Annotated in this window: 97 protein-coding genes and 8 pseudogenes (2 of these 105 only partly in view); 52 read left to right on the top strand and 53 right to left on the bottom strand. The window is 72.4% G+C overall.

From position 1 onward, the window contains the following. The 8 genes from ABTX81_RS06585 to ABTX81_RS06550 form a co-directional block, all read right to left on the bottom strand. Positions 1-1,594 carry the 5' portion of a hypothetical protein gene (locus tag ABTX81_RS06585; protein WP_350542003.1) on the bottom strand. It extends 641 nt beyond the left edge of the window, so 1,594 of the gene's 2,235 nt are visible here — the first part of the coding sequence; its start codon is at positions 1,592-1,594; its stop codon lies beyond the left edge, outside the window. A gap of 44 nt (positions 1,595-1,638) precedes the next feature. Then, entirely contained in the window at positions 1,639-2,469 is an 831-nt protein-coding gene (locus ABTX81_RS06580) for a hypothetical protein (RefSeq protein ID WP_350542001.1), read from the bottom strand. A gap of 106 nt (positions 2,470-2,575) precedes the next feature. Next, entirely contained in the window at positions 2,576-3,229 is a 654-nt protein-coding gene (locus ABTX81_RS06575; RefSeq protein ID WP_350541999.1) for a Crp/Fnr family transcriptional regulator, read from the bottom strand. Positions 3,230-3,271: 42 nt separating this feature from the next. Then, the gene (locus tag ABTX81_RS06570) at positions 3,272-3,787 is read right to left on the bottom strand and encodes a Pycsar system effector family protein (RefSeq protein WP_350541997.1); all 516 of its coding nucleotides are present in this window, start codon (positions 3,785-3,787) and stop codon (positions 3,272-3,274) included. A 171-nt stretch (positions 3,788-3,958) separates the two neighbouring features. Next, the gene (locus ABTX81_RS06565) at positions 3,959-4,783 is read right to left on the bottom strand and encodes a GntR family transcriptional regulator (protein ID WP_350541995.1); all 825 of its coding nucleotides are present in this window, start codon (positions 4,781-4,783) and stop codon (positions 3,959-3,961) included. Positions 4,784-4,887: 104 nt separating this feature from the next. After that, complete coding sequence (locus ABTX81_RS06560) at positions 4,888-5,676, bottom strand: sulfite exporter TauE/SafE family protein (RefSeq protein WP_350541993.1); 789 nt, start codon at positions 5,674-5,676, stop codon at positions 4,888-4,890. Then, a complete protein-coding gene (locus tag ABTX81_RS06555; protein WP_350541991.1) occupies positions 5,673-7,133 on the bottom strand; it encodes an MBL fold metallo-hydrolase in 1,461 nt (486 codons plus the stop codon). The genes ABTX81_RS06560 and ABTX81_RS06555 overlap by 4 nt, the downstream gene beginning before the upstream one ends. Positions 7,134-7,247: 114 nt before the next feature. Next, on the bottom strand, positions 7,248-8,447 hold the full coding sequence (locus ABTX81_RS06550) for an NAD(P)/FAD-dependent oxidoreductase (RefSeq protein ID WP_350541989.1): 1,200 nt from the start codon (positions 8,445-8,447) through the stop codon (positions 7,248-7,250). 374 nt (positions 8,448-8,821) lie between these two features. Here ABTX81_RS06550 and ABTX81_RS06545 point away from each other — a divergent pair, with 374 nt between their 5' ends. Continuing rightward, the gene (locus ABTX81_RS06545; protein WP_350541987.1) at positions 8,822-14,446 is read left to right on the top strand and encodes a DUF7617 domain-containing protein; all 5,625 of its coding nucleotides are present in this window, start codon (positions 8,822-8,824) and stop codon (positions 14,444-14,446) included. A gap of 340 nt (positions 14,447-14,786) precedes the next feature. On the opposite strand, the gene ABTX81_RS06540 is transcribed toward ABTX81_RS06545, so the two are convergent. From ABTX81_RS06540 to ABTX81_RS06525, 4 genes are all read right to left on the bottom strand, one after another. Continuing rightward, on the bottom strand, positions 14,787-15,605 hold the full coding sequence (locus ABTX81_RS06540) for an SDR family NAD(P)-dependent oxidoreductase (RefSeq protein WP_350541985.1): 819 nt from the start codon (positions 15,603-15,605) through the stop codon (positions 14,787-14,789). 71 nt (positions 15,606-15,676) lie between these two features. Then, positions 15,677-15,979 (bottom strand): Rossmann-fold NAD(P)-binding domain-containing protein, encoded by a 303-nt coding sequence (locus tag ABTX81_RS06535; RefSeq protein WP_350541983.1) that lies wholly within the window; start codon positions 15,977-15,979, stop codon positions 15,677-15,679. 34 nt (positions 15,980-16,013) lie between these two features. Further along, positions 16,014-16,541, bottom strand: a complete 528-nt coding sequence (locus tag ABTX81_RS06530) for a MarR family winged helix-turn-helix transcriptional regulator (protein ID WP_350541981.1) — start codon at positions 16,539-16,541, stop codon at positions 16,014-16,016. Positions 16,542-16,805: 264 nt separating this feature from the next. Beyond that, positions 16,806-17,816: a hypothetical protein gene (locus ABTX81_RS06525; RefSeq protein ID WP_350541980.1), complete on the bottom strand. Its 1,011-nt coding sequence runs from the start codon at positions 17,814-17,816 to the stop codon at positions 16,806-16,808. Positions 17,817-18,301: 485 nt separating this feature from the next. Here ABTX81_RS06525 and ABTX81_RS06520 point away from each other — a divergent pair, with 485 nt between their 5' ends. After that, a complete protein-coding gene (locus ABTX81_RS06520) occupies positions 18,302-18,835 on the top strand; it encodes an alpha/beta fold hydrolase (protein ID WP_350541978.1) in 534 nt (177 codons plus the stop codon). 64 nt (positions 18,836-18,899) lie between these two features. Here the strand turns inward: ABTX81_RS06520 and ABTX81_RS06515 are convergent, their stop codons facing one another. The 4 genes from ABTX81_RS06515 to ABTX81_RS06500 all read right to left on the bottom strand — a co-directional run bounded on the left by ABTX81_RS06515 (position 18,900) and on the right by ABTX81_RS06500 (position 22,958). Next, positions 18,900-19,130 carry a DUF6480 family protein gene (locus tag ABTX81_RS06515; RefSeq protein WP_350541976.1) on the bottom strand — a complete coding sequence of 77 codons (231 nt, stop codon included), beginning with the start codon at positions 19,128-19,130 and terminating at the stop codon, positions 18,900-18,902. Between the two features lie 80 nt (positions 19,131-19,210). Further along, the gene (locus ABTX81_RS06510) at positions 19,211-20,869 is read right to left on the bottom strand and encodes a phytoene desaturase family protein (protein WP_350541974.1); all 1,659 of its coding nucleotides are present in this window, start codon (positions 20,867-20,869) and stop codon (positions 19,211-19,213) included. Continuing rightward, positions 20,866-21,330 (bottom strand): SRPBCC family protein, encoded by a 465-nt coding sequence (locus ABTX81_RS06505; protein WP_350541972.1) that lies wholly within the window; start codon positions 21,328-21,330, stop codon positions 20,866-20,868. The genes ABTX81_RS06510 and ABTX81_RS06505 overlap by 4 nt, the downstream gene beginning before the upstream one ends. Positions 21,331-21,491: 161 nt before the next feature. After that, on the bottom strand, positions 21,492-22,958 hold the full coding sequence (locus ABTX81_RS06500) for an aminotransferase class I/II-fold pyridoxal phosphate-dependent enzyme (RefSeq protein ID WP_350541971.1): 1,467 nt from the start codon (positions 22,956-22,958) through the stop codon (positions 21,492-21,494). A gap of 256 nt (positions 22,959-23,214) precedes the next feature. Here ABTX81_RS06500 and ABTX81_RS06495 point away from each other — a divergent pair, with 256 nt between their 5' ends. The 5 genes from ABTX81_RS06495 to ABTX81_RS06475 all read left to right on the top strand — a co-directional run bounded on the left by ABTX81_RS06495 (position 23,215) and on the right by ABTX81_RS06475 (position 29,582). Next, entirely contained in the window at positions 23,215-25,692 is a 2,478-nt protein-coding gene (locus tag ABTX81_RS06495; protein WP_350541970.1) for a molybdopterin oxidoreductase family protein, read from the top strand. Further along, a complete protein-coding gene (locus ABTX81_RS06490; protein WP_350541968.1) occupies positions 25,689-26,180 on the top strand; it encodes a hypothetical protein in 492 nt (163 codons plus the stop codon). The genes ABTX81_RS06495 and ABTX81_RS06490 overlap by 4 nt, the downstream gene beginning before the upstream one ends. Before the next feature lie 149 nt (positions 26,181-26,329). After that, positions 26,330-27,121: a 3-hydroxybutyrate dehydrogenase gene (locus ABTX81_RS06485; protein WP_350541966.1), complete on the top strand. Its 792-nt coding sequence runs from the start codon at positions 26,330-26,332 to the stop codon at positions 27,119-27,121. 188 nt (positions 27,122-27,309) lie between these two features. Next, positions 27,310-28,542: an esterase/lipase family protein gene (locus ABTX81_RS06480; RefSeq protein ID WP_350541964.1), complete on the top strand. Its 1,233-nt coding sequence runs from the start codon at positions 27,310-27,312 to the stop codon at positions 28,540-28,542. 11 nt (positions 28,543-28,553) lie between these two features. Further along, positions 28,554-29,582, top strand: a complete 1,029-nt coding sequence (locus ABTX81_RS06475; protein WP_350541962.1) for an alpha/beta fold hydrolase — start codon at positions 28,554-28,556, stop codon at positions 29,580-29,582. Positions 29,583-29,648: 66 nt separating this feature from the next. On the opposite strand, the gene ABTX81_RS06470 is transcribed toward ABTX81_RS06475, so the two are convergent. Beyond that, on the bottom strand, positions 29,649-30,290 hold the full coding sequence (locus tag ABTX81_RS06470) for a TolB family protein (RefSeq protein WP_350541960.1): 642 nt from the start codon (positions 30,288-30,290) through the stop codon (positions 29,649-29,651). A gap of 280 nt (positions 30,291-30,570) precedes the next feature. On the opposite strand from ABTX81_RS06470, the gene ABTX81_RS06465 reads away from it, so the two are divergent. Next, positions 30,571-31,551 (top strand): LLM class flavin-dependent oxidoreductase, encoded by a 981-nt coding sequence (locus ABTX81_RS06465; RefSeq protein ID WP_350541958.1) that lies wholly within the window; start codon positions 30,571-30,573, stop codon positions 31,549-31,551. Here the strand turns inward: ABTX81_RS06465 and ABTX81_RS06460 are convergent. From ABTX81_RS06460 to ABTX81_RS06440, 5 genes are all read right to left on the bottom strand, one after another. Further along, entirely contained in the window at positions 31,481-31,828 is a 348-nt protein-coding gene (locus tag ABTX81_RS06460; RefSeq protein ID WP_502892714.1) for a M23 family metallopeptidase, read from the bottom strand. The two genes, ABTX81_RS06465 and ABTX81_RS06460, sit on opposite strands and share 71 nt — an antisense overlap. Before the next feature lie 93 nt (positions 31,829-31,921). Beyond that, entirely contained in the window at positions 31,922-32,632 is a 711-nt protein-coding gene (locus ABTX81_RS06455) for a response regulator (RefSeq protein ID WP_350541956.1), read from the bottom strand. Between the two features lie 123 nt (positions 32,633-32,755). Beyond that, the gene (locus ABTX81_RS06450) at positions 32,756-33,508 is read right to left on the bottom strand and encodes an ABC transporter permease (protein ID WP_350541954.1); all 753 of its coding nucleotides are present in this window, start codon (positions 33,506-33,508) and stop codon (positions 32,756-32,758) included. Further along, on the bottom strand, positions 33,501-34,406 hold the full coding sequence (locus ABTX81_RS06445) for an ABC transporter ATP-binding protein (protein WP_350541952.1): 906 nt from the start codon (positions 34,404-34,406) through the stop codon (positions 33,501-33,503). Before ABTX81_RS06445 ends, ABTX81_RS06450 begins: the two co-directional genes overlap by 8 nt. A gap of 117 nt (positions 34,407-34,523) precedes the next feature. Then, positions 34,524-35,657, bottom strand: a complete 1,134-nt coding sequence (locus ABTX81_RS06440; protein ID WP_350541950.1) for a sensor histidine kinase — start codon at positions 35,655-35,657, stop codon at positions 34,524-34,526. A gap of 114 nt (positions 35,658-35,771) precedes the next feature. Here ABTX81_RS06440 and lanL point away from each other — a divergent pair, with 114 nt between their 5' ends. From lanL to ABTX81_RS06425, 3 genes are all read left to right on the top strand, one after another. Next, positions 35,772-38,510, top strand: coding sequence for a class IV lanthionine synthetase LanL (lanL, locus tag ABTX81_RS06435; protein ID WP_350541948.1), 2,739 nt, complete (start codon positions 35,772-35,774; stop codon positions 38,508-38,510). 319 nt (positions 38,511-38,829) lie between these two features. Further along, complete coding sequence (locus ABTX81_RS06430; protein ID WP_350541946.1) at positions 38,830-39,009, top strand: hypothetical protein; 180 nt, start codon at positions 38,830-38,832, stop codon at positions 39,007-39,009. 55 nt (positions 39,010-39,064) lie between these two features. After that, positions 39,065-39,922, top strand: a complete 858-nt coding sequence (locus ABTX81_RS06425; RefSeq protein ID WP_350541944.1) for a thermonuclease family protein — start codon at positions 39,065-39,067, stop codon at positions 39,920-39,922. A 52-nt stretch (positions 39,923-39,974) separates the two neighbouring features. Here the strand turns inward: ABTX81_RS06425 and ABTX81_RS06420 are convergent, their stop codons facing one another. The 6 genes from ABTX81_RS06420 to ABTX81_RS06395 form a co-directional block, all read right to left on the bottom strand. Then, positions 39,975-45,551 (bottom strand): non-ribosomal peptide synthetase/MFS transporter, encoded by a 5,577-nt coding sequence (locus ABTX81_RS06420; protein ID WP_350541942.1) that lies wholly within the window; start codon positions 45,549-45,551, stop codon positions 39,975-39,977. After that, on the bottom strand, positions 45,548-50,728 hold the full coding sequence (locus tag ABTX81_RS06415; protein ID WP_350541940.1) for a non-ribosomal peptide synthetase: 5,181 nt from the start codon (positions 50,726-50,728) through the stop codon (positions 45,548-45,550). Before ABTX81_RS06415 ends, ABTX81_RS06420 begins: the two co-directional genes overlap by 4 nt. A 331-nt stretch (positions 50,729-51,059) precedes the next feature. Beyond that, positions 51,060-53,261 (bottom strand): M4 family metallopeptidase, encoded by a 2,202-nt coding sequence (locus ABTX81_RS06410; protein WP_350542248.1) that lies wholly within the window; start codon positions 53,259-53,261, stop codon positions 51,060-51,062. 453 nt (positions 53,262-53,714) lie between these two features. Continuing rightward, on the bottom strand, positions 53,715-54,170 hold the full coding sequence (locus ABTX81_RS06405; protein ID WP_350541938.1) for a carboxylesterase family protein: 456 nt from the start codon (positions 54,168-54,170) through the stop codon (positions 53,715-53,717). Further along, a complete protein-coding gene (locus ABTX81_RS06400) occupies positions 54,101-54,313 on the bottom strand; it encodes a carboxylesterase family protein (protein ID WP_350542247.1) in 213 nt (70 codons plus the stop codon). Before ABTX81_RS06400 ends, ABTX81_RS06405 begins: the two co-directional genes overlap by 70 nt. Before the next feature lie 158 nt (positions 54,314-54,471). Next, positions 54,472-56,043, bottom strand: coding sequence for an MFS transporter (locus ABTX81_RS06395; RefSeq protein ID WP_350541936.1), 1,572 nt, complete (start codon positions 56,041-56,043; stop codon positions 54,472-54,474). Between the two features lie 223 nt (positions 56,044-56,266). Between ABTX81_RS06395 and ABTX81_RS06390 the strand changes: the two genes are divergently transcribed. Continuing rightward, positions 56,267-57,100 carry a TetR/AcrR family transcriptional regulator gene (locus ABTX81_RS06390; RefSeq protein WP_350541934.1) on the top strand — a complete coding sequence of 278 codons (834 nt, stop codon included), beginning with the start codon at positions 56,267-56,269 and terminating at the stop codon, positions 57,098-57,100. Between the two features lie 68 nt (positions 57,101-57,168). Here the strand turns inward: ABTX81_RS06390 and ABTX81_RS06385 are convergent. Then, positions 57,169-57,360, bottom strand: a pseudogene (locus ABTX81_RS06385) (ABC transporter permease); the annotation flags it as partial. A gap of 274 nt (positions 57,361-57,634) precedes the next feature. Here ABTX81_RS06385 and dnaE point away from each other — a divergent pair. After that, on the top strand, positions 57,635-61,201 hold the full coding sequence (gene dnaE / locus ABTX81_RS06380) for a DNA polymerase III subunit alpha (protein ID WP_350541932.1): 3,567 nt from the start codon (positions 57,635-57,637) through the stop codon (positions 61,199-61,201). Positions 61,202-61,271: 70 nt separating this feature from the next. On the opposite strand, the gene ABTX81_RS06375 is transcribed toward dnaE, so the two are convergent. Further along, positions 61,272-61,565 carry a helix-turn-helix transcriptional regulator gene (locus ABTX81_RS06375; RefSeq protein ID WP_350541930.1) on the bottom strand — a complete coding sequence of 98 codons (294 nt, stop codon included), beginning with the start codon at positions 61,563-61,565 and terminating at the stop codon, positions 61,272-61,274. A gap of 161 nt (positions 61,566-61,726) precedes the next feature. Between ABTX81_RS06375 and ABTX81_RS06370 the strand changes: the two genes are divergently transcribed. Continuing rightward, a complete protein-coding gene (locus ABTX81_RS06370) occupies positions 61,727-62,044 on the top strand; it encodes a hypothetical protein (protein ID WP_350541928.1) in 318 nt (105 codons plus the stop codon). A gap of 19 nt (positions 62,045-62,063) precedes the next feature. Here ABTX81_RS06370 and ABTX81_RS06365 read toward each other — a convergent pair whose 3' ends face one another. Further along, on the bottom strand, positions 62,064-63,152 hold the full coding sequence (locus ABTX81_RS06365) for a cytochrome P450 (protein WP_350541926.1): 1,089 nt from the start codon (positions 63,150-63,152) through the stop codon (positions 62,064-62,066). Positions 63,153-63,208: 56 nt separating this feature from the next. Here ABTX81_RS06365 and ABTX81_RS06360 point away from each other — a divergent pair, with 56 nt between their 5' ends. The 4 genes from ABTX81_RS06360 (at position 63,209) to ABTX81_RS06345 (ending at position 68,132) form a co-directional block, all read left to right on the top strand. Then, the gene (locus ABTX81_RS06360; protein ID WP_350541924.1) at positions 63,209-64,174 is read left to right on the top strand and encodes an ABC transporter permease; all 966 of its coding nucleotides are present in this window, start codon (positions 63,209-63,211) and stop codon (positions 64,172-64,174) included. Beyond that, positions 64,171-65,160, top strand: a complete 990-nt coding sequence (locus ABTX81_RS06355; RefSeq protein WP_350541922.1) for an ABC transporter permease — start codon at positions 64,171-64,173, stop codon at positions 65,158-65,160. The genes ABTX81_RS06360 and ABTX81_RS06355 overlap by 4 nt, the downstream gene beginning before the upstream one ends. Further along, on the top strand, positions 65,157-66,854 hold the full coding sequence (locus ABTX81_RS06350) for an ABC transporter ATP-binding protein (RefSeq protein ID WP_350541920.1): 1,698 nt from the start codon (positions 65,157-65,159) through the stop codon (positions 66,852-66,854). Before ABTX81_RS06355 ends, ABTX81_RS06350 begins: the two co-directional genes overlap by 4 nt. A 162-nt stretch (positions 66,855-67,016) precedes the next feature. After that, a complete protein-coding gene (locus ABTX81_RS06345; protein WP_350541919.1) occupies positions 67,017-68,132 on the top strand; it encodes a helix-turn-helix transcriptional regulator in 1,116 nt (371 codons plus the stop codon). A gap of 347 nt (positions 68,133-68,479) precedes the next feature. Here ABTX81_RS06345 and ABTX81_RS06340 read toward each other — a convergent pair whose 3' ends face one another. Further along, positions 68,480-69,019, bottom strand: coding sequence for a hypothetical protein (locus tag ABTX81_RS06340; RefSeq protein ID WP_350541917.1), 540 nt, complete (start codon positions 69,017-69,019; stop codon positions 68,480-68,482). Between the two features lie 159 nt (positions 69,020-69,178). Between ABTX81_RS06340 and ABTX81_RS06335 the strand changes: the two genes are divergently transcribed. Together ABTX81_RS06335 and ABTX81_RS06330 are read left to right on the top strand one after the other, a co-directional pair. After that, on the top strand, positions 69,179-71,293 hold the full coding sequence (locus ABTX81_RS06335) for an AfsR/SARP family transcriptional regulator (protein ID WP_350541915.1): 2,115 nt from the start codon (positions 69,179-69,181) through the stop codon (positions 71,291-71,293). Between the two features lie 307 nt (positions 71,294-71,600). Further along, entirely contained in the window at positions 71,601-72,275 is a 675-nt protein-coding gene (locus ABTX81_RS06330; protein WP_350541913.1) for a hypothetical protein, read from the top strand. Positions 72,276-72,339: 64 nt separating this feature from the next. On the opposite strand, the gene ABTX81_RS06325 is transcribed toward ABTX81_RS06330, so the two are convergent. Then, on the bottom strand, positions 72,340-73,155 hold the full coding sequence (locus ABTX81_RS06325) for an LURP-one-related/scramblase family protein (RefSeq protein WP_350541911.1): 816 nt from the start codon (positions 73,153-73,155) through the stop codon (positions 72,340-72,342). A gap of 184 nt (positions 73,156-73,339) precedes the next feature. On the opposite strand from ABTX81_RS06325, the gene ABTX81_RS06320 reads away from it, so the two are divergent. The 6 genes from ABTX81_RS06320 to ABTX81_RS06295 all read left to right on the top strand — a co-directional run bounded on the left by ABTX81_RS06320 (position 73,340) and on the right by ABTX81_RS06295 (position 77,995). Then, the gene (locus ABTX81_RS06320; protein ID WP_350541909.1) at positions 73,340-73,921 is read left to right on the top strand and encodes a snapalysin family zinc-dependent metalloprotease; all 582 of its coding nucleotides are present in this window, start codon (positions 73,340-73,342) and stop codon (positions 73,919-73,921) included. Positions 73,922-74,418: 497 nt separating this feature from the next. Beyond that, positions 74,419-75,597, top strand: coding sequence for an inorganic phosphate transporter (locus tag ABTX81_RS06315; RefSeq protein ID WP_350541907.1), 1,179 nt, complete (start codon positions 74,419-74,421; stop codon positions 75,595-75,597). Beyond that, positions 75,594-75,836: a hypothetical protein gene (locus ABTX81_RS06310; RefSeq protein WP_350541905.1), complete on the top strand. Its 243-nt coding sequence runs from the start codon at positions 75,594-75,596 to the stop codon at positions 75,834-75,836. The genes ABTX81_RS06315 and ABTX81_RS06310 overlap by 4 nt, the downstream gene beginning before the upstream one ends. Positions 75,837-75,885: 49 nt before the next feature. Further along, positions 75,886-76,101 carry a hypothetical protein gene (locus tag ABTX81_RS06305; RefSeq protein ID WP_350541903.1) on the top strand — a complete coding sequence of 72 codons (216 nt, stop codon included), beginning with the start codon at positions 75,886-75,888 and terminating at the stop codon, positions 76,099-76,101. Between the two features lie 378 nt (positions 76,102-76,479). Further along, positions 76,480-76,698, top strand: a complete 219-nt coding sequence (locus ABTX81_RS06300) for a ferredoxin (RefSeq protein WP_350541901.1) — start codon at positions 76,480-76,482, stop codon at positions 76,696-76,698. 91 nt (positions 76,699-76,789) lie between these two features. Continuing rightward, positions 76,790-77,995 (top strand): cytochrome P450, encoded by a 1,206-nt coding sequence (locus tag ABTX81_RS06295; RefSeq protein WP_350541899.1) that lies wholly within the window; start codon positions 76,790-76,792, stop codon positions 77,993-77,995. Positions 77,996-78,409: 414 nt separating this feature from the next. Here the strand turns inward: ABTX81_RS06295 and ABTX81_RS06290 are convergent, their stop codons facing one another. Further along, positions 78,410-78,613 (bottom strand): cold-shock protein, encoded by a 204-nt coding sequence (locus ABTX81_RS06290; protein WP_045694210.1) that lies wholly within the window; start codon positions 78,611-78,613, stop codon positions 78,410-78,412. Between the two features lie 506 nt (positions 78,614-79,119). Between ABTX81_RS06290 and ABTX81_RS06285 the strand changes: the two genes are divergently transcribed. Both ABTX81_RS06285 and ABTX81_RS06280 read left to right on the top strand, forming a co-directional pair. Next, positions 79,120-79,353: a hypothetical protein gene (locus ABTX81_RS06285; RefSeq protein WP_350541897.1), complete on the top strand. Its 234-nt coding sequence runs from the start codon at positions 79,120-79,122 to the stop codon at positions 79,351-79,353. A 209-nt stretch (positions 79,354-79,562) separates the two neighbouring features. After that, positions 79,563-79,958 carry a GvpU-like protein gene (locus ABTX81_RS06280; protein WP_350541895.1) on the top strand — a complete coding sequence of 132 codons (396 nt, stop codon included), beginning with the start codon at positions 79,563-79,565 and terminating at the stop codon, positions 79,956-79,958. Positions 79,959-80,195: 237 nt separating this feature from the next. Here ABTX81_RS06280 and ABTX81_RS06275 read toward each other — a convergent pair whose 3' ends face one another. The 3 genes from ABTX81_RS06275 to ABTX81_RS06265 all read right to left on the bottom strand — a co-directional run bounded on the left by ABTX81_RS06275 (position 80,196) and on the right by ABTX81_RS06265 (position 81,389). Then, complete coding sequence (locus ABTX81_RS06275; protein ID WP_350541893.1) at positions 80,196-80,600, bottom strand: DUF2267 domain-containing protein; 405 nt, start codon at positions 80,598-80,600, stop codon at positions 80,196-80,198. Further along, entirely contained in the window at positions 80,597-80,845 is a 249-nt protein-coding gene (locus ABTX81_RS06270; RefSeq protein ID WP_350541891.1) for an STAS domain-containing protein, read from the bottom strand. Before ABTX81_RS06270 ends, ABTX81_RS06275 begins: the two co-directional genes overlap by 4 nt. A gap of 109 nt (positions 80,846-80,954) precedes the next feature. After that, positions 80,955-81,389 (bottom strand): Hsp20/alpha crystallin family protein, encoded by a 435-nt coding sequence (locus tag ABTX81_RS06265; RefSeq protein WP_350542246.1) that lies wholly within the window; start codon positions 81,387-81,389, stop codon positions 80,955-80,957. Positions 81,390-81,497: 108 nt separating this feature from the next. On the opposite strand from ABTX81_RS06265, the gene ABTX81_RS06260 reads away from it, so the two are divergent. Continuing rightward, complete coding sequence (locus tag ABTX81_RS06260) at positions 81,498-82,172, top strand: type III effector protein (RefSeq protein ID WP_350541889.1); 675 nt, start codon at positions 81,498-81,500, stop codon at positions 82,170-82,172. 236 nt (positions 82,173-82,408) lie between these two features. On the opposite strand, the gene ABTX81_RS06255 is transcribed toward ABTX81_RS06260, so the two are convergent. Then, positions 82,409-83,710: an MFS transporter gene (locus ABTX81_RS06255; RefSeq protein WP_350541887.1), complete on the bottom strand. Its 1,302-nt coding sequence runs from the start codon at positions 83,708-83,710 to the stop codon at positions 82,409-82,411. A 273-nt stretch (positions 83,711-83,983) separates the two neighbouring features. On the opposite strand from ABTX81_RS06255, the gene ABTX81_RS06250 reads away from it, so the two are divergent. Then, the gene (locus tag ABTX81_RS06250; RefSeq protein WP_350541885.1) at positions 83,984-84,691 is read left to right on the top strand and encodes a GntR family transcriptional regulator; all 708 of its coding nucleotides are present in this window, start codon (positions 83,984-83,986) and stop codon (positions 84,689-84,691) included. 66 nt (positions 84,692-84,757) lie between these two features. Here the strand turns inward: ABTX81_RS06250 and ABTX81_RS06245 are convergent, their stop codons facing one another. Both ABTX81_RS06245 and ABTX81_RS06240 read right to left on the bottom strand, forming a co-directional pair. Then, positions 84,758-85,606, bottom strand: a complete 849-nt coding sequence (locus tag ABTX81_RS06245) for a metallophosphoesterase (RefSeq protein ID WP_350541883.1) — start codon at positions 85,604-85,606, stop codon at positions 84,758-84,760. Positions 85,607-85,897: 291 nt separating this feature from the next. Further along, entirely contained in the window at positions 85,898-86,512 is a 615-nt protein-coding gene (locus ABTX81_RS06240; protein ID WP_350541881.1) for a helix-turn-helix domain-containing protein, read from the bottom strand. A gap of 145 nt (positions 86,513-86,657) precedes the next feature. Here ABTX81_RS06240 and ABTX81_RS06235 point away from each other — a divergent pair, with 145 nt between their 5' ends. Then, entirely contained in the window at positions 86,658-87,650 is a 993-nt protein-coding gene (locus tag ABTX81_RS06235; protein ID WP_350541879.1) for an alpha/beta fold hydrolase, read from the top strand. A gap of 32 nt (positions 87,651-87,682) precedes the next feature. Here the strand turns inward: ABTX81_RS06235 and ABTX81_RS06230 are convergent. Then, positions 87,683-88,024 (bottom strand): annotated as a pseudogene (locus ABTX81_RS06230) (hypothetical protein); the annotation flags it as partial. A gap of 390 nt (positions 88,025-88,414) precedes the next feature. Here ABTX81_RS06230 and ABTX81_RS06225 point away from each other — a divergent pair. Then, complete coding sequence (locus ABTX81_RS06225) at positions 88,415-88,756, top strand: hypothetical protein (protein ID WP_350541877.1); 342 nt, start codon at positions 88,415-88,417, stop codon at positions 88,754-88,756. Positions 88,757-88,765: 9 nt separating this feature from the next. Here the strand turns inward: ABTX81_RS06225 and ABTX81_RS06220 are convergent, their stop codons facing one another. Next, positions 88,766-89,710, bottom strand: a complete 945-nt coding sequence (locus tag ABTX81_RS06220) for an alpha/beta fold hydrolase (protein ID WP_350541875.1) — start codon at positions 89,708-89,710, stop codon at positions 88,766-88,768. A gap of 117 nt (positions 89,711-89,827) precedes the next feature. On the opposite strand from ABTX81_RS06220, the gene ABTX81_RS06215 reads away from it, so the two are divergent. Then, positions 89,828-90,775, top strand: a complete 948-nt coding sequence (locus tag ABTX81_RS06215; RefSeq protein WP_350542245.1) for a helix-turn-helix transcriptional regulator — start codon at positions 89,828-89,830, stop codon at positions 90,773-90,775. A 210-nt stretch (positions 90,776-90,985) separates the two neighbouring features. Here the strand turns inward: ABTX81_RS06215 and ABTX81_RS06210 are convergent, their stop codons facing one another. Beyond that, entirely contained in the window at positions 90,986-91,165 is a 180-nt protein-coding gene (locus tag ABTX81_RS06210) for a YdeI/OmpD-associated family protein (protein ID WP_502892713.1), read from the bottom strand. Positions 91,166-91,256: 91 nt separating this feature from the next. Then, positions 91,257-92,621 (bottom strand): erythromycin esterase family protein, encoded by a 1,365-nt coding sequence (locus tag ABTX81_RS06200; protein WP_350541873.1) that lies wholly within the window; start codon positions 92,619-92,621, stop codon positions 91,257-91,259. A 275-nt stretch (positions 92,622-92,896) separates the two neighbouring features. On the opposite strand from ABTX81_RS06200, the gene ABTX81_RS06195 reads away from it, so the two are divergent. The 8 genes and pseudogenes from ABTX81_RS06195 to ABTX81_RS06165 all read left to right on the top strand — a co-directional run bounded on the left by ABTX81_RS06195 (position 92,897) and on the right by ABTX81_RS06165 (position 100,781). Continuing rightward, positions 92,897-93,190 (top strand): hypothetical protein, encoded by a 294-nt coding sequence (locus ABTX81_RS06195; RefSeq protein ID WP_350541871.1) that lies wholly within the window; start codon positions 92,897-92,899, stop codon positions 93,188-93,190. 206 nt (positions 93,191-93,396) lie between these two features. Further along, on the top strand, positions 93,397-93,711 hold the full coding sequence (locus ABTX81_RS06190) for a helix-turn-helix domain-containing protein (RefSeq protein WP_350542243.1): 315 nt from the start codon (positions 93,397-93,399) through the stop codon (positions 93,709-93,711). Between the two features lie 416 nt (positions 93,712-94,127). Further along, positions 94,128-95,489 carry a radical SAM/SPASM domain-containing protein gene (locus tag ABTX81_RS06185; RefSeq protein ID WP_350541869.1) on the top strand — a complete coding sequence of 454 codons (1,362 nt, stop codon included), beginning with the start codon at positions 94,128-94,130 and terminating at the stop codon, positions 95,487-95,489. Continuing rightward, positions 95,477-97,711, top strand: coding sequence for an asparagine synthase (glutamine-hydrolyzing) (gene asnB / locus ABTX81_RS06180; protein WP_350541867.1), 2,235 nt, complete (start codon positions 95,477-95,479; stop codon positions 97,709-97,711). Before ABTX81_RS06185 ends, asnB begins: the two co-directional genes overlap by 13 nt. Continuing rightward, entirely contained in the window at positions 97,708-98,973 is a 1,266-nt protein-coding gene (locus tag ABTX81_RS06175; RefSeq protein WP_350541865.1) for an MFS transporter, read from the top strand. Before asnB ends, ABTX81_RS06175 begins: the two co-directional genes overlap by 4 nt. A 152-nt stretch (positions 98,974-99,125) precedes the next feature. Further along, a pseudogene (locus tag ABTX81_RS39610) lies at positions 99,126-99,455 on the top strand (NsdA family TPR-like regulatory protein); the annotation flags it as partial. A 38-nt stretch (positions 99,456-99,493) separates the two neighbouring features. After that, positions 99,494-99,736, top strand: a pseudogene (locus ABTX81_RS06170) (IS256 family transposase); the annotation flags it as partial. Positions 99,737-99,797: 61 nt separating this feature from the next. Further along, positions 99,798-100,781, top strand: coding sequence for a GNAT family N-acetyltransferase (locus ABTX81_RS06165; protein ID WP_350541863.1), 984 nt, complete (start codon positions 99,798-99,800; stop codon positions 100,779-100,781). Between the two features lie 218 nt (positions 100,782-100,999). Here the strand turns inward: ABTX81_RS06165 and ABTX81_RS06160 are convergent, their stop codons facing one another. Then, positions 101,000-101,542: a TetR/AcrR family transcriptional regulator gene (locus ABTX81_RS06160; RefSeq protein ID WP_350541861.1), complete on the bottom strand. Its 543-nt coding sequence runs from the start codon at positions 101,540-101,542 to the stop codon at positions 101,000-101,002. Positions 101,543-101,913: 371 nt separating this feature from the next. Here ABTX81_RS06160 and ABTX81_RS06155 point away from each other — a divergent pair, with 371 nt between their 5' ends. From ABTX81_RS06155 to ABTX81_RS39605, 4 genes and pseudogenes are all read left to right on the top strand, one after another. After that, positions 101,914-102,267 (top strand): cupin domain-containing protein, encoded by a 354-nt coding sequence (locus ABTX81_RS06155; RefSeq protein WP_350541859.1) that lies wholly within the window; start codon positions 101,914-101,916, stop codon positions 102,265-102,267. Positions 102,268-102,840: 573 nt separating this feature from the next. Further along, positions 102,841-103,680 (top strand): hypothetical protein, encoded by an 840-nt coding sequence (locus tag ABTX81_RS06150; protein WP_350541857.1) that lies wholly within the window; start codon positions 102,841-102,843, stop codon positions 103,678-103,680. 94 nt (positions 103,681-103,774) lie between these two features. Beyond that, positions 103,775-103,981 (top strand): annotated as a pseudogene (locus ABTX81_RS06145) (helix-turn-helix domain-containing protein); the annotation flags it as partial. A gap of 154 nt (positions 103,982-104,135) precedes the next feature. After that, positions 104,136-104,393, top strand: a pseudogene (locus ABTX81_RS39605) (helix-turn-helix domain-containing protein); the annotation flags it as partial. Between the two features lie 328 nt (positions 104,394-104,721). On the opposite strand, the pseudogene ABTX81_RS06135 reads toward ABTX81_RS39605, so the two are convergent. Beyond that, positions 104,722-104,886 (bottom strand): annotated as a pseudogene (locus ABTX81_RS06135) (pirin family protein); the annotation flags it as partial. 91 nt (positions 104,887-104,977) lie between these two features. Between ABTX81_RS06135 and ABTX81_RS06130 the strand changes: the two are divergent. Continuing rightward, a complete protein-coding gene (locus ABTX81_RS06130; protein ID WP_350541851.1) occupies positions 104,978-106,132 on the top strand; it encodes a tyrosine-type recombinase/integrase in 1,155 nt (384 codons plus the stop codon). 58 nt (positions 106,133-106,190) lie between these two features. Here the strand turns inward: ABTX81_RS06130 and ABTX81_RS06125 are convergent, their stop codons facing one another. Then, a complete protein-coding gene (locus ABTX81_RS06125; protein WP_350541849.1) occupies positions 106,191-106,382 on the bottom strand; it encodes a helix-turn-helix domain-containing protein in 192 nt (63 codons plus the stop codon). Between the two features lie 248 nt (positions 106,383-106,630). Between ABTX81_RS06125 and ABTX81_RS06120 the strand changes: the two genes are divergently transcribed. From ABTX81_RS06120 to ABTX81_RS39600, 4 genes and pseudogenes are all read left to right on the top strand, one after another. After that, on the top strand, positions 106,631-107,359 hold the full coding sequence (locus ABTX81_RS06120) for a hypothetical protein (RefSeq protein WP_350541847.1): 729 nt from the start codon (positions 106,631-106,633) through the stop codon (positions 107,357-107,359). After that, entirely contained in the window at positions 107,356-107,733 is a 378-nt protein-coding gene (locus tag ABTX81_RS06115) for a hypothetical protein (protein ID WP_350541845.1), read from the top strand. The genes ABTX81_RS06120 and ABTX81_RS06115 overlap by 4 nt, the downstream gene beginning before the upstream one ends. Before the next feature lie 360 nt (positions 107,734-108,093). Beyond that, a complete protein-coding gene (locus tag ABTX81_RS06110; RefSeq protein ID WP_350541844.1) occupies positions 108,094-109,044 on the top strand; it encodes an LLM class flavin-dependent oxidoreductase in 951 nt (316 codons plus the stop codon). A 96-nt stretch (positions 109,045-109,140) separates the two neighbouring features. Then, positions 109,141-109,302, top strand: a pseudogene (locus tag ABTX81_RS39600) (winged helix-turn-helix domain-containing protein); the annotation flags it as partial. Here the strand turns inward: ABTX81_RS39600 and ABTX81_RS06100 are convergent. Further along, on the bottom strand, positions 109,300-109,842 hold the full coding sequence (locus tag ABTX81_RS06100; protein ID WP_502892717.1) for a TetR/AcrR family transcriptional regulator: 543 nt from the start codon (positions 109,840-109,842) through the stop codon (positions 109,300-109,302). The pseudogene ABTX81_RS39600 and the gene ABTX81_RS06100 overlap by 3 nt on opposite strands. A 216-nt stretch (positions 109,843-110,058) precedes the next feature. Between ABTX81_RS06100 and ABTX81_RS06095 the strand changes: the two genes are divergently transcribed. Continuing rightward, entirely contained in the window at positions 110,059-110,577 is a 519-nt protein-coding gene (locus tag ABTX81_RS06095; RefSeq protein ID WP_350541842.1) for a cupin domain-containing protein, read from the top strand. Between the two features lie 312 nt (positions 110,578-110,889). Further along, positions 110,890-111,720 (top strand): SDR family NAD(P)-dependent oxidoreductase, encoded by an 831-nt coding sequence (locus ABTX81_RS06090; RefSeq protein WP_350541840.1) that lies wholly within the window; start codon positions 110,890-110,892, stop codon positions 111,718-111,720. A 6-nt stretch (positions 111,721-111,726) separates the two neighbouring features. Here the strand turns inward: ABTX81_RS06090 and ABTX81_RS06085 are convergent, their stop codons facing one another. The 5 genes in view from ABTX81_RS06085 to ABTX81_RS06065 are tightly spaced (at most 40 nt apart) and all read right to left on the bottom strand, a layout consistent with a single transcriptional unit that may run on beyond the window. Next, the gene (locus ABTX81_RS06085; RefSeq protein WP_350541838.1) at positions 111,727-112,254 is read right to left on the bottom strand and encodes a cupin domain-containing protein; all 528 of its coding nucleotides are present in this window, start codon (positions 112,252-112,254) and stop codon (positions 111,727-111,729) included. Positions 112,255-112,294: 40 nt separating this feature from the next. After that, positions 112,295-112,642, bottom strand: a complete 348-nt coding sequence (locus tag ABTX81_RS06080; protein WP_350541836.1) for a DoxX family protein — start codon at positions 112,640-112,642, stop codon at positions 112,295-112,297. A 12-nt stretch (positions 112,643-112,654) separates the two neighbouring features. After that, positions 112,655-113,173, bottom strand: a complete 519-nt coding sequence (locus tag ABTX81_RS06075; RefSeq protein ID WP_350541834.1) for a cupin domain-containing protein — start codon at positions 113,171-113,173, stop codon at positions 112,655-112,657. Positions 113,174-113,190: 17 nt separating this feature from the next. Then, the gene (locus tag ABTX81_RS06070; RefSeq protein ID WP_350541832.1) at positions 113,191-114,495 is read right to left on the bottom strand and encodes an FAD-binding oxidoreductase; all 1,305 of its coding nucleotides are present in this window, start codon (positions 114,493-114,495) and stop codon (positions 113,191-113,193) included. Beyond that, a protein-coding gene (locus ABTX81_RS06065; RefSeq protein ID WP_350541830.1) for an LLM class flavin-dependent oxidoreductase crosses the window boundary here: on the bottom strand, positions 114,492-114,549 show its 3' end. Its footprint extends 851 nt past the window's final position; the window shows 58 of its 909 coding nt (coding positions 852-909); its start codon lies beyond the right edge, outside the window; it ends in the stop codon at positions 114,492-114,494. Before ABTX81_RS06065 ends, ABTX81_RS06070 begins: the two co-directional genes overlap by 4 nt.

The following is a 114,549-nucleotide window of genomic DNA, read 5'->3' as shown; positions in this document are numbered from 1 at the left end:
ACTGGTAGAGCGTGGCCCAGACAAGGCTGCCGACATGCTCGTCGTGTACCGCGGCCCGGAGAACGGCACCCAACAGGTCCGGCTCGGTCACTTCCGCCAGCTTGTTGAGGTGCTCCCTCGTGCCGTGGCGCAGGGCCAGCGACGCGAGCGTCCGGACCACAGGGTCCTGCGGATCGGGCCGGCCGGCGATCTTCGCCAGCCAGCCGAGCAGTGGCGTGCGCATGGCCTCGTAGTTGTCCCAGACGTACTCGAGCACCGCCCGTCCGTACGCCGGCCGGTCGAAGAGCACCACGTCACGCCCGTCGACCGTGGCACCGACGTCCTGGATCCGACGACGCATTCCGCGGCCTGCGAAGGCCGTCTGAGCGACCGTTCCCACCGCCGGTTGCGCGTTCGCGGACTCCACCGCCGTCTGCAACTGCCGCGCACTGGCTGACACCAGCGACACCGGCGCGGATTGCCGTACCGCCAGGGCCAGCAGCAGGTAGCGGTCCTCCAGAGCCAACGACCGCTCGGTCCGGCCACGACCGACGGCGCGGTCGCCGAAGAGCTCGTCCAACTCCCCGCGCCAGTCCGACAGCGCGTCGAACACGCGGTCCGCGAACGCCTTCGCCGCGTCGTGGTCCCTTCCGCTCCGAAGCAGCGTCGGGGCCTGCTGGTAGAGGCAGTGCTCTTCCCAGACCTCGACGATCCGACGGACCGCCCGGACCGCCGCCACGGCGTTCAGACCTTGCAGTTGGGCCATGGCCGGCTCGGAAGCCCTGATCTCTGCGGCCGGCTCGTGATGGCCGCCGGCCTCGAGGTGAGCGTCCACCAGCGCGCCGGCGGCGGGAGGCTCCGTCAGACGGAGCACCTGCACACCGGGGCGGGTGACCGGACCGGTGGCATCCCAAAGCTCCTGCGCCACCGTCAGCACCAGCTGCGACCTGCAGCCCGCGAGGTTCTCGGCATGCTTCCCGAGCGACGTGAGGAAGTCCGCCGAGACCCGGTCGGTGTCAGGATCCTTGAGGTCGAGCTGGTAGGCGTACCCCCGCTCCAGGGGGAGCCGGGTCCAGTTGGGCGACTTCCAGTCCGCCTGCAGCTTGACCAGCCTCGTACTCGACACGGTGTGTTCGGCCAGCAGGCGCAACGCGAACGTGGTGGCGCCGATCGAGCGGGGGGCGACAACGACCAGGACGGGTGCGCGCAACTGGCCGGTTCCCGGGTCCAGCGCCTCCTGCCACGTCTCCGCCCACGCGTCACGGACGAACGGCTGTCCCCGGAGCGCCAAGCGGTCCAGTTCCTCGCCCTCGAGGACATCGCGCTTACGGGTTTCGATGATCAGCTGGTCGAGGACGCCGATGGCGACATCGACCTGACCGTGAAAGTTCGCCACCGGACCGGTAGCCGCGTGCACACCCGGAGCCACCTCCTGGGCGAGGGGTTGCTCCGGGGCCTCCTCAACCGGGACCGCCCGGGCATCGGGTTGCTCCGGCTGACTGTCGTTCCGGGCCCCCGGCAGCCAACGCGGCAGCCAGGAGCCGGGGTCGCTGGTCCTGCCCCCTTCGTCATTCGACTCGTCGGAGGAATCGGGCGGGTACGCGCCATCGGACACAGGTTTCTCCCTTGTTCGGATGAGATGGATACGGTGATGTCGGCTCAGCGGATGCGACGGTCGATCCGGAGTTGCTCGACGTGCCCGTTGATCACGGGGTCGATGAGCGATCCGGAGAAGTTGAGGACGGCCGATGCCCTGGCGGGCCGCTCCGGCGCCGGGTGCGTCGAGGGCCCTGAAGCTGGGCCAGGAACCGTGCTCTGAGGAGCGGACAAGTACCTACGGAGGGAGTCGGCAGGCAAGCCAGGGACGAGCAGTCGGCACGGCTCCTCGAACCCGGGCTTGTCGGCCACCCGAGCAGTGGCCGGGTGGATCTGCCGATCCGCCATCTCCGGCCGGGTGCGCCCGGCCTGGACGGAGCGCCGGTACACGGGCTCGGAGAGGACGGCCGCCAGGAACAGCCCGTTGCCGGTCGCGGCGGCGATGGCCTGATAGGCCGCGTCGCTGTTGACCAGACGGCAGGCATCGTTGATCGCGGCGCCGCGGCCGTCGGGGACACTCAGCGGGCCGACATGAACGGCGGCGCGGAGACGGATGGTCGGAGCGCTGTCCTTCCGGAGGCCCTCATGGCGCTGGAGGGAAGCGCTCAGGTTCCCCAAGAACGGATCGACCAACCGCGCGACATGCCTCGGCTCGAGCAACAGGATGACACCGTCGCCCGTGTCCCTGTAACCGGCGCCCAAGCTGGAGGGCTCGGGCAGCCCGCTCTGGGCGAAGGTGGTCTCCAGGATGCTGTCCAGGTCGGACCGGCCCGGCGCCATCTGCACTTCGGGAAGCCGACTGTAGCCCTTCATGTCGAGGACCAGGATGGCCTGTTCGGGCGGGACGTCGTGGCCTGGGACGTCGTGGTCCGGTACGGAGGCGGAGGGGGTCATTGGTATGGCCTTTCAACAGCCGGGGTGGCGGACGAGGCCCCATGCTGCTCGGCCGGACGAACCGGCGGTGCCCAGTACTGGGCACCGCCGCGGTGGTCTGCGTCACTCAGGCCAGCACATCGGCCTGGATGGCCGACATGTTCCGGATGACCAGTCCGCCGCCCGCCTCGGTCCCGACCCAGCCCCGTTCCCGCCACGGCCTGATCGCACTGCCCACACTGTTCCGGGAGGCGCCGATCAGCTGCGACAGTTCGGTCTGCGTCAACCGCACGACGGTCTCGGAGTCATTCCGGGAAGCGGCGTTGACCAATCGCCCCAGAGCCGCGGCGAGACGCGCGGGCACCGGCGCGGTTGCCATTTCCAGCCGAGCGGCCTCCGCCTCCCGGACGCGCGCAATCGCGTGACGCAGTAAGGGCACTGCCAGATTCTCATCGTTGACGAAGGAGAGGAAGTCAGGAGCGGGGATGATGTGGACGCGGCACGGCTCGGCGGCGATCACCGAGGCAGAACGCGGCTGGGCATCCAGGACCGCGAGTTCGCCGAACAGACCGCCGGCGCCGCGGACGGCAAGGAGCGTCTGCTCCCCGTTTGAGCCGGTCAGGGTGACCAGGGTGGACCCGGAACTGAGCAGGATCACCTGGGTGGCGGGGTCGCCCTGGCGAAGCAGTACGGATCTGGCGGGACGGCTACGTTCCGGTGCGAGATTGCGCAGTTTCGACCAGAGACGATCACCGATGATAGATTCATGGCAAAGGTACATACGCCCCCCGCATTCCTCTCGAATAACAGCGGCACGATGGTCTCAATTCATACAGGAAATCAACAGCCCAATTCCGGTCACCGTGCCCGCCGCCACGATCATGTCCACCGAAGCCCTGACCGCCCGGAATTTCCGTTCCGCGAGTCCGGCCAGCCGCCACAGGCGTTGCGCCTCGAACTCGACCAGGGTCGCCCGGTCGAAACGTGTCAGGTCGACAAGGGCGCTCGTCGTCACCGAGCCGGACGGGAAGGGCTCGAGTTCGGCCAATGACCGGCCCCGCGGCAGCACGGGCCGGATGGCGAAAAGCGCGGCCACCGTAGCGGCGAGCAGGAACCCGCAGCCGCACATCACCGCCCCGGCCAGCAGCACCGGTCCGGTGGACCAGGCCCGGACGGCCGCCACGGCCGCGGTCAACGTGCCGACGGCCAAGGCGCAGAGCGCGGCAGCCTTCCCATCGGCACGCTGGAGTTCCACGAGCACCGCTGCCGACCTCGCCCCGAGCACCACTTCCACCGGAACGGGCGAGGGATCAGCAGTCCCGCAGTTCGTCTCCGGCATCGAAACCTCCTGAGCTGATGCGACGATCCGGCCATGACCACTCTCCGGGAGATGGATGCCGGCGGAGGCCCAGTACCGGGCAACGTTGCTGTTCGCCGCGTCACAGCCCGACACGGGAGGCCACCGACGCCGCTGACGTCAAAGAGCATGTGAGAGCCGGGTGGGGCGCGGTCAGGGGGTCTGGACCGGGGCGCCCAGGCGGTAGTCGTGGGGGGAGAAGGCGGCGGCGACGGCGAAGCGGTCCGCGCGGACGAGGGTCTGGCGCCACTCGACGGGGCGGTCGGTGGTGTCGCGGCCGAGGCGGTCGACGGCGAGCAGTGCGGTGGTCGGGGGGCAGTCGAGCAGGATACGTTCGCCCCGGCCGGGGACGACGGCGCGGATGCGTTCCCAGCCGCCGACGATACGGGTGCCGCAGTGGCGTTCGAGTTCGCCGTAGAGCGAGGTGCGGGTGAAGTCGACGTCCAGCAGCGGGTCGGCGATGTCCGCGGGGAGCCAGACCCGGTCGACGGCGAGGGGTTCCTCGTCGGCCAGGCGGACGCGTTCGAGGTAGACGAGCGGGGTGGACTCCTCGAGTCCCAGGCGGGCGGCGATGACGCCGTCGGCGCGCCGGTCGAGCGCGCGCACGATGCTGCGCTGGACGGCGCCGACCTCCTCGACGGCGCGGAACAGGCTGTACGCCCGGCCGACGTCCTGCTCCAGGGGGCGGCTCGCGGTGAACCGGGAGGCCTTGCCGCGCTGGGCGGTGACGACGCCCTCCTCGCGGAGCTTGCGCAGGGCCTCGCGGACCGTGTGCCGGCTGACCCCGTATTCGGCGACGAGGTCGTGCTCGCCGGGGAAGACGTCGCGGAAGCCGCCCTCGTCGAGCCGGCGCAGCAGGTCGGCCCGTAGCTGCGCCCAGAGCGGACTGCCCGCGGATCGGGCGAGGGGCCTGGGGCCGGGCTCGGTGGTCACGGCGCCGTCCTGGGGGTCAGGGGTCGGATGGGTGGTGCGGGACACGCCATGCATGTTCGTACCTTTGCGGGGGGAGCACAAAATCGGCGCCCGCCGGGAGCGGCGGGCGCCGAGGGGATGGGCGCCGAGGGTGATGGTAGCCGCGGCCGTCAGACCAGGACGCCGAGCAGCATGCAGGCGGCCACCGCGAGCAGGACGACCGCGAAGGCCCGCTGCAGGGCGGCGCCGGAGAGCTTGGCCGCCAGGCGCTTGCCGTCCCAGGCGCCGAGGACGGCGGCGCCCACGAACGGTCCGAAGACCGCCGGGTCGAGGGACATGCCCGTGACCGTCAGCCGGGTGGCGAGGGAGGCGAGCGAGTTGACGAGGACGACCACCAGGCTGGTGGCGACGGCCTTGCGCATCGGCAGCCGGAGCACGGACACCAGCGCGGGCACCGCGAGGAAGCCGCCGCCGACGCCCAGCAGCCCAGTGACCGCCCCGAGGCCGGCGCCGGCCGCGATGGTGCGCGGGTACCCGCCGGCCGGGCGTCCGGCCTCGGTCGGCGGGGCCTGTCGCTCGGGGTCGGGCCGGCTGCCGGAGCGGGTGCCGCGCAGCATCGCCGTGGCGGCCAGGGCCGCGAGGACGGCGAACGCGGCGGTCAGCACCGGCTGCGGGACGCGGTGGGCGAGCCCGGCCGCCCCGACGGCGGGGAGCACCCCGGCCGCCGCGAACAGCGCGCCGGTGCGCCAGCTGATGGTGCCGGTGCCGCTGTGGCGGGCGAGCGCGGTGACCGAGGTGGCGGTGACGATGACCAGGCTGGTGGTCCCGGCCTCGGCGGGCGAGACGCCCAGGAGGTACACCAGGGCCGGGACCGCGAGCACTCCCCCGCCGCCGCCGAGCGCGCCGAGGGCCACGCCGACCACGGCTCCGCAGAGCAGAGCGGTGATCAGAACGCTCACGCCGTGACGCCGTCCGGGGTCCGGTCCGCGGGGTCGACGACCGGATCGACGACCGGATCGACGACCGGGTGGACGACCTCGCCCTGCCAGGCGGCGAAGCCGCCGCGCAGGTCGACGGCCTCGAAGCCGCGTGCCCGCAGCACGGACGCGGCCACCGAGGAGCGGTTGCCGCCCGCGCAGATCACGGTCAGCGGCTGCTCGGTCGGCAGTTCCGCCAGGCGCGCGAGCAGTTCGGGCAGCGGTATGAGCCGGGCGCCGGGGAGGGTGCCCTGCTCCCCCACCTCGCCCGGGCCGCGCACATCCAGCAGCTCGAACTCCCCGACCCCCTCGGCCAGTTGCCCGGCGAGCGCGTCGGCGTCCACCCGCCCGGCGGCGGTCAGCTGCGCGGCGCCCACGGCGTCCACCGGGGCGTCCAGGGCGCCGAGGACGCGGTCGAAGCCGATCCGGGCCAGCCTGGTCCGGGCTTCGGTCACGGCGTCCGGATCGCCGCACAGGACGACGGCGTCCTGGGCGTCGAGCACCTGGCCGGCGAGTTCGGCGAACCGGCCGCCGAGCGGGATGTTGACCGCGCCGTACAGATGGGCGGCGGCGAACTCCTCCGGATCCCGGGTGTCCAGCACGGTGGCGCCGGCGGCCCGGGCCGCGAGGAACGCCTCCGGGGTGAGCGGGGCGACCGGGGCGTCCTCGTCCAGGACCGGACGGGCCTGGCGGTTGCGGACCGAGGTGAACGCGAAGTAGGCGGGCGCCGCGGGCTGGCCGGCGGTCACCACGGCGACGAACTCGTCCTCGGTCATGTCGGCCAGGGCGTAGTTGCCGCGACGCTGGTTGCCGATCGTGCAACTCAGTTCGGTGGAGAGGTTCTTGCCGCAGGCGGAGCCGGCTCCGTGCGCCGGGTAGACCCGGGTGTCGTCCGGGAGGGCGAGCAGGGCGCGGGTGGAGTGATACAGGTGGCGGGCCATCTCCTCGGCGGAGCGGCCGCGCGAGCTGAGCAGATCGGGACGGCCGACGTCGCCGATGAACAGGGTGTCACCGGTGAGCACGCCGAACGGCACATCGTCGGCGGCGTGTTCGCGCACGACGACGCAGATCGACTCCGGGGTGTGGCCCGGGGTGTGCAGGATCTCCAGGTCGACCTCGCCGAGGCCGAGGCGCTCGCCGTCGCCCAGCGGGTCGGTGTCGAAGTCGAGCTCGGCGGCGGAGCCGTAGGAGATCCGGGCGCCGGTGCGCTCGGCCAGCTCCAGGTGGCCGGAGAGGAAGTCCGCGTGGATGTGGGTCTCGATGACCCGCTCGATGGTCAGACCGTGCTGGTCGGCGGTGGCGAGGTACTCGTGGACGTCGCGCTGGGGGTCGACCACGACGGCCCGGCCGGTGGTGCGGTCACCGACGAGGTACGAGGCGTGGGAGAGGCAGTCGAGGTAGAACTGCACGAAGACCAGCGGTCCGGCGGGCTGCGTCATCACAGGCTCCTGAGAGTGGACGGTGGATATGGCGGGGTGACCCCGTGGCCTCGCGAACGCCGCATGGGCGGCAGGCGGCACGGGCGGAAGGTCGCGCGGGCGGGCGCCGTGGGGTCAGGCGAGGCCGCGGAGCATCAGGTTCCAGTAGAGGAACGGCAGTCCGCGCCGCTTGAGGTACCACATGTCGGTGCGCTCGCGGATGGTGTCGATCAGCGGGATCGACGGCGTGGGCCGCCCGCTGTAGTCGAACTCGGCGAGCAGCATCTTGTTGCGGGCCGTGGTCAGCGGGCAGGAGGCGTAGCCGCCGTAGGACGCCCGCGGCTCCCGGCCGTCGAGGACGGCGAGCAGGTTCTCGACGAGCACCGGCGCCTGCTTGCGCACCGCGGCGCCGGTCTTGGAGTTCGGCGACGAGCCGGCGTCACCGAGCGCCCATACGTTCGGGTAGCGGACGTGCCGCATGGTGTGCTTGTCGATCTCGACGTAGCCGGCCGGGTCACCGGCGCCGGCGAGCGGGCCGCCCTTGATCCAGTCCGGGGCGCTCTGCGGCGGCACCAGGTGGGCGACGTCGTACGGCAGGGTCGTGGTGCCCCCGGTCCCCAGATCGGTGACGACCACCTCGCGGGCCTGCGGCCGCACCTCGGTGACCTCGCTCCCGTAGTGCACCTTGATGCCGTACCGGCGCACCACGTCGTCGAGCACCCGGGCGAACTCGGGGACGCCGAAGATGGAGGCGCCGGGGATCACCAGGTGGACGTCGATCCTGCCGAGCACCCCCTCCCTGCGCCAGTGGTCGGCGGCCAGGTAGGCGATCTTCTGCGGGGCGCCGCCGCACTTGATCGCCCCCGTGGGCATGCTGAACACCGCGCTGCCGGACCGCGTTTCGCGGATGAAGCGCCAGGTCGCGGGGGCGTACTGCGGCAGGTAGTTGCTGGACAGCCCGTCCTTGCCGAGCCCGGCCTCCAGGCCCGGCACCCGGTCCCAGTCCAGCTGGATGCCGGGGCAGACGACGAGGTGCTCGTAGGAGACCGTGCCGCCGTCGTCCAGCGCCACCTCCCGGGCCTCGGGATCGACGGCGACCGCGGCCCGGCGGATCCACGCCACGCCCTCCGGCATGACGGACGCCTGCGACCGGATGCTCTCCGCCAGCGGCGCCCGACCGCCGCCGACCAGCGTCCACAACGGCTGGTAGTAGTGGCGCTCGCTCGGATCGAGCACCGCGACGTCCCGCTCGCCGGCCCGTCGGAGCCGGGCCGCGACCGAGATCCCGGCGGTACCGCCGCCGATGATCACGATCCGGTGATGCTTGGTTATCAAGAGGCCTCCCTCGTGAATGTACGGACATTAAGCTAGGCCCGTCCGGCATCAGCCACAAGAATTGTCCGTACATTTTGCCTCCGAGGCATGGACCTCCCCCGGCCGACCCGCCTACGGCCCTGACGGCCGGCCTCCGACTCGCCGCCGGCCATCGAGCCGGGCGGAGCGCCCGCGACCTCCACAGCAGAACTCCTGCGGGTCCGTCAAGCGTCCGCGCCCGGAAGAGTGCTCCCGGAAGGCCGGGGAGTGAACCTGCCTCAGGTCGGGCACATCGGACAGTTCGCCAGAACATCATCAAATCGCACTGCGCTCGCTCCGCTCGTCCCCTCTTCCGCCATCCCCGGCCCGTGGGCGCAGGACCGAAAGGACTTCCGATGACGCGCTGCCCGCCCACGCCCCCGTACCGGGGACCAAGTCCTGACGGATGGTTCGCCCGGCGACCACCGGGGCGGGCAGTCGGCCTGCTGGCCGCCTTCGCCGCGGCCGTCGCCTCGCTCACCGTCCCCACCCTCGCCCTCGGCCACGGCGAGAGCCGCGCCGCCACGGTGGCCGACCGCGCCGCCACGGCGCACCCGGCGGACCGTCAGGGCACGGCGAGGGCCGGCGGTCCGGGCGGCCGCCAGGACGGCCGCCAGGGCCGGCAGCTGCCGGTGACCCTGTCGAAGACCGGCACCGACCTGACCACCGGCAGCACGACCACCACCACGCAGGGCGACACCGTCCGCTGGGTGGTCTCCATGACCAACCCGGAGAACGCGCCGGTCTCCACCACGATCACCGACGTCATCCAGGGCGGCCCGGGCAGCACCCCGCAGACCCAGACCTACGTCCCCGGCTCGCTCCAGGCACCGCCGGGCTTCACCAAGCAGTGGTCCACCGACGGCGGCACCACCTTCGCCCCCGCCGACGCGGGCACGGCCACCAACGCCGTCCAGGCGACCAACCCCGAGCTCTCCTCGCCCGCGACCGGCCGGGTGGTCCCGATCCCGCCGCCCTTCAAGCCGATCAACACGGCGACCGGCGGTGACGGCTTCACCCCGATCCTCTACACCGCCACGATCAACGGCGTCCCCACCCCCGAGGCGTGGAACATCTACCACCACGGGTTCGCGAGCCCGGCCAGCGTGGTCTGTACCGACCTGCTGTCCAACGGCCCCTGCCCGACCCCGACCGGTGCGCCCGCCAGCTGGCCCCAGGCGCTGAACTCCTCGGTGCCCAACGGGAACATCGGGGACCTCGGCAGCACCCGGAGCCCGACCTACGTCCAGTCCGGCTCCAAGCTGTACTACGCGGCCGTCAGCCGGGTCACCCCCCGGCTCATCGGCATCGGCTGCATCGACCTCCAGGCCCAGGCCAGTTGCGGGTTCACCCCCCTCCAGGAGGGCACCGGCACGGTCATCGGCGGCGTGGTCGAGGTCCCCGGCGGGTTCGACTACACGGTCTCCGGCACCGGCGAGATCCTCTGCTACGACCGCGCCGCCAACGCCCCCTGCGGCACCTTCAACATCGGGCTGCCCGAGAACGAGGGCCAGGGCGGCTTCCCCGGCGACTACGTCGGCACGATGACGGTCATCAACGGCAAGGTCTACGTCACCGACACCCAGCGGAATCCGCTGGGGTCGGTGATGGGCTGTTTCGACCCGTCGACCAACACCGCCTGTACCGGCTGGGCCACCCCCAAGCTCCTGGTCGTCCCCACCACCAGCGGGCCCACCCGGGCCGACAACGTCTTCGCGATCTACGACTCCGCGGGCACGGCCACCGGTGTCTGCACGATCGTCGGTGGCAACTACCTGGAGGTCAACCCCCCGATCGGCACCCCTGTCTGCTTCGACCTCGCCGGCAACCCGATCGCGGCGCCCCCCGGCCTCCAGGCCCTGGTCAGCACCAACGTCGCTCCCGGCGAGGCCAACTACCAGGTTCCGTTGACCATCACCGCGCCCAACGGGCACCTGGAGACCGAGTTCCCGTTCTGGCTCTACCAGGGCAACACCCCGACCCTGAACAGCTCCTTGTTCTGCTACGACTGGACGATCCAGGGCCCGTGCGTCCAGTACGGCACCAACGGCGTCGTCAACGGCCCGCCCAACGTCAACGGCGGCAACACCAGTCCGTACGGCTTCGCCTACGACGGCCAGTGCAAGTACAGCCTCGGTGACACCGGCTTCCTGTTCTCCCTCGACCCGGTCACCGGCGCCTCGCCCTGCCTCAAGACCAAGGCCCAGAGCACCGTCAACCCGGCCGCGTTCTACTGCGACGCGGCGACCGGACACGTCACGTCCTACGGAACGGTCAGTCTCTTCGGCATCGACCCGACGACCGTCGACTTCACCCAGTCGACGGTGACGGTGCTGGCGGCCGACAACACCCCCCTCGGCACCTTCCCGTTCAACCCGGCCACCGGGACGGCCGACATCTCCTCCGTACCGATCACCAACGCACCCATCCAGGTGATCGGCAACCTCGACCTCATCAGCGACGCCTCCTTCACCCCGGGCAACCAGCCGCAGATGCAGGTCACCTTCGTCGGCGACGCCCCGCAGATCTGCTTCGACACCACGGTGGGCACGGACTGCTCCATCACCTCCGTCTCCAACCAGGCCTCCGCCGTCACCAACGGCGGCGCTCCCGTCACCTCCAACACCGTCACCCTCCAGGTGACGCCGGGGCCGACCTGCGCGCCGTCGCTGAGCATCGACAAGGAGGTCTGCACCTCGGCCAACGCCGCCGACTGCGCGACCGGCGGTCCAGGACCATGGGCGAAAACCGCGGTGATCGCGCCTGGTGCCACGGCCTACTGGCGCATCACCGTGACCAACACCGGCCAGGTTCCCGTCACGGGGATCACGTTGACGGACAGCGTCTCGCCGTCGTGCGTGACCGCTGCGGGGACCTTCGACCTCGCCGTGGGCGCCTCGCACCAGGTGTTCTGCGACCTGACGAACGTCACCCAGCGCACCGTCAACACGGTGACGGCGTCCTTCCCCGGCCCCGGCGGCACGCCAATCACGACGCCTCCGTCCGAGGCCACGGTGGACGTCCCCGCACTGGCGGTCCTGAAGGAGGTCTGCACCTCGGCGAACGCAGCCGACTGCGTGGACGGCGGTCCGGGGCCCTGGGCCGCGAGCACGACCGTCGTCTCCGGGAGCACGGCGTACTGGCGGATCACGGTGACCAACACGGGCACGGTTCCCATCACTGGGATCACGTTGACGGACAGTGTCTCGCCGTCGTGCGTGACTGCGGCGGGGACGTTCGACCTCGCCGCTGGTGCGTCCCACCAGGTGTTCTGTGACCTGATGAACATCACGCAGCACACGGTCAACACCGTCACGGCGTCCTTCCCCGGCCCTGGTGGCACGCCGATCACCACGCCGCCCTCCGAGGCGACGGTGGACGTTCCCGGCCTGACCATCAACAAGGAGGTCTGCACCTCCGCCAACGCAGCCGACTGCGCCACCGGCGGTCCCGGCCCCTGGGCCAAGAACGCGGTGGTCGCACCTGGCGCCACCGCCTACTGGCGCATCACCGTCACGAACACCGGCACCGTCCCCATCACCGGAATCACCCTGACGGACAGTGTTTCGCCGTCGTGCGTGACCGCCGCCGGCACCTTCGACCTCGCCGCAGGCGCCTCCCACCAGGTGTTCTGTGACCTGACGAACGTCACGCAGCACACCGTCAACACCGTCACGGCCTCCTTCCCCGGCCCCGGCGGAACCCCCATCACCACGCCGCCCTCCGAGGCCACCGTCGACGTCCCTGGCCTGACCATCAACAAGGAGGTCTGCACCTCCGCCAACGCAGCCGACTGCGCCACCGGCGGTCCCGGCCCCTGGGCCAAGAACGCGGTGGTCGCACCTGGCGCCACCGCCTACTGGCGCATCACCGTCACGAACACCGGCACCGTCCCCATCACCGGAATCACCCTGACGGACAGTGTTTCGCCGTCGTGCGTGACCGCCGCCGGCACCTTCGACCTCGCCGCAGGCGCCTCCCACCAGGTGTTCTGTGACCTGACGAACGTCACGCAGCACACCGTCAACACCGTCACGGCCTCCTTCCCCGGCCCCGGCGGAACCCCCATCACCACGCCGCCCTCCGAGGCCACCGTCGACGTCACTCCGCCGCCGGTGCCGTCGCTGAGCATCAACAAGGAGGTCTGCACCTCGGCCAACGCCGCCGACTGCGCGACCGGCGGCCCCGGCCCCTGGGCGAAGAACGCAGTGCTCGCGCCTGGTGCCACCGCCTATTGGCGCATCACGGTGACCAACACCGGCGAAGTCCCCGTCACGGGAATCACGTTGACGGACAGCGTGTCGCCGTCGTGCGTGACCGCTGCGGGGACGTTCGACCTCGCCGCTGGTGCGTCCCACCAGGTGTTCTGTGACCTGGCGAACATCACCCAGCACACCGTCAACACCGTCACGGCCTCCTTCCCCGGACCCGGCGGAACCCCGATCACCACGCCTCCCTCCGAGGCCGCGGTGGACGTGCCGTCGCTGACGGTCCTGAAGGAGGTCTGCACCTCCGCGAACGCCGCCGACTGCGCGGGCGGCGGTCCGGGGCCCTGGGCCGCCAGCACGACCATCCCCTCCGGGAACACGGCGCACTGGCGCATCACGGTCACGAACAACGGCACCATTCCTGTCAGCGGGATCACCCTGACGGACAGCGTCTCGCCGTCCTGCGTGACCGCCGCCGGCACCTTCGACCTCGCCGTCGGTGCCTCGCGCCAGATCTTCTGTGACCTGGCGAACGTCACCCAACGCACGGTCAACACCGTCACGGCCTCCTTCCCCGGCCCGGGCGGCACCCCGATCACCACGCCTCCCTCCGAGGCCACCGTCGAGGTGACCCCGCCGGTCGTCCCGTCGCTCAGCATCAACAAGGAGGTCTGCACCTCGGCCAACGCCGCCGACTGCGCGGCCGGCGGCCCCGGCCCCTGGGCCAAGACCAGCACGGTGACCTCCGGCACCACCGCACACTGGCGCATCACCGTCACCAACACCGGCACCGTCCCCACCACCGGCATCACGCTCACGGACAGCGTCTCGCCGTCCTGCGTGACCGCCGCCGGCACCTTCGACCTCGCCGCAGGCGCCTCGCGCCAGATCTTCTGCGACCTGGCGAACGTCACCCAACGCACGGTCAACACCGTCACGGCCTCCTTCCCCGGCCCGGGCGGCACCCCCATCACCACGCCTCCCTCCGAGGCCACCGTCGAGGTGACTCGGCCCGGTACGCCCTCGTTGGACATCAACAAGGAGGTCTGCCAGTCCGACAAGCCCGGAGACTGCGGCGCGGGCGGATCCGGGCCCTGGGGCAAGGAGGTGACGCTGCACAAGGGCGGCTCCTCCGAGGAGCCCTGCGACCCGGACAAGTGCCAGGCGTTCTGGCGGATCACGGTGACCAACACCGGCACGACCGACATCACCGGGATCACGCTGGACGACCCGCAGGAGGCCGCCTGCGTGGCGGCGGCCGGGACCTTCAACCTGGCGGCGGGGCAGAGCAGGACGTTCCACTGCTCCAGCCTGATCGGCAAGGACACCACCAACACGGTGACCGCGTCCTTCACCGGTCCGGACGGGAAGACGGTCACCACGCCGCCGTCCTCCGCGGTCGCCCGGTGCACGCCGCCCTGCAAGAAGGACAAGTGCCATGAACCCAAGCCGCCTCACGAGGGTGGCCACGAGAACGGCAACGGGCAAGGCAATGACAACGGGTACGGTCACGGCCACGGCAACGGCTACGGCAGCGGCCCCGGCAACAACGGTGGTGACGGGCACCAGCAGCCCAGCCAGCAGCCCAACCAGCAGCCCGGCCCGCAGCACTCCAGCCAGCACCACCCCGGTCACAGCGGTGGCGGACTGCCGGACACCGGCTCGACCGTCCTGCCGTACTCGCTGGCCGGTGCGGCCCTGGCGGCGCTCGGCCTGGCGCTGACCATGGTCGCGAGGGCGCGTCGGCGCCGGTCCGACCGGATGGACGGGTGAGCCCCGGCTGACCGGTTCGGCAGGCGATCGGAACTGAAAGGAACCGAATAGCGGGTGGCCCGGGAACGACTCCGTTCCCGGGCCGCCTGCTGTCCGCCGTCCCCCCAGGACGGGCCGCCCGGGCGGTGCCGGTTCTTCCTGCCCGCGCGCACCACGCAGAGGGCCAGACGCAGGCGGCCGGTTTCGCTCAGGGGTACGTTGCGGTGAGGCATGTGCTCTCTGGTTCCGCGGGGAGAAGCGCGGGGTTCGGCGGATCTCGGACGATGGAACAGAAAGACCCGCACGCAGGTCGGCTTGGTGAGGACCGTGAGCGCGCGGGCCGAGACTGGGCGGGGCGTTGTCAGGCTCCGGTGAGGGCGCGGGAGGTGTCCATGAGTGCTTGGGTGGTCGTGGTGTCGAGCATGATCGGCGCGCGCTGCTCGAAGCGGCCGGGCTTGCCCCAGTAGAGCGGGGACTGCCAGGTGTCGCTGCGGGTGGCTTCGACGACGTTGTGCGCGGCGGTCTCGACGGAGTCGAACATGATCGGGCCGAGGACCTTGGCGCCCGCCTTCATGTACCAGGGGGCGGCGCGCATGATGTCGGTCTTCACGGCGCCGGCGTTGATCACCCCGGCTGCGAGGCCCGGTTCGGTGCGGGTCAGGTGCGCGGCGTAGTGGTGGTTGCCGAGCTGGACCGGCTTGCGGTCGCGGTTGAAGTTGAAGGTCGGGAACTTCGGGAAGCGGGCGAAGTCGGCCTCTTCGCTGGGCGCGACCGCGGCGGTCATCATCAGCACGGTCGGCCGCTCAGCACGGTGCAGCGCGGGCAGCAGGAGCTGCGTGAGGTGGTAGCGCGAGAGGTAGTTGACCGCGAAGAACGGGTGGAGCCCGTCGGCCGTGCGGCTCTCCGCCACGGTGAGCACGCCGGTGGTGTGGATGAGGGTGCTGATGTTCTCGTGCTCGTCGAGGATGCGGCGCGCGGCGTCGCGGACGCCGTCGTGCGTGGACAGGTCCCCGGCGAGGAACGACGCACGGCCGGCGACGGCGCCGAACGAGGCGAGGGCGGCTTCACCCTTGCCCGGGTCACGGCCCAGGATGACGAGGCGGTTGCCGTCGGCGAGGAGGGTGTGGGCGGCCTGGCGGCCGATGCCGCTGTTGCCGCCGGCTATGACGATGGTCTTCATGATGCTCCGGGAACGATGGGGGCGGGCGGCCCCGGGCCCCGCCGGGGCCGCCCGCGGTCGGTGAGCCGGTCTCAGGCACCGATGAAGTGCTCGGCCCGGTCGCGGCTGGTGTGCAGGTTCCAGTAGTCGAGGGCGATGTCGTCGGGCGCGCGGTGCGGAACGCCCTCGGGAGCCTGGGCGCCGATCATGAGGTCGATGGCCACGTTGGCTACGTAAATTCCCTGCTCGGCAAGGGTGTTGTGGAGGTTGAGAGCCCAGTTGCGCTGCCCGGCCTGGGCGATGTTGGCGTCCGCGAGCACCGGGTACGGGGTGATCGCGCCGCCGCCGGTGGTGAACAGCACGGTGCCGGAGCCGGCTTCGAGCATCCCGGGCAACCGGGTGAGGGTTCAGGGGGTGCGCGGGTGGGAATCAGCCCTGGCCGGCCGGTGGCGTGGCGCCGGGTGGTGCCCAGTCCGTGGGGCACGGAGCGCCGAGCGCACCGAGGATGCGTTGGGAGACAGCACCGAGCTGCCGCTGCTGCGCCTTGGTCAGCGGGTCGAAGACCAGGCGGCGTACCGCGTCGACATGGCTGGGAGCGGCGGCGGTGACCTTGTCCATGCCGTCGTCGGTGAGCGTGGCCAGGGTAGCGCGACCGTCGGAGGGGTCGGGGCGGCGCTGCACCCAGCCGCGCTTCTCCAACCGGATCACGACGTTGGACAGCCGGGAGAGCGCGCTGCCCGCGTACTGGGCCAGCTCACTCATCCGCAGGGTGCGCTCCGGGTCCATCGACAGGGCGGACAGCACCACGTACTCGAAGTGGGCGATGCCCGCGTCGTGCTGCATCCGCGCCTCAAGGGCGGCCGGCAGTTGGGTCAGCACGTAGGCGAACGCATACCACTGCTGCTGCTCATCAGGGTCGAGCCAGCGCGGCTCGGCGGGGTCCGGTGCGTCTTCCATGCCTCCAAGGTACTCCAAGCGTGGATCAAATGGCGAGTCGACTTACTCTTAGCTTGAAGTGAATTTGCGATACGGTTGCTTCATGCTCGAAGTCCGCCCGCACTCCTGCGACGGACGCCACGACCGGCGGCCGCGGACGCGGCGGACGGTCGTGGCGGCATGTCGAGCGGTTCACGTCCGTCAGCGAACCCGCCCCCGCGACGCGAGGGCAGGCACCGTCCGCCCGCCCTGACGGAACCCTGGCGCCGGGCTCGGCCGGGCCGGTCAGGGGCCGCTCTCGGCGGCGACAAAGGTGTACGCGCCGAGTTCGAGGAACAGGGCGTCCGCGAGGCCGGGCACGCCGGTGAGCGGGACCGCGAGGCGCCGTTCGCGCTCTCCGGCGTGAGCGGTCACCGGGTTGTAGGCCCGCAGCACGATCCGGGCGTCGCACGGGAGCGGCTGGTCGAACTGGACCACGACCGTGACCGTGCCGGAGTAGTTGGCGGGCAGGAGGACCGAGCGCGTGTAGCCCTCGTCAGTGCCGGGCGGGTAGACCTGCGCCGTCAGGCTGAACGGGGCCTGCTGGTCGGTGTTGGAGAAGGTCGCGGTGCCGGCGGGCAGGTCGGTGCCGGAGATCCCGAAGACGAACCGCGCCGGGGTGTTGTTCAGGTTGCAGACGGCCAGGTCGGAGAGGACGTACCTGGTCCGCCGGCACGGGATGACGTCGATGTTGCGCCAGCCGACGTTGGGGTTGTACCTGACCCAGTTCAGGTAGTCGACGAGCGAGCCGAACGTCGGCAGGGTGGCGGACATCGGGTGGGCGGGTGTGTCCACGGTGGCGATCGTGCAGTAGTGGCCCGGCGGGTTCTGGCTCGGCCACACGAAGGCGGACCGGCTGACACAGATCTGCCCGGGCGGGACCTCGCGGCCGCCGCCGCGGACGGTGAGCGGCACGCTGGTGCCGCCGCCCTCGGCGGTCAGCGGGGTCCACGCCCGCGGATCCAGCAGCAGCCCCCCGGGGGCGTAGTAGAGCCGGACGTTGCCGGAGGCGGGACAGCCGGTCCTGAGGTTCTTCCCCCGGACGTAGATGCGGTTGAGCTGCCCGTACACGATGGGGTGGCGCAGCCCGAGGTCGGGCCCGTTGTAGCTGGACTCCAGCAGATCGAAGTCGAGGATGTCGCTGCCGAAGGGGATGATGTCCGGGGACTCCCAGACCGGGTCGGACGTGGGGGTCTGGCCCGTGTCCGGGAAGTTGTCCCGGACCAGGATGTCGTTCCAGGTGGCGGCGGCGTTCACGGTTCCTCCCGAGTGGACGGTGCGTGCCGGAGGCGCGCACGGATGCGGAGGGGCGGGTTTCTTCGGCGGCGGTCCGTGGTCGCGGACCTTCGAGCCGGGGTGGCGTGTCGGCGTCCGCGCCGGCGGGCGGGCGGTCCCGTGGTCGTCGGGGGGTGCGTTTCCCCCGGAAGAGGCGCTCGAGTCGGTCCTGTGGAATCGGGACGGCGAGTGTTCACGTCCGAATGTCGCGGTGACGGCGGTGGCGAAAGGGAATTCCCGCATGCTGTGGGTCCGCGGGAAAGCGTCCCGGTACAGGAAAATATATCGAGCCCGAACCACCTCGCCCAATAGGCCGGACGAGTGAACGCCCGTCAGGTGCCGTCGCCACCGGCCCGGTTGGACTGCGGCCGAATGATCACGGTGCCGGAGACCGAGGGCGCTCGTCCGCCCCCGGCGGCCGGAAACCCGAACGGGCGTCCGCGTTCACCCCCCGCGCTCAGTGCGATGTGCCGGCGGGACGGGCGTGTGCGCAGGGTGGTTCCAACCCCTCATCTCACCTGTACATCCAGAAGGAGAAGTTCCACGCCGTCTTCGCCGCCGACCTGCCGGAGTCCCTGACCCGGCTGATGGCCGCCGGACAGCGACCGGTCGCCCAGGCAGGGTTCGGTGAGAAGCTCACCGCCGCCGCCTGGCACGACATCCCGTCCTGGTTCGTCGTCTCCAAGCAGGACAAGGCCATCGCCCCCGACCTCGAACGCTTCGAGGCCGCGCGCGGCAAGGCCCGCACCGTCGAGGTCGACTCCTCGCACGTGTCGATGATGTCCCACCCCGATGTCGTCGTCCGCCAGATCCGCGACGCCGCCGGGCACGAAGGCCGCGACGGCCGCGACGGCCACGAAGGCACCGCCCCGGCCGAGCTCGCGGCCACCGGTACCCCCGGCCAGGCCCTCGCCGCCCTCGGCGCGGCCTCCGCCACCGCACTCGCCGCCGGCGCGGCACTCACCCGCCTCGCCCGCCGCAGCAGCAGCAGCAGCCGCTGAGCGACCGGCCCGGCCCCTTCAGGGCGCCGGGCGCAGAGCGTCATGCGCTGGGCGCGCGCTGGGCTCACGCGCTGAGCGCGACGATCATGCCGATGAGCATCACCGACACGGCCACCGCCGCGAGCACGATCACGACGGCGGGCCAGCGGCCCCAGGCCCGGCGGACCTCCTCCGGCTCGGGGTGCGAGATTCCTGAGATGCCCCCTTCGGCCGGCGGGGTGTCGCCGGTGTCGGGAAGGGTGCCGCGCCGGTCGAGGCCGGGCGTATGGCGGGGTTCTGGATCGGGGGTGGCCATGATGTCGTCCCGGGTCGTAGCTTGTTCCGCGACCCCGGCGGGTTCCCCCCGGCGGACGGCGCAAACGCCGCCGCCGGACGTCACCGGGGCCGGGCGGTCGTGCGGGCGCTCTCCAGCGGGTGGTGGGACAGCGCGCGCTGCGCGGCGCTGAGGACGGGGCCGGTGAACCGCCGTACGGCGGGCCGGTGGGCGCGCAGGGCGGCGCGGGCGGCGTTGGCGCCGCAGGCGCCGTGGACGCCGCCGCCGGGGTGTGCGGAGGAGGATGCCAGGTAGAGGCCCCGCACGGGGGTCTCGGGGCGCCCCGTGCCGGGGACGGGCCGGAACACGGCCTGCTGGTGGAGTGCGGTGGTGCCGCCGTTGATGGCCCCGCCGACCAGGTTCTCGTCCAGGCCCTGGAGCACCGGCGGGGTGAGCACCCGCCGGCCGACCACGTGATCGGCGAACCCGGGGGCGAACCGCTCCACCTGGGCCTCCATCCGGCGGGCGAACGCGAGGGTCTCGCGCTCGTCCCAGCGCCCGGTGATGCCGTCCTGGCCGGCGTCGCCCGTGACGCGCTGGGGGACGTGGGTGTACATCCAGGCCGACTCGGTGCCCGCCGGGGAACGTGAGGGGTCGGCGGTGGTCATCTGGCCGAGCAGCCCGAACGGCCGCGCCGGGACGCGGCCGGTGGTGACCTGGAGCGCGTAGTCGCTCAGTTCCGCCAGGTCCGCCCCCAGGTGCACGGTCCCGGCCCCGGCCACCTGCGCGCAGGTCCACGGGACGGGGCCGTCCAGCGCCCAGTCGATCTTCACGGTGGAGAAGTCCCACTGGAAGCGGCGCAGGTCCCGCCGCAGCTGGTCCGGCAGGTGCTCCCAGCCGACGAGGCCGCCGTACAGGGCGGTGACGGGCACGTCGGCGAGGACGGCCCGGCGGGCCTCGACGGTCTCGCCGCCGGCGGTGCGTACGCCGGCCGCCCGCCCGGAGCGGATCAGGACCTCGTCGACCCGGGCGTCGCAGCGCAGGTGTCCGCCGTGCGCCACGAGGCGGCGCACCAGCGCGTCGGTGAGCGAGGCGGCGCCGCCGACCGGCACCGGCCAGCCGTACTGCTGGCCGAGCATGGCCATCAGCCAGCCGAACACACCGCTGACCGGGGATTCCGGCAGCAGGTCGGCGTGCAGGGCGCAGCCGGCCAGCAGCAGGCCAGGCGCCTCGCTGCGGAACTCCTCCTCGGCCAGCCGGCGCACCGGCAGGGCAGCGAAGCGGGCCAGTCGCAGCCCGCCCGCGGCCCGCACCCGGGCGGCCAGTTCGAGTCCGGCGCGTACCGGGGGGAACGGGGCGAACATCGCCCGGACGAGCCAGGGGTCCAGGCGCTCCCACAGCTCGGAGAGCCCCTGCCAGGCCTGGGCGTCCTGGGGGCCGAAGTCCCGGCCGAGCCGTTCCGCCGTCTCCCCGGCGCCCTGGCGGAGCAGCACGCAGCGTCCGTCCGCCAGCGGGTGCGCCAGGACGGTGGGGGCGCGGCTGAAGGACAGGCCGAAGTCCTCCAGGGCGAGCGCCGCGATGGCGGGGGAGGCCGCGGCGAGCGGGTAGAACGAGCTGAACAGGTCGTGGACGTGGTCCGGGTGCACGCCGCGGTCGCTGTGCACCGCTCCGCCGGGGTGGTCCTGCGCTTCGAGGACCTCGACCTGCCAGCCGGCGTCGGCGAGGACGTTCGCGGCCACCAGCCCGTTGGGACCGGCGCCGATCACGATGGCGTCGTTCATGCCACGCCGCCCCGGATCGGCGACCGGCGGTCGGTGGCCTCGACGGTGCGGGCCAGCCGGGCGAGCATGCTGCGGTGGCGCAGCTGCAGCAGCGCCTCGGACGGCGCGGCGTGCAGGCTGCTCACCAACCCCTGCAAGGGGTGCTCGTCGACGATCACCAGGGTGCCGGTGCCCCACGCGAGCAGCTCCACGGCGATGCGCGCGGTGCCCAGGGGGCCGGCGAAGGCCTCCAGCTCCAGGCGCTCCCGCTCCTCGCAGCGGCGCACCACGGTGTGCCCGGTCAGCTGCCAGGGGCCGAGGCCGACCCGGTAGCGCAGGCCGGCTCCGGGTTCGGGCCAGGTTCCGGAGTCCGGTTTCGTGTGGGAGGTGCCCGGGACCCACCGGGCGAAGCAGTGGGGATCGGCCAGCACCCGCCACACGTCCTCGGGCGGCCGTTCGATCAGCACATGGCGGACAGCCATCTCGCCCTCTCCTTCCGCGCGGCCGCGGGTCGTCGGCGCCCCGTCAGGGGTGGAGGACGACCTCGGTGCAGCCGCGGTCGCGGTCGTCGAAGTGCCGGTACGCCTGCGCGCCTGCCCGAGCGGCGCCCGCCCACACCCCGACGGGCCGCCGGCGCCACGGTTCATTCACCGGCGACCACCCGGACGCTCTCCAGCGTGGAGTCGGCGGCGTCCGGGACGAGCATGCCGGCGAGGACGCCGCTGCGGAGGTAGGCGACGACGGCGTCGTCGAGGCGTTCACCGGGCAGCGCGGCCGGGATGCCCGGCGGGTAGGGGGTGAGCATCTCGGCCGTGATCCGGCCGCTCGCCTTGGAGACGGGGACCTGCTCGGTGGGGCCGAAGAACGCGTCGCGCGGCAGCATCACCTGCTCCAGCCGCAGGTCCCGCGGATCGGGGACCTCCACGGCCGGGGCCGGGCGCAGCCGCTCGGCCACCTCCGTCAGCTCGCCCAGCGCGGTCAGCAGCCGGGCGGTGGTGTCGGGGGTGTCGGCGTGGGTGAGCTGGGCGCTGATCCGGCGGTGGTCGCACACGTGCAGGTCGACCTGGTGGTGGGAGCGCAGCCAGTCCCCGGCCCGGTAGCCGCTGGTGCCCAGTCCGGTGATGTCGATGATCACTTGCAGCGGGTCCAGGTCGAAGGCGCGGTGCGGGGCGCAGAAGTCGTCCGGGCCGTGGACGTGCAGCCCGTCCAGTTCCTCGACGCGCCGGCGGACGTCGGCGGCGAGGGCGAGCGCGCGGTCGTAGAGGGCGCGGCCGTGCTGGACCATCTGGCGGCGCCAGCCGTCCAGGGCGGCGTGGACGAGGACGGAGGGGCTGGTGGTGCCGAGCAGGTCCTCGCGCTGCTTGAGCACGGCGGGGTCGATGCGGTGCCCCTGGAGGTGGAAGACGGAGCTCTGTTCGAGCGCGGAGCCCATCTTGTGGACGGAGGTGACGCACACGTCGGCGCCGGCGTCCATCGCCCAGGCCGGCAGACCCGGGTGGAAGGGCAGGTGCGCGCCCCACGCCTCGTCGACGAGCAGCGGCCGGTCGTGCCGGTGGCACACCTCGGCCACGGCCTTCAGGTCCGCGCAGGTGCCGTACGGGGTGGGTGAGGTGACCAGCGCGCCGCGCGCCTCGGGGTGCTCGGCCAGCACCCGCGCGAAGGCCTCGGCGGACGGTGGGTGGGCCAGGTGCAGGTCCGGGTCCCACCGCGGCTCCACCCACAGCGGGCGGATGCCGGCCAGGATCAGGCCGGCCACCACGGACTTGTGCGCGTCCCTGCCGACGGCCAGCTGCTCGTGCGGGCCGGCGACGGCGAGCATCGCGGCCTTGACGGAGAGCGAGCTGCCGCAGGTGGAGAAGAAGGTGTGGTCGGCGCCGACCGCTTCGGCCATCAGCCGCTGGGCGTGTTCCAGGATTCCGCGCGAGGACAGGCGGTCGTCCAGGCCGCCGGTGGCGAGCACGTCCGCGCGGAACACGTCCGCGCCCAGGACGCGCACCACTCGTTCGTCCGCGCCGCGGCCCTGCTTGTGCCCGGGCGGTGTGAACGCGGTGTGCCCGTTGGCGTGGTAGGCGGCCAGGGCTTCCAGTACGGGTGCCTGTGACTGGTCCATGGCCCGGCGCCTTCCCGCCCGGCCGCCGGAGAAACGGGCCGGCGGAACGCCGGGGAACCGGGCCGCGGAACCGGGCCGGGGAACCGGGCCGCGGAACCGGGCCGCGGAACCGGGGCCGGGGAACCGGGCCGCGGAACCGGGCCGCGGAACCGGGGCCGGGGAACCGGGGCCGGTGTGGCCCGCCCAGGGGATCCGGGTAGGCGCGTGCGGTGCGGCGGGCGTCGCACGGGCGCGCGGACCGGGAAGGGTGAGGCGGATGGAACCAGTGGTGGACCGGATCGGACAGCCGTGGGGCGGCCGCACCCCCTACGGACGCGGCGAGGCCTGGCCGGCGCGGGTGGACACCTTCCTCGCCGACGGCCTCGCACCCCAGGACGTCGAGCGGTGGGTCCCCGCCGCCTCGCTCCTGCACTCCAACGGCGACGCGATGGACATCGCCGTACGGCGGGGCCGGATCGTGGGCGTGCGGGGCCGGGCGGGCGACCGGGTGAACCGGGGCCGGCTGGGGCCCAAGGACCTCTTCGGCTGGCAGGCCAACGCCTCACCGGACCGGCTGACCACCCCCCTCGTCCGCCACGGCACCCAGCTGGTGCCCTGTACGTGGGAGACCGCCATGGCACGGATCGCGGCGGAGTCCCGCCGGCTGCTGCGCGAGAGCGGGCCCGGCTCGATCGGCTTCTACACCAGCGGCCAGCTGTTCCTGGAGGAGTACTACACCCTGGCGGTGATCGCCCGCGCCGGGATCGGCACGAACCACCTGGACGGCAACACCCGGCTGTGCACCGCGACCGCCGCGCAGGCGCTGAAGGAGAACTTCGGCTGCGACGGCCAGCCCGCCTCGTACACCGACGTCGACCACTGCGACACCCTGGCGCTGTTCGGACACAACATGGCCGAGACCCAGCCGGTGCTGTGGATGCGGGTCCTGGACCGCCTGGAGGGCCCCGAGCCGCCCCGGCTGGTCTGCGTGGATCCGCGCCCCACCGCGGCCGCCCGGCACGCCACCGTGCACCTCGCCCCGCGCGCCGGCACCAACGTGGCCCTGCTCAACGCCCTGCTGCACGAGATCGTCCGCACCGGCCGGATCGACCCCGACTACCTCGCGCGGCACACCGTCGGCTTCGACGAACTCGCCGAGCGGGTCGGGCCGTGTACGCCCGGCTGGGCCGCCCGGATCTGCGACGTGCCGGCCCGCCGGATCGAGCACGCCGCCGAAGTCCTGGGCGACGCGCGGCGGTTGCTGTCGACGGTGCTGCAGGGCGTCTACCAGTCGCACCAGGCCACCGCCGCGGCCGTACAGGTCAACAACCTGCAGCTGATCCGCGGCATGCTCGGCCGCCCCGGCTGCGGGGTCCTGCAGATGAACGGCCAGCCCACCGCCCAGAACACCCGTGAGTGCGGCGCCGACGGCGACCTTCCGGGCTTCCGGAACTGGGAGAACGACGAGCACGTCGCCGAACTCGCCCGCCTCTGGAACGTCGAGCCCGCCCGGATCCCGCACTACGGGCCGCCCACCCCGGCGATGCAGATCTTCCGCTACGCCGAGCAGGGCTCGATCCGGATGCTGTGGATCTCCGGCACCAACCCCGCCGTCTCCCTGCCCGAACTGGCGCGCATCCGCTCGGTCCTCGGCCAGGAGCGGTTGTTCACCGTCGTCCAGGACCTCTACCCGACCGAGACCGCGCAGCTGGCGGACGTGGTGCTGCCGGCCGCGACCTGGGGGGAGAAGACCGGCACGTTCACCAACGCCGACCGCACCGTCCACCTGTGCGAGAAGGCGGTCGACGCGCCCGGCGAGGCCCGGGCGGACCTGGACATCCTCCTCGACTACGCCCGCCGGATGGACTTCCGGGACAAGGACGGCCGGCCGCTGATCGGCTGGCACGACGCGCCCTCCGCGTTCGCGGCCTGGCAGGAGTGCAGTCGCGGCCGCCCGTGCGACTACACCGGCCTCGACTACGACCGGCTGCGCGAGGCGGGCGGCATCCAGTGGCCCTGCACCGACGAGTCCCCGGGCGGCACCGAGCGCCTCTACACCGACGGCGTCACCTGGGCCGCCCCCGCCGTCTGCGAGGGCTACGGCAAGGACCTGGTCACCGGCGCCCCGGTCTCCGAGACCGAGTACCGGGCGCTCAACCCGCACGGCCGAGCGGTCCTGAAGGCCGCCGAGTACCTGCCGCCGCACGAGGACACCGACGATGAGTACCCGCTCCAGCTGACCACCGGCCGCACCCTCTACCACTTCCACACCCGTACCAAGACCGGCCGGGTGCCGCAGCTGAACGCCGCCGCCCCCGAGGTGTGGGTGGAGCTCTCCCCCGCCGAGGCCGGGCGGCACGGCGTGGCCGAGGGCGACCTGGTCGAGGTCACCAGCCCGCGCGGATCCGTGCGCGGCCGGCTGCGGGTCACCGGCATCCGCGACGGCATGGTCTTCGTCCCCTTCCACTACGGCTACTGGGACACCCCCGCCGGCCACCGCCCGCCCGACGGCGGGCCCGGCCGGGCGGCCAACGAGACCACGATCACCGACTGGGACCCGGTGTCCAAGCAGCCGCTGTTCAAGACCGCGGCCGCCCGGCTCACCCTGGTCGCGCGAGGTGACGGGGCCCTCGCACCGGCCCCCACCACGACCGCCTCCGCCCCGGTCCACCCGGAGCCCTTCCCGCCCACCGCGGGCGGCCCGGCCGCGACGGCCGCCCAGAGCGTCCCCCGACCGGAAGGAGGCCGGCCGTGAACGGCGTCGCGATCACCCTGCGCGCCCTGTACGACGGTGAACGACGGCTGGAGCACGACCTGCTCGCCGCGGCCGAACGGCACCGCGCCGACCACGAGGTCCACCACGTCGCCACCGACGTCGCCCGCTGGTCCCACGAGCACGCCCGACGCCTCGCCCACGCCGCCCCCCGGTACGGCCTCGACCTGCCCGGGGCGGAGGACGACGCCGCGCCCGGCCGGTGGGAGGCCCTGTGGGAGAGGACCGCCGAAGCGCTCGGCCGCCGCCCCGGGAGCGGCCTGCTCCTCCTGCACGACCTGCGCCACCTCCACCTCGCCGCCACCGAGAACTCCCTGCGCTGGGAGGAGCTCGCCCAGGTCGCCCAGGCCACCGGGGACACCCGCCTGCTCCACCTCGCCACCTCCTGCCACCCGCAGACCCTGCGCCAGCTGCGCTGGACCAACGCCGTGCTCAAGACGCTGTCCCCGCACCTGCTCAGCAGCCTCTGACCCCGCGCGGCCCGCCGCCCACGGCGGGGGGACGGCCGTCGGCGGAGGACGGAGGAGGAGCGCTGTGGTGGCGGCCACCACCATCGGGTGGGCAACTGTGGTACCGGCGGACGTGTGCCCGGCCCCGCCGGGTTCCTAGCGTGGCGGCCATGGACATCATCGAGAGCACCGGCGGCCGGGCCGCCGCCCCGGTCGGCCGCTTCCTGACCGGGCGGAAGGTCCTGGTGACGGGTGCGGCGAGCGGCATCGGCCGGGCGTGCGCGAGGGCCTTCGCCGAGGCGGGCGCGCACGTGTACGTGGTCGACCTGGCGGGCGACGCCGCCAAGGCCGTCGCGGAGGAGATCGGCGGTACCGCCCACGTCGTCGACCTGTCGGACCCGGAGGCGGTGGACACCCTCCCGGACGACGCCGACGTCGTGGTGAACAACGCCGGGCTCCAGTACGTGGCCCCGATCCACGACTTCCCGGTCGAACGCTTCGCGCTGATCCAGCGCGTGATGGTCGAGGCGCCGTTCCGGATCGTCCGGCGCACCCTGCCGCACATGTACGAGCGCGGGTGGGGGCGCATCGTCAACATCTCCTCGGTGCACGGGCTGCGGGCGAGCGCCTTCAAGTCCGCCTACGTGACCGCCAAGCACGCCCTGGAGGGGTTCAGCAAGGTCGCCGCCCTGGAGGGCGCGCCGCACGGCGTGACCAGCAACTGCGTCAACCCCGGATATGTGCGCACGCCCCTGGTGGAGGACCAGATCGCCGGTCAGGCCGCCGCGCACGGCATCCCGGCCGACGAGGTGGTGGAGCGGATCATGCTCGACCGCACCGCGATCAAGCGGCTCATCGAGCCCGCGGAGGTCGCGCAGGCCGCGCTCTTCCTCTGCGGCCCGCACGCGGGCTTCATCACCGGCGCGTCCATCCCGCTGGACGGGGGCTGGACCGCCCGCTGACGTGTCGGGATCCGGCTCCTGGCCAGGTGGCCGATGCCCACACCGTGGCGCCCGAGGTAGCTGCCACCGACATAGGGAGGGAATCGCGCCGTTCATAGGGTGTCACGCACTGGACCTCGGTGTGGAGGAGTGAACGCGGCATGTGGGGAAGCGGACGTGGTAGGCGCAGAGGCTTCGGCCGGCTGCTCGTGAGCGTGCTCGCGCTGGTCGGGGCGGTCGTCCCGGCGGGGGCGGCCTCGGCGGCGGGGCCGGCCCATCTGACGCTTGAGGCGACGTACAGCAGCGTCGCCAACGGCTGGGACCGCGTCGAGCGGTACCTCGACACCACCACCGGCTTCAAGCAGGAGCAGTACCCGCCGGACGGCCGCGGCAACCAGGACGGCCAGCGGCTCACCTTCTTCGGCGGCGTCAAGCAGCCCTACTCCGGCCGCTTCCTGCTCTACTCGGCCCCCGGCTGGAACACCGGCGCCCACCAGGTCCCGGTGCTGCTGGTGCACGGCGCCAACGACAACCCGGACCGGGCCTGGGCCAACCCCGGCGAGTCCGGCGGCTACGGCTGCGGCTCCGTCTCCTGCCCGAACACCGGCCTGATGCAGTACCTGTCCGGGCGGGGCTACCGGGTCTTCGCGGTCGGCTTCGCGCACAAGCAGGGCGACAACCTGATGCAGGCCCAGGCGGTCGGCGACGCCGTCGCGCTGATCCGCGCCAAGCTCGGCGTCCCCCAGGTGGACGTGGTGGGCTGGAGCAAGGGCGAGATGTCCGCCCGCTCCTACGTCTCCTCGGTCAAGCCCTCCTGGGGACGCCCCTACGCGGGCGACGTGCGCAAGCTGATCACCGTCGGCGGTCCGAACGGCGGCTACGACTACCCCTTCGCCCACGGCTGGGCGCACGACTTCTCCATCTGGCCCCAGTGCGGCGGCCAGGTCAACGCCCCCGCGCCGCACCTGCGGATGACCTGCTACGGCACCTACACCGCGCACCCGGAGTTCTCCTTCGCCCCCTCCGGCGGCTACGACGTCTACCCCGGGCAGCGGCAGATGCTGGCCCGCTGGGACTCGGTGTTCGGCATCGACCAGACCCAGCAGGACTGGTACACCACCTACTACGGCGGGCAGGGCTTCTACACCGAGGGCGGTGGCATCCAGGCCGCGATCGACGCCGGCTCGCTGATCGCCCCGCTGCACCAGGCCGGGGTGCCCGCCTCGGTGACGACCTACCTCATGGCGGGCGGGGCGCCCAGCGTCGTCGGCATCTTCAACGAGAACCGCGCCCCCAGCGACGGCGTGGTCTTCGTGGCCAGCGCCCTGGACACCACCGGCATCGCCACGGTCGGCGGCACCGCGCTGATCACCCTCGCCAACCACCTGCAACTCGGCTGGGACGGCGCGGCGAACGCGCAGGTCGCCGGCTGGCTGAACTGAGGACCCGTCCGATGATCGTCGATCGACCGATAGCCACCGACCGGCTGACCGTGAACCACGCCGAGATCGAGGGCCGCACCGGCGAGCCCGTGGTGCTGGTGCACGGCAACGTCTCCTCCGGCGTGTTCTGGCACCCGACCATGGCCGACCTGCCCGAGCGCTTCCGCCCGCTGGCGCCCGACCTGCGCGGCTTCGGCGGCACCGAGCCGCTGCCGGTGGACGCCACCCGCGGCCTGCGCGACCACAGCGAGGACCTGCTCTCCTACCTCCGGGCGCTGGACCTCGGCCCGGTGCACCTGGTCGGCTGGAGCATGGGCGGCGGGGTGGCGCTGCAGCTGCTGCGCGACCACCCGGAGCTGGTCCGCTCGCTCACCCTGGTCAACCCGGTCTCCCCGTACGGCTTCGGCGGCACCCACGGGGTGGACGGGACGCTCAACTCGCCCGACGGCGCGGGCTCCGGCGCCGGCGCCGCGGCTCCCGAGTTCGTCCGGCTGCTGGGCGAGGGCGAACTGGGCGCCGAGTCGCCGTTCGCGCCGCGCTCGGTCCTGGACTCCGCCTACGTCAACGAGCCGCTGGCCGAGCCGGACCGCTTCGTGGCCGCGATGGTGACCACCCGGACCGGCGAGGACCACTACCCCGGCGACACCCGGCCGAGCGACACCTGGCCGGGCTCCGCACCCGGCGGGCGGGGCGTGCTCAACTCCATGGCACCGACCCACTTCCGGATCGACGACCTGGAGCTGGTCGAACCGAAGCCGCCGATCCTGTGGATCCGCGGGTCGGCCGACGTCATCATCTCCGACACCTCGCTCTTCGACCTCGCCCACCTGGGGTCGCTCGGCGCGGTCCCGGGCTGGCCGGGCGCGGAGACCTGCCCGGCCCAGCCGATGGTCGCGCAGACCCGCGCCGTCCTCGACCGCTACGCCGCCGCCGGCGGGCGGATGCGCGAGGTGGCCGTCGAGGGCGCCGGGCACAGCGTGCACCTGGAGCGGCCGAAGGAGTTCCTGGCGGCGCTGGTGGAGGCCCTGGACGGGGCCTGACCGGGGACGGCCGGGCGCGGGGGACGGGTGCGCCGCCATGGCCCCCGTCCCCCGCGCCGCGGGTGCTCAGGGGACGGCCGGAAGCGTCCGCGCGAAGACGTCCCAGACGCCGTTGGTGTCACCGGGGACATGGCCGTACGCCGGGGGGACGCGCCTGAGGTAGGTGTACGCGATGCGCTGCCCGTCGTCGCTGATGACGGGTCCGTGCGCGTCGTACTTCTCGGGCCCGGTGCTGGGCGGGCTCACCCACTGCGTCGTGCCCTCCAACAGATCACGCACGTAGATCCTGGTGCCCCCGTTCACCGGCGCGTTCGAGGGGCTGCTCTCCGAGAAGACGACGTAGCGGCCGGAGCCGCTGATCCGGGGTTCGTCCGGATAGCCGCCGGTGAAGTCGCCGAGGTCGACGTCCACCCGCTGGGTGAGGCCCGTCGGCAGATCGCGCACGTACAGGGCATCGCCCGCCTTGAGCACCACCCGCTCGCCCGAGGCGCTGAAGTCGCGCACACCCGCCATGACTCCGTCGACGGTCACCCGCTCCACCGTGCCGTCCCGCAGGTCACGCAGGTAGCCCCGGACCTGGAGCCGCGGGAGCGGCGGATCGGCGGGCACGAGGTTCGTCGACCACGAGGTGAAGGCGACGTACCGGCCGTCCCGGCTGATCACCGCGTTGTTCGACCCCGCGTTGCCCTGGGTCCCGTCGGCGGCCACACTGACCCGCACCGTCCCCGTACCGCCGCCCCCACCGGCAGCAGCGCCGCCAGCAGCCCGACCCCCAGCAGCCGTGTCACCGCGGGTAAAAGCCTTCGCATGTCCACTCCTGACCGTCGTGGCCCCACCCCTGCCGAGGTGTTCCGCGATCCAACCGCAGCGGGCCCGGCGCGGACAATCGCTCCGATGACGTACAACCCCGCAGCCGCCTCGGGCGTCAGGGGCGGCCGGACGGGGCGGGACGCTCGTGCCGCCGGGCCGGACGGTAGGTTGACCGGTCATGACGGACTTTCGCATCGGTGTGATGTTCGACCGCTCCTGGGACCCGGCCGGGCTGCCCGCCTTCGCGCGGGAGGCCGAGGCGCTGGGGGCGGACGACCTGTGGGTGGTCGAGGACCTGGGGTGGAACGGCGGGATCTCGGCGGCGGCGGTGGCGCTCGGGGCGACCGAGCGGCTGCGGGTCGGCCTCGGGATCGCGCCCGCGCCGCTGCGCAGTCCCGCGCTGCTGGCGATGGAGGTCGCCACCCTGGCCCGGGTCTTCCCCGGCCGGCTGGTGGCCGGGATCGGCCACGGCGTGCGGGAGTGGATGCGTCAGGCCGGCGTGGCCCCGCGGTCGCCGCTGGCGCTGCTGGAGGAGGCCCTCACCGCGGTGCGCGGCCTGCTGCGCGGCGAGCGCGTCACCCTGGACGGGCGTGAACTGCGGCTCGACGGGGTGGAGTTGGTCCACCCGCCCGCGAAGGACGCGATCCCTCCGGTGATCGCGGGCGTCGTCTCTCCCAAGTCCCTGGAGCTGGCCGGCCGTGCCGCGCAGGGCACGCTCGTGGCCGAGGGCCACGGCCCGGCGGACCTGCTCGCGGTCCGCGCCGCCGCCGAGCGCGGCGGCGCGGGCGCGGACCACACGGTCACCGTCTTCACCTTCCTCGGCGTGGGAGACGCCGAGGCCCCCGCCCTCCGCGAGGCCGTCGCCGGACACGCGCGCTGGCTGGGGCGCGACGAGGCCGCGACCTTCGCCGCCGGGGGCACGCCCGACGAGGCGGTGGCGGCGCTCCACGCGCTCGGGGAGGCGGGCGCGCAGACGGTGGTGCTGCGGATCTGCGGCCCGGAGCCCCTGGCGCAGCTGCGCGAGGTGATGGCGGCCCTCGGCCGGACCGGCGAGGCGCGGCCCGTCCGCCAGGGCGCCGAAGGCCCGGTCAGAACTCCAGCACCTCGCGGTCGAGCGGATACCGCGAACGGTGCGGGCCCGCGTACGGTGAGGGCGTGATCGGCAGGACGCCGGTCGGCTGCAGGCCCAGGTTGTCGTCCCAGATCCGGGGTTCGACCCGGCCGAGGACGCGGAACGCCCGGAAGGTGAACGGCGGGCTGTCGGTCGGGAAGAACTCGGCCGTGGTCGTCACCTGGAAGTGCAGGTGCGGCGTGGTGGAGTTGCCGCTGTTGCCGATCAGCCCGAGGACCTGACCGGGTTCGACGCAGTCGCCCTCCCGGACGTGGAGCGAGCCGGGTTCCAGGTGGCCGCTCGTCCTGGCCTCGACCGAAGACATGAACCTCACGTCGCCGGCACCACCCTTCAGGACCGTTGAGTAGCCGAGTGCGCCAGGCCCGGCCCGCTTCCGCGGGGCCGGGCCTGCGGTTCTTCAATTGATCGAACGCCGCCCCGTCGGTTCCCCCGGCCCGCCGGGCAACCCCGGCTCCGCGAGGCCGCTTTCGTAGGCGATGATGACCAGTTGGGCGCGGTCGCGGACGTTCAGCTTGGCCAGGAGGCTGCTCACATGGGTCTTCACGGTGGGCAGGCTGATCACCAGGTGCTGGGCGATCTCCGCGTTCGACAGCCCGTTCGCGATCAGCACGAGCACCTCGTGTTCCCGCTTGGTGAGCCCGGCGAGGCGCGGTGCCGGCCGAGCCGTCCTCCCGGTGTGGGAGAAGGTTTCGATGAGACGGCGCGTGACCGTGGGCGCCAGAACGGACTCGCCGGTGGCGATGACGCGGATACCGGCGACCAGGTCGGAGGGTGAGGCGTCCTTCAGCATGAAACCGCTCGCGCCCGCCCGGAGGGCCGGGTAGACGTACTCGTCCATGTCGAACATCGTCAGGGCCAGCACGCGTACGCCGGCCATGGTCGCGTCGGAGCAGATCTCCCGGGTGGCGGCGATGCCGTCCATGAGGGGCATCCGCAGGTCCATCAGGACGACGTCGGGCCGCAGTTCCCGGGCGAGTTCCACCGCCCGGGCGCCGTCACCGGCCTCGCCGACGGTCTCCATCCCCGGTGTGGAGTCGACGAGGACGCGGAAGCTCCCGCGCAACAACGCCTGATCGTCCGCGATCAGCACCCGGACCGCCTCGGCCATCCCGTATTCCCCGCAGCCTGCTCATCGAGCCCTCGAAATCCGCGATTCTAGCAACGGTGCCCGCTCCGATTCCTCAACTGCCTCTGCCCGGAGCCGCTGTTGAGGAACGGCGACCCACGCACATCACCCGTCCCAACGCCGGTGGCGCAGCCAGCCGACCGTCAGCGCCGCGACGGTCCACCCGAGGAGGACGACGAACCCGGTGAACGCGTGGTCCGAGCCGACCGTGAGCATCCGCAGCCCGGCCCGGTCGGGGAGGTAGCGCACCATCTCCTTCGTCGCCCCGACGGTGGACAGGATCTGGGTTCCGGCCAGCATCATCGGGAGCAGGACGGCCAGCGGGACGACGGCGCCGCGGGCCGTCGCGGCCACGCCTGCCGCGAACAGGCTCATCAGCGTCAGATGGACCACGGCTCCGGCGAGGGCGCGGGGCACACCACGCGCGTCGATGTCGGCACCGTGGGGACCGAGGACGAACTGGGTGAGCAGGTAGCCGAGGACGGTGACGGGGGCCGCGACGGCCACCGTGGCGGCGGCGGTGACCACCACCTTCGCCAGGTAGAGCCGGCCGCGCCGGGGCACGGCGAGCAGCGAGACCCGCATCATGCCCGACGAGTACTCGCTCGACACGAGGAGCACGGCGAACACGATCAGCGCCACCTGCCCGTAGAGGACGCCGTCCAGGCCGGTCTGCTCGGGAGTGAAGTCGGGGCGGAGCAGCGCGCTGTGGGATTCGATCGCCTTCCTCGCGGACCAGCCGCCCAGGGCCGCGAGGAGGAGACTGGCGGGAGCGAACAGCAGCAGCGCGGCGAACGTGCCGCGGACGCCTCGCAGTTTGGTGAACTCGGCCCGCACGGCCGCGGCCGTCTCAGCCATGGCGGCTTCCGTTTCCTTCCGTGCCGGTGAGCTCCAGGAAGGTGTCCTCGAGCGATCCCGTGTGGGTGCTCAGCTCCTCGAGCGGGAGATCGCCCGCCGCGGCCAGCCGGTTGATCTCGACCGCCGCCACACCGTCGACTTCCAGACTGCCGTCGCGGGCGAGGCGCACCGTGGCACCCTTGCGCTCCAGTTCCCGCCGCAGGCGCAGGGGTTCGGGGGTCCGCACCCGCACGTAGGTCCGCGCGTGGCGCCGGAGGAACTCCGCCGTGCCGGTCCGGGCGAGCAGCCGTCCGCGGCCGATGACGATCAGGTGGTCCGCGATCACGGACATCTCGGTCATCAGATGGCTGGAGAGGAGGACGGTCCGGCCCTCGGCGGCCATCGAGCGCAGCAGGTCGCGCAGCCACCGGATGCCCTCCGCGTCCAGGCCGTTGACCGGCTCGTCGAGCACCAGGACGGGCGGGTCGCCGAGCAGGGCCGCGGCCAGGCCGAGCCGCTGTCCCATGCCGAGCGAGAACGTGCCGATCCGTTGCCGGGCCGCTCCGGTCAGGCCGACCGCCTCCAGGACCTCCGCGACCCGCCGCCGGTCGATCCGGTTGCTCCGGGCGATCCAGCGCAGATGGCCGGCGGCGGTCAGGCCGCGGTGCGGGACGGCCGTCTCCAGCAGGGCGCCGACCTGCCGGGCGGGGTACGTCAGTTGGTGATAGGGGTGACCGCCGATGCGGGCGGATCCGGCATCCGGGCGGGTGAGGCCGAGCATCATGCGCAGCGTCGTGGACTTCCCGGCCCCGTTGGGGCCCAGGAATCCGGTGACGGCTCCCGGCCGCACCGTGAAGGTGAGGCCTGCCACGACGGTGTTCCCCCCGTACCGCTTGGTGAGGTTCTGGACTTCGATCACCCGACGAGTCTCGTCGGGCGGGGCCGCCGGCCGCATCGGTCCGGGGTCGGGGTTCCGCGGCGGCCCGCACGCGCCGAAACCCCTACCTGCGAATGAGTCCGGCACACGGGCCGGGCCTCAGTACGGCAGTGTCGCCGCGATCCGGAAGCCGCCGCCCGGCCGCGGCCCGGCGCTGAAGGTGCCCCGGTGGGCGGCGACCCGCTCCGCCATCCCCACCAGGCCCATCTCCCCGCCGGGCACGGTGGGCCGGTGCCCGGGCCCGGGGCCCTCGTCGGTGATGTCGACCGTCAACGTGCCCCGGGCGGCGGCGAGTCGGACCCGGCAGCGGGTGGGCGCGGCGTGCTTGACGACGTTGGTCAGGGCCTCCTGGACGATCCGGAACACGGACAGCGCGACACCGTCCGGGGGTTCCTCCTCGTACGCGGTCCGCAGGTCGACGCGGACTCCGGCCGCCTCGGCCGTACGCACCAGGGCCGGTACGTCCGCCAGCCCCTGGACCGGCCGCAGGTCACCGGCGCCGCCGTCCTCCTCACGGCGCAGGACCTCGAGGATGGCCCGCATGTCACGCAGCGCCCGGCGGCTGACGTCCTCGATCACCGCCAAGGCCTCCCCCGCCTCTTCGGGGCGCGTGGCGGCCACGTGGTTGGCGATGCCCGCCTTGACCGCGATCAGGCCCACGCTGTGGGTGACGACGTCGTGGATGTCCCGGGCGATGCGCAGGCGCTCCTCGGCCTTCGCCTGCTCGGCCGCGTGCTCGATGGTGCGCCGCAGGCTCTCCCGCCGTTCCCCGACCGCCGTCCCGGTCGCCCAGGTGGCGCCGAGGACGAGCAGTCCGAGCACGAGCTGCACGACCCTGCTCCCACCCTGGTACCCCTGACCTCCCGCCACCGTCATCAGGACGGCGCCGCCCCCGCAGAACCCGGCGACGCGGGCCGCGGACAGCCCCGGTCGCCCGCTCCTGGCGGTGGCCACCGGGTACAGGGCGTAGGCGGCGGCGAGGAGGGGGGCCGGCCCGACCCCGGCGGCCAGCGCCGCACCGGCGACGGTGAGGACGACCACGAACACCGGGACCGGCCACCGCCTCCGGACGACCAGCGGCAGCGCGGCGCCCAGGGACAGCAGCCACACGGCGGTGGCGCTCACCCCGCCGCCGTCCGCCGGGCGCAGCAGCGACACCTGTGGGAGGAGGGCGAACCCGAGCGCGGCCGGCGCGTCCGGCGTGATCGAGCGCCGACGAGGAACATCACCCATGGGCCGACCGTAGGGGCGAGTTCGAGGCACGTCCAGCACGGGCAGGGCTCAAGGCCACGCATGTGCCCCCGGCGCCCCGTTCCGGGTGTCCGACCGATGCCATACCCTCGAAGTATGACGGAAAGCTACCGCTTGATCGCTCTGCGAAGCATGGGGGAGCTGGGGGCCGGCTGGACGCTTCGGGAGGGTGAGACATGGTGCACGGCCGAACCGCCGCACCGTGTCCATCGCGAGCAGGGGTGGAAGCTGCACCTCTCCGCCACGCCGCTGTCCGCGCCGCAGGTCCTGGAGAACGCCGCCGGCGTCCTGTCGGCGCACGGGTGCGCGTTCAAGTTCGCCGTCTCGCCGCGGGTCACCGCGGAGCTGACCTCGGCGCGGGCGGGGCGCGCCCAGGCGGGGAAGTTCCTCACCGCGTACCCGGCCTCCGACGACCAGCTGCGCGCGCTCGCGGAGGAACTCCATGAACGGACGCTGGGCCTGGCCGGGCCGGCGATCCTGTCGGACCGGCGCTACAAGCCGGGCAGCCTCGTCCACTACCGGTACGGCTGTTTCGCCGCCGCCCCCGAGCTCAACGACGAGGGCCTGTACGAGAGCCGCCTCCGCGCACCGGACGGGACCCTCGTGACGGATCAGCGCAACCCCTGGTTCTCCCCGCCGGCCTGGGCCCCGCCGCCGTTCCCCCCGCCGCCCCGGTCGAACCCGCGGCGGCCGCGCGGCGCCCCGACCACGGTGGCCGGCCGCTACCTCGTCCGGGAGGCCGTCCGGCACTCCAACCGCGGCGGCGTGTACCGGGCACGCGACCTGCGCACCGGCGACGACGTCCTGCTCAAGGAAGCCCGACCGCACATCGGCACCGACCACGACGGGCGCGACGCCCGGCACTGGCTCCGCTACGAGGCCGAGACCCTCACCCGGCTCGCGCCGCTGCGCCTGACGCCCGCCGTCCGCGAGGTGTTCGAGAGCGCGGGGCACGTCTTCCTCGTCGAGGACCTCATCGGCGGCGAGAACCTGCAGCAGTGGTCGTCCCAGCGGCTCGCGGCCGGCGGCCGGCTACCGGTGGACACGGCACGGGCCCTGGCGCGTGACCTCATCCGGCTGGTCGGCGAGGTGCACGCGGCCGGGTTCGTGCTGCGCGATCTCAAGCCCGGCAACGTCGTCATGACGCCGCACGACCGGCCGCTGCTGGTCGACCTGGAGTGCGCGGTCCGCCCCGGCGAGCCGGCCCCGGTCGTGGGCACGGACGGTTTCACCGATCCCGCCTACCTCGACGGCCCGGACCGCGGCGGCGGCGAGCCGCCGCCGGCGCCCGGACCGGAGGTGGACTGCTTCAGCCTGGGTGCCACCCTGCTCTACGCCGTCACCGGCATCGTCCCCCGGCTGGCCCCGGACACCCCGCCCCGCCGTACGGCCGGGCCACGGCTGAAGGCCCTCGTCGACGCCGCCGCGCCGTCGAGTCGCGCCCTGCGCGCCCTGGCCCCCCTGGTGATCGGCCTCACCGCCGACCCGCCCGAGCGTTGGTCCCTGGCGGAGGCCACGGCGTTCCTGCGAGCGCGGCCGGCGGACTCCCCCGCCACGGCCCCCGACCGGCAGCGCCTGTCCGCGGACGGGATCGACCGGCTGCTCGCGGACGGCCTGGCCCAGCTGGCCGCCACGGCCCGAGCGGACGAGGGCCACCTGTGGGCCTGGCCGCGTGAGACCCCCCTGGGCGACCCGTGCAGCGTGCAACTCGGCGCGGCCGGCGTGCTGGCCGTCCTGGACCGGGCGGTGCGCTGCGACGAGCCGGGCGCCGAACCGACGCTCCGCATCGCCGCCCGGTGGCTGGACGAACGGCTGGCCAAACCCGACCGGATCCTGCCCGGCCTGTACTTCGGCCGCTCCGGCACGGTCTGGGCCCTGTACGACGCGGCCCGTACCCTGGACGACCGGCGGCTGGCCGACCGGGCCGAGCGCTACGCCCTGGACATCCCGCTCGACTGGGGCAACCCCGACATCTGCCACGGCCTCGCCGGCGCCGGCCTCGCCCAGCTCCACCTGTGGCACGCCACGGGCGATCCGCGGTTCGCCGAGCGGGCCTCGATCTGCGCCGACCGGCTGCTGCTCCTCATCTCCGGCCGGAAGGACGGCGTGGACTGGCCGGCCGGCGTCCAGCACCGCCGGGAACTCGCCGGATCCGCCTTCTACGGCTTCGGGCACGGCCTCGCCGGCCACGCCGCTTTCCTGCTCGCCGCGGGCCGCGAGCTGAACCGTCCGGAGCTGGTCGAGCTCGCGACCGCCGCCGGACACGCCCTGTGCGCCGTCGCCGAGGTGCACGGCGACGCCGCCCACTGGCCCAGGGGCCCCCGCCGCGGCGAGCGAACCGACCTGACCTTCTGGTGCCACGGCGCCGGCGGCATCGGCACCTTCCTGATCCGCCTCTGGCAGGCCACCGCCGACCCGCGCTTCCGCACCTACGCCGACCACGCGGCGAACGCCGTCCACCAGGACCGCTGGCGGGTCGGCCCGAGCACCTGCCACGGCGCGGCCGGAAGCGGCCAACTGCTGCTCGACATGGCCGACGCCACCGGCGACGAGCACCACCGCGAACGGGCGGCCGAGATCGCCACCTGCCTGGACAGCCGGGCCGCCCGGCGCGACGGCCGCCTCCTGGTGCCGGACGAGACCCTGCGCGACGTCGGCGCGAGCTACCAGACCGGCCTCGCCGGCACCCTCGACTACCTGCTGCGCCTCAAGCACGGCGGGAACCGCTCCTGGCTCGTCGACACCGATCGGCGGGCCGGAGAACCCCACGGAAAGAGAGGAAAGGAACGTGGAGACCGATCTCCTGGAACTGCAGGAACTCCCCGAGACCGATGAGCAGACCCTCGAACCGCTGATGTGCTGCGACACCCTCCGGACCAGCGGCTTCGCGGAGGAGTGCTCGGAGTAGGCACCGGGCGACGAACCGGATGCGCAACGGCGTCCCGACGGTCCTGACCCGCCGGGACGCCGTTGCGCTGTGCCGCCTCCCGGAGCGCCCGACCCGCGAGGAAGTCGAGGAGTTCCCTGTTGACGACGTCGGCACGTTCCTCCTGGCAGAGGTGTCCGCACCGGGGCATCGGCACTCCGCGGACGTCGTCCGCGGCAGGCGTCCTCGCGGTCCTGGGCGACGTCCTCGGCCGCTGCCCGGTAGTCCATGCAGGCCCTGGCCCACCAGGTGCACCTGCTCCACGACGGCGCCGGGGTCTCGGCGGGCACGGACCGCGACCCGTCCGCGGCCACGGCCGCCCGGGCCGCCGCCGCGGCCCTGCTCGGTGCCGCGCTCGCCGCGCCCGGCACCGACACGCGGACAGCGCGCCGACGCACCGGTGATTGAGTGTGATCGAACGCACCCATAGAGTGGCGCCGCCCTCCCCTATCAGAAGGCTGCCATGACCATGCTGCTGGTCCTCGGCGAGTACCGCGTCATCGGTACCGAACCCGACGGCGACACCATCACCTTCCTCCCCACCGACCCGCTCGCCTTCGGCCGGCTCAAGGACGCCCCGGTCGAGGTCAAGAACGGTGTCGCCAGGGCCAGGCTCGACGGCATCGACGCCCTGGAGACCCACTACGACCGGACCGGGCCGCGGATGCGCCAGCCCGCCGAGTTCGGCGACAAGGCCGCGCAGGAACTCCTGACCTTCCTCGGGTTCGGCAACGTCCAGCGGATCGGACAGCGGGTCGTCTCCGCCGACCCGCCGCAGAGCCCCGGGTGGCTCCTCACCCAGGGCGGGGACGCCTTCAAGCGGTGTGTCGCCCTGCTCGGCACCGGCACCCCGCCCGGCGCCGACGGCACCGAACTGCAGGTGGACGTGCCGCTGTTGCGGACCACCGCCAACCACCACCTGCTCAAGACCGGCCTGGTCTACCCCGGTTTCTACGGCAAGCTGCCCCGCGAACTCCGGGAGGAGCTGGCCGCCGTCACCCGCCAGGCTCGCGAGGCCGGCCTGGGGCTGTGGCCGCTCGACGCCACCACGACTCCGGCCGGCGCCTTCGTCACCGGCATGGCGTCCCTCACCGAGGTGGTCATCCTCCCGAAGCTGTTCCGGCGGCTGGTCGACCACTTCAACCTGGTCGAGCAGTCGCTGACCGGGTTTCCCGCCTATCTGGCGGGCAAGGAGGACACCGTCGAGGTGCTGTCGACGCGGACGAAGCAGCTGTCCCTCGCTCCCCTGGTCCAGATCACCGACGGCTCGGTCGTGCGGATGACCGCGCAACCCGAGGACACGGTCTTCGCCGAGAACTGAGCGGCGACCGGACGCGGCGGTCCGACGCGTCGGACCGGGTCCGGTGACCGGGTCAGGCCCCCGTGACGGCCGGTCCGGTCACCACCTCCCGGGCCGGCAGGGCGCGGTCGGCCGCCGCCTGCACCGTGTCGAGGTCCTCGGGGATCTCGGCGCCGGCGACGGCGTCCGGCAGCGCGTCCTCCAGGAAGCGCAGGGGGCGGTGGCGCAGGCCCAGGACGGCCCAGACGATCAGCAGCACCCCACAGGTGACGAGGAGCAGGCCGGTGCCGCGGCCGGGGCCGGTGCCGAGCACCCGTCCCACGGTGCCGGCGAGCGGTCCGCCCGGGTCGAGGAGGCCGCCGAAGGAGCCGGCGAGGGGCGCGGTGGTGAGGAAGGCCAGCGGGGTCATCGCGACGGCGAGCATCTGGTTGGTGGCAAGCACCCGGCCCTGGAGGTCCGGGCCGACCTTGAGCTGGATGATGGCCAGCCAGTGCGCATTGAGGATGCTCATGGACGCCCACCAGACCAGCGCGCCCACGGCCGCCAGCGTCACCGACGGACGCAGGCCGACCAGGACGACGCCCAGGCCCACGCCGCTCACGAACCCCACCATGCCGGTCGCCCGCCGCGCGGTGCCGCCCCAGAGCGCCACGACCACGCTGCCCGCGACCGCCCCCGCGCCACCGACCGCGGTGACCACGCCCACCGCCGTGGTGCCGCTGAAGGAGAGCAGGTTCGGGACCGTCAGCGTCACCGCGAGCGTGCCCAGGTAGTTCTCCACCATGAAGAACACGATCATGACCACCAGCGGACGGCGCCGGGCCAGGAACCGCCAGCCGCCGACGACGGTCCGGGCGAAGGACTCCTCCCGCCGGCGGAAGAGCCGGTCGGGGAGGCGTACCCACAGCAGCGCGGCCAGGCCGACGAGGAACGAGGCGACGTCCACGGCCACCACCCAGGGCAGGCCGACCAGCCCGATCAGCGCGCCGCCGGCCAGCGGGGCGATCAGCGTCCCCAGGCCGGCACCGAGATTGGCCAGCCCGTTGGCCTGCACCAGGTAGGGCTTGGGGACCAGCTGGGCGACGGCGGCCAGGTAGGCCGGGCGCCGGAACGCGGTCACCAGCGACATAACGCCCACGATCGGACCGACCTGCCAGAGCGTCAGGCCGCCGCTCCACAGCGCCGCCACCAGGGACACCGCGGCGGCCGCGGAGACCGCGTCACAGCCGAGCATGACCCGGCGGCGGTCCACCCGGTCCGCCACCGCGCCGCCCAGCGGCCCCGCGACGATCGCCGGGAGCATGGCGAGCATGCTGATCAGCGCGTAGTCGACGACCCGCCCGCTGCGCTGGTAGGCCCAGACGCCGAGGGCGAAGGAGGTCAGCGCACTGCCGATCAGCGAGACCGTCTGACCCGTGGCCATGAGGTAGAAGTCCCTCAGGTCGCGCCGCGCCCTGCCGCCGACGACCGTGACGTCGGCGAGCGGCTCCGGCAGCCGGCCGCCGGCCCAGGCACCGAGCCGCTCGCCGACCAGCGCGGCCAGCCGGTCGGCCTGGTGCTTGAGGAAGTAGTGGCCCGCCCTGGGGAGGGTGACCAGCTCCACCCGGTCCGCGAAGGCCCCCCACTCCGCGAACCGCTCCTCGTAGAGCTCCGTGGAGCGGTCGCGTTCGCCGATCACGCAGAGCACCGGGGCCCGCAGCCGGCGGGCGTCCGGCCTGGTCAGTTCACCGGTGAACCAGCCCTGTGCCTGGTCCACGTCGTGCCGAAGGGCGCGCAGCATCGTCCGCTGGGCCGCCTCGGCCGCTTCCCGGTCGCCGTCCCCGGCTCCGTCACCGCCGTCGTCCATGCCGCCGAGGGTGCGCAGGAAGTCCCGGTAGGCCCGGTCCGATGTCCAGCGGGTGGCCGGGAACCTGCTGCGCAGCCAGGTCGACAGACGTCCCGGCAGTCGCGCGCCGGGGAAGCTGCCGCCGACCAGCAGGCCCGTCACCGGGACGCCCTCGGCCTCCAGGCGCAGCGCCAGTTCGGTGGCCGCGGCCGAGCCGACGCAGTGGCCGTACACCGCCACCGGGCCGACCGCCCCGGTCGCCCCGGCCCGTTCCGCCAGTTCGCCGACGACCCGGTCGATCAGCACGGTCAGCGGAAGCAGCGGCTCGTCCGGCCGGGCCGGATCGTGTCCGGGCAGTTCCACGGCCAGCACGGCCGCGCCGGGCATCGCGGTGGCCAGTTCGGTGGCGAGCGGGCCGTAGGAGGCCGCCGAACCGCCCCCGTAGGGGAGGCAGACCACGGTGACGGTCGGGAGCCGGCCGGGCGGCGGACCCGCCAGCCGGTGCAGCAGGCGGCGCTCGCCGCCGGGCCCGCCCGCCTCGGCCGCGTCGAGGAAGGCGGCCAGCTCGCGGACGGTCGGCCGGGTGAACAGGTCGATCACCCGCAGCGCCGGGTCGATCGCCCGGACGGCGCGCACCGCCCGGAAGGAGTCTCCGCCCAGGGCGAAGAAGTCGTCGTCGATGCCGATGCCCTCGGCCGCGCCCGGTTCGAGGACCTGGGCCCAGGCCCGGGCGACCCGCAGCTCGGTCGGCGTGCCCGGGGCGGTGTGCCCGGTGCCCGCCGCCGGCTCGGGTGCGGGCAGGGCCGACCGGTCGACCTTGCCGTTGGGGTTGAGCGGCAGCGCGGGGAGCACGACGACCGCCGAGGGCACCATGTGGTCGGGCAGCCGCCGGCGCAGCGCGGTGCGCACCCGGGCGACGTCCACGGCGGACCCCGGCGCCGCCGGGGTCACCCAGGCGGCGAGCCGCGCGGCGTGGGCCTCGCCGACCGGCAGCACCACGGCGTCGGCGAGTTCGGGCAGCTCGCGCAGCGCGGTGGCCACCTCGCCGAGCTCCACCCGGAAGCCGCGGATCTTGACCTGGTCGTCGATCCGGCCGAGGAACTCGAACAGGCCGGCCGCGGTCAGCCGGACCCGGTCCCCGGAGCGGTAGCACCGCACGGTGCCGGTCACCGGATCGGGCACGAAGCGCTCGTCGGTCAGGTCGGGCCTGCCGACATAGCCGCGCGCCACGCTCGGCCCGCCGATCCACAGCTCGCCGGGCACCCCGGCGGGCAGCGGCCGGCCGTCGGGGTCGACCACCCAGCAGTCCACGCCGGCCAGCGGCCGGCCGATCGGGACCGTTCCCGAACGCCGGGCCGGCGCGGTCTCCTCCACGGCGCAGCCGAGCACGGACACCGTGGTCTCGGTGGGGCCGTAGTGCACCTGCACGGCCAGCTCGGGCCGGGCGGCGCGGATCCTGGCGACCAGGTCCCAGGAGCACGCCTCCCCCGCGAGGACGAGCAGCTTGCGGGGCAGCACCCGGCCGAGGTCCCCGTGGGCGGCGAGCAGTTCCAGGTGGCTCGGCACCATCTTGACCGCGTCGACCGGGTGCGCCTCCAGGTACCTCCCGTACGCCTCGGGGTCGGTCGCCACCTCGCGGTCCACCAGGTGCACCGTGCCGCCGGTGGTCAGCGCTCCGAACACGTTGGTCATGCCGAGGTCCGCCGCATGGGTGGACACCAGGGCGAACGCGCCGCCCGCGACGCCGGGGCCGGCCAGTCGCTCGGCCACCGCGTGCAGGTAGTGCGTGATCTGCCGGTGCTCGACGGTGACGCCCTTGGGGCGGCCGGTCGAGCCCGAGGTGAAGATCAGGTAGGCCGGCGCGGCCGGGTCGACGGCCACCTCCGGTGCTCCGTCGGGCTGTCGCGGTGCCGGTGACGGCTCCGGAGCGGACGGATCGTCGAGGATCAGCGGCTCCGGGCGGGTGTCCGCCGGATCCGGACCGGGCCCCGGGAGGCGCTGCGCGAACTCCCGCTCCGCGAGGACGACGCGCGCGCCCGCGGTCGCCAGGATGTCGGCCAGCCGCTCGTCCGGGTACGCCGGGTCGAGCGGCAGGTAGACCGCGCCGGCCTTGAGGGTGGCGAGCAGGGCGATCACGAGGGGGGTCCGCCGGTCGGCCAGGACGGCGACGGGTTCCCGCGGTCCGACCCCGGCCGCGAGCAGCCGGTGCGCGAGCCGGTTCGCCCGCCGGTCCAGCTGTCCGTAGCCGAGTGCGCCGTCGGGGCCCACGACCGCCGTCGCGTCGGGCCGTTCGACCGCCCAGCGCTCGACGAGAGCGTGCAGCGGCCGGGTGAGGTCGAACCGCCGGCGCGGGCCGGACAGCAGCGGTCCGTCCACCGGTTCCAGCGCCACGTCGCGCACGGGGCGGTCGAGCTCGGACAGCACGCCGTCCAGCAGGGCCGCGTACCACGCGGTGATCCGCCGCGCGGTGTGCTGCTCGAAGAGGTCGGTGCGGTAGATCAGCGACCCCTCGAAGGTGTCGCCGGTGCCGCTCGACGGGACGGCCGTGAAGGCCAGGTTCAGATCGAACTTGGCCGTGGTCGCCGGCGGTGCGAAGACCTTCGCCGCCAGGCCCGGGAAGCGCGGCGCCGGCGCCGGGGTGTCGATCACGTTGAGGAGGACCTGGAAGAGCGGCGTGGTGGAGAGGTCGCGGGCCGGGCGCAGCCGGTCCACGATCCGCTCGAACGGGACCTCGGTGCGGGCGAAGGCCTCCAGCGCCACGTCGCGCACCCGGGTCAGCAGCTCGCGGCCGCTCGGCCGGCCCGACAGATCGGTCCGCATGGTCAGGGTGTTGATGAAGAAACCGATCGTGCGCTCGGTGTCGGGATGCCGCCGTCCCGCCTCGGGCACGCCGACCGGCACGTCGTCGACGCCCGACAGCCGGGCCAGCAGCTCCTGCCAGACCGCGAGCAGCACCATGAACGGCGTGCAGCCGGCCTCGGCGGCACGCCCTCGCACCTTGGCGGTCAGGGCGGCCGGCAGGACTACCGGCACCTCCGCGCCCGTCCGGTCCGCGACCGGCGGGCGGGGCAGGTCGGTGGGCAGGTCCAGGACCGGCTCCAGACCGGACAGCGTGCGGACCCACCAGGCCAGGTCGCGCTCCGTCCGGCCGCCTTCCTCCGGCCGCCGGGCGAGCCAGTGCGCGTAGTCCGGGTACTGGACCGGTGGCGGTGCGGGAGACTCGGCCAGACCGAGCCGTGCCGCGTAGAGCGCCGCCAGCTCCGTCACCGCCACGGTCCTCGACCAGGCGTCGAAGGCGATGTGGTGCACCGTCAGCGCCAGCACGTGCTCGTCGGTGCCGAGCCGGAGCAGCGTCGCCCGCAGGGGCGGTTCCACGGCCAGGTCGAACGGCCTGCGCAGGTCCTCCAGCAGGCGGCGCTCCAGCGACTCCCGCTCCCCCGGCCCGGTCAGGTCGAGCTCGGCCAGCGGCACCGCGTCCGCCGGGCCCGCCACCGCCATCGGCTCACCGCCGGTCTCGACGATCAGGCTCCGCAGGACCCGGTGCCGTTCGGCGAGGTCCCGCACCGCCCCCAGCAGCGCCGCGACGTCCAGCGGTCCGTGCAGGTGCAGCGCGACCGGGATGTGGTAGGCGGTGCTCTCCGGATCCAGCTGGGTGAGGAACCACAGCCGCGCCTGGGCGGCGGACAGCGGGGCCGGGCCGTCCCCGGCCGGCCGGGCGGGTATCGCCGGGGTGGTGCGGGCGGTGGTGCGGCGGGCCGAGGCCAGCCGGGCGCGCAGCGCGTCGGCGAGCTGGGGATCGCGCCGCTGGGCGGACACCTCGGTCATGCGGCACCGCCGGCGGTGCGGGAGGCCGGGGTGGCGGACTCGGCGAGGTCGGCGGAGACGGACTCGGCCAGGCCGGCGGACTCGGCGAGGTCGGCAGACTCGGACTCGGCCGGATCGGCGGACTCGGCGAGGTCGGCCAGCAGCAGGGCCTCCAGCGCGGCGGCGAAGTCGGCCAGGCGCGGGTGCTCGAACAGCAGGCGCACCGGCAGCGCGAGGTCCAGCGCCGCCATCAGCCGGCCCGCGACCCGGGTGGCCGCCAGCGAGTGCCCGCCGAGCGCGAAGAAGTCGTCGTGGGCGCCGATTCCGGCGGCCCCGAGCACGGTCTCCCACACCTCGGCCACCAGCAGCTCGGCATCGCTGCTCGGGGCGATCCGGGCGCGGCCGGATTCGGGGCCGGAATCGCCACCGGGCGCCGGGAGGGCGTTCCGGTTCACCTTCCCCGAGGCCGTCAGCGGCAGGGCGTCGAGCACGACCCACCGCCGGGGCACCATGTGGTCGGGGACGCGGGTGTGCAGGCGCTCCTCCACCGCGCGCGTGCTCGGGCCGTCCGCGCTCGCCGCCGAGGGACCCACCGCGAGATAGCCGACCAGGTGGGCGTCGGCGCCCTCGCCGAGGATCACGACGGCCGCGTCCAGGACCGCCGGTTCCGCGCGCAGGGCGGTCTCGATCTCGCCGAGTTCGATCCGGTGGCCGCGCAGCTTCACCTGCTGGTCCCGGCGGCCCAGGAACTCGAGGATGCCTCCCCCGGCCTCCGGCCGGGAGGACCCCCAGGGCCGCCAGCGGGCCAGGTCGCCGGTCCGGTAGCGCCTTCCGCCCGGTGCGAACGGATCGGCGGTGAACGCCGTCGCCGTCGCGTCGGGCCGGTTCCGGTAGCCCCGGGCGACGCCCGCACCGCCGATCCACAGCTCTCCGGCCACTCCCGGCGGCACCAGACGCCCCAAGGCGTCCAGCACGTAGGCCGTCTCCCCGGCCAGCGGGCGGCCGATCGGCACCGCCTCGCCGACGGGCCTCCCCACCCGCGCCATGGTCGAGTAGACCGTGCTCTCGGTGGGCCCGTAGGCGTTCCACACCTCGCCCGTCCGTGCCAGGAGTTCGCCCGCCAGCCCGGGGTCCATCGGCTCGCCGATGCTGACCACGCGCACCCCCGGTCCCGACCACCCGGCGGCGACCAGCATCCGCAGCGTGGTCGGCGTGGCGGTCATCAGGGTCACCCCGGCCCGGTCGATGAACCGCGCGACGGCGTACCCGTCCACCGCGGCCTCGCGGTCCAGCACCGCCAGCCGGAGTCCATGCGCCAGGCTGACCCAGAGTTCGAAGCCGAACACGTCGAAGGCCGGTGACGTGAGACCGAGCACCACGTCGTCGGGCCGGACGCCCGGCGTGATCCGCATCGCGGCCACGAAGGCGGCCAGGTTCGCGTGCGTGACCTCCACGCCCTTGGGCCGGCCGGTCGAACCGGAGGTGTACAGCACGTAGGCCGCCCCCTCGGGCGCCACCTCGGGCAGCCTCGTGGGGCCGGGGTCGGGCGGGGAGCCCACGTCGAGGACACCGACGCCGACCGCCTCGGCCAGCGCGCCGGCCGGCGCGAGGGTCTCCCCGGCGGCGATGACCACGGCCGCCCCGGAGTCGGCGAGCTGGGCGCGCAGCCGTTCGAGGGGCTGGTCCGGCTCCAGGGGGACGTAGGCCGCACCCGCGCGCAGGACGCCGAGCAGGGCCGCGGGCAGGTACCGGTCGCGGGGCAGGCAGACCCCGACGGTGAAGGCCGCACCGGGCCCTGCCGCCGGCTCGGACGCTCTCGTCGCGAGCAGGGCCGCGGCCACCCGCCGGGACCGTTCGGCCAGTTCCGCGTAGCCGAGTGCACCGGCCGCGTCGCAGGTGGCCACCGCGGCCGGCCGCCGGGCGGCCTGGTCGAGGACGGCCGCCACCACCGTCCGCGGACCGCCGGCCGGAAGCGGGACTCCGGTGCCGGCGGCGAGCAGCGCGGCCCGCTCCTCCCCGCTCACCAGCTCCAGGGCCGACAGCGGAAGGTCCGGACCGGCCGCCGCGGCGCGCAGGACCCGGAGCAGCCGGTCGGCGAACGCCTCGGCGTCGGCCGGACCGAACCGGTCCACGGCGTACTCGATCTGGAGCTCGGGCCCCCGCACGGTCTCGTTGAGGAACACGGTCAGCGGCGCCTGCGTCCCGCCGCTGCTCACCTCACCGAGCAACTCCAGACGAACGCCGTCCTGCTCCACCGCCACGGGCAGGCCGGGCGGCTGCAGCGAGAGCACGACGGGGGTGCCCATCGTCCCTCGGGGGTGTTGGACGCCGGCCGCCTCGAACGCCTCCTGCACCGTGAACCCCTGATGGTCCATCACCCGGGCGGTCGTGGCGGAGGCACGGCCGACGGCGCTCCGGAAGGACTCCCCCTCCGCCAGCCTCAGCCTGACCGGTCTGATGCCGACCAGTGGCCCGACGACCGCCTCCAGCCCGGGGTGCGCCCGCTGCGCCACCGCCGCGCCCAGGAGGACGTCGGAGCGGCCGGTGAGGCCGGCGACCAGGACCCCGAGCACGGTCAGCAGCACCGGGAACGGCGTGGATCCGCAGTCGGCCGCGAGCTCGCGCAACCGGGCCGCCGTCCCGGCGTCGAGGGGCCGGGACAGCCGTTCGCCGACCAGCCGGCCGGGGCCGGCGGGCACGGCGGGGAAGAGGTCCTGCGGCGGGACGGCGTCGGCCAACTCCCCCGCCCAGAAGGCCCGCAGCTCCTCCACCCGGTCCGGCCGGGCGGCCAGCGCACGCTCCTGCAGCGCGATGTCGCCGACCTGGACGGGCGGCGGCGCGAGGTCCGGGCCGCCACCCGGGCCACTGACCAGGCCGCCGGCCAGCTCCGTCATCAGGACGCCGATCGACCAGCCGTCGAAGGCCAGGTGGTCGGTCACGACGACCAGTTCGGCCTCGTCCTCGTCGAGCCGGAGCAGCGTGGCCCTGAGCAGCGGTGTCTCGGTGGCGAGGTCGAACGCGTGGCCCGCGGCCGCGCGCGCCAGGCCGGCCGCCCGGCCCACCCGCTCCGCCTCCGGCACTCCCCGCAGATCGTGCTCCTGGAACGGCACCGGGGCCGGCGGGCGGACCAGCGCGAGCGGTTCGCCGTCGACCGCCCGGCCGGAGGCGTCCAGCACGCCGCCGGTCCGCACGACGCTGCGCAGCACCTCGTGCCGCTCGACCACCGCGTCCAGCGCGGCCCGCAGCCGCGCCGTGCGCGGCAGTCCGCGCAGCCGCAGCCGGAAGGCGATGGTGGTGGCGCGCTCGCCGGAACCGACCTGCCGCAGCAGCCACATCCCCTGCTGCGCGGACGTCAGCGGGTAGCTGTCCCGCCCGGCGTGACGGGCCGGCGCGGGTTCCGGCGCCGGGCCCGGGCGGCCGGCCGGCCCGGCCTGCAGCAGCGCGGCGAGTCCGGCGACGGTGGGCACGGCGAGGAAGTCCGCCAGCGGGACGGCCGTCCCGAAGTCGCGGCCCAGGACGGCGCAGACGCGGGCGGCCGCGAGCGAGTGCCCGCCGAGCGCCCCGAAGTCGTCATGGATCCCGACCTCCGCCACCCCGAGGACGCCGGCGACGGTCCGCGCGATCCGCTGCTCGGTGTCGGTGCGCGGGGCGGTGTACTCGGTGTCGGCCGCGCGGCCGAACTCCACCGCGGCCAGCGCGGCGCGGTCGGCCTTGCCGGTCGGTCCGACGGGCAGGCGCTCCAGGACGGCGGTCCGGGAGGGGACCAGGTGGTCCGGCAGCCGGTCCCGCAGCCAGGCACGCAGCCGCGCCTCGGTGAGCGTCCGGTCGGCCGACTCCGCGAAGGCCACCAGCCGTCGGGTGCCGTCCTCGTCGGCCGGCGCGAGGACCACGGCGTGGCGGACGGCCGGGTGCCCCGCGAGCACCGCCTCGACCTCGCCGAGCTCGATCCGGAAGCCGCGGACCTTCACCTGGTCGTCGATCCGCCCGGCGAAGCGGTGCAGCCCGTCCACTCTCCGCACCAGGTCGCCGGTCCGGTAGTGCCGGATGCCGGCGGCGTCCGTGACGAACCGTTCCGCCGTCAGCTCCGGCCTGGCCAGATAGCCCCGGCCGACCAGCGGACCGGACACCCAGAGTTCCCCGGTCTCGCCGTCGCCCAGCAGGTTCCCGGCGCCGTCCCGGACCGAGAGGCCGCTCTCCGCGTAGGGCGTTCCGATCGGCGGCTCCTCCCGCCCGGCTCTGGGCACCTCGTGGGTCACGCAGCTGACGGTGCACTCGGTCGGGCCGTAGCTCTGGACGACCCGTCGTACGCCGGCGTTGGCGTAGATCCGGTCCGCCAGGGCGCGGGTGAGCGGTTCGCCGCCCGCGCGGACGGTGCGCACGCCGGGCGGCAGGGGCTCGCGCACGAGCGCGGCCAGCGCGGACGGCGTCCCGTAGACCGTCGTGACCCGGTCCCGCGCGGGCAGGGCGGACAGCGCGAGCAGGTTCTCGGCCACGATCACCGTCCCGCCGCAGAGCAGCGGGAGGAACAACTGGGTCACCGACGGGTCGAAGCAGACCGATGTCGCGGCCAGCATCCCGCGCAGCTCGCCGGCCGAGTACACGGAGGACTCCCAGCGCAGCAGGGCGGCCACGTTGCGGTGCTCGACCACCACGCCCTTGGGCCGGCCGGTCGAGCCCGAGGTGTACATCACGTACGCGGCGTCCGTCGGCTCGCCGGCGAGGTCGAGGCCGGGGCCGAGGTCGAGGTCGAGGTCGGGGTCGGGGCCGTCGCCGGTGCCCGGGGCCACCGTGCCGACGAGCAGCGGGTCGGCTCCGGTGGCCCGCAGGACGTCGCCGCGGCGCCCGAGAACCGCCGCCGAGGAGACCAGGTGGGAGATCCCGGCGTCGGTGGCGATGAACTCCAGGCGGTCCGCCGGGTAGGCCGGATCCAGCGGCACATAGGCCGCACCGGCCTTCCAGACCCCCAGCAGCGCGGGGACCAGCCACTCGTCGCGGTCCAGGCAGACGCCCACCAGCGAACCCCGCCCGGCCCCCCGGCGGCGCAGCTCGCGGGCCACGGCGGCGGCCCGGCGGTCGACCTCCGCGTAGGTGCTCCGGACATTCCCCGCCACCACGGCGATGTCGTCCGGGGCCCGTCCCGCCCTGTCCTCGAAAGCCCGATGGACCTGGCCGGTCCCGCGCGTGCTCGCCGACGTCACTGTCGATCCCCCCTCGTGAACTCGCCATCACACCGGCAATCGGGCACGTCGAGTTCTTCGGCACCACCGGATTGTGAGCGCTGGTCAGTTGCCGTCGTCGCTCCCGCGCGCGGTCGGGCGACCCGGGCAGGTCGGCTCCACGGCGGTCGGAGCGGGCTCCAGCGGCGCGCTCACCGTACTTCGCCGTCTCCGGCGGGTCCAGGGTTGTGATCGTCAGGAAGCGGCCTTCGGGTGCGGCGCGGCCCAACGGGGGTCGGCGAGCCGCGCCGCACAGGCAGGAGTGATCCGGCCGGCAAGGTGCGCCGGCCGGATCACCCGGGTGGGAAACCGATCAGAAGACGAGCTTCCAGCCGTCGATGCGGCCCGAGTCGCTGCGGTACATGTCCTGCACCCGGAGCCGCCAGGTGCCGTTGGCGAGCTGGGCGGAGGCGTCCACCGTGTAGGTCTCGACGACGTTGTCGGCCGAGTCGCCGAGGTTGCTCTTCTTCAGCGAGTACACCGTGCCGTCCGGGCCGACCAGGTCGACGGCCAGGTCACCGCGCCAGGTGTGCTTGATGTCCACGCCCACCGCGAGGTTGCCGGGCGCCTGGCCCGCGATCCGGTCGACGACGATGTCCGAGAAGACCGCCGGGCCCCCGTCCGGGATCGGCACGGCGGTGGTGTTCGTGAAGATGCCCGGGGAGACCCTCCAGGTGAACGTCGTCGAGATGCTGCTGTGGTGGGAGGCCTTGGCGGTGACGGTCACCGTCGAGGTGCCGGCGGTGGCCGGGGTGCCGGTGATGCGGCCGGTGACCGGGTGGAGCTTCAGGCCCTCGGGGAGGCCGGTCACGTGGTAGGTGACGGCGCCGGGGTTGAAGTTGGCGGCCTTGACCTGGAGTTCGGCGGGGGCGCCGACCTCGGTGATCTGGTTGGCGACGGGGTCGAGCAGGAGGCCGTCGACGACGCGCGGGCCGACGTTGATGGCCGCCCAGGCGTTGGCGGTGTTCATGTAGGTCGCGCTGGACTGCCCGTACAGGTCGGCGGCGGCCTGGAGGGTGGCGACGCGGGCCGCCGCGTAGTTGGTGGACGAGGTCATGTAGGTGGTCAGCGCCCGGTACCAGATCTTGGCGGCCGCGTCCCGGCCGATGCCGGTCACCGGCAGGCCGTCGGAGGTCGGGGAGTCGTAGGCCACGCCGTTGACGGTCTTGGCGCCGCTGCCCTCGGAGGCCAGGTAGAACCAGTGGTTGGCCGGGCCGGAGGAGTAGTGGACGTCGATGGTGCCGAGGTCGGACGACCAGGAGTCCCTGGAGCGGCCGTCCTTGGAGGGCTTGTCCATGTAGCGCAGCGGGGTGCCGTCGCCCCTGATGTCGATCTTCTCGCCGACCAGGTAGTCGCCCTTGTCCTCGGGGTTGCCGGCCCAGAACTCGATGGCGGCGGCCATGATGTCGGAGGTGGCCTCGTTCAGGCCGCCGGACTCGCCGCTGTAGATCAGGCCCGCGGTGGCGGAGGTGACGCCGTGGGTCATCTCGTGGCCGCCGACGTCGATGGAGGTCAGCGGCTTGACGTTGCCCGCGCCGTCGCCGTAGGTCATGCAGAAGCAGCTGTCGGACCAGAACGCGTTGACGTAGTTCTTGCCGTAGTGGACCCGGGTGTAGGCGCCGACGCCGTCGTCCTTGATGCCGTTGCGGCCGTGGACGCTCTTGTAGTAGTCCCAGGTGAGTTGGGCGCCGTAGGCGGCGTCCACGGCGGCGGTCTGCCGGTTGCCGACGGTGCCGTCGCCCCAGGTGTCGGTCGGGTTGGTGAACAGCGTCCTGGTGCCGGTGGTGCCGTTCAGGTCGTAGGTGCTGTGGCCGCCGCGGGTGGGGTCGGTCATCGCGTAGCCGCCGCCGGCGGCCGCCGAGGTGCCGATGGTGACCTGGCCGGAGTACTTGCTGTTGCCGACGCCGGTCTCGATGCCCTGGTACTCGAAGATCTTCTTGCCGGAGTTCGCGTCGGTGATGACGTGCAGCTCGGACGGCGTGCCGTCCTCCTGCGTGCCCGTCACGATCGTCTCCCACGCCAGGCGCGGGGTGCCGGACGCCGCCCAGACCACCTGACGGGCGCTGTCGGCCGCCGGCTCCTGGACCTTCGCGCTCCCGGCGCTGTCGAGTGCGAGGCCCTTGGCCGCCTCGGCGCTCTCCCCGGGGGTGGTGTCGACGGCGATGTCCGCCTCGGTGGCCTTGGTGACGCCCCTGGTGGAGCCGTCCGGAGCGGTGTGGACGACCAGGTCGCCACCGAGCACCGGCAGTCCGTCGAAGGTGCGCTCGTAGCGGGTGTGCACGCTGCCGTCCGCGTCCCTGGTGACGCCCCGGACGACCAGCGCCTCCCCGGAGCCCAGGTTCAGCACCCTGGCGGTCTGCGCCCGGGTCGCGTCGGCGGCGGCCAGCAACGTGCCGCGCTGCTCCGGCGACAGCTCCACCGGCAGTGCGCCGGTGAAGGCCCGCGCCTCGGCGGCGGCCCCGGCCGGTGCGTCCTCGGCGGAGGCGACACCGGCGGGCAGCGCAGTCACGATCATCGCGGCGCCGGCGATCAACGCGCTCGCGGTGACGGACTTTCTGCGGGATCGAGTCACACTGAACTCCTTCTGCGACGGCCGCGTTCGGGCGGCCGGAGTCAGCCGGGCGGCCGAGGGTGGTGCCGCCCGGTAGAGCTTGGTGGTTCGAGTGGCTGGAACGGTCTTCGACGTGCTCGCCTCGCCGTGCGGCGGTGCACGTGCGACTACAAGGGCCCCTGCGGCGATGGGACGGTACAGTGCCAGCTTTGGTGGGAACACGTCACCCGTGCGGCAACAAGTTGGCCGAAATGCTTCGCCGCAGACGTAAAGTGCAGGAAATTGGCCGTCAACCGGCGGGCAATGCGGGGGAAAAACCGACGGAAGCCGGGGACGGCGCACGCCGTCCCCGGCTCCTCCTCCCCGGACTCCCGCCGGTGCTTCCGCCGGTGCTTCCGCCGGTGTCCGGCGTTCCGGTCAGCGCAGGCCGTCCCACAGGAGTCGTTCGGAACGGGCGGGGTCCTGGTGGACCGCGGGTGCGGTGGCGTCCAGGAACATGACGGACCGGCCGGGCAGGTAGGCGGGCCAGGGCGGCAGGTGGTCCCCGGCGGGACGGCCGTGGCGGGCGAAGGAGATCCAGGCGCCGCGGACCCGTTCGGACAGCCGCGGATGGGCCGACGGGTCCGTCAGCGGGTCGTGCGGGTTCCCGAAGACGGCGCCGATCTCGGCCATGTGGCAGGCCCCGAGGGCGCCGTCCAGGGCCGGGGACGGCTGGGTGAACTCGTAGACGTAGGTGTCCGCGCCCTGGGCGGCGCGCGCCTCCGCGACGCGGAGCGCCGGCAGCCGGTAGCCGTGGTCGCTCATCACCGCCGAGAACAGGTCGGCGGCACCGGCCCGCGGCCGGGTCCCGGCGTAGACGGCCCGCGCGACCACCGGATCCAGCCCGGCTGCGGCGCGCTCGGACCGTGGACGAGCGCGTCACGCACGCCGCTCCACGGCTCGGCGGGCCGCGGCGGACGCATCCGGTTCGCGCCGAACGGCGGTGCCGCGTAAGGGATGCCCAGGAAGGAGGCCATGCCGTCGCGGAGGTGACCGCGGACCTGACCCTGACGGGTGCTGACGGTGACGTTGCTCATCGGGAAGTCCGGTTTCGGAGGAGCTGGGAATGTTCGGAGCGGTATGAGCCTTTCCGTCACCCCGCGGAACCGCAACCGAATTCCCTCGGCCGGATCACTCAGGAAGCGGCCGCCCGCGAGCGCGGCTCCGCCGCGCCTTCCCCGTCACGGTGCTCCGCCGGGGATCCCGCGGTGCGCAGCAGGGTGGCGATGAGGATCGCCGCGCCCGACATGAGGACGGCGAGGGCCACCGCGGCGATCCGTGTCTCCCGGGCGAAGGCATCGAAGGCCACGTTCCGCAGGGATTCGGCGGTGCTACCCGGGAGGGCGGCGGCGGTCTCGACGGCGCCGCCGAGGGTGCTCCTCACCGCGTCCAGTTGCCCGGGCGTGAGGGCCTCGGGAGCCTTGGCCGTCAGTTCCGAACGGTAGACGGCGGTTCCGATGCTGCCCAGGAGCGCGATGCCCAGCGCCCCGCCGAGTTCGGCGGAGGTTTCCGCCATCGCGGAGGCCGCCCCGGCCCGCTCCGGTGGTGCGGCGGAGAGGATCACCTCGGTGACGACCGCGGAGACGGCGCCGATGCCGATCGCGACGACGGTCATGCCGCCGACGAGGTGGACGATTCCCGAATCGGCCCGGAGCAGGGCCAGCACGAGGTAGCCGGCGGTGGCCACGAGCAGCCCGGCGGCGATCACGTTGGGCTTGCCGACGCGCGGGGCGGCCGCGGTGGCGAGCGCGATGCCCAGGGGCATCACGAGGAAGGTGGGCAGGGACCACACGGCCGACTCCAACGGCCCCATGCCCAGCACGAGTTGCATGAACTGCCAGTTGAACAGACTGAAGCCGACCAGTCCGAACGTCGCCAGGGCGTCGATGAGCAGGGGCAGGTTGAACCGGCGCGTGTTGAACAGCCTCATGTCGATCATCGGGTTCGCGGCCTTGCGCTGTCGGCGGAGGAACGCCGCTCCGACGGCGAGTCCGGCGGCGCAGCACGCCAGGGGGGTCCACCCGAAGCCGTGCTCCGCCAGGGCCTTGACGCCGTAGATGACGCCGAGGACGGCCACCAGGGACATGGCGGCGCCGGGCAGGTCGAACCGGCCCGGCGCGGGGTCGCGGTGTTCGGTGAGCATCAGTGGGCCGAGGATCAGCAGCAGGACCATCACCGGCACGTTGATCAAGAAGACCGATCCCCACCAGAAGTGCTCCAGGAGCAGACCGCCGATGATCGGGCCGAGCACGGCGCCGCCCGCGAAGCCCGCCGTCCAGATGCCGACCGCGGTGGCTCGCTGGGCGGAGTCGTGGAACATGCTCCGGATCAAGGAGAGGGTCGACGGCGCCAGCGTGGCTCCGGCGATGCCCAGGAGCATGCGGGCCGCGATGAGCGTCCCGGGGCTGGTCGCGTAGGCCGCCAGGACCGAGGCGACGCCGAAGGCCGCGGCGCCCGCGAGCAGCACCCGCCGCCGGCCGAAGCGGTCACCGAGCGTGCCCATCGTGATGAGCAGTCCGGCGAGGAGGAAGCCGTAGGAGTCCATGATCCACAGCTGCTCGGAACCGCTCGGTCCGAGGTCGGCCGTCAGCGAGGGGAGCGTGATGAACATGACGGCCATGTCCATGGAGGCCAGGACGCAGGGCAGCACCAGGACGGCGAGACCGGCCCACTCCACCACTCCGGCTCGCTTCTTCTCTTCGGTCATGCCTTCTCCTGAGCAGCCGTACGGGATCCGGACGGTCGCAACCGGCCCGGGTGCGTACTGTGTACGCATGATGATGTGGAAAACGCGTACACGGTACGCCAACACACTCAGCCGCTACAACACCTTTTTGACCTGCTATTCCAGCCTGACCGATGCACTCGACCGCACGAGCGTCTAGAATTTCGACACACAACCCTGAGGTGTGATGAAAAGGAGTTCGTCGATGTCCGTGCAGCCGGCGTGCGCGTCGTGCAAGGCAACCCTGGAGCCCACGGACCGGGGGCGGCCCAGGATCTACTGCTCGCGTGCGTGCCAGGCGAAGGTCTACCGGGCGCGCAGGGCGGAACGGTCGGCCGACGTCCCGGAGGGCGACGACGGCGCACCGCATCTCACCGTCGAGCGCATCGTGCGGGCCGGGATCGTCGTCGCGGACGCGGAGGGGCTCGACGCGCTGTCGATGCGCCGGGTCGCCATGGAACTCGGCACCGGCACGATGTCCCTGTACCGGCACGTGGCGTCCAAGGACGCCCTGGTGACCCTGATGGTGGAAGCCGCGATGGCGGACGTACCGCTGCCCGACTCACCACCGCGGAACTGGCGTCACGGCCTCGAACGCGCCGCGTACCGCGACTGGGAGCTGTACCACCGCCACCCGTGGATCCTGCCGAGGGTCATGGTGACGACCCGTGCGTATTTCAGCCCGGCTCTCGCGGCGGACAGCGAGAGCGCCTTCTCCTCGTTCGACGGGCTCGACCTCGAACCCGCCGACGCCTTCCGGTACATGTTCATGTTCGCCTCCTACGTGCAAGGTGTGGCGCTGATCCTGGTCAGCGACGCGGAGGCGGAGCGGCAGTCGAAGCTCACCGCGGACCAGGGGGCGGAACCCTCGGATCACGCGCAGGACCCGCTGTACGAACCCGGGGCGTATCCCCGCCTCTCCCGCGCGATGCGCGCGGGCGCCGACCCCTGGGATCTCGACGCCTTGTTCGCCTCGGGTCTCGCCGGCGTCCTGGACGGCATCGCGGTCGATCTCGCGCGGAAGGGCGCCGCCGCCTGAGCTCCGGCGGCGCGCCGTCCCACGGGTATGTGCGGGCCGTTGTTCTCCGGTCACCGAGGTCCCGGTGGTCACCGCGGGTCGCGGTCGAAGACCGCCTTCGAGCAGCCGTAGCCGAGCACGGTCAGGGCGAGGCACCAGGCGACGGCGAGCCAGCCGTTGTGGCCGATGCCGCTGCCGAGCAGCAGTCCGCGCAGGGTCTCGATGGCCGGGGTGGAGGGCTGGTCATCGGCGATCGGCCGAAACCAGCCCGGCATCGCTTCCCGACGGCGATCCAGGTGACGTCATGATGGCGCCACCTTGGCGCCATGCTCAAGCCCTTTGCACGCCCGGGTCCCGGGAGCGGGCGGCATCGGCGATCGGCGCGGCACGGCGCCTGGTGACACCACATGGCGCACGATGACGCCACCTGGGCACCACACCGGCAGGACGCCCGTCGAGCTGATCGCCGGGCCGTTCGACGCGGCGTGTCGTGCGCCTCGAACGGCTAACCTGGGCCGCTTGCCCGTCCCGGAACCACCCGAGGAGCCCAGCGCCGTGTCCGACAGCTTCGCGCACCTGCACGTCCACACCGAGTACTCGATGCTGGACGGGGCCGCGAAGAACGGGAAGCTCTTCGCGGAGGCGGAGAGACAGGGCATGCCCGCCATCGCGATGAGCGACCACGGCAACATGTTCGGCGCCTACGAGTTCTTCCACGCCGCCGCCAAGACCGCCGTCAAGCCGATCATCGGCATCGAGGCGTACGTCGCCCCGGCCTCGCGCTTCCTGAAGAAGCAGGTGTTCTGGTCCCCCGGCGGCCAGCGCCCGAGCGGCGCGGACGGCGAGGGCGGCAAGGACGTCTCCGGCGGCGGCCGCTACACCCATATGACCATGTGGGCGCAGAACGCCACCGGCCTGCGGAACCTGTTCAAGCTCTCCTCGCTCGCGTCGATGGAGGGCTACTACATGAAGCCCCGGATGGACCGCGAGCTGATCGCCGCCAACGCGACCGGCATCATCGCCACCACCGGCTGCCCCTCCGGCGAGGTGCAGACCAGGCTGCGGCTCGGCCAGTACGAGGAGGCGGTCAAGGCCGCCGGGGCGTACCAGGACATCTTCGGCAAGGAGAACTACTTCCTGGAGCTGATGGACCACGGCCTGTCCATCGAGCAGGACGTCCGCGCGGACCTGCTGCGCCTGGCCAAGCAGCTGAACATCCCGCTGCTCGCCACCAACGACTCGCACTACGTCACCGCCGACCAGGCGGACGCCCACGACAGCCTGCTCTGCGTCGGCGTGGGCAAGAACAAGGACGACCCGAACCGGTTCAAGTTCCAGGGCACCGGCTACTACGTCAAGACCGCCGAGGAGATGCGCGAGCTCTTCCGCGAGCTGCCGGAGGCCTGCGACAACACCCTGGCGATCGCCGAGCGGGTCGAGTCGTACGAGGAGGTCTTCACCTACGTCGACCGGATGCCGCAGTTCGACGTCCCCGAGGGCGAGACCCAGGCCTCGTACCTGCGCCAGAAGATCGCCGCCGGCCTCCAGCACCGCTACGGCGACAACCCGAGCCAGGAGGTGCTGGACCGGGTCGAGCTGGAGATGGGCGTGATCACCCCGATGGGGTTCGACGCCTACTTCCTCGTGGTCGCCGACATCTGCCAGTACGGGCGGGACAACGGCATCCCGGTCGGTCCGGGCCGTGGCTCGGCGGCCGGCTCGATGGTCGCCTACCTCACCGGCATCACCCAGCTCGACCCGCTGGAGCACGACCTGCTGTTCGAGCGGTTCCTCAACCCCGAGCGCATCAACCCCCCGGACGTCGACATCGACTTCGACGACCGCCAGCGCGACCAGATGGTGCGCTACGTCACCGAGAAGTACGGCTCCGCCTACACCGCCCAGGTCAACACCTTCGGCACCATCAAGGCCAAGGCCGCCGTCAAGGACGCCAACCGCATCCTCGGCTACCCCTTCGCGATGGGCGACCGGATCACCAAGGCGATGCCGCCGGACGTCATGGGCAAGGGCGTGCCGCTGGCCGACCTCTTCAACGACAAGCACCCCCGGTACAACGAGGGCACCGAGATCCGGGCGCTGTACGACAACGAGCCCGACGTCAAGAAGATCATCGACACCGGCCGGGGCATCGAGGGCCTGATCCGCGGCACCGGTGTGCACGCCGCCGCCGTCATCCTCTCCTCCACCCCGCTGCTGGAGCTGATCCCGCTGCACATGCGGGACAAGGACGGCACCATCATCACCGGCTTCGACTACCCGTCGTGCGAAGCCATGGGCCTGATCAAGATGGACTTCCTGGGTCTGCGGAACCTGGGCATCATCGACCACTGCATCAAGATCGTGAAGGCCAACCGGGGCGTCGACGTCGACATCGAGAAGATCCCGATCGACGACCCCACCACCTACCAGCTGCTGGCCCGCGGCGACACCCTCGGCGTCTTCCAGCTCGACGGCGGCCCGATGCGCGCCCTGCTCAAGCTGATGAAGCCGACCGAGTTCGCCGACATCTCCGCCGTCTCCGCGCTGTACCGGCCCGGGCCGATGGGCATGAACTCGCACACCAACTACGCCCTGCGCAAGAACGCGCAGCAGGAGATCATCCCGATCCACCCCGAGCTGGAGGAGCCGCTCAAGGACGTCCTCGGCCCCACCTACGGGCTGATCGTCTACCAGGAGCAGGTCCAGCGCGCCGCCCAGGTGCTCGCCGGGTACTCGCTCGGCCAGGCCGACCTGCTGCGCCGGGCGATGGGCAAGAAGAAGAAGGAGGTCCTGGAGAAGGAGTTCGTCCCCTTCCACGCCGGCTGCAAGGAGCGCGGCTACTCCGACGAGGCCATCCAGGCGGTGTGGGACGTCCTGGTCCCGTTCGCCGGTTACGCGTTCAACAAATCGCACTCCGCCGCCTACGGCCTGGTCTCGTACCAGACCGCCTACCTCAAGGCGAACTACCCCGCCGAGTACATGGCCGCCCTGCTCACCTCGGTCGCCGACGACAAGGACAAGATGGCGGTCTACCTGGCGGAGTGCCGGCAGATGGGCATCCGGATCCTCTCCCCCGACGTCAACGAGTCGGTGGTCGACTTCACCGCCGTCGGCAGCGACGTCCGCTTCGGCCTCAAGGCCGTGCGCAACGTCGGCGTCCCGGTCATCGAGTCGCTGGTGCGCACCCGGGAGGAGAAGGGCAAGTACACCTCCTTCCCCGACTTCCTGGACAAGGTGGAGCTGGTGGTGTGCAACAAGCGCACCGTCGACTCCCTGGTCAAGGCCGGCGCCTTCGACTCCCTCGGGCACACCCGGCTCTCGCTGAGCACCGTGCACGAGAGCGCGATCGACGCCGTCACCGGGCTGAAGAAGCAGCAGGCGATCGGCCAGGACGACCTCTTCGGCGCCCTGGACGCCGACGAGGGCGGCGGCCCCGGCATCGGACTGGACTTCGAGCTCACCGACCGCGAGTGGCCGCGCCGCCAACTCCTCTCCCTGGAACGGGAGATGCTCGGCCTCTACGTCTCCAGCCACCCGCTCGACGGCGCCGAGCACATCCTCTCCCAGAACCGCGACACCTCGATCGCCGACCTCCTCGGCTCCGGCCGCACCGAGGGCGAGGTCCGCCTCTCCGGGCTCATCACCGCGGTGGACCGCCGGATCAACAAGGCCGGCAACGCCTGGGCGATCATCACCCTCGCCGACCGCGACGGCTCGGTCGAGGTGCTGTTCTTCCCCGCCACCTACAACCTGATGGCCGAGCAGATGGTGGAGGACAACGTCATCTCGGTGCGCGGCCGGCTCAACGAGCGCGACGGCTCCCTGAGCATCTTCGGCCAGGAGATCACCACCCTCGACGTCTCCTCCGCCGAACTGGGCACCAAGCCGCCGGTGCAGATCACCGTGCCGGCCGCCCGGGTCACCCCCGAGATCGTGGCCGAGCTCAAACTCGCCCTCCACGCCCACCCCGGCGACGTCCCGATCCGCCTGCTCACCACCGGCTGGGACAAGGACACCCTCTACGAGCTCGGCTTCCTGGTGAACCCCGACAACGGACTCGCCTCGGACATCAAGACCCTGCTCGGCAACCGCGCCTGGATGGGCACTGCCGTCCGCTCCTGATCCCGGCCGGGCCGGGCCGTGCGGCACGTACCGCCCCCCGGCCCTCGGCGGGTCGGGCGGTGCGCGGGCCTCAGCGCAGCAGGACCGAGAGGAGTTCGGCGAGGGTCGGGCCCGAGTCGGCGGGGTGGCGCAGCTGCTTGCTGTCGATCACCGTGTAGTGGTTGGTGCGGCCGTTGCGCTGGTGGCTGAGGTAGCCGGCCTGTTCGAGGTCGGCGATGATCCGCTGGACGGCGCGTTCGGTGAGCAGGCAGCGGGCGGCGAGGTCGCGCACGCGGATGCCGGGATCGCGGGCGATCTGGACGAGCACGCGGGCGTGGTTGGTCAGGAAGGTCCACTGCCGCACGGGTGGGGTGCCATCGTCCATGGGCCGATTATACGACCGGTGATTCACGACGATGGAAACACGACAGTATTTTCGTGCAATGGTTGACAGGCATCGCCCCGGGGGCGAACAGTGGAGTCACGTCCACCCGCACCCGCCCGCGCAGCACCCGTCGCGCGGGGCGCCTTCCGGGAGATGGTCCCGTGACCCAGATGACCCGGCACGAACTGGAACGGCTCACCGCGTTCCTCACCGAGCGCATCGGCGCGCCCCGCGAGAGCGGGGACCACGCCGGGCAGGTGGAACCGCTGCGCCGCCAGCTGCGGCACTCCGTCACCGGCATCGACGCCTATCTGCTCGCCGCCGAGTCGGACAGCCCCGCCGCCGTGCATCTGAGGGAGGCGGCCCTGGACCTGTGGCAGGGGCTGCAGCGCCTCGCCGAGGCCTGGGTCGACACGCCCGCGCCGCCCGCGCCGGAGGCGGCCGCCGCCCTCGGCGCCGACGTGCCGGCGGCGCGCTGACGGCGGAACCGGGAGTGACCTACGACGTGCGCAGCGTCGCGCGGAGTGGTTCGGCGGGCTGGAGGAGGATGCCGGGGTGGGGAGTGGGCTCGCCGGGGTCGACGTGGAGGTGGAAGCGTTGCGCGAGGGTGGCGATCAGCAGCGTGGCCTCGACGAGGGCGAAGCGGGCGCCGAGGCAGGCGCGCCGGCCGCCGCCGAAGGGGAACCAGGCGTGATCGGGGACCGCCGTCGGCGCGTCGGGGTCCCATCGCTCGGGGCGGAAGGCCTCCGGGTCGGGGAACCAGCGCGGGTCGCGGTGGGTGGTCCACGGGCTGCACCACACGGTCGTGCCGACGGGGACGGGCGCGCCGCCGAGCGTCGCGCCCTCGTGGGCCACGGCGGGTGAGATCGTCCAGGCGGGCGGGTAGACGCGCAGGGACTCCTTGACGACCTGGCGGGTCCAGTGGAGCCGCTCGTAGTCGTCGTAGCCGGGCGGACGGCCGCCGAGGACGCGGGCGAGTTCCTCGCTCAGCCGGTCGCGGGCCTGCGGGGAACGCGAGAGCAGGTACCAGGTCCAGGTCAGCGTGGTGGCCGTGGTCTCGTGGCCGGCGGCCCAGAGCGTCACGGCCTCGTCGCGGACCTCGCGGGGCGAGAGCGGCCGCCCCTTGTCGTCACGGGCCTCGAGCAGGCGGGCCAGCAGGTCGTCGCCCCGCGCGGGATCGGTGCCGGCGGCCGTCCGGTCGCCGATCAGCCGGCCGACCTCGGCGTCGATCGTCGCGACGGCGGCGAGCAACCGCCGCCGGGCGGGCGTGCGGACCCAGCCGGGCAGGAACAGGGAGACGCTGCGCAGCTCGGCACCGATCTCCCGCTGGGCCACCGCCACGGCGTCCGCGAGCGCCCGGTCCCGGTCGCCGACGTCACCGCCGAACAGGGTGCGGACGATGATCCGCTGGGTCAGCGCGTTCATCTCGCCCATGACGTCGACGCGCCGCCCGTCCCGCCAGCCGTCGGCGTGCGCGACGGCGCACTCGACCATCGTCGCCGCGTACCCCCGCACCTGGCGCGGGCGGACCGCCGGCTGGACGAGCGCGCGCTTGCGCTGCCAGTCCGCTCCCCGGCTGAGCAGCACAGGCCGTCCGGGTAGCCGAGGCCCGCACGGCCTCCCCGGCCCCCGGAGGACGGCAGGTGTGGCGGCGGCTGCTCGCGCGCCGCTCCGCCGTCGCCGCCGGCCTCGTCATCGTCCTGCTCGCCCTGGTCGCGGCGGGGGCACCGCTGCTCAGCGCGATCGAGGGCCAGGACCCCACCGGCTACCACAACGACCTGCTCGACTCGGCGGCCGGCGGGGTGCCCGTCGGCTCCTTCGGCGGCGTCAGCGCCGACCACTGGCTCGGCGTCGAACCCGGCACCGGGCGGGACGTGTTCGCCCGGCTCGTCCACGGCGCCCGGGTCTCGCTGCTCGTCGCCGTCGGCGCCACCTTCGTGCAGATCACGCTCGGCGTCCTGATCGGCCTCGCGGCCGGCCTCGGCAGCCGGGTGCTCGACCAGCTGATCGGCAGCACCACCGAGGTGATGCTCGCGCTGCCCTCGCTCGTCTTCGCCATCTCGCTGATGGCGGTGGTGCCGTCCGGTTTCCCCCGCCCGCTGCTGCTGACCCTGGTCATCGGGCTGCTCGGCTGGGCCGGCACCTCGCGGATCGTCCGGGCGCAGACGCTCGGCCTGCGGCAGCTCGACTACGTCTCGGCGGCCCGGCTGGCCGGCGCGAGCCGGTGGCGGATCGCCCGCCGCGAGCTGCTGCCCTCGCTCGCCGCACCGGTCATCACCTACGCGGCGGTGCTGCTGCCGTCCAACGTGGTCGCCGAGGCCGGGCTCTCCTTCCTGGGGGTGGGCGTCAAGCCGCCGACCGCGTCCTGGGGCCAGATGCTCTCCGGCGCGACCACCTGGTTCCGCGCCGACCCGACGTACGTGCTGCTGCCGTCCGCGCTGCTGTTCGTCACCGTGCTCTCCTTCACCGTGCTCGGCGACGCCGTCCGCACCGAGCTCGACCCGCGCGCGGCCTCCCGGCTGCGGGTCGGCACGGCGCGCGGCGCCGGACGGCCCGCCACCGGACCGTCCGCCGCCGGGCAGGCCGGCTCCAAGGAGGCCACCGCATGACCCGCTTCCTGCTCCGCAGGGCCGTCGCCATGCTCGGCGTCCTGCTCGCCCTCTCCGTGGTCGTCTACGCGGTCTTCTACATCGCCCCCGGCGACCCCGCCCAGCTGGCCTGCGGCGAGAAGTGCAGCCCCGCCCAGGTCACCCAGGTGCGCGAACGGCTGGGCCTCGACGCGCCGCTGCACCTCCAGTACGCCCACTTCCTCCAGGGCCTCGTCGCCGGCCGCGACTTCAGCGCCGGCACCGGGCTGCTGCACTGCCCGGCGCCCTGCCTGGGCGTCTCCTACCGCAGCGGCGAGCAGGTCACCGACATGATCACCGCCCGGCTCCCGGTGACGGCCTCGCTCGCGTTCGGCGCGATGGTGCTCTGGCTGATCCTCGGCGTCGGCACCGGCCTGGTCTCGGCGCTGCGCCGGGGCCGGCTCGGCGAGCGCCTGCTCACCGGGCTGACGCTGGCCGGCAGCTCCGTCCCGGTCTTCATCATCGGCCTGGTGCTGCTCATCGTGCTCTGCGCCCAGCTCCAGTGGCTGCCGTTCCCCAGCTACGTCCCGCTCACCGAGGACCCCCAGCAGTGGTTCTGGGGCCTGCTGCTGCCCTGGACCTCACTCGCCCTCGTCGAGTCCGCCAAGTACGCCAGGCTGACCCGCTCCTCCATGCTGGAGGCGCTCGCCGACGACCACATCCGCACCTTCCGGGCGTACGGCGTCAGCGAACGGCACCTGGTGACCAGGCACGCCCTGCGCGGCGCGCTCACCCCGGTGATCGCGCTCACCGCCATCGACCTCGGGACGATGTTCGGGAGCGCCGTGCTCACCGAGTCCCTCTTCGGCCTCCCGGGGCTCGGCAAGCTGCTGGTCACCTCGGTCGGCCTGATCGACCTGCCGACCGTCGTCGGCCTGACCCTCGTCACCGGGTTCTGCGTGGTCCTCGCCAACGTCGTCGCGGACGTGCTCTACGCGGTGACCGACCGAAGGGTGGTCCTGACATGAGCCCCGAACCCCTCGTCGACGTCCGGGACCTGGTCGTCGACTTCCCGGTCGGCGACGGCCACGTCCGCGCCGTCGACGGGGTCGGCTTCACCCTGGAGGCCGGGCAGGCGCTCGGCATCGTCGGCGAGTCCGGCTCCGGCAAGAGCACCGTCGCCTTCGGGCTGCTCGGCCTGCACCACGGCACCGGCGCCCGGATCGGCGGCTCGGTCCGGGTCGCCGGCGTCGACGCCGTCACCGCCGAGGGCGCCGACCTGCGGCGCCTGCGCGGCGGACTGGCCGCCATGGTGTTCCAGGACCCGCTCTCCGCCCTCGACCCGTACCACGCCGTGGGCGACCAGATCACCGAGGTCGTCCGGGTGCACCGGAAGCTCTCCCGCCGGGACGCCGGGAAGCGGGCCGTCGCGGTGCTCGACCGCGTCGGCATCCCCGACGCGGCCCGCCGCTCGCGGTCGCGCCCGCACGAGTTCAGCGGCGGCATGCGCCAGCGGGTGCTGATCGCGATGGCCCTGGCCTGCGAGCCGCGGCTGCTGGTCGCCGACGAACCGACGACCGCGCTCGACGTCACCGTCCAGGCCCAGGTCCTCGACCTGCTGCACGAGTTGCGCGCCGAGACCGGGGCCGGACTGGTGCTGGTCACCCACGACCTGGGCGTGGTCGCCGGGAGCGTCGACCGGGTGCTGGTGATGAAGGACGGCCGGGCGGTGGAGCACGGCCCCGTCACGGAGGTGCTGGGCGCACCGCGCGAGCCGTACACCCGCGCGCTGCTGTCGGCGGTGCCGCGGGTGGACGCGCCGCGCGATCCGGCCGGGCCCGCCGAGCCCGTCGACCACGTCGAGCCCGCCGAGCCGACCGGGGGCGGCGACGTCCTGCTCGAAGCCGTCGACCTGCGCCGGGAGTTCGCCGCCCGCGGCGGCCTCGGCCGGCGCGCCGCGCCCGTCACCGCCGTGGACGGCGTCTCGCTCACCGTGCGGGCCGGTGAGACGCTGGGCATCGTCGGCGAGTCCGGCTCCGGCAAGACCACCCTCGGACGGATGCTGGTCCGCCTGCTGGAGCCGACCGGCGGCCGGCTGCACTACCGGGGCCGGGACATCGGGGCGCTCGGGGAGAAGGAGCTGCGCCCGATCCGGCAGGAGCTGCAGATGGTCTTCCAGGACCCGGTCTCCTCGCTCAACCCGCGCCGCAGCATCGGCGAATCCGTCGCCGACCCGCTGCGCATCGCCGGCGAGAGCGACGAGCGCCGCGTCCGCGCCCGGGTCGGCGAACTCCTCGAACGGGTGGGGCTGGACCCCGACTGGTACCACCGCTATCCGCACGAGTTCTCCGGCGGGCAGCGGCAGCGGGTCGGCATCGCCCGGGCGCTGGCCCCCGGTCCGCGGCTGATCGTCTGCGACGAGCCGGTCTCCGCGCTGGACGTCACCACTCAGGCCCAAGTGGTCGAACTGCTGGGCGAGTTGCAGCGCGACCTCGGTCTGGCGCTGGTCTTCGTCGCCCACGACCTCGCCGTGGTGCGGCAGGTGAGCGACCGGGTCGCGGTGATGCGGGCCGGCCGGATCGTGGAGCAGGGCGACGCCGCCGCGGTGTACGACTCCCCCCGACACCCGTACACCAAGGGCCTGCTGGCCGCCGTACCGGTGCTGGACCCCGCCGAGGCGGCCGCCCGCCGCCACGCCCGGCTGGCCTCCGCCGGCACCTGACCCGCCACCGGGCGGCCGGGCCGGGAGCCCGGCCGCCCGGGAGCCCTTCCCGCCCGGGAGCCCTTCCCGCACTCCACTCCCCGTGGAGGCGGAGCGGTCGGTGGCGACCCGAACCTCCCAGGATCGCCGGAGGCAGGCCAACCTCGGGCCTAGGGTGGGGAGATGACCTCTTTCCGTGACAGGGAACGCCGCATGATGGGAGAGATCGGCGATCTGGCGGCGGCGAAGCTCCCGCTGGAACAGTTCTTCCGACAGCTCCTCACCGTCCTCGGGCCCGCTCTCGGATCCGAGGCGGGCTGCCTGCACGGGGCCGATCCGGTCACCGGCTTCCTGACCTCCACCGTCGCCGAGGGCCTGCAGCCGACCGCCTTCGAGCACGCCATCTGGTTGGAGATGTGGTCCGACGACACCACCCGGTTCGTCGACATCCGGGCCGCCGGCCGCGTCGTGGAGACCGTCCACCGGGCCACCGGCGACCGTCCCGAACGCAGCGTGCGCTACCGGGAGTTGCTCGCCGAGTACGGACTGGGCGACGAGCTGCGGATGAACTTCGATGTCGGCGGCGGGCGGTGGGGAGCCGCCGCGTTGATGCGCGGGGCCGGATCGGCGCCCTTCGGCGCGAGCGAGCAGAGACTGGCGGAACGGGCCGCCCGGGCCGTGGCCGCCGCCCTGCGCGACTACGCGCTGCCCGCCCCGGGCACCCCTGCCGGGCAGGACGTCCGGGCGGACCCGCAGGACGGACCCTGGCTCGGGGTCGCCGTCATCGGCCCCACCGGTCAGCTCACCTCCGCGGACTCCGGGGCCCGGCAGCTGTTCGAGGAGCTCTCCGAGCCGCAGTACCGCCCCGCCGGAGTACCGACCGCGCTGATCTACCTCTCCGAGCGGGCCCGCATCCACGCCACCTCCGCGAACGCGGGCGCCCACGCCTGGTCCCGGCTGCGCCGCCGCAACGGCCAGTGGCTCACCGTCCACGCCTCGCTGCTCGACCAGTGCCCGCGGGGCAGCGTCGCCCTGGTCGCCCAACCCGCGAGCCCGGTCGACGTCATCCCGCTGTCCCTGCTGGCACACCGGTTCTCCCCCCGCGAGCAGGAGGTGGTCCTCCAGGCCGTACGGGGCCTGAGCACCAGGGACATCGCCCACCGGCTCTTCCTGAGCCCGGCCACCGTCCAGGACCACCTGAAGTCGGCCTTCACCAAGACCGGCGTACGCAGCCGCCGCGAACTCGTCGCACTCCTCGCGGCCCCGTACACCGCCGGGCTCGGCCGCCCCCCGGCCTGACGCCCGCGCCCCGGATCCCTACCACGGGAAGAGGTCGTCACACCCCCTGCAAATCTGGGATGTCACCGGTCGCCGCCGGATGGGAAGGTCTGTCCCGGCGCCGGCCCCGCACCGGGGTCCGCCCCACGCCCATGTCACCTTCCCGGCAGAGGAGTCCCTGCCCCATGCCACGCGCCCCTCAGCCCGGATTGCCCGCCGGCCGAGGAACCCGGAACGCCGGCCGGCCCGGCCACCCGAGGGTGACCGGGCCACTCGTACGGGAGCCCTCGACGCCGCGTCCCGAGGGCTCCGGACCGGGACCGCAGGCGGAACGGCCGGACGGGCTGCTCACGCCCCGCCCGCCGCCGTCAGTTCCAGGGGTTGGCCTGCTGGTCGTTGATGGCGGTCCAGAAGCGGGCGTTGGGGTTGATGTTGCCGTACGCCCAGAAGCTCCACCCGCCGACGTACTCCAGGTTCGGGCCGTAGCGGCCGTCGTGGAACTCGGCCTGGCGCCAGCCGATGCCGAAGGACGCCTGGCAGACGCTGTTCGCGGCGGCCTGGCTGTTCAGGCGCGATCCCTTCACCGGCTGGCTGAGCGCGACGGTGCCGCCGGCCCAACCGTTGTAGAAGCCGATGCTGATGCCGTCCGGCGCCGGGCTGCCGTCCACGTTGATGCAGAGGACCGGCAGCGAGACGGACGGCAGGGTGTCGCCGTTGTACGGGTCGCTCGGCGTCGAGTGCGCCGGGCCGCCGACCTGGACGGTCCCGTCGGGGCCCGACGCGAGCACCTGCCAGGTCATGCCCTTGTGGGTGGCCGGCCCGGCGGCCGGCGCGGCGCTCGCCGAGAGGGGTACGAGGGCCAGGCCGAGTGCGACGGCCAGGGCCGCGGCCTGCTTCATGCGCTTCATCCGACTGCTCCTTGGGAGTGGGGGAACCGGCCCCAGCGGGGCCGGTGAGAGAAGACTCCCAGTCGAATGCACAAATTCAACACGATTTCATCATGAAACGGTCACGAGCTTCGAAGACATCCGGCCCGGCTCGACGTCGGCCAACCGCGGGAGGGGCAGATGGAGTTCAGGATCCTGGGGCCACTGGAAGTGTGGACCGACGACGGCAGGCGGGCCCGGACGGAAGGGGCCAAGCAGGAGCGGATGCTCGGCATCCTGCTGCTGAACGCCGGGGCCGTCGTCCCGGTGGCCCGCCTGGTCGACGCGGTCTGGGACGACCCGCCGGCCACCGCCCACCGCCAGATACGGAACCTCGCCGGGCTGCTGCGGCGCAAGCTCGCCGCCGCCCAGGACGGGCCGCCGGTGCTGCTCACCGACGGCCCCGGCTACCGGATCGCACCGGACGGCCACCAGGTGGACGCCCTGACCTTCGCCCACCGGGTGTCGGTGGCGCGCCGACTGGCCGAGCGCGGCGAACCCGAGGCAGCCGTACGGGAGTTCCGATCGGCGCTGGGCCTGTGGCGCGGCCCGGTGCTGGACGGGCTGCCCGGCAGCCTGCTGGCCGCCGGCTCGATGGCACTGAACGAACTGCGGCTCACCGCGTGGGAGAACTGCCTGGATCTGGAGGCCGACCTCGGCCGGCACCGGCAGACCGTTCCGGAACTGACCGCGCTGGTCGCCGAACACCCGCTCCGGGACCGCTTCGTGACGCAGCTCGTCCGGGCCCTGCACCGGGCGGGCCGGCAGGCCGACGGGCTCGCCGCCTACCGCCGGTTCGCGCGGCAGCTGGCCGACGAGCTCGGCCTCGACCCCGGACCGGAACTCCAGCTCCTGCACCAGGAGTTGCTGAAGGACGGGCCCGCCCCGGCCGCCGGCTCGCCGCGCACCCGGCAGCAGCTGCCCAGACCCGCCCAACTGCCGCCCGCGCCGGCCACCTTCGTCGGGCGGCGGGCGGAACTCGGCGCCCTGGACGGCCTCGCCGACTCGGCCGGCTCGGCCGGCGCCGCCGGCATCGGCGTGGTGACCGGCGGCGCCGGAACGGGCAAGACCGCCCTCGCCGTGCGCTGGGCCCACCGGGTCCGCGAGCGCTTTCCCGACGGTCAGCTCCACATCAACCTGCGCGGGTACGCCATCGGCCCGCCGCTGGCCCCGTACGAAGCGCTGGCCCGCCTCCTGCGCGCCCTCGGCACCGACCGCGAGCGGATGCCCGGCACCGTCGACGAGAGCGCCGCCCTGTACCGGTCACTGCTCGCCGACCGCAGGGTCCTGGTCCTGCTCGACAACGCCCGCGACGCCGAGCAGATCCGCCCGCTGCTGCCCGGTTCGGCGGGTTCGCTGGCCCTGGTGACCAGTCGGGACGGGCTGGCCGGGCTCACCGCCCGCGACGGTGCCCGGCGGCTGGTGCTGGACGTCCTGCCCCAGCCCGAAGCCGTCGAACTGCTCGCCCGGATCACCGGCGCCGACCGGACCCGCGCCGAACCCCGCGCCGCCGCCGAACTCGCCGCATCCTGCGGTCACTTGCCACTCGCCCTCGGCATCGCCGCGGCCCGCCTCGCGGAACACCCGCACCGCACCCTGCTGGAACACGCCGCCGAACTGCGCGACCCGGAGGACCGCCTCGACGCGCTCCAGATCGACGGCGACGCCGGCTCCACCCTCCGGATCGCCTTCGACCTCTCCTACCGCGCCCTGCGACCCGCCGCCCAGCGGCTCTTCCGACTCCTCGGCCTGGCCCCCGCCACCCGCATCGGCACGGCGGCGGCCGCCGCGCTCTCCGGCTCCTCCCCCGCCGCGACCAGACCGGTGCTCGACCACCTCGCCGCCGCCCACCTGCTCAGCCCCGCCGGCCCGGACCGCTACCGCCTGCACGACCTGCTGCGCTGCTACGCCGCCGAACGCGCCACCGCCGAGACCGGCCCCACCGAACGCGCCGCCGCCCGGGAACGCCTCTGCTCCTGGTACCTGCACCACGCGGAGGCGGCGGCCCGCCTGCTCACCCCGCAGCGCCCCCGCCCGCCGCTCACCGACCCGGCCCCCTGGTACGAGCCGCCGGGCTTCACCACCCCGGCCGAGGCGCGGCAATGGTACGAGCGCGAGCACTCCCACCTGCTGGAGACCGCCCGGTACGCCGCCGAGCACGGCCTCGACGACCACGCCCGGCGGCTGCCCCTGGCGCTCCGGGGCCACGTCCAGGCCGGCCCGCACCCGGCGGACCGGACGGAGGCCGACCGGTAGCCGCTCGCGACGCGAGGGCCACGCCCGCACCGACCTCGCCGTCCGGCGGCCGGCGCTCCGTCCCGGGACATCCCTGACTCGTCCACGTACGCGGTGTTGCGGTCCCCGTGCTCTCCGCAACCGCGGCGGTGGGCCCGCGGACCACCACCACCGGTCCCGGACCGCTCCGCGTCGGAGGCGGTCGGAGGACCGACGGATCGGTACCGACACCTACGTCTGGACGGCGCAGGGCGGCTTCTTCGCCGAGACCACCGAGGCGACCGACGCCGTCAGCGAGACCACCGCCGGCTCGTACAGCTTCCACGGCATGGCCGGCGGCTCCATGGACCTGTCCTTCGGCTTCGTCGGCCTCGGCTGGGGAATCCACCTGGACGCCTCCGCGGGCGGCGGCTACAGCAACACCCGGGCCAAGGGCAAGGATGCCTCCCGCTCCTTCGGCCTCGACGTGCAGTGCGCGCCCTCCGGCGACCTGCAGCGCCGGGACGTCAACGGCAAGCCGGTGTACGACCCGGCGGGCCGGCCGGTGCTGGTGCCGGGCAAGGTGGACGCCTACCGCTTCCTCACCTTCTACCTCGGCGAGACCAGCGCCAACTTCGACGACTTCTACCGCAAGGTCGTCGACCCGATCTGGCTTCAGGGCAGCAACGCCCCCGACGCCGCCGCCCTGCGGCAGGCCCGGCAGAGCTCCGCCAAGCCCCCGTGCTGGCGGATCCTGCACCGGGTCACCTACGTCAGCCGGGTGCTCCCGCCCGTCCCGCCGCCCGGGGCGCCGCCGCTGGAGAAGGCGATGCGGGCCGAGAACATCGACAGCAACTACGAACTGATCCGGCGTCTGGAACCGTACGTCCGCCCGGCCGCCACCAGCACCGGCGCCCTGTCCGCCGCCACCCGGCAGGTGCTCGCCACCGAACTGCCCGAACTCCTGCCGCACGCCGTCGAGATCATCGACTACCTCGGCCGGTACTTCGGCATCGACGACTGACCCCCGCCCGGCCCTCCGGTTCCCCGGAGGGCCGGGCTCGTTGAGGCGGGGGCGCGCGTGGTGGCTATCCGAAGCCGCGGGCGTCCTGCTTCAGCGCGGTGTCCACGGTCAGCGCGGTCGCCACGACGAGGCTGAGCATCGGGTCGGCGAGCGGGCGGTGGATCTGGAGCACGTAGTTGTCGGCCGTGGTGAACATCGTCTTCGCCAGGCCTTCCCAGGTCTTGGTGATCCGGGCGACCTCGGTGTCCGTCCCGTCGACGATGGAGAAGTTCCAGGCCCGCCAGTTCTCCGCCTTGACGGCGCCGACCTTCTGCCCGCCGACCTCCATCGCGAAGTTGATCTTCCCGATGGCGTTCTGCTGGACGATCTGGCCGACCTCCTCGCCGTTCGGACGCTGCACGATCACCCGCGACTTGACGAACTTCGCCGGGCGGGTCAGCAGCAGCACCGGGGCGCCCTGCGGGTCCCGGATCTCCAGCTTGTGGGTCAGATACTGGTCGAGGGAGGTGAGCAGCCGTATCGCCTTGCGCAGACCGCTCTGGCCGACCTCGACCACCGAGCCCAGGGTGGCGCCCTGCTGGTCGAAGACCGCGTACTCGTTGGTCAGCTCGACCAGCTTCGCCTTCTGGTTCACCACCAGGACCGGCTCGGAGAAGAGCGTCCCGCCGCCTCCGGAGACCGGTCCCACACCCGCCTGCCGCTGCACCTGACGCTGCACCTTGGCGGAGTCGCCGACCGGAGCGGCCGACTGCCCGGGGATGCCGGGGCTGTTCGTGTTCTGAGACATGGCGGGCAGGTTAGGCCCAAACCCCGTCCCGAAGCCACCTCGATTCCACGACACGGGCAGTTGAGTGGTCACCGGCCGGACCGTCGGGCCCATGTGCGGCAATCGCGACCCGGCGGCGTTGACGGAAGCGGACGTAACACCGGTGCGGCCCCCGTCGATTGACTTGACAGTTCACCGTCATTTCAGCGGCTCGCCTCCTCGCGCAGACGGCGATGCCCAGCGCCCCCACCACCGTCTCCCCTCCTTGCGGGAGACCGACCCCCACGAAAGGACAGCCATGCTCCACTCGAAGTGGTTCGCAGCAGCCGGGACCGCCGCGGCCGTCGCCCTGCTCATGGCACCCACGGCGCAGGCCGCGTCCGCACAGGAAGCTGTCGCACCGACAGGCGTCTCCGCGGTGACCACCCTCCGCTACGACGCCACCCGGGCCCCCGGCTGGGAGGCCGCCGTCTCGGCCGGAGTCGCCTCCTGGAACGCGAACGCCCGCAACGTCAAGCTGATACCGGCTCAGCCCGGCACCCGGGCCGAGATCTTGATCATCGCCACCAGCGGCTGGCCGCAGGCGACGCTGGGCCCGGTCCGCCCGGGCGGCCAGGCCCGGGTGGAACTCGGAAGCCAAGCCGTCACCGAAGGCCACGACAAGACCCGCATCGCGGCCCACGAGATCGGCCACACCCTCGGCCTGCCGGACACCAAGCCCGGGCCCTGCTCCCAGCTGATGTCCGGCTCCAGCGCCGGCACCAGCTGCAAGAACGCCGTCCCCAACGCCACCGAACGGGCCCGGGTCGACTCCGCCTACGCCGGCCTCACCGCCACTCCGGCCCCGGCGGACGGCCGCCTCCTCGTCGACGCGCCCTGACCCACCCGCACGACCGGGTGGCGTGCTGACCGGCTGACCGGCTGAAGCCGCGGGACACCGCCTCGACGGACACGCCGGCGGCCGGGGCCGGACGAAGCCGGTCCCGGCCGCGGGTGCGGGTGCGGGGCCACCCTGTGCCGACCGTTCGCCCGCTCAGTCGTACTCTGCGAACACCTGCCGGCACCCGCGGCCGCCGCGGTGGCCGAGCACCCCGACCGTGCGCGCGATCGCCCGCACGTCCAGGGGACGACGGCCTCGTTCCCTTCCGGACGGCGCCCCGGGCGTACGCGGCCTTCCGCGACATCCGCCTGCTCACCCTTCCCGGCGTCGGCCACGTCGCCCCGCGGAAGCGGCCCGCCCCGGTGGCCTGGGCGTTCCTCGACCTGATCACCGGGGCGGCGCGGGTTGATCCGATCGGCTGACGGCGTGACGGCGGACCGGCGCGCCGGGCCGTCGGCGGGTCGGCGCTCCGCGGCCGACGGGCTAGGTTCGGGCTCGTGACCGGCAATGACGTGGTGCTGGTGCTGGTGGTCGTCACCGCGCTGGGGTTCGACTTCACCAACGGGTTCCATGACACCGGCAACGCCATGGCGACCTCGATCGTCACCGGGGCCCTGCGCCCGCGGGTGGCGGTCGCGCTCTCGGCGGTGCTGAACCTGGTCGGGGCGTTCCTCTCGACCGCCGTTGCGGCCACCATCGCCGGCGGCCTGGTCCGGAGCGGCGACGTCACCCTGGTCGTCGTCTTCGCGGGCCTGGCCGGCAGCATCCTGTGGAACCTGACCACCTGGTACCTCGGCATCCCCTCCAGTTCCTCGCACGCGCTCATCGGCGGCGTGGTCGGGTCCACCATGGCGGCGGCGGGCGCCTCGGCCGTCAAGTGGCAGGGCCTGGTCTCCAAGGTGATCGTGCCCGCGACGCTGTCGCCGTTCATCGCCGGCACGGTCGCGGTGGTCGGCACCCGCCTCGTCTACCGGCTGACCCGTGGCGTGCCCGAGCGCCCGCGCGACGACGGCTTCCGGCTCGGCCAGATCGGCTCGGCCTCGATGGTCTCCCTCGCCCACGGCACCAACGACGCGCAGAAGACCATGGGCGTCATCACCCTGGCGCTGATCGCCAACGGCACCCTGAGCGCCGGCGCCACCTCGCCGACCTGGGTGATCGCCTCCTGCGCGGCGGCGATCGCGCTGGGCACCTACGTCGGCGGCTGGCGGGTCATCCGGACCCTGGGCAAGGGGCTGCTGGAGATCGGGTCGCCCCAGGGCATGGCCGCCGAGTCGGCCTCGGCCGCGGTGATCCTCTCCTCCACCGACTTCGGCTACTCGCTCTCCACCACCCATGTGGCCACCGGGTCGATCCTGGGGGCGGGCGTCGGGAGGAAGGGAGCCGTGGTGCGCTGGAACGTCGCCCGCCGGATGGCCGTGGCCTGGCTGATCACCCTGCCGGCCGCCGCCGTGGTCGGTGCCGCGGCCTACTGGGCCGCACACGGCATCGGCGGGACGGCCGGCGTCGTGGTGATCTTCACCGTGCTGGTGCTCGCCTCGACCGCCTTCTTCCTCGCCTCCCGCAACCCCGCCGTGACACCGGAGAACGTCAACGCCACCTGGACGGGCACACTGCTCCCGGAAACCGAACCCGGTCCGGGCCCGGACCCGGACACCGACAGGGCGGTCCCGTGAACGCCTGGATCGACCTGGACGCGCTGTGGCGGATCCTCGTCGTGGGCCTGCTCGCCGGAGCCGGCCTGCCGGCCCTGTTCGCCCTCGGCCTGCGCGCCCTCAACCCGCCGGCCCGCGTCGGCGAGGCCATGACGGCGCGACCGACGTCCCGTACCGGCTACGCCCTCGCCGGCCTCTGCTTCGGCGTGGTGCTCGCCGCGATCGGCTGGGGCATCCACGTCATCGTCGGCCACCGCTGAAGCTCCTCCTCGCGGTCGTCGCCGGGATCCGCGGCGGCAACGAGTCCATGTGGAAGCTCACCTCGGTGGGCGGCGGCCGCTACCGGATCACAGCTCCTACGGGCTGGACCTCACCGAGAGCGGCGGCTACATGGCCGAACTCCAGCCCTGGAGCGACTCCATCCAGGCAGAAGTGGGAGCGGTGGAACTTGGTGGTGCGACCGAGGGGCCGACCGGGGGGCTGGCGGAACAGCACAGTAACGACCATTTCCAGGAAGTGGATTGACGGTTCGTCCTCTCTGCACAGACGGGCAGACACCTTCAGTCCATGTGTGCAGACCTGTCCTCCGCGCATTCCCGCTGGCTGGGGCATGCCGCAGTATCGGGGCACGTGATCGCCCCAAGGCTGTGGCGAGTCGCACCGGAGCCGCCATCAGAAGTCCGCGGCACCAAGCCATTTGCACCTGTCCATCGGATGGGTTCTGTCAACACCGAAGCGGGCCGGATCGGCGGCACATCGTCACGGGCCCGGGAATTGCGACTGCCGAAAACAGGATCCGGCCACCGTCCCCCTCCGTGAACGGACCAGCGACGGCTGGGTTGACCATGACAACGAGAGGCGGTCGCCGGGCAGCCGGCGCCGCCCTGGCGAGAGGAGCCCGACATGCAGGTGAGCATCGACCGGGACCGCTGCTGCAGCTCCGGCATGTGCGTGATGAACGCCCCCGCGGTCTTCGACCAGGACGACCGGGACAGTCTCGTGAGGGTCCGTCAGACCATCCTGCTGCCCGAGCAGTTCGACGACGTCAGACTCGCCGCCGAGCTCTGCCCGGGCCGGGCGATCACCGTCACCGGGGACGAGCCCGCGCGGACCGGGGCCTGACGGACCCCCGCCGCCGGCCCCGCAGGCCGCCGGGAACCTTCCCGGGCCCCGAACCCCCCGAGAACACCCGCGACATGAGGAGACCCCCGCCTTGACCACCGCACCCACCACTCCCGTCCTCCCCCTGCCGGCCCGGCACTCCGGCGGCTGCCCGTTCGGCCCGCCGCCCGCGTACCCCGAGGCCGCCGCCACCGGGCCGGTGACCAGGGCCGAGCTGCCCGACGGCGACCTCTGCTGGCTGGTCACCGGCTTCACCGAGGTCCGCACCGTGCTGTCCGACCGCCGGTTCAGTGCCGACATACGCCACCCGGCCTTCCCGCTGCTGGTCGCCGGCGCTCGCGAGCTGATCACCGACAATCCGGACTTCCTGCGGCTCGACGACCCCGAGCACGCCCGTCAGCGCCGCATGATCACCGGGGAATTCCTGGTCAAGCGGGTGGAGGCGCTGCGCCCGGAGATCCAGCGGATCGTGGACGGGGCACTGGACCGGATGACCGCGGGCCGGACCACGGCCGACCTGGTCACCGACTTCGCGCTGCCGGTGCCCTCGCTGGTGATCTGCCTGCTGCTCGGCGTGCCGTACGAGGACCACGACCGCTTCCAGAGCCTGAGCCGCACGATGCTCAGCCGGGAGAGCACCGTGGAGCAGCTCCGGGAAGCCCAGGAAGAGGTCCGGGACTACCTGAGCGACCTGACGGCCCGCAAGCGCGCACAGCCGGAGGACGACGCCCTCAGCCGACTCGCGGCGCGGGACGACCTGACCCCGGACGACGTGGCCGGCATGGGCGTGCTGCTGCTGATCGCCGGGCACGAGACGACCGCGAGCATGATCTCGCTGTCGACCGCACTGCTGCTGGAGCACCCCGAGCAGATCCCCGGCCTGGCCGACCCGGCCACCCTGCCGGGCGCGGTGGAGGAGCTGTTGCGGCTGCTGACCATCGTGCACACCGGCCTGCCCCGGGTGGCACTGGAGGACGTGGAGCTGGGCGGCGTCACCGTCCGGGCCGGGGAGGGCGTGATGGCGATGCTCTCCACCGCCAACCGGGACGAGGCGGTGTTCGGCGGCGCCGGCCATCGGGCGACGGACGAGCTGGACCTGGAGCGGGACGCCCGGCGGCACCTGGCGTTCGGCTTCGGCGTGCACCAGTGCCTGGGCCAGCCGCTGGCCCGCGCCGAACTCCAGATCGCCCTGGAGACGCTGTTCCGCCGGCTGCCGGGGCTGCGGCTGACCGGCGAGCGCGAGTTCCGTACCGATTCGTTCATCTATGGGATGCGGTCACTGCCCGTGACCTGGTGAGCGGGGCCCGAGGGAGAACTCTCACTGGAGTACTGGGCGGAGCTGTCCGGGCGATCATGTGCGAAGCCGGATGACGGGACCGGCTGCGGTGACGGGGCCGAGGTGGACGTATCCGCGCTGCCGGAAGTGTGACGGTCGGAGCCTGGACGGTGGGACCGTGCGGCATGTCACCTACGGTCGGCGCTCACCGCGCGGGGCGGGAGCGGGCAACCTCGGGCCGTGGGCTGCCACGGCAGGGAGCCGGTCGGACGCGGCGCTGTGCGTCCCGTGGGGGGATGGCCGCAGCCGGCGGGACCGGGGGCATGAACGGCCGAGGATGCGTGCCGCAATGCCGAAGAAGTGCCAAGGGGCCCGCACCGGGCTTGTGTGCGCGGTGCGGGCCCCTCGCTACCGAGCGGGTGCCGGTGGCAGAAACTACAGCGGGCGAATGTTCTCGGCCTGCGGGCCCTTCTGGCCCTGCGTGACGTCGAACTCGACCTTCTGGCCCTCGAGCAGCTCACGGAAGCCGTTGGCGTTGATGTTCGAGTAGTGGGCGAAGACGTCGGGGCCGCCACCCTCCTGCTCGATGAAGCCGAAGCCCTTCTCCGAGTTGAACCACTTCACGGTGCCATTAGCCATAAAAATATCTCCTTCAAGGGCTGTCCGAAGCCCGCACGCTGCGGACTTCGAGTCGCCGCGATGAGCGCCCACCCGGGGAAGAGCCGGGAAAAACAAAAATGCGCCTGCGAAACATCAGCAGGCGCACACAAAGTTCATGGGAACCACTACTGCAACTAGGACGACAGTAGCAGGTTGCGGACCTCCGTGGTGGGATATTTCCGCCCGAGTTCTGCGACGCCCCGCACCCGGCCTGCCGGGCCGGCGCCGACGTGACCGGCAACATGCCTGGGAGGCAGGCTGGTTGGCCGAGTGGATCACTCCGTTCCCGGCCCCGACCGGCCAGCGGTGCGACGACCGCAGGAGCGGCACGCCCACCCCTTGTGGTGGCCTGCCGGGCCGGATATGACGTCCGGCGCCGCTTCGGGGCGAACCGGACAAGCACACGCACCCGGTATTCAAGATCCCCAAAAATCGGTGACGCCGGGAGGGTCCGGCCTTGCGCTTTTCGGCGCATACTGGCGCTGATGACGAAATACGGAGCAGTCCCCCGCCACCTGCCCACCAGTCCCTTCAAGGCCCGGGCGCAGGCCCCGCGCAAGCACTTCGCCGTCGGTGACCGGGTCACTCATGACACGTACGGTCTCGGCCGGGCCATCGGCGTCGAAGTCGAAGGCGGCAGCGACATCGCGGTACTCGTGGACTTCGGGTCACGGCAGGAACGCATCACTCAGCCCTACACCGCGATGTTCAAACTCTGACCCCGGGCGCCGCCGGTCCCGGCCGGCCGGTCGTCCCGCACGGCTCGCGGGCGGAGCGCCGCCCGGGGCGCTTGTCGCTCTCCGGCGGGCGCGGTCCACGCGGAACGCGCCCCGACGGAGCACTCGGGGGACGCCACCCTTCCGGACGGTGACGTCGCGGGTCGGGGCGTTCGTGCGGGCGGCTTGCGGCGGGCACTATCCTCTGGTTCATGTCGAACCCTGATGCGCTGCTCGTCGACATCGCCGCGATGGTGGAGTCCGAGCGCAGCAACCAGATGCCGTTGACCGTGGTCGTCCCGGGGGCGGTCATCACCGGCCGGCTGGCGCCGGAGAGTCTGTGGAACGAGCGGGTGGCCGAAGTCCTCGCCGCCTCCGATCACCTGAAGCCCTTTGCCACGCTGTTCACGGCGCCCGTGACCCGGGACGGTGGTGCGGCCGGCGACGACGTGACGCCGCCCGTCGTGCGGCCCACGCATCTGCATCTGCACGTCGCCCGCATCCTGCAGGGCAGCTACGGGCTGCCCCACACAGGGGGCATGTACCGGATCGCCATCGCCGACATCAGCAGCTGGACGGTGGGAGACCTCTCCTACTCCGACCAGTGACGTCCTTCCGGGGCGGATTCGCCGAGGCCGCGGCACTGCGGCCGTGACCGATCGGGATGCGGGAGAGCGAGCGCACCACCACCCGCGCTCCTCTCCACGACCCGGCGGGAGGTCCGCAGGGCCCGCTGCCGAGCGTGGCGTCACCGAGGCGGCGGCCACGTCGCAGCGTTCTTCGCCGGTGAGCTGGGAGCCCAGGCGGGCCTGCACTGCGGGCAGGGCGGGGCGGGTGGTCGGGTGTCAGGGGTGCGGGGCCGGCTGCGGGCGGCCGAAGAGGACGTCGTAGCCGGGCGGGAGTTGGAGCAGGATCTGCCGGGTGAGGTCGTCCTCGGCGGCGTCGGCGACGGTGCTGAGGACGGCGCCGATGTCCCAGAGGGCGGTGGTCTCGGTCGCACCTTCGAGCCAGGCGGCGGTGGCGCGCACGAATCTCTCGGGCGTGAGCGGCTCGGCGGCCTGCAGGGGGTTGAGCAGTATCAGGGCCAGGGCCTCGGGCAGCCGGGCGGCGAGGTCGGCGCGGACCCGGCCGACGAGGTGGGCGCCGAGCAGGGCGAGCACGACGCGGGCCGCGCGCTCGGCTTCCTCTGGTGTGTCGTATTCGCCGCGTTCCCGGACGCGCTCCAGGAACGCCTCCCATCGCAGGGTCATGGGGTGTCTCCCTCCGCTCGGGTGGCGCTCGCCGGCGCCTGCGGTCGGGGATCGGCCGCCAGGCGCCGGTGGAGGCCGGTGAGCTTGAGCAGCCGCAGGACGGGGCGGCCGGCGCCGCGCAGGACCAGGCGAGCGCCGAGCAGGTCGGCGTGGTTGCGGGCGTGGACCAGGGCGCCGAGGCCGGAGCAGTCCATGAACTCCACCCCGGACAGGTCGAGCACGGCATCCTCCCCTTGGCCCGACACCGTCGCTACGGGACGTCGGCCCGCTCCGGGGCCTCCGCCGAGGGGCGGGCCGTCCCGCGCGCAGGGGGAGATCCGCGCGGGACGGCCCGGGTTCCGGTGAACGGGCCGGTCAGGCCTGGATCTGCTTGCGGTCGCCGTTGTGGCTGATCGCGATCTTGCGGGGCTTGGCCCGCTCGGCCACCGGGATCTTCAGGGTCAGGACACCGGCCTCGTAGTCGGCGCTGATCCCGTCCGGGTCGAGGGTGTCGGAGAGCATGACCTGCCGGGAGAAGGCGCCGAGCGGGCGCTCGGACAGCTCCCACTTCACGTCCTGGCCGTCGTGGCGGGGACGCCGCTCGGCCTTGACGGTCAGCATGTTCCGCTCGACGTCGATGTCGATCGCCTGCGGGTCCACCCCGGGCAGATCGAAGCAGATGACGTACTCGTCGCCGGCGCGGTAGGCGTCCAGCGGCATCGGGGCCGGACGGGTCCACGTTCCGGCGTTGCCGAGGAACTGCTGGGTCAGCCGGTCCAGCTCGCGGAACGGGTCGGTGCGCATCAGCATCGCGAACACCTCCATCACTTGTGGGTGCCAGTGCGCTTCACCTGAATCCGTTCTAGCATGTCATCCATCCGATGACAACCTCAGACGTCGCTGGGAGAGTGACAGCCCATGACCGGCACATCCGACACCCCGCCCTCCGAGTCCGAGCCCGCGTCGTTCCTCGCCGCGGCCGCCGCGCTGGCCGCCATCGACAGCACCGTCCGCGGCGCCCGGACCCCGGACCCCGCCGAAGGGCCCGAACCGGCCACCAGCCCCGACCAGGCCCTCGCCGCCATCCTCCTGCTGCGCGAACTGCGCGACGAGCTCGCCGCCTGGGAGTCCGGTCTGGTCGAGACCGCCCGCGCCGCCGGTGCCACCTGGGACGACCTCGCCCGCCCCATGGGCGTCGCCAGCCGCCAGGCCGCCGAGAACCGCTACCTGCGCCTGCGCCGCGCCCGTGCCGGCACCGACACCGGCGGGACCACCGGCGCGGAGCGGGTCAAGGCGGTCCGCGACCGCCGTGCCGCGGACCGCGCCGTCACCGCATGGGCCCGCGACCACGCCGCCGAACTGCGGGTCCTGGCCGCCCAGATCACCGCGGCCGGCCTCGATGTCCGCGCCGAGAGCGCCCAGGCCGCCCTGACCACCGCCCTCGGCCGCACCGACGCCGCCGACCTCATAGCGCCCCTCGCCGGCATCCGCGCCCACCTCGGCACCGGTCACCAGGACCTCGCCGCCCGCCTCGACGCACTCACCGCCCGCACCGAGCAGCTCCGCCACGACAGCAACCGGCGCCGAGCCTGACCGACCCCGGTGCGGCATCCGTGCAGCCTCCGCGCAACGGGCCTTGAGGAAGCCGCTCATGCCCCGCGGGCACCGGGCCATGAGCGCCGAACAGCTGTGCCCGCGCACACCCGCCGGCCGGTCGGCCCGCCCGAAGGCTCGGCGGGCCGACCGTCATGAGGTGGAGGGCGGCGGGAGAGCTCGCCGGTCGAGGTCCGGATGCCGGGCCACGGGGCCGGGGTTCCCCGGGGTCGGGTTCAGCGGACGCGCAGGCGGGGGACGAGGGCGGCGCCGGCGAGGGTGGTGAGGCCGCAGACGAGGAAGAGGACGAGGTAGTTGTCGCCACCGGAGACCGGGTCGCGGCCCAGCGAGAGGAAGGCCGGGGCGAGGGCGGGGCCGATGGCCATGGAGAGGTTCTTGGCCATGGCGAAGGAACCGAGGTAGCGGCCGGCGTCGCGTTCGTCGGGCAGGACCTGGGTGACCATGCCGAGGTCGACGGTGTAGTAGGCGCCGAGGGCCGCGCCGAAGACGACGCTGTAGAGGTAGACCATCGACACGTCGGCGGTGAGCGCCTTGAGCACCAGCATGGCGGCCATCGCCACGGTGGCCCAGAGCAGGAAGGGGCGGCCCCGGCCCAGACGGGTGGCCCAGCGTCCGGCGAGGTAGGCGGCGAGGCCGGAGGCGGCGGTGGTGACGATGGTGGTGGTGCCGACCAGGGCGATGCCCTCGGTCGCGTTCAGGTGCAGACGGGCCTGGACGTAGTAGAAGGAGTAGGCGGAGATCATCGCGTAGCCGAAGCTGACGACCAGGCGCTGGGTCCACAGCAGCCGGAAGTCGCGCGCTCCGCGCGGCAGGACGACCAGGGAGGCGGCCACCGAGCGCAGACCGGCCCGGGGGCGTTCGCCGGCCGCCAGGCGCCGGTCGGGCAGCTTCAGGCACAGCAGCGCGGCGGCCGCGAGGGCGAGCGATCCGCACAGGGCGAACTGGAGGGTGACGCGGCCGGGCAGGGCGGAGGCGAGGACCATCGCGGGCACGACGCCCGCGAGGTTGCACATCGAGAAGGCCCCGGCGACGCGGGTGCGCCGCTGCGGCGGGTACTGGTCGACGACGACGGCGGTGAGGGCGGAGACCAGGCTCTGGTAGCCGGCCACGGTGACCACCCAGCCGGCGGCCAGGGTCACGGTGTCGGGCGCGAGGGCGAGCAGCAGCAGTCCCACCAGGCCCACCAGCGCCCCGCCGAGGATCCACGGACGGCGCATGCCGAAGCGGCCGGTGCAGTGGTCGGACAGGTGTCCGGCGACCGGGGTGACGAGGATGGTGGTGACGCCGCCGAGGGCGGTGACCAGACCCAGCACGGTGGTCTTGTCGTGCGGGGCAAGTTCCTGGATCCGCTGGCTGAGGCCGAGGACCAGGGGCAGGGAGACGGCGGCGGAGTACCAGAGTTCGGTCAGGCCGATCAGGACGGTCAGGCCCCGGCGCGGGGCGGCAGGGTCGGCGGGGTGCTGGGCGGTGGGGGTCGGGGCGGCGACGGTGGGCGTGGGGGCGTTCGCGGTGGTCATGGGTTCGGTGCTCCGGTCCGGTCAGGCCGTCAGGGCGGTGCGCAGCCGCTGGGCGCTGCGGTAGAGGCGTCCGGCGCGCAGGTGCGGTCCGGCGGTCGAGGCCACGTCGCGGAAGTTCACGAGGTTCATGAAGTCATCTATATGACTTTTGGCAGAGGTGCCATCAGGCCTGGTGGGGGACGTCCGGGTGAACGGCTCGGGAACACTGCGACGGGCCGGGACAGAGCCCCGGCCGTGATCTTCGCCGGAGGGCCGGGGTCGTAGAGTGTCGCCGTGCCCCGAGAAGCCCGCTACCGCGCGATCGCCCGTGACCTGGCCCGCCGCATCGACTCCGGTGACCTCGCGCCCGGCTCGCGGCTTCCCACCGAGGAGGCGCTCGCCGAGCAGTACGGCGTGCACCGGCTGACCGCCCGCCAGGCCATGGTCGAACTGCGCGCCGGCGGCCTGGTGGAGACCCGTCACGGCAGCGGCAGCTACGTGCGCGTCCTCCAGCGGCGCATCCAGGTCGCCGTCGACCCGCAGACCCGCCGGCACTCCCCCGACAGCATCGAGGCGATCGCCGCGCACCTGACCGACGGCGAGGAGCCGCGCTCCGCCGCGCTGCGCCAGAACCCCGCGGCCGCGCGGCAGCTGGGACTGACCGGGGACGAGGTCTACGAGGTGGCGACGCTGCTGCGGATCGACGGTCTGCCCGCCGTGGCGAGCCGCTACGCGCTGCCGCCGCGCCTGGACGGCCTCGCCTGGGCTCCGGAGGAAGGTGTGCTCGGGGCGCTGCGTCGGCTCGGCCACGACTTCCGCTACCGCAGCCACACCGTCTCCGCCGATCTGGCCGGCCCGGACGACCAGGAGGCGCTCGGGACGGACCCGGGGGCGCCCGTCCTGGTCCGCGAGGGGCTGATCGTGTGCGACGGCGAGCCGCTGTGCCGCGTCGTGCGGCGCTGCCGCGGTGCTCTGGTGGCCTTCACCACCCACTACGAGTAGACGCGCCGGCCGGCACCGCCCCGGAGCGTCCTCCGGGACGGCGCCGGCCGGCGCCGTGCTTCGCGGTCAGTGCCCGCCCAGGTGGGAGACCAGCTGCTCCAGGGGCAGCTCGTAGACCGCCGGCTCCTGGCGCAGCGGGACCAGTACCGTGCGCACGCCTTCGGGTGTGATGTCGACCCGGGTGCACGCCTGGAAGGGCACCGAACGGACGACGCCCGCCGGGGCGAGCGGGTCGGCGGCGTAGGCGTTTCCGGGGCCCACCCACACCGGCACCCCGGCCAGCTGCCCGGACGCGGCGCTGTGGGTGTGACCGGCCAGGATCAGCCGCACGTCGCTGCCGCGCACCACGTCGGCCAGGCGCTCGGGCTCGCGCAGGTCGATGTGCGCACCGAGCCGCGGGTCCTCGAAACCGGGGATGAGACCGCCGAGCGGCGGGTGGTGCAGCACCAGCACCGTCCCGTGCTCGGCCGGCTCGGCCAACTGCGCGGCCAGCCAGTCGAGCTGGCCGTCGTCGAGCTCGCCGTGGTGCCTGCCGGGCACCGAGGTGTCCGGGGTCACGATGCGCAGTCCGCCGACGGCGGTGACGTGGTCGTACGGCTCGGTGGTGGGCTCCTGGCCCAGCAGGCCGGCGCGCAGGGCGCCGCGGTCGTCGTGGTTGCCGGCCGCGTAGACGACGCGGGCGTCCAGCTTCGCGGCGGCGGCGTCCACCGCCTGGCCGAGCAGGCGGTAGGACGCCTCGTCGCCGCGGTCGGTGTTGTCGCCGGACAGGATGATCGCGTCGAAGTCCCGGCCGGAGGCGACGGCGGCCTCCAGCGCGGCGCCCAGAGCGGCCCGGGAGTCGACCGAGCCGTGCAACAGGCCCTCGGCGACGACGTGGACGTCGGTCAGGTGGAGCAGCGTGTACTGGTAGTTCATGCCCCGACCATGGCGGGTCCACATGGCCCCCCAAAGTCATCTATATGAATTTCCCGGACGGATCCCCAGCCGGGAGCGGCGCCCTGGAGCGCGGTCGGACCGGCTCGCCCGAGGCCGACGCCCCGGCCGGCATCCCCCAGGGGTGCCCCGGCCCGCCGGTCAGGAAGCGGTAGCGCGTCCGAAGCGCGGAGCGCTGTCCTCCTCCGGCTGTTCGAGGAGGCCGCCCAGCGTGTCGGCGGCCTCGGCCAGGGCTTCCGGCTTCCGGCTTCCGGCTTCCGGCTTCCCGGACGCCTACGCCGAGTGGCGGCCGCCGACGGCCGGTGGGGTGCGCAGCCGTGGACGTTCTCCTTGGGGCCCGAACATGATCAGATACTCGACCGGTCCGGCGGATCCGGCGTTCGCGACTCCGTGGGGGATGCGGGTGTCGAACTCGGCGACCTCCCCGGCAGTCAGGACGAGGTCCCGGTCGCCGAGTGCGAGCCACAACCGCCCGTACAGGACGCACAGCCACTCGTAGCCCTCGTGGGACACCTGTCGGGGCCGCCCAGGCGGCTCCGCGACGGCGGGCAGGGCGTGCTTGTGGGCGTGCAGGCCACCGACGTACCGGGTCAGCGGCAACACCGCCTTGTCGTCGCCGAAGCCGTGCGGCGCCGTGGTACGGGGCTCGGCAGCCGGGGTGGGTGCGGTGCCGGCCAACTCGTCCAGGGCGACCCCGTATTCCTTCGCCAGTTGCAGCACCACCTCCAGGGTGGGCTTGCGCCGGCCGGTCTCGATCCGCGACAGCGTACTGGGCGAGATGCCGGTCGCGCGGCTCACCTCGGCGAGCGTGACGCCACGGCGCTCGCGCACGATTCGCAGCCGCGGCCCCATCGCCGCCAGCGTCCGGGCCACGTCGTCACCTGCCACCGTCCCCGTTCCTCCCCGTCGTGCGGCTGCACCGCCCTGTCCTGCGATCTTGCCAGAATGGCAACGCTGATCGCGCCGAACGGCCGCGGCGCCGCATGATCAAAGGGTTCCCGCCACCCGCCCGCGAACCGAGGAGAAGCCCGCCATGCGATCCGAGCCGACCGCCGCACTCCGCCACCGCACCGTCGAGGCCCCTGCCGGGCGCCTGCACCTGGTAGAGCAGGGCACCGGCCCGCTGGTCCTGCTCGTACACGGCTTCCCCGAGTCCTGGTACTCCTGGCGCCACCAGCTCCCGGCCCTCGCCGCGGCCGGGTACCGGGCAGTGGCGATCGACGTGCGCGGTTACGGCCGGTCCTCCAAGCCCGCCGCGATCGACGCCTACCGGATGCTCGACCTGGTGGAGGACAACGTCGCCGTCGTGCATGCCCTCGGTGAGGAGAGCGCGGTGATCGTCGGCCACGACTGGGGCTCCAACATCGCCGCCGCCTCCGCTCTGCTCCACCCCGGGATCTTCCGCGCGGTCGGCTTGCTGAGCGTCCCGTACGCGCCGCCCGGCGGCCCCCGCCCCACCGACGTCTTCGCCCGGATCGGCGGCCCCGAGCAGGAGTTCTACGTCTCCTACTTCCAGGAGCCCGGCCGGGCCGAGGCGGAGATCGAGCCCGATGTCCGGGGCTGGCTCGCGGGCTTCTACGCGGCCCTGTCCGCCGACACCATGCCCGCCGCGGGCGAGCCCGACCCCCACTTCGTCGCCCCGGGCCGTCAGCTGTGCGACCGCTTCCCCGCCGGCCCGCTCCCGGCGTGGTTGAGCGAGGAGGACCTCGACGTCTTCACCGGGGAGTTCGAGCGCACCGGCCTGACCGGCGCCCTCAACCGCTACCGCAACATGGACCGCGACTGGGAGGACCTCGCCCCGCACCGCGGAGCTCCGATCAAGCAGCCGTCCCTGTTCATCGGCGGCGCCCTGGACGCCTCCACCACCTGGATGTCCGACGCCATCGAGGCCTATCCCGTCACCCTCCCCCGCCTGTCGGCCTCCCACCTCCTGGAAGGCTGCGGCCACTGGATCCAGCAGGAACGCCCCGACGAGGTCAACAGCCTGCTGACCGACTGGCTCGCCACGATTCGGCGGACGCTCTGAACAGCTCTGCCCGATCCGACTGTCGGCCCGGGTCAGGAGGGCTGGTGGGCCGGGGCGTCCGGGTGGGGCCGCATCAGTAGCAGGTCCTCGCCCCAGGCCTCCAGCACGGCCGCGTGGCCGGCGGCCCGGGCAGCCGCCTCGACCCGGGCGAAGAGCCGCTGCTGGGGCGCCACTTCGCCGGTCGCGGTGATCCGGGCGACGGTGTCCAGCAGCGCGGCGCTCTCCCAGCCGGGCAGCGGGAACCGGTCCAGCTCCCAGGCCAGGTACTTGTTGTAGGGGCGCGGTCGGCGGTCCAGGGCGAAGAGCAGGTCGAGCAGGAATCCGACGCTGTCGGCCGCGTCGAGGTGGCCGGCGAGCGGGTTGCCGTCGCGGTGGCGACGGCCGGGTCGGCCGTCGCCTCGGCGGTGAACGTCAGTTTATCGACAGTGTCGTTCGCAGCCAGTGCCGGTTCGCCGACCGTTCCCACCATCAGCTCCAGCAGAGCACCGACGAAGTCGGCGTCCATGAACTGACTGAGCTCCTGCTGCACGATCTGCTCGGCCACCTCCTCGAAGCTCAGCTCACGGACCAGGGCCCGGCCGAGCAACACGACCTGCTCGGCCGGCTCGAAGATTCAACGGCCCGCTGTCCGCTACGAGGTGGGCAGAGTCCCGGCCACCGGCGAGGCCTACGCCCGGTCCGCCCACCACCAGAGGGGCACCGAACCCAACCCCGACGAACGGGATGAGGGTCTGACCGACGGTCCCGCGCTTCAATCGGTCCGATTGAATGAGCACATGAAAAGAGATAAGGGACGGAAGCGGGCTCCGTTCGGCACACCGAAGGACATCATCCTGCTGGCGACCCCGCATGGCTGGCGCCACAGCCTCATCACCTCGGACGGCGGGTTTGTCTGCGGACACTTGCCCGACGTCCCCGTCGAGGACGCCGAGCAGGCCAAGGAACGCGCTGCCGCGATGCTGAGCGAACGGGGACGCGAGTTCCACGGGACTGTCTTCGAGGTCGTGTGGGAGGAGTCCACGTCGCCCGGCTCCTGGACCGGCCACATCCATCAATGCCTTGAAGCGCAGCCAGCCGAAGCCGACCACCTCGGGGCCGGGAGTTAGACGGCAAGCTTATGCGTTATCCCGTTGGTCCAGCCACTTGAGAATGGCCTGGTTCGTTTCTTCCGGCTTCTCCTGCTGGATCCAATGGCCGCAATCCAGACTGAGCACTTCCACATTCGGTACGAATTCTTCCAGCCTTTCAGCCCTCGCAACCACATCGCGGTCGCCGTAGATCATGAGGGTGGGCTGTTGGATGATCGGGTCCACGTGTGCCAACAGGCGCCAGTTGCGGTCCAAGTTTCTGTACCAATTCATACTGGCCGTGAACCCTGATGATTCGAAAGCGGAGACGAGAACGGACAGTTCGCTGTCGCTCATTACGGGATCACCGAGGGGCGTTCCGGCCCTGGCGAGATCGATCAGCGCCATACCCGGCCGAGGCTCCCTGGGGGGCTCGTTCTTCCGGTACAGGTTGCGAAGGAACTGGAAGGTGTTGCCTTCGAACACGGCGTCCGCGACGCCTGGCTGCCGATTGAAGTGGACGAAATAGAAGTCGCCACCAAGCACGTCTTCCATGAACTCGATCCAGGGCTTCTCTCCGCGCTCCTGGTAAGGCAGGCTCAGATTGATCACCTTGTCTACGCGGTTCGGATGCAACAAAGTCATTCCCCAGACGACGAACGCGCCCCAGTCATGGCCGACGAAGGTGGCGTCTTCGTATCCGTAGTGGTCGAGGAGTGCGACGAGGTCGCCCGACAGGTGCTCGATGTCATAGGCCGTCACCTCGGCCGGGCGGGACGAATTGCCGTAACCTCGCTGGTTCGGTGCGATGACGTGGTAGCCGGCTGCGGCGAGGGCGGGCAGCTGGTAGCGCCAGGAGAAGGCGTGCTCCGGCCAGCCGTGGCAGAGCACGACGGCCTTTCCCGCGTTCGCTCGGCCTGCTTCGAAGACTTCGAGTTCCACGCCGTTGACCGGGATGAGGGTGGGCTTGGGAAAATCGGCTGGATTGAACATTGACGTTCCCCTCCGGGGGCATTCGCTAGCGGTCGACCTCCTCGGTGAGGTCATGTCGCCATCTTGCTGCCCGAAACCGGTCACCCCATGACCGGTTTATGTGAGAGTTTTGCCGACGTGCGAACCGACCGGCTGGTGGCCATCCTCCTCATGCTGCAACGACGCGAGCAGGTGACAGCAGCAGAGGTCTCCCGAGAGCTGGAGGTCTCCGAGCGCACCGCCCGCCGCGACCTCGACGCCCTGGCCACGGCCGGGGTGCCCGTGTACTCCGTGCAGGGCCGCGGCGGCGGCTGGCGCCTCGTGGGCGGCGCCCGCACCGACCTGTCCGGGTTGACCGCCAGTGAGGTCCGCGCCCTGTTCCTGGCTGTCGGTCCGGCCTCGGCTGCGACGCCGGCAGTGAAAACAGCTCTGCGCAAGCTCGTCCACGCTCTGCCGGAGCCCTTCCGACTGCAGGCCGAGGCAGCAGCGTCGTCGCTGGTCATAGACCCGCAACAATGGGGGGCGAGCCGGGTCGAGCACCGGCCGCCTCGTTTCCTCGACGAACTCCAGGACGCGGTGATCCGAGGCGTTCAGGTGCGGCTCGGCTACGTCGACGGCAAAGGCGCCGACACCCGGAGAACCGTCCACCCGCTGGGCATCGTCGCCAAAGGTTCGGTGTGGTACCTCGTCTCCAACACCGAGACCGGCCGACGGACGTTCCGGATCGACCGCGTGTCGTCCGCCGAACCGACCGACGATCCCGTGCACCGGCCCGAGGACTTCGACCTCGCCCAGAGCTGGTCCGAGATCGCCGACGAGGTCGACCGCAAACGAACGCCGCTGGAGATCCAGGCGGTATGCCTGCCCCATGGGATACACATACTCCGGATGGCGCTCGGCGGCCGGCTCGACGTTGGAGGTTCCACGACCGACGGCCGCATCGAGGTCGTGATCCGCGGCCACAACGAGTACCTGCTCGCCGGCGAGCTCTCCGGACTGGGCGAATGGCTCGAGGTGACCGGCCCTCCCGGTGTCCGAGACCAGCTGGCCTCGATCGGCCACGCGCTCGTCGAACGATACGGCTGACCGCGCACCAGCGGGGACCTTCACGCTTCTTGGAGCGGGCGAGACATAGTTTCGAGAACAGTTCCGCTCAATGGCACGGTTTGTCCGTTCCAGGCAGACGCCCGGTCACGACATCAACGGGTCCGCCGGCTTGGCTCGCTGCGGGTGGACCGTCTCGTGCCGGACCAGCATCGCCACGCACTCGGCGGTCTTCCGGATGCGTGTCTCGGCCTACTTGCCGGCATTGACCCGGCTGATGAGGGCGAAGCGGTTGGTCTTGGTGAGCACCTCGAACATCGCCTGCGCCGCTGGGTTGGCGGCGATCGCGGCTAGGACTTGCCCGACAGCCGGGCCGCCCGTCTCGTGAGCACGGGCCATCAACAAGCTCAAGCACGCCAGAACGGTGGCCACGGGGTACGACAAACGCGGCTACGTCCACCTCGGCACGGTCACCGCAGCCGCCCTTGTTGTCTGGCTCCGCACATGATCGACCGGGCGGAACCTAGTTGAGCATGTGGGCGGCCTGGACCTGCTGGAGGTGGATGAGGACGTCGTGGGTCTGGGCGAGGCGGATCTGGGGGGCGTCGGCGATTCCGGGGTAGGTGGCGCCGATGTTCTTGATCGTGTGGGGTGCGGCGAGCCAGGTGCGGGCCGCGGTGGGGGTGTTGCGCAGGTCGACGACGTAGTCACGGTAGCGGACCTTGTCGAGGGTGTGTTCGGCGGTGCCCGGGGCGGCGGGGGCGGCGGTGAACCGCTCCGGGACGCCGTCATGGTTGAAGGCGTTGAACGTGCCCTGGTTGAAGGTCAGGCCCACGCTCAGGTAGCCGGCGCCCAGCTGCTCGCGCAGGAATTCGCCCTGGACGCGGGGGTGGCTGGCGGGAGCGTAGGTCTTGAGGGCGACGTGGGTGTTGTGGGCGGAGATCATGATCTTGCTGCCGGTGCGCTGCTGCCACCAGGCGACGTTGTCCGCCATGGTCCGGTCGCGATAGAGCATGGCGGCGGGGATGTTCTGGGGGTCGTCCCAGTCGAAGGCGTACAGGGTGGTCATCTGGTGGATCGCGGTGGCGTGCTGGAGGGCCCAGGCGTGCGCGTCGGCGTCGGCACCGGGGTGCTGCCTGAGCAGCTCCACCGCCCGGCCGGTCCGTTCGGCGAGTTCCTTGCGTTCGGCGAGCGGCTTCGCGAAGTAGTCGTTGACGTAGGTGTCGGCGCTGGTGGTGGGCCGCAGGCCCCGGTGCAGCTCGGCGATCTGCGCGGCGAGTTCGGGGCTGGACGCGGCCGCGTAGGCGTTCACCCTGTCGTACAGCCCGGGGCCGGCGAAGCCGTTGTCGTCGCCGACGAAGTGCACCGGGTCGTCGGGGTGCTGGACGTTGTAGGAGCGCATCCACTGGAGCAGGTCGCGGCTCTCGGCGTTGTTCCACCACCGGTAGGTGCCCTGGAACTCCTCGTCCATGATCTGCTTCAGGTCGCCCTCACCGCGCGTGAGGTAGGCGTCGATCCGCAGGCCGCTGCTCCAGGCGGCTTCGAAGGCGAAGGTGCGAAAGCCCTTCTCCTCGACCAGGTAGCGGAAGACGCGGTGCTTGACGGTGACGAATTCGTGCGAGCTGTGGGTGGCCTCGCCCACGCCCACCACCGTGGCGTCGCCGACCATCCGTCCGAAGGGACGCAGGTCGGCCAGGCCGCCGCGGGGTTCGGTGGTGCGCAGCGGGTGCGCCACCCGTTCGAGGGCCGCCTCGGGAGAGCGGAAGGCGGCGGCGTCGGCGGAGGTGGACGCGGCGGGCGGGGCGGCGGCGGAGGCGGACGGAGCGAGGGCCAGGGGGGCGCCGAGCGGGAGGAGCAGGGCGGCGAGCAGGAACTTGCGGGTGATCATGGCCCCAACCCTCGCCGCCCGAGGGCACCTCGCACCATCCGCTGAACCCCCGGACCGGGCCGGGGGTTTGCCTCACCCGCCGACCGACGGGGCGCCGGGACCACGCTCCCCCTCGTGATTGGGAGTCAAGCACGCTGCCGTGCCCGAGTCCAGGGGCACGGGCGACCGGCGGAGCGCCCCCGCCCGGAGATCCGCGTGCCCCTGCCGCTGAGACATACGTCAGTCCAGGGAAGGACGGCTGGAAGACCGTCTGCGCGACCGGCCCCCGGGCGCGGGTGTTCTGCCGGCACGGCACTGACCTCACCCGGGCGTTCTCCGACACCGCCGCAGCGGCCTCGGTGCTGCCGCCCGGCGACATCGACGGCGAGCTGATCGCCGTCACCTTCACCGGCGAGGTCTCGTTCGGCCGCCCACAGACCCGCACGGGAGAGGTCCTGGTCGAGCCGGTGGTGGTGAAGGGATGGGCCTGCACCGCACGCGACGCCTCCGGGCAGTGGCACCACCCCTTCCGACCCCACCGCCTGCGGACGGACCGCACCGAATGCGTCCGCCCTCCCGCTGTTCGGTGAGGGCGGCAGCGGTTCCGCAGAGTCTAGAGCAATGTCAAATATTACTGAATGGTAGCCGTTGACGTCGATCGCGCTGTTCGCTTAGGTTCGTTCTCGATGGATCACAGTAATCATTCGATCACTGTTCGTTACTGATGTGAATTGCAGTGGCAGGCAGACAGGTCAGAGATTTCCGAGCGCCGATCCCGGCCGGCGTCCGGGTTGTGATGGGGGTTTCTGCTTGGAGGGGAATCGTGGAAAATGTTGCTCCATTACCCTGTGGTCATGTGTGGCCGATTTTGTCCACGCCACCGCACGTCCGCTCCTGCTTTGAATTGATTTCGGATCTAACGGGCCGCGAGTCGGAAGTATTTCGGCTGCTGGGAATGGGCATGGACAATCGAGAGATCTCTCGGGAGCTCGGGGTTGCGGAGCGCACCACCAGAGCCCATATGACCGCTGTCATGACGAAGCTCCGCCTCGATTCCCGCCTTCAGGCAGGCATTGTCGCGGCCAGCGTCTTGTGCTGGTGCGAGACCTGACCTCGCGCCGCGCCTCCTACCTAAAGAGGCAATGGTCGGCCTCCTCCCGGGATGGCAGGCTGGACGCACCGGGGGAGGGTGGCGGAGGATCCGGGAAGTCGGAACCATCTGCCGGCCCGTTTGCCCCCGCTTTCCATCGGAGAAGCGAGGAGGTGTTTCGGATGATCATCGAGGACGTGACCAGCGAGGAGCAGGACGTCGACGTCGCGGTTGCCGGTAACGGCATCTGCTGACCTGCTGAAAGCAGGCGCCGAACCGAGCGGGAAGCCGGTGCTCATTGGGTTGGTGCCGCGCTGTCGCTGTTCAGTCGGACAGCGCGGCACCAACTGCAGAACGAGAGAGGGGCGTGGCCGATTCTCGGGGCGGTTCCTTTCCTGTCGACCTGAATCTACCGTGAGCAACGGATTGGAGGAGCCGTGCAACTGCGGGCCAGCCGCTACCTGATTTTCTCCGAGGGTTCGTTCCGTAACGCGGACGGGATCTCCGTGCGCATCGCCTGCCTGACCTCGACGGCCCGTACGTACGTGCTCGATGCCCGGATCGCCGACGTCCTGCTGACCGGCGGAGCGGAGGGCCTTGACGGGCCGACGGCCGACCAGTTGCTGGCGCTCGGCCTGCTCGTCCCCGAAGGTGCCGACGAGGCGCTGGACGCCGTGCGGGCGAGCAAGCGAGCGGTCCGTGAACGCCGGGTCCGGACCTTCGTCGTCATGCCGTCCAACTACTGCAACATGGCCTGCGAGTACTGCGGGCAGGAGCACGAGAAGCGCACGATCGCCGCGCGCGCCGAGCGCCTGGTCGAACGGGTGCGCCGGGCCGCGGCGGCGGAAGGGACCGATCACCTGCACATCGGCTGGTTCGGCGGGGAACCGCTGATGGCCTACGACATCCTGCGCAGGCTCGCGTCGGCGTTTCTCGACGTTGCAGCCGAGGGCAACTGCGGGTACACCAGCAAGTTGGTCACCAACGGATCGCTGCTCAGCCACCGGAAGCTGCGCGACCTCCACCTAAAGTACGGGCTCACGGAGCTTGAGGTGACCCTCGATGGCACGCGGGACTATCACGACAAGTCCCGTGTTCTCAAAGGGGGGTGGCGGAGCTTCGACCGGGTGGTCAGCATGCTGGGGGAGACGGCCGCCGACCCGGACCTGGCCCGGCTCGATGTCACCGTCCGCACCAACGTCGGCGCGGCCAACGCCGGCATGGCGGCTGAGTATGCGGCCGCCATGGCGGCGGCCGGCCTGGCCGGAAGCCGAATCTCGTTCTATCCGACGGTGATCCATACGTGGGGGAACGACGTGACCGAACTGACCGTCACCAAGCAGCGATACGCGGAGATCGAGCTCTCGTGGTTCGAGGAGTTCGCCCGTGCCGGACTCAACCACGCACTGCTCCCGTCCACCACCAAGCCGATCGTCTGCGTGGCGGTGGATCCCTCCAGCGAGGTGATCGACGCTGCCGGCGGCCTGTTCTCCTGCACCGAGCAACCGCTCGTCCCGGGCTACGAGGGGACGCGGCTCGGGAACGTCGAAATCCTCCCGCTGGAGGTACGCCGGCCGGCAGGCCAGTTCGACGACTGGCACGCCGGCGTCGAGGCCGGAACCGAGACGCCGTGCCGGTCATGCCGGGTGCTGCCGATCTGCGGCGGCGGCTGCCCCAAGCATTGGCGCGAGGGCACGATGCCGTGCCCGTCGTACAAGTTCAACCTGCCGGGCCGCCTCGACCTGTATGGCCGGGGGCTGGGGCTACGGAAGGAAGGGGACGGTGCATGTGCGGGATAGCGGGGGTCTTCCTGCTGGGCGATCGCCCCGCCCGGCCGGAAGACCACGGGATAGTGGCGCGGATGAGCGAGCGGCAGCACAGCCGGGGGCCGGACGGCACGGCGCTGCTCCGCCGGCCGACCTACTCACTAGCCTTCAACCGGCTGGCCGTGTTCGCCGAGGAGAGCGGCGCGCAGCCATTCGTCGCAGAGGGATTCTCGCACGTCACGGTGGTGAACGGCGAGATCTACAACTTCCGTGAGCTGCGGAAGCGTTGGGCGAGCCCGGCGACCGACGGCTCCGACTGCTCGGTGGTTCACGACCTGCTGCCCGTGCTCGGCCCGGCATTGTTCGGCGCGCTCCGAGGGATGTTCGCCGTCGTCGGCGTGGACGAGCGGGAACGGAAGCTGACCCTGGCGCGTGACCACTTCGGCATCAAGCCGCTGTTCTACGCCGTCCGCGACGGCCGTCTGTACGTGGCCTCCGAGCTCAAGGCCCTCTTCACTCCAGGGGCCGTCCCGTGCGCACCGGACTGGGCCTTCGCCCTGCAGGACGCCCACTTCAGCCTGGTGTCGCACTACTCGGCCGACCAAGCCCGGACGTACTTCGACGGGGTGCGCGAAGTTCCCCCGGGCAGCACCGTGAACATCGACCTCGACACGGGAAGCGTCACCACGCGGCGGTTCTGGCAGCCGGGGTTCCAGGACAGCGGGGAACTGAACGAGGACCCCGCCCCCTACGTCGAGCGGTACCAGTCCCTGCTCGACCAAGCGGTGTCACGGGCCTGCATGGCCGACCAGCCGCCGGTCGTCCAGCTCAGCGGCGGGATCGACTCCGTCGCGGTGGCGGCCCTGGCAGCCCGCCACCGTGACATCCGCCTCTGGACGGTCCTGAGCCCGACCAGCGTTGAGACCGGTGACTTCCGGGCGGCCGCCCGGGCCGCGGATCACCTTGGCCTTCCGCTCCACTGGGTCGACGCGAGCGAGACCGAGCGGGACCTCTCGGTCGACGACTGGCAGCAGATCCTCTGGCAGACCGAAACGCCTCTGGCCGACCCGGGCTTCCTCTACCGGCTGCTCATGTCCAGGGCGATCGCGGAGAACAGCCACCCGACGAAGGCGGTGCTGTCCGGGCAGGGCAGCGACGAGTTCAACGGTGGCTACACCACCGCACTTGCCCCGCCTGGCCGACGGAACTGGCAGGGATTCGTCGATAGCCTCGACGAGCGCCGCCGCCGGACCCTGCTGAACGCCGCCCCTGGGGCCGTCTCCGAGATCAGCCGTGGAGTGACCGAGGGCTGCCTCCGGACCTCGTGGCTCGCCGAGCTGGTCGAGAGCCCCTCGACCGACCTCTACCGAGGCTACATCGATCGCAAGCTCTACGACCTGCGGCTCTACAACTGCTTGTGCGATGACCGGACCTCGGCCGCCCACGGACTGGAGAGCCGCCCGGTGTTTTTGGACGTCGACTTGGTCGACTTCTCGCTCGCGGTGCCTCCCGCGCTGCGCGGGAGGCTCTTCGACGACAAGGCCATCCTGCGCCGAGCCGTGCGCGGCTTCGTCCCGGACGACCTGGCTGACCGCCCCAAAGTCCCGTTCTACGCCGGTGCCGCCCGTTCGACGGGCCTGGCCGCCCTCGCGAACCTGCTGGAACGCGGCCAGAACAGCTTCGTGGAACTCGCCACCTCCGGCACCATCGCCGCCGGCGTCCTCGACCCGGACGCGCTGAGAAGGGCCATCCGAGAGGCGGTTCGCCATCCCCAGCGGGACGGCGTTCAACGGCTCCTGCGGCTGCTGTCGCTCGGGGCGCTGGAGGTTGTGCTCACCGGGCAGGGCGAACCCCACCCGGGATTCGGGGCGTCAGCGCCGGTCGGCACGGCAGGCCCAGGTGGCTCTGCCCCCGAGACTGCCGCCGGACGTGTCGATGCTGCGCGGGTGGCGGTCCCGGCGGGCGTCAGCTTCGCGCTTGAGGCCGACATCCGGCTGATGCGCGAACACGGGGCGGAACGGTCGGGGAAGGTCTACCTATTGCGGCGAGGACGGCTCGAGTACTCGCTCGACCCGGCGGTCGATGCGAACCTGGCCGACCTGGTGCCCAGGCTTGTCGAGCCCGCCACCGTCGAACAGCTCGCCCGGCGAGCTGGCCGGCCGGTGGAAGAGGTCCGGACGGGAGTCGCGGACCTGCTGCAGTACCGGGTCCTCAGGACGCTGCCTGCGGAGACCACGGGAGGACCCGTCGGGTGAGCCGGTTCAAGGCGATCGGCGCTCCGCCTGTGCGGCGCTTCCTCGGGGGCTACACCGCCTCGATGGTGGGCGATCAGATGTGGGTGCCGATCCTAGGATGGACAGCCGGACAGTACGGGCAACCGGTGGTCGCGGGCCTTCTGCTCAGCGTCGGCACTGTTCCACGGGCGCTGCTCATGCTGCTGGGCGGCACGCTGGTGGACCGCTACGGCATCCAGAGACTCGCCGCTGTGACCCAGGCCGGCCGCATCCTGACCATGCTGGCGCTGGCCGCCATGGGCGTGATCGGCCTCGTGGCGCACAACTGGATCGTCCTGCTGGTCGTTGCCTTGGTCTTCGGTGCCATCGACGCGGTCAACATCCCTGCGTTGGAAGCCGCCCCCGCACTGATCGCCGAGCCGGACCAACTGCCCCGACTCGCTGGGCTGCTGCAGACGGTTGCCCGACTGGCGTCGGTCGTCGGCGCTCCCCTCTCCGGGCTGCTCATCGCGGTGGGCGGAGTCTCTGTGGGGGCGATGGGGTGCGCGTTGCTGTTCGCTGTGGCCCTCGCCGTCCTGCTGCGAGCCGGACTGCCCGGACGTCGGACCGGGACCTCCGGCGCCCTCGGCACCGGAACCGGCGGGCTCCGGTACATCGCGTCGAATCCGGTGCTGCGGACGCTGATCGTCGCCATTGCCTGCCTCAACTTCGCGATCATGTCGTCGTTCAACGTCGGTATCACGCTGCTGGTGAAGGACCACGGGTGGTCGGCCACCGAGTTCGGGCTGTTCGAGGGCAGCTTCGGCGCCGGCGCGATGGTGGGCGCCGGGATCGTCGTGGTCGCCCGGCTCGCCCGGCGCCCGGCCCTGGTGGCCCTCGGCTGGGTGGCCGTTCAGATCCCGCTGCTCGTCGCGCTCGGGTTCATCGGCAGCGCCCTGTGGATCTCGGTCGCGTCGGGGCTGGTCGGACTCACCCTTGGTCCCGCCAGTGCGCTGCTCGTTGGCCTCGTCCAGGTCACCACCGACCGGGACTACATCGGCCGGGTGATGAGCGTGGTCGGGTTCGCATCCATAGGCCTGACGCCCGTGTCGTACCTGCTCTTCTCACTGGTCGCTGACCTTGCGGGGCTCGGGACCGCGTTCGTAGCCAGCGGAACGCTGGAACTGTTGGTCCTGGTGATGCTGGCGGCGTCGCCGGTGCTCCGGACCACGACGCTCACCGGAACTACCGGCGGGGGCGACCGGCAACCATCCGGCGGCACACTCGCGGAGGAGACACCCTGAAACGTGCAGCCGACTCCGTTCGCTCCAGGGCACGCTCGAGCCATTCGCGGGTGCAGCGGCGCGGACGAATACCAGGTCGGGATGAGCCTCCCCCGCTGCGCGGGAGGTGCTACCGCCTGAACCTGGCGAGAAGGTAGGCACGCGCCCGCCTCCTGCACCTCGCCGCTGAACTCGCCCGCCTCGCCGGCTTCGCCAGCTTCGACGCCGGATTCCACTGCGCCGCTCAGCGGTACTGGACCACCGGCCTGCGTGCGGCCGACACCGCCGGCGACCGGGCGCTCGGCGCCAACATCCTCAAGTCGCTCAGCCACCAGTGCTACGACCACGGCCTCACCGGCGCCGCGCTCGCGCTCGCCCGCGCCGCCAGGGCCCGGGCCATGCTGCTGCGACAGGCCCGCGCCGAAGCCGCCTGCAACAACCGAGGCGCCTGCGAACGCCTGCTCGCCGAAGCCGAAACCCAGATGGCCCGCTCTGCCGCCAGCGACGACGTCCGGCCTGGACCGGCTACTTCGACGCGGCGGAGTTCCACGCCCAGCCCGCCACCTGCTATGCGGACCTGTGCCGTCCCCGGTCGACCTTCGCGAACGTCCGTCTGCGGACGAAGGTCACCAAGGGCGCCGGATCCCGGGTCACCGCCCTGGCGATGGTCTTCAAGCTCGTCGAGTCCGCCCAGGCCCGCTGGCGAGCCGTGAATGCACCCCGCCTCGTTGCCCTCGTCCGCGCCGGGGCCCGCTTCGAACGCGGCAAGCTCGTTGAACGGCCGCAGACGACCGCGGGCGTGAATAGGGTGGCGGACCTGCCTCGAAGTCCGAGAACATCCGGTCATGTTGGATGGCATGGCAGGACAGGACCTTCCGGCCGGCTTCGGGTTCCGGCCGTATCGCGGCGACGAAGACCACGGCGCCATGGCTGCGGTGCGGCTGGGATGTGTTGAACGGGACCGGGTCGATGTCCATTCGGTTGTGGAAGGGCTCCCGACAGCGGCCGAGATCGCCGAAGCTTCCGCCAAGTTGGAGGAGCCGTCCAAGAACCAGATCCTGGTGGTGCTCAACGGGAGCGTCGTCGGCTACTCGACGATCCGGTGGTGGCAGGAGCGGGACGATACGTGGCTGTACCTGCACCGCGGCTCCCTCTTGCCCGAACATCGCGGCCAGGGCATCGGCTCAGCCATGGTGAGCTGGGCCGAAGAGCGGATCCGCCAGCTCGTCAAACAGCATGGAACGGCGCGGACGGCAGTGATCGGCGCGAACGCCATGGCCTCCGAGCAGGACGCCACGGCGCTGCTGCGCGCAACCGGCTACCGACGTGTCTTCAGCCTGGTCGAGCTGGAGCTGGGCGATCTGCAGCAGGTACCCGACCCGGGCAGCGGACTGCCGGCCGGGATACGGACGGGGCCGATCGGGACAAGCCACTACCGTGCAGCCTGGAGGACGGTCGTCGATTCGTACGCGGACACAGGCTTCGCTCAGAAATGGCCTTTCCAGGACTTCGTCGACACCGCCGACCCGGCATGCTGGAGGGCTGCCTGGAACGGGCAGGACATGGTCGGCGTCGCCCTCTGCTCCATCCGCCGTCACGACCACACCGTGGGCGAGGTGGAAGAGCTGAGTGTCCGGACGGACCAGCGACGCCTCGGAATCGGCCGGGTCCTACTGCTGGACGGGCTGCAGAGCCTTCGCGAGCAGGGCGCAACGACCGCCCGGCTGTTCACGGGCACGGAAAACCCGCACCGGTCCTACGACCTTTACGAGAGTGTCGGGTTCCGGCGGCAGAACGAGTACGTCCGCTACCGCAAGCCGCTTGCTTGATCGACCGGCCGTCGGGCTGTCAGGTCATCCACAGGATTTGACAATAGCTCCACTTCGTCTTCGACACGGCGTGTGGCCTTGAGTGTGTCTTCGCCGACCGACTTCTGGCGTACGCGGCACCTCGCAGCCCAGCTGGTAGCGACGGTCGACGGTCGACGGTCGACAGCTGAGTTGGTGCCGCCGACGCGTCGGGCCGTTGCCGTCCGACGTCCGCGGGTTCAATCCGCCCGACGCGGCAAGCAGGTGATCATCTGGTCCGCGACGGCGTGGAGCGCTTCACGCGGCACACCCGAGGCGGCCTGAACGGCGAGCCCTTGGACGAGCGCGACCAGGAGCCGCGCGAGGGCCGAGGGGTCAGAGCCGGAAGGCAGGCCGTCGGCGGCGGAGAAGGGCCTCAGCCGGTCGGCCAGGCACGTCACCCCCTCCTCCCGGAGCCTGGCGAGGTACTTCCGGACCTCGGCCGAGCGAGGACTCACGGCGAGTGCGCCCTGCACGACCAGGCAGCCGTGCGGGGTGCTCTCCCCGGCGACCGCCTCCACGGCAGAGTGCAGGAGAGTGCGCACCAGCGCCTCGGTGGTCGGCTGGTCGAGGGCTGCCTGCAGATAGGCCCCCGGCCCCGCCATGTAGCGTTCGACGGCCTTCCGGAAGAGGGCCTCCTTGTCCCCGAACGCGGCGTAGATGCTGGGGGCGCTCATCCCCATGGCCGCCGTGAGCTCGGCCATGGCGGTGCCCTCGTAGCCCCGGGCCCAGAAGGTCAGCATGGCCGCTTCCAGCGCGAGTTCGGAGTCGTAGCCGCGAGGCCGACCACCCGGCATGAATCTCCCCTGCCCTTCTTCCGCCGACCGGGGGCGCGGTGACCCCGCGGAGTGCGGGGTTCTCGCTCAGCCTGTCGACGGTGCTGTTGACACGTGCCCACGGGCGCGGAATAGTTTAATAACGATCGCTAGGATACTCCGCTCGGCAACGAAGGAGCAGCCATGAGCCTGATCGGTCCCTACGCGACGGACCCCCGGTACACCAGGCGCAACGCGGTCTAACGTGCCCAGCGGGCAGGGGCAGACGGCCTGACACCTACACCCTCAAGGTCGGCGGCCGGGAGACCAACGGGGCGCTGACGTTCCTGGAGGCGACGGTGCCGCCCGAGGGCGGACCCGCGCCGCACGTCCACAACGACCACGACGAGGCGTTCTACGTGATCTCCGGGGAGCTGGAGTTCCGCAACGGCGACGAGACCGTGACCGCCGGGCCCGGCGGATTCTTCTTCGTCCCGCACGGCACCCGGCACGCCTTCCGCAACCGCGGCTACCACGCAGCCAAGATGATCTTCTTCTTCACTCCGGGTGGCATCGAGGAGCTCCTCCTCGCCGACGCCACCCCGGCCGAGCCCGGATCCGCCCCGCCCGTCCGGCAGCTCAGCATCGCGGAACCCGCGACCGAGCTGATGGAGCGCTACGCCACCGAGATCCTCCCCGACCCCGCGCCTTGATCTGCTGGGCAACGACGGCCCCGCGATCAGCGGCCACTCGGCAAGCCGGCGTGGTTCAGCTCCTCGGCGACGCTGCGAAGTACCGCAGTTGGCGCGTTCACGCCCGGCCCGCGGCACATCAGGCGGCTGACCGTGAACAGCCTCGGCTCCTTCCTGATGCGGGTCAGCCAAGGTTCCGGTCTGTTATGGACATACCGGGTCGGAGCACCCCGACAGTCTGGACGTGCGGGCGGGGCGTCCGTGTGGCCGGTGTGGCGCTTTCCTCGCGAACGGCTCATCCGTGGTGCGGCGCTCATCGCCGCGTGTCACGGTGATCACGCAGGGCAACGGGTGTCGGTCGGGTCCGGTAGCCGCGCGAGGGCATCAGCCCCCGGCCCGCCGCCTGCCCGTCCAGACGCGCCTTCGAAGGGCACGCCTGGACAGGGCGGAGCGCGCGTTCCTGCGCGCAGGACAGTCACCGCTGTCGCCGTACCTCGGCGGCCGCATCGCACCGGCAGGCGCGGGCCGTGGCCCGCGTGTCGGGTTCATCGGAGAGGAAGAGCTGTGAAGGTTCGCTTCGGCACACGCCGTGGAATGGTCCTCGGGGTCGCCGCACTGGCCGCGGTCGTCGCCTCGGCTGTCCCGGGAGGGGCGACCGCGAACGCGGTCACGGTCCCGGACGAGAGCGCGCTCACGTCCGCGATCACGGACTTCATCGCGTCCGTGCTCGCGGGTGTCACGCAGGCCACCGACGGGGCGCGGTCGGAGAACTGGGGCGTGATCACCCGAAACACCATCGGCTCCCCCGTCGCGGCCCTGCGCAACGGTCCCTTCGGTTCGTACGGTGCAACCGGGGACAACTCCAGGCCGCCGTACGGGAACGGCAGCCTCGGCATCGAGGTGGCGGACGCCGCCACCTCGCAGACCCCGGGCGCCGAGAAGGTCGACTTCGGCAACGAGGTCGACTTCTTCGGCCAGTCGGTGCAGGACCTGGACGAGGTCGGGTTCCACGTCTTCCAGACCACCGAGAACGTCGGCTACGGCGGTGGCAGGAACCTGCCGAACATCAGGTTCGAGATCGACCCGAACCTGGGCGGCACCCAGAGCGACAACTACTCGGTGCTGGTGTGGCAGCCCGACGCCGTCCCGGTCGCCTCCCTGAACCGCTGGAGCCCGTACCTCGACGCCACCACGACCGGCTCGTGGTACCTGACGGGCGGCGAGACCTCCTGCACCCAGGCCACTCCGTGCAGCTTCACCGACGTCAAGCGGTCGCTCAACGACGGCGGCAACGACGCCACGATCCTGACGGCCGCGGTCAGCAAGGGCCGCGACTACCTGTGGGTCGGGGCCGTCGACGGACTGCGGATCAACCAGTTCGTCTACGACTTCGAAGCCAACGGCGTCAACGCCCGCCGTGTCGACCGCACCTGACGCCGACGGGAGGAGCCTACTGACTTCGGCGTGCCAGGGTGAACTGTCCCGGTTTGCCTGATGAGCGCGTTGTGGTGGCCGTATCCGAGGTTGTGTGAGATATGCGGATGGGGGTGGGATGGCCGCCGCGGGACGGCTGCGCCGGGAATCGGTGCGGATGCAGGCGGCCGAGCTGTTCGAGCAGGAGGTCAGACCGACGGAGGTGGCCCGGCGCCTGCGGGTGAGCGGGAAGTCGGCCCGTCAGTGGCACCGGTTGTGGCCCGAGGGCCGGGCCGAGGCGCTGGCGTCGCGCCCCAGAGGTGAATGGTCATCTGCGTGACCCCGGCCGGAACCGTGAACATGGCGAGGCCGCGCGTGAAGCCCTGCTCGCCGTGAGGCGCCGCGACGGGAGCGTGCGGCATCGCCATGGCCGTGCCGCACACGAGGACGGCCATCACGGCCACTACCCCCGGCCAATGGCCGCGCGGGAGCGGATCCGGCTGCACGCCGTGGCACGCTTCGAGGGCGGGAAGAAGAACCGGGAGGTCGCCACCGCGCCGCGGGTGGGCGAGCGGTCGGTGGAGCGTTGGCGCCGGCCTTGGCGTGAGCGCGGCGAGGCCGGGGTCCTTTCGAAGGGCCCACCCGGTCGCCCGAGGCTCGGCGAGCGGCAGATCGCTGGGCTGGAGCGCGAGTTGGAGCGAGGTTCGCTCGCACACGGCTGGGAGGACCAGCGTCGGAGGGCAGCTGGGCCCTGGTCGAACGGGGCATCGGCAACCTCTCTGTCGCCAACGTCGAGAGCGTCCCCGGGGCATCACCCAGTCCGACGGGGTCCCGCCGCGGTCGGCGGCCCTGCCCCTGCCCCTGCCCCTGCCCCTGCCCCTGCCCGGCCAGGAATCACACAACCGCGGCCTGCCCATCATCACAGAACCTGATTTGCGGTCAGATAGGTCAGCAAAGTGTCAGCATCAGTCCGATCAAACCTTGCGGTTTCCGCCCCCTCCTGGGATCAAGGACCTGGCGCCAGCGTGCAGCCGGACACCACCTGTACCGCGTCTGCGCAGGTCAGCGCTCCCGTCCCCGGGCCTTGAGGGGAATGTCGGGCAGGGCCGGGGCGCGGAGGCGGGCGCCGTCGTAGCCGTGGACCTGGCCGAAGCGGGTGCCGGTTTCCCAGTCGTTGCGGGCCTGGAGGATCTCGTCGCCGGTGCGGCCGATGAAGTTCCACCACATACCACGCGTTTCACGGTTCTTCCCAGGTCAGAGGCCTGATCGACCATCCGGGGTCAGCGAAAGGTCAGCAAGACGCCCGGGAGTCGACACCATGGCCACCATCAACCTCGTCCGCGGCATGGGCAGCTTCTTCAAGGAGTGCGAGCACCCCGAGAGCCGGTGGCCGAGGTGCCCGCACGAGTACAAGATCCGCTACCGCAACGCGGCCGGACGGCAGACCGAGGAGTCCGGCTTCGCCACCCAGGACAAGGCGAAGTCCCGCCTCGCCGAGGTCTACCAGGCCCGCAAGAACAACCCGCAGAGCCAGCACAAGGCCGCCCGCGTCCAGCAGTACAGCCCGATGCAGTTCCACGAGTACGTCACCGAGTGGAAGGCCGGCCAGCGCGACCTCAGCCCCAGCTCCCTCCGCCACCTCGACTCACTGCTCGTCCACCACCTCTACCCCGCCTTCCGCAGCCGCCGGATGGGCACCTTCGACCACAAGGTCGTCGAGGCCTTCATCCAGACCATGGAGCGCAACGGCGTCGGCCTCGCCACCCAGTCCAACGCCTTCGACAAGCTCAAGTCGATCCTGCTGGACGCCCACCGCCTCGGCCTCTACGACGACAGCCCGCTCGACGGCGTCAAGCCCCCGCAGTACGACCCCAAGCGCGCCGTCATCCCCTCCGCCCCGCAGATCCGGGACATACGCACCGCCGGCGACGACACCTTCCGCCTCGTCGCCGACCTCATGAGCGGTTGCGGCATGCGCAACGGCGAGGCCCTGGCCGTCAACATCAACAACATCGTCGCCGACGATGTCTACCGCATCACCGAGCAGGTCAACCAGACCACCAAGACCTACGCGCCCCTCAAGCACCGCAAGGCCGGCGACTACCGCGACGTCCCCCTCGCCGCCCGCGTCCGGCACTCCATCGAGTCGTACGCCGACACCTACGGCACCATCGACGGCTACCTTCTCCGGCACCCACGCGACCTGACCAAGCCGATGCCCAACCACTACATCGCGAACCAGTGGAAGCGGATCAAGAACGACGGCCTCGTCGAGATCCCCGACGGCATGGTCGTCTACGGCCTCCGCCACTTCTTCGCCTCGAACTGCCTCGGCCACAACCTCCCCATCACCGACGTGGCCGAGTGGATGGGCCACAAGAGCATCGACGTCACCTTCAAGATCTACCGCCACCTCATGCCCGGCTCCATCAGCCGCGCCGCCGAACTCCTCGACCTCGGCCTCGCCGCCTGAAAGCGCGGAGGCCCTGTCCCGGACCGGGACAGGGCCTCCGCACGCCAGTCACGCGACCTCAACCACCGGACAGCCGCTGCTGCTTCACCCACGCCTGAACCTCGGACACCTTGAACTGCAACTTGGCGTTCCGCCCGCACCCGAACCTGTACGGCACGAGACCCGCGCGACCAGCATCGCGGTACACCCACGCCACCGACATGTTCAGGTACTCCGCAGTCTCCTTGACACTCATGAAGTGCTGGATCACTGGACCCCTCCCTACGACAACCGGCAACTACCCCGGAGAGTGACACGCGGGGAGCCGTTTGACCGGGCCGGAGTCCCGTGCTACCGACCTCGGCGCTTCAGGGGGATGGCGGCGGGAGGACGAGGGAAAGTCCGATTCCGGCAAGGAAACCGTCGAGGATGTCAGCGCGCTGCAGTTGCAACGTCAATGATGCTTTGTCAGTGGCTCGTTGTAGCGTCGCAGACTCGCAGCGAGCGGCGGGAGTGACATTGAGCAAGATCGACCCGATAGCCAGGGCGCAGGAGATGCGAGACCGCGGCACCGATCCGCAGGTACCGTACCCGGGGTCCGACAAGCCGTGGGCCGGCATCTGCCACAAGGCCGGCCACTTGACCACATCCTCCTATTCCAGTGTGGTCACCAAGAGGCAAGGCCCATGCTTCATTTGCGGTCAGATCGCGAGCTCGCGAGCGGCGGCCGAGAAGCGTCGGGTGAAGCCCGAGACGGCCATAGCAAATATCCGGAAGGCCGATGTCGAGCCGTTGGAGCCGTTCCCGGGAACGGACAAGACGTGGCGGTGCCGCTGCAACAACTGTCATCGAGAGCTCGATGTTTGGTACAGCAGCGTTGCCCACCGGGGCAACGGTGCCTGCTTCCACTGCTCGGGCACGGCCCCGTTGGACGCCAACGAGGCTCGTGACGAGATGCTGTCGTTTGGGCTGCTACCGCTGGTGCCGTACCCGGGGGTGAACGAGAACTGGCGCAGCCGCTGCACGACGTGCCGGCTGATTGTCGACCCGACCCTGACCAACGCCCGCAAGACGAAGTACAAATGCCGATTCTGCGCGCAGCGGGCGACTGATCCCGACACCGCCGTGACAATCATGGAGAATGCGGGGCTTCGGCCGCTCAAAGGCTTCCCGGGCGGCGTTAAGAAGCCGTGGAGGGCCGAGCATCTGGTCTGTGGCGAGATCGTCAGCCGACTCTGGACAAGGTGATCCAACGGCACCGCGCCCCTTGCATCCACTGCGCACAACACGGCTTTCAGCCGGACAAGCCGGGCTATCTCTACCTGGTGATCCACGCTGGCCTAGCTGCCGGGAAGATCGGGATCTGCAACGAGAGCAGTGACCGATTGACCGAGCACAAGCGCCACGGTTGGACGCTGATAGCGAAGGAACTACTCCCGGGACATCTCGCGACGAAGGCCGAGCGCCTGGTCTTGGACCGCTGGTCGGACCTCAACCTTCCGGAAGGCGCGACGCGGGCAGACATGCCGCAGGGCGGATGGACCGAGACGGTTGCCCTGGTCGATCGCGGCATGGACGAGCTGATGAACGACTTCACGTGGACAGTGGAGACATGCCGCTGATTGCCAGCCTCCGCGCTGCAACTCCCCGCTGGCGGTCCGTGGTGTGTTCCCACCGACCGCTCATCAGGAGGGCACCCTCTACGTCCTCCGCGCCCGAGTCGGGGAAGGCTCCCAATCGACCCTAGCACCGTACCTGGCAATCGGCTTGCGGAAGGGCCGCTGACCTGCGGTGGTTCATGGAATCCGGCTGCTGATTCACATGCGTCCGACTGCCTGGGTGGGCGATCCCCCGACGACTGGACAGCGAGCGGCCGCGACGTCGGAGAGGCGTCCACGCACCCGTCTCCGGTCGCCTGGCCAGGTGACCGGAGCGACGCCCTTCCGGTTGTCCCGGTCGTCGCACAGCCGACATCATCGAGGGTGGAGCCGGTCGCGTCGGCGACCGTCCTGTCCGATCAGGAAGGCGACGAGCGATGGACGCCACGCCGCAACAGCCGCTGCGATACGCCGTCGGGCTGCCCAACAGGCGCGAGTACGCGGATCCCCGTCTGCTGCGCGACCTGGGAGTGCTCGCGGAGCGGTCCGGCTGGGACGGCTTCTTCCTCTTGGGACGGCCAGGTCGCGGAACACCCGGACGAACATGTCACCGACTCGTGGACCACCCTGGCCACGATCGCCGCCGACACCGAGCGCCTGCGGCTGGGCGTCATGGTGAACGTGCTCGCCCTCAAGCATCCCGCCGAAGTCGCCCGCGCGACCGTCACGCTGGACCTCCTCAGCGGCGGACGGCTGGTCTTCGGCGCCGGCCTGGGGTCCTCCGCCGCCGAGTTCCAGGCGCTGGGCCACGATCCGGACCCACGGGTGCGTGCGGAGAAGCTGGACGAGGCCCTCCAGGTCCTCGACGGCCTGTGGGCGGGCCACCCGTTCACCTTCCACGGCCGCTGGTTCACCGTCACGGACCTCGCCTTCCAGCCGGTGAGCCCGCAACGTCCCCGCATCCCGGTGTGGATCGCCGGCACCTGGCCCTCGCGACGCCCCATGCGGCGGGCCGCACGCTGGGACGGCGCCTTCCCCACCCGGGCGGGGCTGGGCCACACCCAGATGATGCCCCCTTCCGACCTGGAAGCCGTGGTCTCCTACGTCCACGCCCAACAGAGCATCCGGAACAGGCCGTTCGACGTCGTCATGGAGGGCCTGACCTCCGGGTCCCAGCAGGACACCGACGCGATGGTCGTCGCCCCGTACCGGGCGGCCGGCCTCACCTGGTGGGTGGAGAAGCTGGGCTGGTTCCGGGGCCCGGTCGAGCTCGTCCGCGCCCGGATCGGATCCGGGCCCCCTCGTCCCGCCAATCCGAGAGCCGATGTCGCCTGAACCACTTCCTTCAGCCGTCGTCCGTGACCTCAGCCCGCCGCCCCGGACCAGGCGGGCGAACTGCCGGGCTGCTCAGTGGCGATGGGGCCCATGCGGCTGTCGATTGCGACCGTATGGCAACTGTTGAAGCGGCACGGCCGGTCCTGGCAAGCTCCGGACCGCAGGGAGCTGGAGCGGGACGAGCACGCAGTGGAACTGCCGAAGCGGGAGGTGTGGCCCGACGCATCGGGCCACTGCCGTCCGACGTCCGCGGGTTCAATCCGCCCGACGCGGCAAGCAGGTGATCATCTGCTCCGCGACGGCGTGGAGCGCTTCACGCGGCACACCCGAGGCGGCCTGAACGGCGAGCCCTTGGACGAGCGCGACCAGGAGCCGCGCGAGGGCCGAGGGGTCGGAGCCGGAAGGCAGGCCGTCGGCCGCGGGGAAGGACCTCAGCCGGTCGGCCAGGCACGTCACCCCCTCCTCCCGGAGCCTGGCGAGGTACTTCCGGACCTCGGCCGAGCGAGGACCCGCAGCGAGTGCGCCCTGCACGACCAGGCAGCCGTGCGGGGTGTGCTCCCCGGCGACCGCCTCCACGGCGGAGTGCAGGAGAGTGCGCACCAGCGCCTCGGTGGTCGGCTGGTCGAGGGCTGCCTGCAGATAGGCCCCCGGCCCCGCCATGTAGCGTTCGACGGCCTTCCGGAAGAGGGCCTCCTTGTCCCCGAACGCGGCGTAGATGCTGGGGGCGCTCATCCCCATGGCCGCCGTGAGTTCGGCCATGGCGGTGCCCTCGTAGCCCCGGGCCCAGAAGGTCAGCATGGCCGCTTCCAGCGCGAGTTCGGCGTCGTAGCCGCGAGGCCGACCACCCGGCATGAACGTCCCCTGTTCTTCCTGCGCCGACCGGAGTCGCGGTGACCCTACGGAGAGCGGGGTTCTCCCTCGGCCTGTCGACGGCCCTGTTGACACGTCCCCACGGCCGCGGAATAGTTTAATAACGATCGTTAGGATACTCCGCTCGGAAACGAAGGAGAAGCCATGAGCCTGATCGATCCCTACGCGACGGACCCCCGGTACACGAGGCGCGACGCGGTCTACGTGCCCAGCGGACAGGGGGAGACGGCCTGGGTGTACGCCGACACCTACACCCTCAAGGTCGGCGGCCGGGAGACCAACGGGGCACTGACGTTCCTGGAGGCGACGGTGCCGCCCGAGGGCGGGCCCGCGCCGCACGTCCACAACGACCACGACGAGGCGTTCTACGTGATCTCCGGCGAGCTGGAGTTCCTCAACGGCGACGAGACCGTGACCGCCGGGCCCGGCGGATTCTTCTTCGTCCCGCGCGGCACCCGGCACCGCTTCCGCAACCGCGGCTACCACGCAGCCAAGATGATCTTCTTCTTCACTCCGGGTGGCATCGAGGAGCTCCTCCTCGCCGACGCCACCCCGGCCGAGCCCGGAACCGCCCCGCCCGTCCGGCAGCTCAGCATCGCGGAACCCCCGACGGAGCTGATGGAGCGCTACGCCACCGAGATCCTCCCCGACCCCGCGCCTTGATCTGCTGGGCAACGACGGCCCCGCGATCATCGGCCACTCGGCAAGCCGGCGTGGTTCAGCTCCTCGGCGACGCTGCGAAGTACCGCGGTTGGCGCGTTCACGCCCGGCCCGCGGCACATCAGGCGGCTGACCGTGAACAACCTCGGCTCCTTCCTGATGCGGGTCGGCCAAGGTTCCGGTCTGATATGGACATACCGGGTCGGAGCACCCGCGCACGCACGCGCAGAGAGGCTCCAGCCGTGACAGCCTCGGTCCCCGTCGTCCTCGTTCACGGACGCGCGGGCCGGCACGACAGACCGTGGAGACCTTGCGATGACCCCTTCCACACCGTCGCGAGCGGCAGGGCCCGGTGACGACGACGGTCTGGCCGGCCAGACGGTCGTCGTCACCGGGGCCGGGCGCGGCATCGGGCTCTCGATCACCGAGGGGTTCCTCGCGGCGGGATGCCACGTCGTCGCGGGATCTCGGGCACGCACCGAGGCCCTCGACGCGCACGTGGAGCAGGGCGCGGACCTCACCGTCGTGGAAGTCGATCTCGCGACGCCGGGCGGTCCGGCCGAGCTGATCACCAGGGCCGCCGGGCTCCAAGGAGGGATCGACGTGCTGGTGAACAACGTCGGAGCGGTGCGCCCGAGGGTGGACGGCTTCCTGAGCGTGACGGACGAGGACTGGGACTGGGCCCTGAGCGTCAACCTCCTGGCCGCCGTCCGCGCCACCCGGGCCGCCCTGCCGCACCTGCTCGCCTCCGGTGCGGGACGCATCATCACCGTCTCCTCGGTCAATGCCCGGCTGCCGGACCCTCTGGTCATCGATTACGGCGCTGCCAAGGCGGCGTTGACCAACTTCTGCAAGGCCCTGTCCAAGGAGGTGGGGCCGCGAGGCGTACGGGTGAACACGATCGGCCCCGGCCCGGTGGAGACCGCACTGTGGCAGGGCGCCGATGGCGTCGCCGCCACGGTCGGACGGTCCCGTGGTGTCGGCTCCGACGATGTGGCCCGCGCCGCCGCGGCCCAGTCCGCGACCGGCCGCTTCACCCGCCCGGCGGAGGTCGCGGACCTCGTCCTGTTCCTCGCCGGTCCCGGCGCCGCGAACATCACGGGCGCCGACTTCGTCATCGACGGCGGGCTCGTGGACTCCCTGTGAGGGGGGTCAGGGCTCCCGGTCGGGCATGATCGTCACCTGGTGCCTGGCCAGCTCCGCCGTGAGGGCCATGAGGTCCTCCGGAGTCAGGGGAGGCGCCGCCTTACCGGGCTCCGGGTCGATGCCGTTGTCGAGCCAGAAGCCCTCGTGGCCGCCGGGCATGATGAAGGTGAGCAGTCGGCCGGGCAGGTCACCGGTGTTGGTGAAACCGTGCCGGTTTCCCCGGGGGACGAAGAGGAGGTCCCCAGGGCCCGCCTTGACGATCTCGTCGCCGTTGACGAAGTCGAAGTCCCCGGAGAGCACGTAGAACGCCTCCTCCTCGCGGCCGTGGGCGTGCGGGATCGCACCGCCGCCAGGCGGCACGGATGTCTCCAGGACGCCCAGCGCGCCGCCGGTCTGCGCCGAGCTGATCTTGACGGTGGTGGTGTCGCCGATCATCCACTTGGTGACGCCCTCGTCGCGGCGGACGAAGACGCCATTGCGGCGGGTCCAGCGGGGGTCGTCCTGGTCGGGCACGGCCGGGATTCCGAACGTCATGGCCACTCTCTCCTTCTCTTCAGGGTTGGACCGGGACCGCTCAGAACGAGGCGAGGCGCAGGACGAGCGTCGCCACGGCCACGAGCAGGAGCACGGCCGAGGACTGGATCCGCCAGTCACGGACCCGCAGGTGGGAGGCGACGGCGCCGGTGAAGTACCCGATGAGCCCGAGGGCTGCGGCCACGCCCAGCGGCGGCCAGGCGAGGCCGATGAGGATCCCCGCGGCGCCGGCGGTCTCCGCCGCCGCCAGCAGGGGCACCCACCGCGCCGGGAATCCGACGTGGTCGAGTGTCCTCATCTGCTGGGGGTCCCGGACGAGCTTGCCGTACGCGGAGAAGAACAGGACCAGGGCGAACAGGGTGGTGACGATCAGGGTGGCGATGAACATCGAAGGCTCCTGTCAGTCCTCGGGAAGGATCGTCACGTTCTCCGCGAGGAGCCCGTCGACCAGGGCGGCGTACCGCTCGGGACCCCAGGGAAGTGACGTCTCGCCCTCGACGGGCGCGTCCCCGTTCCTGAGGAAGAACCGCTCGTGGCCTCCCGGGGTGTACAGGAACAGGAAGGTCGCGTCCTGGTCGCCCACGTTCTTGAACCGGTGGCGCGTGTTGCGCGGGACGAAGACGAAGTCCCCGCTGGTGACCGTGAAGGTCCTCGCGCCCAGGAGGAACTCCAGTTCGCCGTCGAGGAGGTAGAACGCCTCGTCCTCGTTGCCGTGGGCGTGCGCGACCGGTCCGCCGCCCGGCGGGACGACGGCCTTGGCGAAGCCCAGGGCGCCGTTGGTATCGTCGGCAGTCGCCATGATCGTGTAGGTGTCGCCGGCGAGCCAGCGCGCGGTGCCCTCGCCGCGGCGGACGTGGACGCCGCCCTCGCGCGTCCAGCGCGGGTCGCTCTCGTCGGGGACGGGGAAGGGGAAGCTCACTGTTCTCTCCTTGGTGCTCAGGGCGCGGGGCGCAGGATGCCGTCGGGGTCGTAGCGGTTCCACAGGCCGGCGACGCGGGTGCCGGTCGGTCCGGGGTAGGCGCGGGCGAAGGCGGCTTCGTCGCGGGCGCTCTCGAAGTTCACGTAGGCGCCCTCGGTGTGCGGGGCGACCGGGGCCCACGCGGCGTGCAGCGTGCTGCGCTGGTTCGGCGGGAAGGCCGAGGCGATGACGAGGGTGTTCTGGTGGCGGTGGGCGAACGCCGTCGCCGAGGGGTCGGGGTCGTGGCTCGCGCCGCCGAGCGAGCGCAGCTGGATCAGGACGGGATCGGGGGCGGCCGACGCCGTGACCAGAGCGCGCGCGGCGTCCGGGGTCATCCCGGTGAGCAGTCCGTTGGTCGTGCTGGACGGCATCCGTCCGGTGTTGGCGTGCAAGTGCTGGGCGGGGACCAGCGCCGTGTAGGGGGCCACGTGGGCTTCCTGGGCCGTCACGTCCCCGATGCCGAGCAGCGGTTCGACGGCGTCGCGGATGACGGCAGGGCTGTCCGAGGCCACGACCGCGGTGATGAACGCCGTGGTGCCGGTGCCCCGCGAGGCGAGCGTCACCGCAGTCGACAGCTCGCGCGGAGCCCGTTCCATGACCTCGGCCCAGCGCCGCAGCGTCTCCCCGGCCGGGTCGACGGCTGCGGCCAACTGCGCGTAGCCGACGTCACCAAGCTCCATGGCCTCGATCTCGAAGGCCACCGCGATCCCGGCTCCCGCGCCGGCCCCGCGCATCACCCACCACAGTTCGGGCTCGATCGCGGCGTCGGCGCGGACGAACGTCCCGTCCGGCAGGACGACCTCGACGGCGCGGACGTGGTCGATGGTGAGTCCGTACCGCCGCACCAGCCAGCCGACCCCTCCCCCGGTGGCGATGCCGCCGACGCCGACGTTGCCGTGGTCGCCCGAGCTGATGGCGAGCCCGTGCGGGGCGAGCGCCTGGGCGACCCGGGCCCAGCGGGCGCCCGCCTCGACGCGGACCAGCCGGGAGGCGCGGTCGAGGACCTCGACCTGGTGCAGGGCGCCCAGGTCGGTGACGAGCCCTCCGTCGTTGGTGCCGCTGCCGGACAGGCCGTGCCCGCCGCTGCGGACCGCCACCCGCAGCCCCGTCTCCCGCGCGAGCCGCAGCGCGGCGGCTATGTCGCCCGGGGACTGCGGCCTGACGACGGCGGCCGGGCTGCCGACGGTGGTGTAGGTGGAGCGGAGCAGCGGGTAGCGCCGGTCGTCGGGGGTGACCACCTTCCCGGCCAGGGCCGCCGGAAGGGTCCCCAGGGCGCTCTTCACCGCCCGCTCCGCTCGGCGTCGACGCGCTCGCGCACGGCGGGCACGACCTCGTCG

This window comes from Kitasatospora sp. NPDC097605, from assembly GCF_040302725.1.
Lineage (GTDB): Bacteria > Actinomycetota > Actinomycetes > Streptomycetales > Streptomycetaceae > Kitasatospora.
Note: the sequence above shows the minus strand (reverse complement) of the source record. Positions and strands in the feature narration are given on the sequence as shown.

Coding starts and splice junctions, on each gene's coding strand:
- ABTX81_RS06580 (WP_350542001.1), bottom strand. CDS start 2,469: ATGACCCCCTCCGCCTCCGTACCGGACCACGACGTCCCAGGCCACGAC.
- ABTX81_RS06575 (WP_350541999.1), bottom strand. CDS start 3,229: ATGTACCTTTGCCATGAATCTATCATCGGTGATCGTCTCTGGTCGAAA.
- ABTX81_RS06570 (WP_350541997.1), bottom strand. CDS start 3,787: ATGCCGGAGACGAACTGCGGGACTGCTGATCCCTCGCCCGTTCCGGTG.
- ABTX81_RS06555 (WP_350541991.1), bottom strand. CDS start 7,133: ATGACGCAGCCCGCCGGACCGCTGGTCTTCGTGCAGTTCTACCTCGAC.
- ABTX81_RS06545 (WP_350541987.1), top strand. CDS start 8,822: ATGACGCGCTGCCCGCCCACGCCCCCGTACCGGGGACCAAGTCCTGAC.
- ABTX81_RS06540 (WP_350541985.1), bottom strand. CDS start 15,605: ATGAAGACCATCGTCATAGCCGGCGGCAACAGCGGCATCGGCCGCCAG.
- ABTX81_RS06530 (WP_350541981.1), bottom strand. CDS start 16,541: ATGGAAGACGCACCGGACCCCGCCGAGCCGCGCTGGCTCGACCCTGAT.
- ABTX81_RS06515 (WP_350541976.1), bottom strand. CDS start 19,130: ATGGCCACCCCCGATCCAGAACCCCGCCATACGCCCGGCCTCGACCGG.
- ABTX81_RS06510 (WP_350541974.1), bottom strand. CDS start 20,869: ATGAACGACGCCATCGTGATCGGCGCCGGTCCCAACGGGCTGGTGGCC.
- ABTX81_RS06505 (WP_350541972.1), bottom strand. CDS start 21,330: ATGGCTGTCCGCCATGTGCTGATCGAACGGCCGCCCGAGGACGTGTGG.
- ABTX81_RS06500 (WP_350541971.1), bottom strand. CDS start 22,958: ATGGACCAGTCACAGGCACCCGTACTGGAAGCCCTGGCCGCCTACCAC.
- ABTX81_RS06495 (WP_350541970.1), top strand. CDS start 23,215: ATGGAACCAGTGGTGGACCGGATCGGACAGCCGTGGGGCGGCCGCACC.
- ABTX81_RS06485 (WP_350541966.1), top strand. CDS start 26,330: ATGGACATCATCGAGAGCACCGGCGGCCGGGCCGCCGCCCCGGTCGGC.
- ABTX81_RS06475 (WP_350541962.1), top strand. CDS start 28,554: ATGATCGTCGATCGACCGATAGCCACCGACCGGCTGACCGTGAACCAC.
- ABTX81_RS06465 (WP_350541958.1), top strand. CDS start 30,571: ATGACGGACTTTCGCATCGGTGTGATGTTCGACCGCTCCTGGGACCCG.
- ABTX81_RS06460 (WP_502892714.1), bottom strand. CDS start 31,828: ATGTCTTCGGTCGAGGCCAGGACGAGCGGCCACCTGGAACCCGGCTCG.
- ABTX81_RS06455 (WP_350541956.1), bottom strand. CDS start 32,632: ATGGCCGAGGCGGTCCGGGTGCTGATCGCGGACGATCAGGCGTTGTTG.
- ABTX81_RS06450 (WP_350541954.1), bottom strand. CDS start 33,508: ATGGCTGAGACGGCCGCGGCCGTGCGGGCCGAGTTCACCAAACTGCGA.
- ABTX81_RS06440 (WP_350541950.1), bottom strand. CDS start 35,657: ATGGGTGATGTTCCTCGTCGGCGCTCGATCACGCCGGACGCGCCGGCC.
- lanL (WP_350541948.1), top strand. CDS start 35,772: ATGACGGAAAGCTACCGCTTGATCGCTCTGCGAAGCATGGGGGAGCTG.
- ABTX81_RS06430 (WP_350541946.1), top strand. CDS start 38,830: ATGCAGGCCCTGGCCCACCAGGTGCACCTGCTCCACGACGGCGCCGGG.
- ABTX81_RS06425 (WP_350541944.1), top strand. CDS start 39,065: ATGACCATGCTGCTGGTCCTCGGCGAGTACCGCGTCATCGGTACCGAA.
- ABTX81_RS06420 (WP_350541942.1), bottom strand. CDS start 45,551: ATGACCGAGGTGTCCGCCCAGCGGCGCGATCCCCAGCTCGCCGACGCG.
- ABTX81_RS06410 (WP_350542248.1), bottom strand. CDS start 53,261: ATGATCGTGACTGCGCTGCCCGCCGGTGTCGCCTCCGCCGAGGACGCA.
- ABTX81_RS06400 (WP_350542247.1), bottom strand. CDS start 54,313: ATGGCCTCCTTCCTGGGCATCCCTTACGCGGCACCGCCGTTCGGCGCG.
- ABTX81_RS06395 (WP_350541936.1), bottom strand. CDS start 56,043: ATGACCGAAGAGAAGAAGCGAGCCGGAGTGGTGGAGTGGGCCGGTCTC.
- ABTX81_RS06390 (WP_350541934.1), top strand. CDS start 56,267: ATGTCCGTGCAGCCGGCGTGCGCGTCGTGCAAGGCAACCCTGGAGCCC.
- ABTX81_RS06375 (WP_350541930.1), bottom strand. CDS start 61,565: ATGGACGATGGCACCCCACCCGTGCGGCAGTGGACCTTCCTGACCAAC.
- ABTX81_RS06355 (WP_350541922.1), top strand. CDS start 64,171: ATGACCCGCTTCCTGCTCCGCAGGGCCGTCGCCATGCTCGGCGTCCTG.
- ABTX81_RS06350 (WP_350541920.1), top strand. CDS start 65,157: ATGAGCCCCGAACCCCTCGTCGACGTCCGGGACCTGGTCGTCGACTTC.
- ABTX81_RS06345 (WP_350541919.1), top strand. CDS start 67,017: ATGACCTCTTTCCGTGACAGGGAACGCCGCATGATGGGAGAGATCGGC.
- ABTX81_RS06340 (WP_350541917.1), bottom strand. CDS start 69,019: ATGAAGCGCATGAAGCAGGCCGCGGCCCTGGCCGTCGCACTCGGCCTG.
- ABTX81_RS06335 (WP_350541915.1), top strand. CDS start 69,179: ATGGAGTTCAGGATCCTGGGGCCACTGGAAGTGTGGACCGACGACGGC.
- ABTX81_RS06330 (WP_350541913.1), top strand. CDS start 71,601: ATGGCCGGCGGCTCCATGGACCTGTCCTTCGGCTTCGTCGGCCTCGGC.
- ABTX81_RS06325 (WP_350541911.1), bottom strand. CDS start 73,155: ATGGGCCCGACGGTCCGGCCGGTGACCACTCAACTGCCCGTGTCGTGG.
- ABTX81_RS06320 (WP_350541909.1), top strand. CDS start 73,340: ATGCTCCACTCGAAGTGGTTCGCAGCAGCCGGGACCGCCGCGGCCGTC.
- ABTX81_RS06300 (WP_350541901.1), top strand. CDS start 76,480: ATGCAGGTGAGCATCGACCGGGACCGCTGCTGCAGCTCCGGCATGTGC.
- ABTX81_RS06290 (WP_045694210.1), bottom strand. CDS start 78,613: ATGGCTAATGGCACCGTGAAGTGGTTCAACTCGGAGAAGGGCTTCGGC.
- ABTX81_RS06285 (WP_350541897.1), top strand. CDS start 79,120: ATGACGAAATACGGAGCAGTCCCCCGCCACCTGCCCACCAGTCCCTTC.
- ABTX81_RS06280 (WP_350541895.1), top strand. CDS start 79,563: ATGTCGAACCCTGATGCGCTGCTCGTCGACATCGCCGCGATGGTGGAG.
- ABTX81_RS06275 (WP_350541893.1), bottom strand. CDS start 80,600: ATGACCCTGCGATGGGAGGCGTTCCTGGAGCGCGTCCGGGAACGCGGC.
- ABTX81_RS06265 (WP_350542246.1), bottom strand. CDS start 81,389: ATGCTGATGCGCACCGACCCGTTCCGCGAGCTGGACCGGCTGACCCAG.
- ABTX81_RS06260 (WP_350541889.1), top strand. CDS start 81,498: ATGACCGGCACATCCGACACCCCGCCCTCCGAGTCCGAGCCCGCGTCG.
- ABTX81_RS06255 (WP_350541887.1), bottom strand. CDS start 83,710: ATGACCACCGCGAACGCCCCCACGCCCACCGTCGCCGCCCCGACCCCC.
- ABTX81_RS06245 (WP_350541883.1), bottom strand. CDS start 85,606: ATGAACTACCAGTACACGCTGCTCCACCTGACCGACGTCCACGTCGTC.
- ABTX81_RS06235 (WP_350541879.1), top strand. CDS start 86,658: ATGCGATCCGAGCCGACCGCCGCACTCCGCCACCGCACCGTCGAGGCC.
- ABTX81_RS06220 (WP_350541875.1), bottom strand. CDS start 89,710: ATGTTCAATCCAGCCGATTTTCCCAAGCCCACCCTCATCCCGGTCAAC.
- ABTX81_RS06200 (WP_350541873.1), bottom strand. CDS start 92,621: ATGATCACCCGCAAGTTCCTGCTCGCCGCCCTGCTCCTCCCGCTCGGC.
- ABTX81_RS06190 (WP_350542243.1), top strand. CDS start 93,397: ATGGGGGTTTCTGCTTGGAGGGGAATCGTGGAAAATGTTGCTCCATTA.
- asnB (WP_350541867.1), top strand. CDS start 95,477: ATGTGCGGGATAGCGGGGGTCTTCCTGCTGGGCGATCGCCCCGCCCGG.
- ABTX81_RS06165 (WP_350541863.1), top strand. CDS start 99,798: ATGTTGGATGGCATGGCAGGACAGGACCTTCCGGCCGGCTTCGGGTTC.
- ABTX81_RS06160 (WP_350541861.1), bottom strand. CDS start 101,542: ATGCTGACCTTCTGGGCCCGGGGCTACGAGGGCACCGCCATGGCCGAG.
- ABTX81_RS06150 (WP_350541857.1), top strand. CDS start 102,841: ATGGTCCTCGGGGTCGCCGCACTGGCCGCGGTCGTCGCCTCGGCTGTC.
- ABTX81_RS06130 (WP_350541851.1), top strand. CDS start 104,978: ATGGCCACCATCAACCTCGTCCGCGGCATGGGCAGCTTCTTCAAGGAG.
- ABTX81_RS06100 (WP_502892717.1), bottom strand. CDS start 109,842: ATGCTGACCTTCTGGGCCCGGGGCTACGAGGGCACCGCCATGGCCGAA.
- ABTX81_RS06095 (WP_350541842.1), top strand. CDS start 110,059: ATGAGCCTGATCGATCCCTACGCGACGGACCCCCGGTACACGAGGCGC.
- ABTX81_RS06090 (WP_350541840.1), top strand. CDS start 110,890: ATGACCCCTTCCACACCGTCGCGAGCGGCAGGGCCCGGTGACGACGAC.
- ABTX81_RS06085 (WP_350541838.1), bottom strand. CDS start 112,254: ATGACGTTCGGAATCCCGGCCGTGCCCGACCAGGACGACCCCCGCTGG.
- ABTX81_RS06080 (WP_350541836.1), bottom strand. CDS start 112,642: ATGTTCATCGCCACCCTGATCGTCACCACCCTGTTCGCCCTGGTCCTG.